Origin of the sequence: Butyrivibrio sp. MC2021, from assembly GCF_000621605.1 — a bacterium.
Lineage (GTDB): Bacteria > Bacillota > Clostridia > Lachnospirales > Lachnospiraceae > Butyrivibrio.
The window spans coordinates 1-115343 of the sequence record NZ_JHXX01000007.1 but is presented as its reverse complement, the minus strand read 5'-3'; the positions used below and the strand labels follow the sequence as shown (position 1 = coordinate 115343).

The window sequence follows — 115343 nt, the reverse complement described above, 5'->3', positions numbered from 1 at the left end:
AACCCATGTGGCAGGCCTTGTGGCCGCATCCATAGGCAATGACCTGGGCGGAGCGGGAGTGGCTCCCGGAGCCAAGATCCTTCCCATTAATGTCTGCAGGCCCAGTAAGCCCAGTTCCCCTGTTATTTCATACATGGTCAAGGCTATCCAGTATGTTGCCGGAGCCGTTGACGGCGAGAGCGGCACTTATTATAAGGCAAGAAGAGCGGATATCATCAATATGAGTATCGGCTCCAATACATATTCAGCAGCCATGAAGACAGCCCTTGACGCAGCCTATGCCCAGGGAGTCACCGTGGTGGCAGCCATGGGTAACGACGGCTCCAATCTGGTGAAATATCCCGCCAGATATGAGCACACCATAGGGGTCTGCGCCACCAAAAAGGACAATACCCTGGCCGAGTTCTCCAATTACGGTGACTGGGCGGATATCTCCGCTCCCGGAGCCGGCATCTATTCTTCACTGATGGGCAGCGGAAGCACCTATGGCAGCAAGGACGGCACCTCTATGGCATCCCCTATTGTTGCGGGGGCCTGTGCCCTTTATATGAGCTATGTGGGCCATGTCAGCCCCGATGCCATGCTGAAGGTCCTTAAGAACTCCGCCACCAAGGCCACCCAGCCCGGAATGGGGGCAGGTGTTGTCAATGTGGCCGCCATGCTAGGTAAGAAGCCCAAGGATACCGGCATTGATTCGGCCAACGGAACCGTTGAAACCATAACTCTTGATCAAAAGAGCATTACTTTATCCTCTCCCGCTGCAGGAATAGCGGATTATGCAGAGCTTGGGGTAGGAACCATCGAATATCGCAAGAACAGCGATGGAGTAGCGGTTGGTGATATCAACTACACCCTGTTTAAATGGAGCAGTTCCAACACAAAGGTTGTTAAAATATCAGGAGATTCGGAAGGCTACGGCCTTTCCAAGGTTGAACTTGAACCTGTGGGCCCCGGAACAGCCACTGTCACCTGTCAGCCCCTTGACAGCTCCGGCAAAAAAGCCACCTGCAAGGTGAAGGTTCTGAGCGACAAGGCGGTGACCGGCATAAGGATCTTAAGTGATACCTCCGGAAGCTATATCACTTCTGATTCGTCTGGCAAAATAAAAGAGATAGTTCTTTTTAATAATTCACCTGAGCCTGCGGAGGATACAACTCCCGGCTGGTATTACAGATATCCCTCCCTGGTTGTATATGCTCAGCAGACCACCAAAGACGGAGACTTCGATGACTATATCAAAGCTCCGGTATTTAAGAACAGTAATTCCAAGGTGGTGAGAATTGATCAGGTTGGAGATTCCGGAAAAGAGATAAGGATAACAGCTCTTTCCAAGGGAACAGCCAAGATAACCGCCACTTCCACCGATGGCTCGGGAAAGAGTACGACCATCAAGATTACTGTAAAGCAGCCTGTGACAGGCCTGGAATTATCAGGTCAGTCCTATATTCAGGCAGGAACAAAGGCCTCCTTTAAGGCCAAGGTCCTTCCCACCAATGCCAACGTCAAGACCCTGAGGTGGGAGGTTGGCGCATATAACAGTGAAACCGGCGCTATCAAGAATGTGCCGGGAGTTACTGTGACTTCAAGCGGAAAGGTCTCCGTGACAAAGGGCCTTAATTACAGCGGCGATATCACCGTAAGGGTTTCTTCCCTTGATAACAGCAATATCAAGGCCATGACCATTTTTAATATAGCTCAGAAAGCTACCAATGTTACCTTGTATAATCCCAATGCGGGAGCCGGATCCGACTGGACAACCCTTATTCCCGTATCAGATGATAACGAGAACAACTATGAATATGATTCAACCCTGACACTGGTGGGCGCCGCCTACTCCCCGGATTCAAGGCTTGGCAAAAAGGTTTCCTTTACCAGCTCCAATCCCGGTGTTGCCCGGGTTGTGGGAACAGCCTTTGACTCTGAAACAGGAAGGACAACAGCTACTATAAGGGCTTTTTCTAAAGGAAAAACCACCATCACCTGCAAGGCTCTTGATGGAAGTAAAAAGAGTAACAAGATCAACCTGAAGGTCATAATTCCTGTTTCGGGACTGTATCTTACAATTAAGGACAATCAGAGTAACTACATGGCCTATGGAGCCACCGCCACGGTAAATGCAGTGATGGGTAAGGCCTATGGCACTCCTGATAATACAGGAGTTATCTGGGATTATGACATAGTGGGATATAAGGAGCCCTACGGATCCGGAAAACTTAGTAAGGATGATCCGGAGCTTCTGGAGACAATCAAAAAGAACAAGGCCTTCTTTACTTTTTCAAACGGAAAAGTAAAGGTGGACACCAAAGAAAAGTTCATGGATGACCTGGCCAGGTACGGCTACGACAACAACGGAGATAAGATATATAAGGACTTTGGCCTGGTTGTTTATGCCACCCCTGCCGACGGATCCCACTTTAAAGCGGAATCTTCGATCTTCAGGGGAAAGGATCCCGGAACAAAGATAGAATTTATCAAATATACCGCCAGCAAGAATTCAAGTGGTGATACAGTCTACACTGCGGCCGGTGCCTTTGATGATACCATTGTGATCGATCTGGATGATGAACTTGCCGTTCCCACTGTTGTGGGAGTGGACGAGAACTCTCAGGTGGAAAATACTGTGAAATATCCTGTAAGCGTCTACAGTCTGGATACTACCATATGCAGTGCTTACTACGGAACCCGATCTAATGCGGCGGGAATTATAATTTATCCCTACAAAGAGGGCACGGCCAAGATTACCGTAAGCCTCCGGGATGGATCAGGATTCAGCAAGACACTTAATGTTCAGGTGATAAAAAAGTCCTCGAACCAGTAACCAGTAAAAAGAATAAGAAAAAGCCTTGGGACGCGAAGCTCCAAGGCTTTTTTATGTGTAAGTTCTATGGCTTTATATGGCTTTACAATACCTGGAATTCGAAGGTTCCCTTAACTCCTGAGCCATCGACTGTTTTAACGGTGATATTGCAGGTCCCTCTTGATTTACAATCAACTCTAAGAACCTTTCTCTTGTCGCCGTTATTCATGGTTACTGTTGTAACATATGCATTGGCAATCTGAGGATTGCTGCTTTCAACAGCCAGCTCATAGAAATTGGCATCCACGAAGATGTAACCTACCTGTCCTTTGTCTGCATAGTAAGAGTTGTAGAAGGAAGCTGAACCGTTATTGTAAACATAGAAGCTTATATAGTAGTTTCTGTTTACCTTGTAGAGTGTCTTTTCGGAGTAGGTTCCTGAACCGTCAGCGGCGGTAGCCTTTACCTTTACTGCATAATCTGAGTAGCTTGCGCCGTACTTTTTGATGGCTGAAACGTGGCTTGAGAAGGTTGAAGTGCTGTTGGCTGTTACTTTACCTTTATCATTTACGGTAAAGAAAGCACCGTTCTGCTTACAGTAGTTCTGCGCAGATGAGCTCAACTTTTCAAGTCCGTTGTTGCCGCGGCCGTAGATCTCATAAGTCCAGTTTACCTTTTTGTTGGTGGGCTTTCCGTAGGCTGAACCAAGGACTGCCTTAAAGGTTGTGCTGCAGCCCGTTGCCAGTGAGAGTCCTGTGCCTCCGCCTGCTACCAGATGAAGACTTGATACAGGATTGCCTACCTTTATGGTGATGGTGGCCTTTTTCTTGGAACCGTCATTGGCTGTGGCTGTTACTTTTACTGTACCTGCCTTAACAGCCTTAAGTTTAACTGAACCGCCGCTGTTTGCTGAAAGTCTTGCAACCTTGTCATTGGAAGATTTCCAGGTGATATCTGTTCCGTTGTTGGCCTTTGCCTTCAGTTCAACGCTTGTTGGCAGACCGTTCTTTGCCACTGTGTAAATGGTTGTGGTTGAAGGCTTTGTAAGGGTTACTGAGCTTGCCTTTGTAGCAGCTGCTGACTTAATTGTTACGTTTGCAGAACCTTGTTTTGCACCGGGATCTTTAGATGTTGCAATTACCTTAAAGCTTCCGGGTTTTGCAGTGCTGTCGATGGTCACCTTTCCGTTCTTTTCATTGAGGTGAACACCGGTGTAGGCCTTTTCAAGCTTATAGGTCACATCCTTAAAGCTGGCATCTGTAGGATAAACTGTTGCCTTGTAGCTTACCTTTGAACCGGGAGTGACAACAGTCTGGCCGCTTACCATGACCTGTGTGACGCCCTGGGCTACGATGATGGTAACGGATGCCTTTTTGCCTGAACCGTCCATGGCCTTGCAGGTGATGGTGGTCTTACCCTTGGATACAGCTGTTACTGTGGCGCTGGCTCCGCTTCCTGTTACAGTTGCTACATCTTTTTTGCTGGAAGTCCAGGAAGGGTTTGGAGCTGTGCCTGAGCTTACGGGCTGTACTGCCTTCAGGGTGATACTGCTTAATGAATTATCAAGGTAAATAGTTGCTGATGTAAGTTTGTCGTTCTTATTTTTAAGTCTGTATCCTGCGTTGTTGGAAGTGCTCTGGATTGATACTGATTTTACATTTTTCTTGCCGGTTACTGTTCCTTCGGTGGAAATAGGCTTGGCTGACTTGATGAGCTTGCCGACATTGAGAATGCCCTTGTTTGAACTAGCCTTAAGTGCTTTCTGCATCTTTTCCGGTGAAACATGGCCTACATAGCCCATGTAAAGGGCACAGGCTCCTGCAACAATAGGAGTTGCCTGGGATGTTCCGTCCATTACCTCATAACCCTTACCGCCTGAGTATCTGCCGGGAGACAGGCTGGTGGGATAGCAGGAAGTGATGTCTGTTCCCGGAGCACTGATGTCCTGCCAGGATCCGTAGCAGGAGAAGTATGCTCTTTTACCGGTCTCATTGACAGCGCCTACGGCGATGACATTCTTGTAGGCTGCCGGATAAGAGGTGTGGTTTGAAAGCTCATTTCCCATGGCTGCGATGATTGTAACACCACGGGCTGTTGCAAGATTGATGGACTGCTGAACGCTCTGATTGTAAGCGGGACCGCCGAGACTTAAGTTGGCGATGTCGGCTCTTCTGATTCCTGTATCAGTATTGTTGGAATTGATGCCCGCAACGTATCTGATGGCCTTCAGGACTGCATCATCTGAGGAAGAAACTCCGTTTGCATCCAGAACCTGAAGTGAGAGGATGCTGGCCTTGGGAGCTATACCGCTTCCGCCGATTCCGTTACCGGCTGTAGCAGCGATGATTCCGGCAACATGAGTTCCGTGACCGTTGCCGTCTCCGCCGCCCATACCTACGGTTACTCGTCCGCCCAGGTCAGGGTGGTCCTTCTGAACACCTGAGTCGATGACAGCTACGGTGACCTTGTGATTGCCGCCTGTTGTGATCTTCCAGGCATCATAGGTATGTATCATATCGTGATGCCACTGATAATAATGGCTTGTGGGACTAAGAAAAGAATCATTGAATTTGACGCCGTTTACTGTTTTTCCGTAAACATCTTCCCAGCTCTGAACTGTGGGAACATCCTCATAATTGAAATAAGAAGATTCATCATCTGTGTCTACGTCATACCCATCAGCAGTTCCAATGAGGTGATAGATATAATTGGGCTCAACGGCGGGGAGATTCAGGTCTGTGTCGAAAGCAAGGCTGTAAGCTGTTTCGATGCTGACTTCGCTGTCTGCAAGATCAATAACAGCCACGCCATACTCAAAGCTCTCAAGCTCTCCGGAGTAGGCTGCCGCGATCTCTTCGGCATGTTCCTGTGAATCTGCAAGGCAGATTACCTGATCGGATACATAATCAACACCTTCGACCATTCCGGCGAAAGCTTCAAGGGCCTGAGTGTTTTCGGCAAGTTCTTCTTTGAATTCTTTTTCCTCAGCGGTGAGTTCGTAATCTTCAGGCATTCCCACTACGCCTTCGGGAAGAAGGGTATCCCCTGCAGGAGCCTCGTCATTCTCATCCTCTTCGGAAAGTGTTAACTCTGTTTCTTCTGAGGCTTCATCTGAAGCTGCGTCGTAGTCGTCGGTGTTTATGTAATCTTCAAATAATTCCTCAAAAGAATCATCAGATGCGCTGTCGGATGCCTCTTCAAAGGCTTCGTCATCGGATGATTCGATGTCTTCGATGCTGTCTTCAATAATGAGCATTTCTTCATCTTCTGCGGCATAGGAAGTGGGAGCCTGTCCCATAACCAGCGCAGCACTGAGCACAGCAGCGGTTATCTGTTTGAACTTATTTTGATACATTGTCTTTCCCCTTTCTTTTTTCATACAGAGTTATTATACATAGGTGTCCGCAGGAAAAAAACAATCAATGAATCAAAATATGAGGTTTTATTTTGGTTTTTTGGCTTAATAGAGCTCAGAATAGCCGTTTATGGAAAGTTCAGGGTAGCCCTTTTCGAGGCCTCTTTTGATTACATCCCCGGGATTTTCTGTGGTGTGGAAGGTGGCAACACCGTAGGAAAACTCCACCAGCTCTATGCCGTAGAGCTCTGCGATTTTCTTTGCCTCCTCCTCGGTCTGGGCTAAACACAAAAGCTCAGCTCCTTCAACATACTCTCCGGCGGCGGGAATGACAGCTGCCGGTGCAGGCTCGATTTTTTTCACGGGGCCGCCGCAGCCAAACAGAAGTGAAAATGGAAAGATCATAATGAATACTCCTAATGCGATTTTTTTAGTTTGTCTCTTCATAGTCAATACAGTACCTCTCTTGTGTTTGTTGCCTTACATTATTATATACAGATGAAAAGTCCTTTTTGTTGAAATAAATAACACAATTTCTCTGAAATGCACAGAAAATTAATTGTCAACATGGAATTAATATTTTTTTTTTATAAAAATTTTAAAAGTTATCCACAATCCACAGAATAAAAAGGGCGAATTTGCGACTTATACACGAAGTTATCCACATTGTCCACAAAAACAATGTTTTACAAGTGGATTTTACACAATAGAAAGCAACAGATATTTTTTGTGCATAATCTACAAAAGGCCATATTTTTATAAAAAGATTATTTCATAGAATCTTTTTTGAATGGTATAATAACGTATATACAATATTCGCTGAAATAGTTTAATTGTTAGACTATTTACAGCATAGTAAAGGGGATGATCGCATGAAATTTACCATCGTAGGAAAAAACATTGAGGTCACACCGGGACTGCATGCAGCAGTTGAGGAGAAGATCGGCAAGCTTGAAAAGTATTTCACGCCCGATACATTGGTCAATGTAACACTTAACGTTGACAAGGACAGACATAAGATTGAGGTTACCATTCCTGTTAAAGGTAAGATCATTCGTGCAGAACAGGTCAGCAACGACATGTACGTATCAATCGACCTTGTAGAAGAGGTCATTGAGAGACAGCTCAAGAAGTACAGGAGCAAACTGGTTGACAAGCAGCAGGCAGAGGCCAGCTATTTTAAGAAGGAGTACATCGAAGCAGATTTCATGGATGATGAGGAAATCCGCATCGAGCGTATGAAGAAGTTCGATCCCAAGCCTATGTATCCTGAGGATGCATGCGTACAGATGGAGCTTTTGGGACATAGCTTCTTTGTATTTGTTAACGCTGAGACAGATCAGATTTGTGTGGTTTATAAGAGAAAGGGCAATACCTACGGTCTTATCGAGCCTGAATTCTAAATTCTGTTAAATAAATATCAATTTATGGAGATTTTCCAAAATAGCTTCCTTCGGGGAGCTATTTTTATTGCATTTCGCTAATGTGAATGATATAATAAATTCGTTCTGATAAAAATTTATCAATGTAGAACAAAGAGGTAAAAATTAAATACAAATTAAGGACGGAAGTCCGAAAAACGGAGGAAATGCTTTATGGCACAGAAGGTAGTTTTGGCAGGCGCAGTGAGAACAGCTATCGGCAAGATGGGCGGAGCTCTCAGCAATACTCCTGCAGCTGAACTTGGTTCAATCGTAATCAAGGAGGCACTTAATCGTGCAGGTGTTAAGCCTGAACAGGTAGACGAGGTACTCATGGGATGCGTTATCCAGGCAGGTCTTGGACAGAACGTAGCAAGACAGGCATCAATTAAGGCAGGACTTCCTATCGAGACTCCTGCAGTTACCCTTAATGTTGTTTGCGGATCAGGTCTTAACTGCGTTAACATGGCAGCTGATCTTATCAAGGCCGGTGAGGCTGATATCGTAGTAGCAGGCGGTATGGAGAACATGTCTATGGCTCCTTACGCACTTCCTAATGCACGTTTTGGTTATCGTATGAACAACGGAACCGTTGTAGATACCATGGTAAACGATGCTCTTACAGATGCATTCAATCACTATCACATGATGATCACAGCAGAGAATATCTGCGATAGATGGAACCTTACAAGAGAAGAGCTCGATGAGTTCTCAGCTAATTCTCAGCAGAAGTGCGAGAAGGCTATGGCTGATGGCAAGTTCGACGCCGAGATCGTTCCTGTTCCTGTTAAGGTTAAGAAAGAAATCGTTGAGTTCAAGGTTGATGAGGGCCCTCGTGCCGGCACAACAGTTGAAACTCTTGCTAAGCTTAAATGCTGCTCAGGCAAGGAAGGCGGCCTTGTAACAGCTGGTAACGCTTCAGGTATCAACGACGGCGCTGCAGCAGTTGTTGTTATGAGCGAAGAGAAGGCTAAGGAACTTGGAATCAAGCCTATGGCTACATGGGTAGGCGGCGCTCTTGCAGGTGTTGAGCCTGAGGTTATGGGTATCGGACCTGTTGCTGCAACCAAGAAGGTTCTTAAGAAGACAGAGCTTTCACTTGATGATATCGATCTTATCGAGGCTAACGAGGCATTCGCTGCACAGTCAGTTGCAGTTGCCAAGGACCTTGGTTTTGATATGAGCAAGGTTAACGTAAACGGTGGCGCTATCGCTCTCGGACATCCCGTAGGAGCTTCAGGATGCCGTATCCTTGTTACTCTTCTTCACGAGATGGCTAAGAGAGACGATGCTAAGAAGGGTCTTGCTACTCTTTGCATCGGTGGCGGAATGGGCTGCGCAACAATCGTTGAGAAATATCGCTAAAAAGTAGTGAGAATAATAATAACTAAAATCTTTCACAGGAGGGATTTATAAATGGGTTTTGTTAATTGCGAAGTAAAAGAGAAGATCGCTGTTGTAACAATCAATCGTCCTGAGGCACTCAATGCTCTTAATTCTCAGGTTCTCGATGATCTTGCTGCAGCTTTCGACGGAATTGATACAAACGTTGTAAGAGCAGTTGTTCTTACAGGTGCCGGCGAGAAGTCATTCGTTGCAGGCGCTGACATCGGCGAGATGAGTACACTTTCCAAGGCTGAGGGTGAGGCTTTCGGTAAGAAGGGTAACGACATCTTCCGTAAGATCGAGCAGTTCCCTGTACCTGTAATCGCTGCAATCAATGGATTCGCTCTTGGCGGCGGATGCGAGATCTCCATGAGCTGTGATATCCGTATCTGCTCAGAAAATGCTATGTTTGGTCAGCCTGAGGTTGGTCTCGGAATCACCCCCGGCTTTGGCGGAACACAGAGACTTGCACGTCTCATCGGCGCCGGAATGGCTAAGCAGCTTATCTACACTGCTAAGAACATCAAGGCTGACGAGGCTTACAGAATTGGTCTTGTTAACGCTGTATATCCTCAGGAAGAGCTCCTTGCAGCTGCTGAGAAGATGGCTAACCAGATCGCAGCCAATGCACCTATCGCTGTTCGTGCATGCAAGAAGGCAATCAACGATGGTCTTCAGGTTAACATCGACGATGCTCTTGTAATCGAAGAGAAGCTTTTCGGCTCATGCTTCGAGTCAGAGGATCAGAGAGAGGGTATGGCTAACTTCCTTAGAAAGAAAGACGACCCTAAGAAGGTAAAAGTAGTAGATTTTAAAAACGCGTGATCAATAGATAAATAATAAGAAAATACTAGGAGGAAAACAAAATGAAGGTTGCTGTTATTGGCGCTGGTACAATGGGATCAGGAATTGCTCAGACATTTGCTCAGGCTGCGTCTGTAGAGAAGGTTTATCTTTGCGATATCAAGACTGAGTTTGCTGAGGGCGGATTTGCCAAGATCAAGAAGGGTCTTGATAAGCAGGTTGCCAAGGGAAAGAAGACTCAGGAAGAGGCTGATGCTATCACAGCTAAGATCCAGACAGGTCTTAATGACATCTGTGCTGATGCTGATCTTGTAGTAGAGGCTGCTCTTGAGGTTATGGACATCAAGAAGAATCTTTTCAAGGAGCTTCAGGAGAACATCGTTAAGAATCCTGATTGCATCTTTGCATCTAACACATCATCACTTTCAATCACAGAGATCGGTTCAGGTCTTGCTAAGCCTATCATCGGTATGCACTTCTTCAATCCTGCTCCTGTTATGAAGCTGGTAGAGGTTATTCAGGGTGCCAACACTCCTGATGAGTACGTAGACAAGATCAAGAAGATTTCTGAGGATCTCGGAAAGACTCCTGTACAGGTTAACGAGGCAGCCGGTTTCGTAGTAAACAGAATCCTTGTTCCTATGATCAACGAAGGTATCTTCGTATATTCAGAAGGCGTTTCAGATATCGCAGGTATCGACACAGCTATGAAGCTTGGATGTAACCATCCTATGGGACCCCTTGAGCTGGGCGATTACATTGGTCTTGATATCGTTCTTGCTATCATGGACGTTCTTTATGCAGAGACCGGAGATTCCAAGTATCGTGCTTGCCCTCTTCTTCGCAAGATGGTTCGTGGCAAGAAGCTCGGTGTTAAGACTGGTATCGGTTTCTACAACTACGCAGACGGAAACAAGGTTCCTACAGATAAGTAATCACCTGGCGAGGTCTTTTCGAGCCTGGTGTACTACTTAGTTCTGGCGCATCTTCAGATGCGAGCAGAACTTCATTATGAATAATATAAAAAACGGAGGAAATTATAATGGATTTTCAGCTTGATCAGCAACATGAAATGGCTAGATCTCTTTTCAGGGAATTCGCAGAAAAAGAAGTTAAGCCTCATGCAATAGACGTTGATGAGACAGAGGAGTTCCCAAGAGAGACCGTTGCTAAGATGCAGAAGTACGGATTTATGGGTATTCCTGTACCAAAGGAGTACGGCGGACAGGGATGTGATCCTCTTACATACGTTATGTGTGTAGAGGAGCTTGCAAAGGTTTGTGGTACAACAGCAGTTATCGTATCTGCTCACACATCACTTTGCTGCGATCCTATTCTTACATATGGTACAGAGGAGCAGAAGCAGAAATACCTTGTACCTCTTGCTAAGGGCGAGAAGCTCGGTGCTTTCGGTCTTACAGAGCCCATGGCTGGAACAGACGCTCAGGGCGTTCAGACCAAGGCTGTTCTTACAGAGGATGGCAAGGAGTGGGTTCTTAACGGATCCAAGTGCTTCATCACAAACGGTAAGGAAGCTGATGTTTACATCATCTTCGCTTACACAGATGTTGTAGAAGATAAGAAGGGCAGAAAGCAGAAGAAGTTCTCAGCATTCATCGTTGAGAAGGATACACCTGGTTTCACCTTCGGAACAAAAGAGAATAAGATGGGTATCCGTGGATCATCCACATACGAGCTCATTTTCCAGGATTGCCACATTCCTGCTGAGAACCTTCTTGGTACTCGCGGCAAGGGCTTCGCAATCGCAATGCACACACTTGACGGCGGACGTATCGGTATCGCTGCTCAGGCTCTTGGTATTGCAGAGGGCGCTCTTGACAGAACAGTTGAGTATGTAAAAGAGAGAAAGCAGTTCGGCAGAGCAATCGGTGCTTTCCAGAACACACAGTTCCAGCTTGCAAACATGGCTACACAGTGCGAAGCCGCTAAGCTTCTTGTATATCAGGCAGCTGATGCTAAGAAGACAAAAGACTACTACGGAATTGAAGCTGCAAAGGCTAAGCTTTTTGCTGCTGAGGTTGCAATGGATGTTACAACCAAGGCTGTACAGCTTCACGGCGGATATGGTTACATCAGAGAGTACGAAGTAGAGAGAATGATGCGTGACGCTAAGATCACAGAAATCTACGAGGGTACATCTGAGGTTCAGAGAATGGTTATCTCTGGCGCACTTCTGAAGTAAATCACTTGATGAGGTTCTTTCGAATCTAGTGAGTTACTTCGTTCGGTCGAGTGTTTTGCACGAGAGCCGAACTTCCTTGTGAATAACTGAAAATAAGAGAAGGAGAAAACATAATGAAAGTAGTAGTTTGCATTAAGCAGGTCCCTGATACAAAGGGCGGCGTTAAATTCAAACCCGACGGAACACTTGATAGAGGCGCAATGCTTGCTATCATGAATCCTGATGATAAAGCTGGCCTTGAGGCAGCACTTAGATTAAAAGATCAGTACGGAGCAGAGGTTACAGTTGTAACCATGGGACTTCCCAAGGCTGAGGCAGTTCTTCGTGAGGCCATGGCTATGGGTGCTGACAAGGCAGTTCTTGTTACTGACAGAGTACTTGGTGGAGCTGATACATGGGCTACATCATCAACAATCGCAGGCGCACTTAGAAACATGGAGTATGACCTTGTAATCACCGGCCGTCAGGCTATCGATGGTGATACAGCTCAGGTTGGTCCTCAGATCTCTGAGCACCTTGGACTTCCTGTAATCTCTTATGCAGAAGAGATCAAGGTTGACGAGAAGGCTAAGAAGGTTGTTGTTAAGCGTCAGTTCGAGGATCGTTATCACATGGTTGAGGCTAAGCTGCCTTGCCTTATCACAGCTCTTGCAGAGCTTGGTGAGCCCAGATACATGACTCCCGGCGGAATCTTTGATGCTTTCGAGAAGGAAGTTACAGTTTGGGGAAGAGCAGATCTTAAGGATGTTGACGATTCTAACCTTGGACTTAAGGGTTCACCTACACAGATCGCAAAGGCTTCTGACAAAGTAAAGAAGGGCCAGGGCGAGAAGGTTACTCCTGATTCAGCAGAAGAAGCAGTTGAGTACCTTGTAGGTAAGCTTACAGAGAAGCACGTTATCTGAGTGATATAGTGACGAAAAGTTTCATTTATGACTGCTTGCAGGCATATAAATGAAACCTTGAGGAACGAACATACATGAGTAAAAAAGACATGTGAATGAAATGAGCAGGTCGATTTACGAATGTATGTAGCATGTCGAGAGCGTAAGCGGAGACATGCGTATATCACGGACTAAATTATTACAAAATTCAAAGGAGAATAGTCATGCCTAGAGAAAATATAGAACAGTATAAAGGTGTATTTATCTTTGCTCAGCAGGTAGACAATGAGCTTTCCGGAATCGCTCTTGAGCTTCTGGGCAAAGCAAAAGATCTTGCAAATGATCTTGATGAGAAGAAAGTTACAGCAGTTCTGCTTGGTGAAAACGTTGGAAGCCTTGTAGACACTCTTGCTGAGTATGGTGCAGACAGAGTAATCGTTGTTGACGATCCTGCACTTAAGGATTACAGAACAGAGCCTTACACACACGCTCTTGCATCTGTTATCAACGAGTTCAAGCCTGAGATCCTTCTTGTTGGTGCTACAGCTATCGGCCGTGACCTTGGCCCTCGTGTATCTTCACGTGTTCACACAGGTCTTACAGCTGACTGTACACAGCTTGATATCGGTGATTTCCCTCTTAACGCTGTAGAGGGACAGGAGCAGAAGCACAAACAGCTCCTTATGACACGTCCTGCATTCGGTGGTAACACAATCGCTACTATCGCTTGCCCTGACTTCCGTCCTCAGATGGCTACTGTACGTCCCGGCGTTATGCAGAAGATCACCCCTGTAAAGGGCGCTAAGGCTGAGGTTGTAGAGTTCAATCCGGGATTCGAAGAGAACGACTGCTACACAAAGATCCTTGAGATTGTTAAGGCAGTTTCAGAGGTTGAGGACATCCAGGAAGCTAAGATCCTTGTATCCGGCGGACGTGGTGTTGGATCAGCTGAGAACTTCAAGATTCTTGATGATCTTGCAAAGGCACTTCACGGAACAGTTTCCTGCTCACGTGCAGTTGTAGATTCAGGCTGGAAGCCTAAGGATCTTCAGGTAGGTCAGACAGGTAAGACTGTTCGTCCTAAGGTATACTTCGCAATCGGTATCAGCGGAGCTATCCAGCACGTTGCCGGTATGGAAGAGTCAGATCTCATCATCGCTATCAACAAGGATGAGAACGCTCCTATCTTCGATGTAGCTGATTACGGCGTAGTAGGCGACCTTAACAAGATCGTTCCTGCACTGACAAAGAAGATCGAAGAGGCACTTGCAGCTAAGGGCTGATTTGAGACATACTAGATAATACGCGGCTCAGACCATTTTGGTCTGGGCCGTTTTTACATTTCATCCACAGCTAAACCGGCCCGGACTCAAAATGGTTCCTGAGCCGCTCACCTCCCTGGCTTCCCCTCAAATTGCCCATGTAACAAGTGCACTGGTTTTTGTGAAATAGGATAAGATGAGTGAAATGTGATAGTTTTATCCTATAAAATATCACGATATGGATTATATAGAATCGGTATGACGAATATTTCGAAAAATTATAGGATAAGACTAGCGCAATTCATGAATCTTATCCTATTTTTTTTAGAAAAATGTAGGATAAAACAATTGATAATGTTAGAACTTATCCTATTTTCCTGTTTTCGTTATCTTCCCCCAAGCTCCAATTCCGTCAAGGAACCGTGGAATAAACCGCAGCGCCACAACTTGACGTGAGGCGGGTATATGAAAAGCTGCGCGAGGATTTATGCCGCGAAAGTCCTTGACGGAATTGGAGCGGCACACACCCTTGTCTATCGGGATGGCACCTCTAGTGCCATCCCTTGACTAACAATGGGGAACTTCGCTTGCCACAGCGTATGCGTGGTGACGAAAAACAAGGATTTGTCTCTCGTTCTAGAAACACAATTAATCTAGCTCATTCCCGCCATATCATGTTATGATAGTTGCGCTGAAACTATGAATTACAAGCCAATAAAGAACGGAGTAAATATATAAATGGACAAGAAACAGAAATTATTAGACTTAATAGATAAAGCCGGCAAAGGCAGCATCGAGGCCGCCGAGGAGATCGCTGTAGGTTACTTCAAGGGTGACTTCGGTGAGAAGAACTTCGCCAAGGCCAGGAAATGGGCTTCCTATGCCGCAAAGCACGGCAGCGAAAGAGCAGCAGAAATACTGAAGGAAATGGAATAATTTGCCGTGAAAAATGGGGGATGCAAGAGGTGAGTACGGAAGGCTATTATTATGTGAACTTAATGACGGAGCTGACGTTGCATCTTTTTCTGTAAAGGAAATGATAGGCGGCTCCATGGATGTTACAATAAACGGTTCCAAGGTGGGCACTCTTACGGGGCCGGGATATGAGCATTTTTATGTAAAACCCGTTATAATGGAAGAGTTGGACAGTGCTTCGGGAAGCATTGAGACAAAATTCGGAACTATCAGCGTTTCTTATGATAAAAACAGCGGAACCATGAAGGTAGCGGCTCCTAAAGGCACCACCTGCACACTGACACTCCCATCAGGGGAAAAGAGGGAGCTTGAGAGCGGAGAGCAGGAATTTAACTTCTGAAAACAAGAGGGGTAATAGGGGAAATACAAAAGAAGGGAACAGTATGAAAAAATGAGTATTGAATGGGGAGTGTTGGGGATTGAACCCACCAAGGATAAGGACGTTATCACAAAGGCTTACAGAAGTGAGCTTAAAAAGACCAATCCCGAGGATGATCCTGAGGGATTTAAGAGGCTCAGGGCAGCCTACGAACAGGCACAGAAATTCGCCCAGGAGTCAGATGACAGCAGCGGCGAAAAAACTCCATTGGATCAGTGGAGAGCACAGCTGGAGGATATCTACAACGATTTTACCAAAAGAAAGGATCCAAAGTGCTGGAGAAAGCTTTTTGATGAGCCAATAGTTACCAACCTGGATACAAGACCTCAGGCCCAGGAGTGCCTTTTTACCTTCCTTATGGACAGCTTCAACCTCTCTAAGGAAGTATGGAACCTCATCGGGGATGAATTTGATGTTATCGCCAGAAAAGAAGAACTTTATAACGAGTGGCACAAGGATTTCATAGACTTTGTAATTATCGGTGGAATGCAGGGTGAAGAGGGACTGCCCCTGGAATTATTCACCCCTGGAACCGACGGATTTAAGTGCGACAGATACAGGGAACTCTTTTACCGGGCTGTTAAGAGGGAGAGAGAAAATAAGCAGCAGGAGGCCCTGGCTCTCCTTGATGAGATAGAGGAGCTTCCTGAGAAGCACCCCTATGGAGAGGCCCTGAAGGCCAGACTCACTGTTTCTTCCAATGGGGATTCCATGGACACTCTCCTTGCTCTTTACAAAAAGATGCCTGAGGATGCCTATATTATTCAGAATTTTTACCGGGGATTGCTCACCCTTGAGAGATTTGAGGAATGTGAGAAGTACTGCAGGGAAGCGATCGAGAAGAGTCCGGACCAGGTGGATCTGTACCTGTTTCTTGTGGATGCACTTATGGGGCAGGGCAAAAAACGCGATACCACTGAGGTTTTCAGAAAGGCTATGCGTGTAAAAATGGCCAATTCAGAGCGCATTGTCATTGCCTATAACAGGGCTAAGGTCTGCGACCAGATCATCGCGGATGACAATATAAAAGTGGTAAATGAGGATCCCAAGTTCAATGAAGAGATGGCCTGGTGCTGCATAACCGGCACAACTCAAGCCCCTGATAAGGCCAGGATCTATTTTGACAGAATTAAAAAAGGCGGCATTCCGGACTTTGACTATGACAATCTGGCGGTGGCCATTGCGACTTTGGAAGATGATACAGACAAGGTATTGGAATACACCGACAGGCTTATAAACAGCAGGGATCAGCTCACTTCCAAAGAGGATATAGAAAATTATGATTATCGTCTTTCCAGCTGGTATGTGTCCAGGATGAATGCCTATTCCAAGAAGGGCGATATAGACGCAGCAATGGATATCATGGACCTTGTCCTTGAAAAATTCGGGGATGAGAGAACCATGCTTATCAGCTGTGCCAGCGCATCTCTTTCAATGGAGAAGTTTGAAATGGCAAAGAAGATTGCCCAGAGACTTATTGACGGGGATCAGCTGGAGATAGACGGATGGTACTTTATGGCCCAGGCCTGCGAGGGACTTAAGGATGATGCCGGGGAGCTTGCGGCTGCGGAAAGACTTATCAATCTTGGAGAAACTGCGGCAGAGGGTGTCCTTCATCAGATCAAGGTCCTTTCAAGAAACGGCGCCGGAGACCAGATGGATGGCCTGTTTTATTCCAGTGTCAATGCTTTCAGAAGAGCCGGAAGAGCTTCTCAGGCTGAAGAACTGGTGCTGAAGGTGTACGATTTCCTGAATCTGGATATCGGTGATAGCGATCTTTTCCAGATATATGCCCAGTTTGGCCAGTGGGATAAGGCCAGGGAGTTCCTCAAGAACAGAAATGAGAAATACTTCCTGGATACAAAGACAAAAGAGATCCTCCTTGAGCTCTATCAGGGCAATATCAAGAAGGCCAAGGGTCTGTATCTGAAGTTTAACCTTATTCATCATGTGTTTAAGGACAGAGAGATAGATGACTATTTCATGAGAATCAAGGGCGACCTTAAGGGTCAGCTTCGCTTACATGAAAAGAAGTTTAAAGAAGCCCAGAAGAAGGACTACTGGCTCTTTTACAGAGCTAACCATCTGGCCTTTATCTGCAGCCTTATGAAGAATTATGAAAAGGCAAAAGAGTACGCAACCATCCTGTTGGAAGAAAACAAGGAGCACGTAAAAGCAGATCCTGAAAGCGCAACTCTCTACAGCAGCATGGACATTATCGGCTATGCTGCCCTGGGTGATTTTGCCAAGGCAAGGCAGCAGATTGAGGAAGTCAGAAAGATGCCTTTGTGCGAAAACTGCTACTACGGCGAGTGCAAGGATTCCTACATCTATGAGATGTATGTGGAGGTCCTGGAAGGCAATTATGAAAAGGCCCATGAGCTTGCGAAGATGGGCATGGAGAGATGGCCCGATGATGTGGACTTCGTGACCATGGAATACGAAATGAGAAGCATGGGGGTATGAAATGCTTATAGGAATTGATCTGGGGACTACCAACAGTCTTGCCGGATTTTACAAGGACGGAGAAGTAAAGATAATTCCCAACCGACTGGGGGAGGAACTGACTCCCTCGGTGGTTGCCATAAATGAAAATGATGAGGTGCTGGTGGGCAGAGTGGCCCTGGAGTACGGAAGGCTTCATCCCGTGGACTGTGCCAAGGTCTTTAAGCGCAGCATGGGCACGGAGAAGACCTATCAGCTTCGGGGAAAAAAGTTTAATTCCACCGATCTTTCCTCCTTTGTCCTGAGATCTTTGAAGGAGGATGCTGAGGCCTATCTTGGCTGCGAAGTTGACAAGGCCATAATCAGTGTCCCCGCATATTTCAATGACCTGCAAAGGCGTGCCACAGCCCAGGCCGGTGCTCTGGCGGGCCTTGAGGTTGTAAGGATAATAAATGAGCCCTCCGCCGCGGCTCTTGCCTACGGCGTGGGACTTTCGGACAAGGATGAGAAGTGCCTTGTTTTTGATCTTGGCGGCGGAACACTGGATGTATCCATATTGGAATACAGCGATGATTACATGGAGGTTCATGCCATCGCCGGTGACAATTTTACCGGAGGAGAGGATTTTACAAGGGTTCTTACAGAACTCTTTTTGAAAAAAGCAGGTAAAAAGCCTGAGATTCTGAGCGCAAAGGAAATGAATCTGGTGATGGCAGTCACCGAGGATGCCAAAAAGAAGGCGGGCCCGGGAGTGTTCAATATCAGCTGCAGGCTTGGAGATGAGCTTGTGGAGCAGACCATAAAGAACTCCGAATTCGAGGAGGAGTGCGAGGCTCTTAAGGCCCGCATAAGAAAGCCCATAGAAAAGGCCCTTAAGGATTCCGGCACTAAGCTTTCCGATATTGACAGAGTGATCCTGGTGGGAGGAGCCACCAAACTGGGCATTGTAAGAAACTATGCCGCCAAGCTCTTTTCCTGCTTCCCGGAGACAATAGTGGATCCCGACAAGGCAGTGGCCATGGGAGCAGCAATTGCCTGCGGTCTCAAGGAGAGAAACAAGGAAATCAAGGAGATGGTATTTGTTGATGTATGCCCTTTTACCCTGGGTACAGAGGTCTGCGTCAACAACGGACGATTCGACGAGCCGGGACATTACCTTCCCATCATCCAGAGAAACACCGTCATTCCCGTCAGCTGCACCCAGACTGTATATACCATGAGGGACGATCAGAGTGCGGTGGAGGTCAAGGTTCTTCAGGGTGAGAGCAGAATGGCATCCAACAACCTGAAGCTGGGAGAGCTGTCCATTGCAGTGCCCCCTGCTCCTGCGGGAAAGGAGTCCATTGACATCACCTACACCTACGACATCAACTCCATTCTTGAGGTGGAGGTCAAGGTGAATTCCACGGGCCAGAGTAAGAAAATCGTCATTCAGAAGGGTGACAAGAGAGTATCCGAAAAGGAGATCGAGGAGCGCTTCAAGGAGCTTGAATATTTAAAGCAGAACCCCAGAGACGAGGAGCCTAATGCACTGGTTCTTCTAAGAGGTGAGAGGCTCTATGAGGAGGGTGACCAGGAGCTCAGGGCTGCCATAGACCGGGAGATCATGAAGTTTGAAAGAGCCCTTGAGAAAAAGGACAGACCGGGAATCGAGAAGGCCAGAAGAGAGCTGACAGAGTTTCTTGATGAAATAGAAAACAACGATCAGGATATAAACGGCTGGAATTAACAGGAGAATCGATATGAAAAGTATTTTAGATTATGAGACAGTTGCACTTATTGATGAAGATGATGCCATTGAGATCATAGACCAGACCCTGCTTCCGGGCACAACGAAGATCATAAGACTTCACACCGGCCAGGAGATCTGGGATGCCATCTATCTTCTTCAGGTGAGAGGAGCGCCGGCCATCGGCGTGTCCGCGGGCTTTGGACTGTATCTTCTTATGAAGCACAGCAAGGCAGCATCCTATGAGGAGTTCTGCTCAGAGCTTAAGGAAAAGAGTGATTTTCTGAATTCTTCACGTCCCACAGCAGTTAACCTGTCCTGGGCTTTGAAGCGCATGGAAAAGCACGCCGCTGACTTTTATGAGACAGAATTAAAGGCAGCAGGTTCTTTTGAAGAAGTGCGAGAAAAGCTCATCGCAGAGATGAGGGCTGAGTGCGAGCGCATCAAGGCTGAGGACATTGACGTCTGCAGACGTATCGGCGAGAACGGCCTTACCCTTATCAAAGACGGAGACGGACTTCTTACCCACTGTAACGCCGGACAGCTCTGTGCCTGCAAGTACGGAACCGCCACAGCTCCCATGTATCTTGCCCATGAAAAGGGCATGAACATCAAGGTGTACTGTGATGAGACAAGACCTCTTTTGCAGGGAGCAAGACTCACAGCTTATGAGCTTCACTCTGCAGGTATCGACACCACCCTGCTTTGTGACAACATGTCCGCATCCCTTATGAGAACCGGCGCCATCAACGCCATCTTCGTGGGCTGTGACCGTGTTGCCGCCAACGGAGATGCCGCCAACAAGATCGGAACCAGCATGGTAGCTCTTGCCGCCAAACGCTACAACGTTCCTTTCTACGTTTGCGCCCCCACTTCCACCATTGACATCAACACCCCCACCGGCGCCGACATCAAAATCGAGCAGCGCAAACCCGAGGAAGTCACCGAAATGTGGTACAAAGAGCGCATGGCTCCAGAGGGCATAGGAGTCTACAACCCCGCCTTCGATGTTACAGATAACGAGCTGATTACCGGCATCGTAACAGAATATGGCATCCTCAGAGCTCCTTATGATGTTGCAATTAAAGAGCTCTTTAACAAAGAATAAGGAAACTATAACCCCCCAGGGGGCTTGTACACAGCATTTTCTCTGTCATATACTCTAGGCGTAGCCAAGGTGTGAACTCGGCGTATCTGCCAAGTCCGAGGCGGGTACGCGATCACACCTATTTGGAAGAATAATTAAGTAAAGGTGGGGTAAACACTATGCATATGGCAGACGCCCTTGTGGCACCGGCAGTGGCTGGAACAATGTACGTTTTATCAGCAGGAGCAGCTTCTGTTTCTGTGAAGAAGGTAAGAGAGGAGAACGATCCCAAGAAGATCCCTGTAATGGGTGTAATGGGAGCTTTCGTGTTCGCAACACAGATGCTCAACTTTACAATTCCCGGAACCGGATCCTCAGGACATCTTTGCGGAGGCATGATGCTTTCAGCAATGCTGGGCCCTTACGCCGGATTCCTTACAATGATAGGAGTTCTATTGGTTCAGTGCCTTCTTTTTGCAGACGGAGGACTGTTGGCCCTGGGATGTAATATATGGAATATGGCCTTTTACGGGTGCTTTGTGGGGGCCCTATTGATCTGGCGTCCAATAATGAAAAAAGGAGCCAGCAGAGTTAAAATATTATTAGCTTCAATATTGGGATGTGTACTGACCCTTCAGATGGGAGCTTTCTCTGTTTCCCTGGAGACCATGATCTCAGGAATCACAGAGCTTCCTTTCTCAGTATTTGTAGCAACCATGCAGCCTATTCACCTGGCTATCGGCTTTGTTGAGGGCCTTATCACAGCAGCGGTTCTTATCTTTGTCCATGAGGCAAGACCTGAACTTCTCTGGGGCGTTGGGCAGTCTGAGACACCGGTTAAGGAAGGCAAGCTTTCCTTCAAAAATACCATCGTTGTAATCGCTATCCTTGCAGCTCTGGCAGGCGGCATCGTATCTCTGTTTGCATCTGCATTCCCTGACGGCCTTGAGTGGTCCATGGAGCAGGTTGCAGGAACAGCTGAGCTGGAAGCAGCAGGCGGAGCTTATGATACAGCCACTGCAATTCAGGATGCAACATCTCTTCTTCCTGATTATGCCTTTAAGAACAGCGAGTCAGCAGTCGGCACCAGCTTCTCCGGTATTGTTGGAGCTCTCGTGGTGGTAGCCATCACCGTTGGAGCCTGCTATGCCTTCAGATTCTTTAAGAGCAAGAAAAAAGAAGAGCAGGTAGCCTGAGCTTTTTATTCGAAAACATAGGTTTTACATGTCATCAATTGAAAAGAATATTCGAGAACTGGATAAACTTCAAAATCTGCAGCAGCGATCCCACTGGATGAACAGCCTTCATCCGCTGGGAAAGCTGCTTCTTAGCATTTTTTACATATTCGTTACAGTATCCTTTGATAAATACAGTCTCGCACCTCTTATCGTCATGGCCATCTACCCGCTATTTGGCTTTATTGTGGGAGAGTTGTCCTTCAAAGAGGGCATCTACCGCATGAGACTTATATTGCCCCTGGTGATATTCGTCGGCATCTTTAATCCCTTTTTTGACAAAAGAATAATACTGGAAGTGGCCGGTATAGGTATCAGCGGCGGTGTGATCTCCATGCTGACCCTGATGCTCAAGGGCTTTTATTCGGTGCTGAGCGCCTATATTCTTATCGCCACCACTTCCATTGATGATATATGTTACGCTCTGAGGATCCTTCGGGTGCCAAAGCAGATAGTCATAGTTATCATGCTGATCTACAGGTATTTTGGCGTCATGGCAGCGGAGGCTGACAGAATAACCACGGCCTACAAACTAAGGGCTCCCAAACAGAACGGAATTCACTACAAGGCCTGGGGAACACTGGTGGGCCAGTGGCTTCTTCGAAGCATGGACAGAGCCGAGGATGTATATGAGAGCATGCTCCTTAGGGGCTTTACCGGGGATTTCAGCATGAGAAAACATAAGACTGCAGCGACAGATATTCTTTACCCGGCGATCTGGGGACTGATCTTTCTGGTCATCAGATTTTTTCTGATAAAAATTTTGTGAGGTGACGCATGCAAACCGGAATCAGCGGAGAAATACTAAAAATAGAGAACCTTTCTTTTTCCTATGAAAAGACACAGCAGGTTCTGAAGGATATAAATCTGACGGCTGTGGACGGAGAGAGTATTGGAATAATCGGTGCCAACGGAATCGGAAAGACCACTCTTATGAAGCTTTTGGTGGGACTGTATACCGACTATCAGGGAACTCTTGAAGTGGCGGGACATCAGGTCAACAAAAAGAACCTGGCCCATATCAGAGAGCATATCGGATATGTTTTTCAGGATTCGGACAGCCAGCTCTTTTTATCCACCATCGAGGATGATGTGGCCTTCGGCCCAAGGAACTACGGGCTTTCTGAGGAAGAGGTGGAAAAAAGGGTGACAGAGGCACTTGAAAAGGTGCACATCTCAGAGCTTCGTAATAAGCAGACCTACAAGCTCTCGGGAGGGGAGAAAAAGCTTGCGTCCATAGCAACAATCCTTTCCATGAAGCCGGACATCATCATAATGGATGAGCCTTCCATAGCGCTGGACCCCAGAAACAGAAGGAACCTCATTAAGATCCTTAATGAGATAGACTCCCTGAAGATCATTACTTCCCATGATCTTGATTTTATTCTTGATACCTGCGAAAGATGCCTGCTTCTTGATGAAGGCAGGATAATCGCTGACGGAGGAAGCAGGGAGATTCTGATGGATAAGGAGCTTCTGGAGGCTCACGGTCTTGAACTTCCCCTTAGCGCCGGCAGGATGAGTTAACAATATTACGATAATGATAGCTAATCAACTCAGATTTCGCGCGGATTTTTTGAAATACTAAAAATTATCTTAAATGCGTTGAGAGTGGTTATCAGTAATGTTAAAATATATATGTGTAGCTGTGCGCATATTACTTTGAATGTAAAGCACGGCGTGTAACAAAATCATTACTATAGTCTTGTTGGAGGAAAAAAATATGGCTAGAAAAGTAGTACTTGCAGGTGCCTGCAGAACAGCAATCGGAACAATGGGGGGAACTCTTTCAACAACACCCGCACCGGCCCTTGGAGCAATTGTTATCAGGGAAGCTCTTAAGAGAGCAGGAGTTAAGCCGGAGCAGGTTGATGAAGTATACATGGGATGCGTTATTCAGGCCGGGCTTGGACAGAATCCCGCCAGACAGTCAGCAATCAATGCAGGTATCCCTGTAGAGGTTCCTGCAACCACAATAAATGTACTTTGCGGCTCAGGACTTCACTGCGTAAATCTTGCAGCCAAGCTGATCGGTATGGGTGATGCAGACATCATCGTTGCCGGTGGAATGGAAAATATGTCCATGGCTCCTTACCTTATGCAGCAGGGCAGATATGGATACAGAATGGGTTCAGGAGAGCTCCAGGATGCCATGATAAAGGATGCGCTTACAGATGCTTTTGGCGGATATCACATGGGTATCACAGCTGAGAATATCGCAGAGCAGTGGCATCTTTCCAGACAGCAGCTGGATGAGTTTGCGGCCTGGTCCCAGAATAAGGCCGAGAAGGCTATTGCAGAGGGCAAATTCAAGGAAGAGATTGTTCCTGTTGAGATAAAGAAAAAGAAAGAAACAATCATTTTTGATACAGATGAAGGTCCGAGAAAGGGCGTAACAGTAGAGGGAATCTCAGGACTTAAGCCTGCCTTCAAGAAGGATGGCGGTGTTGTTACAGCAGCCAATTCATCAGGCATTAATGATGCGGCTTCTGCAATTATCGTTATGAGTGAAGAGAAGGCAAAAGAACTGGGTGTTAAGCCTCTCGGAACCTGGATCGCAGGCGAGCTTGCAGGTGTTGAACCCAGCATTATGGGTATTGGTCCTGTTGCAGCTACTCAGAAGGTTATGAAGAAGGCCGGATATACCATCGGCGATTTTGATCTTATAGAAGCCAATGAAGCATTCGCAGCCCAGTCAGTGGCAGTTCAGCACGATCTTGGATTCTCCAATGATGTGCTCAATGTAAACGGCGGTGCTATCGCACTGGGACATCCTGTAGGATGCTCAGGAAACAGAATTTTGGTATCACTTCTTTACGAGATGCAGAGAAGAGATGTTCACAAGGGACTTGCAACCCTCTGCGTAGGCGGTGGAATGGGCTGCGCAGCAATTGTTGAACGCTAAAGACCGGAGGAATAAATGGCAGATCGTGCTATCCTGATCGTTGATGACAACGAGATCAACAGAGGCATCCTTGGTGAGATTTTCAAGGACAAATATGCAGTTCTGGAAGCCGGCAACGGAGTTGAGGCTATGCAGATCATGGATAAGCAGACCGACAAGCTTGCTGCGGTGCTGCTTGACATTGTCATGCCCGAGATGGACGGATACCAGGTTCTGGAAGCCATGGTCAAAAAGGATAATCTGAATGAGACAATCCCGGTTCTTATGATCACAGCGGACACCTCCACTGAGGCGGAGCGTACCAGTTACCAGAAGGGTGCTGCGGACGTTATCCATAAGCCCTTTGATCCCGTTATCGTTGACAGGCGTGTTGCCAGAACCGTTGAACTCTATGATCACAAGAAACATCTTGAGACTCAGGTTGACGATCAGACCAGAGTCCTAAAAAAACAGTTCCTCTATCTGAAAAAACAGGAGGAGCGCCTTCGCAGCAGCAACGAGAAGGTTATCGATACCATTGCCACAATAGTTGAGTTCAGAAATATGGAGTCCAGCTATCACCTTAAGAGGATCAAAGGCTTCGTGAGGATCCTGGGACTTACTGCCATGAACAACTTCCCGGAGCTGGGGCTTACACCCCATACCCTGGAAGTTATCACCCAGGCATCGGCCATGCACGATATAGGCAAGATTTCAGTGCCGGATTCGATCCTTCTTAAGCCCGGAAGACTTTCCAACGAGGAGTTTGAAGTTATGAAATCCCACACCACAAGAGGTACGGAGATCATCGAACTTCTTAAGGACGTTCAGGACAAGGAATTCTATGAGATGAGTCTCGATATCTGCAGGCACCATCATGAGAGATATGACGGCGGCGGTTATCCCGACAGACTGAAAGGGGATGAGAACTCCATCGGAGCGCAGCTTACAGCCATCGCCGATGTATATGATGCCCTTGTTAGTGACAGAGTTTATAAATCAGCATATCCTCTGGATAAGGCCTATGACATGATCAAGGATGGCGAGTGCGGAGTATTCTCCCAGAAGATCCTGGCATGCTTTGAGTTTGCAAGACCAGACATGGAAAAGCTTGTGAATGACACCAAGGCCATGGAAGAAGCAGAAAAGCTGAAATAAATTCAATAGAATAATATGAAAAAGGTCTGTGGAACCATCCACAGACCTTTTTAAGTGTGCGTGACAGGATTCGAACCCACGACCTTCTGGTCCGTAGCCAGACGCTCTATCCAGCTGAGCTACACGCACATGTGCCTTACAGGCAACATAACTATTATATGCACCCGGTAATTCCTTGTCAATATTTTTTTTATAAACTTTTTCCTGAAATGACCACCTGAACATAAAAGTCATGAAAACGCATACATCAATTTTTTATAAAATTCTCACAATTCTGACAACAATAAATATTGCGCATATTTAGAAAACATGCACAAAAATACCCCTGAAACTTTGTTTGGTTTTAAGCGATTTATATGAAAGAAACTTACATTTTTCACTTGTTTTCGTCAAGGGCCATATGCTAAGATGAAGGCACGTTTAACAAAAGAATGTAAGCGGTTACATTATAAACAAATTATAAACTTACATTCGGGAGTGAAAATCGTATTTAGGGAGGAAAGATATGTTAAAAAAGAGGAATTGGAGGAACACGTTAAGTGCCAAGACGCTGGCAACAGTATTGTCCGCGGCTATGGCTTTTTCCGGTCTTTCTGCTGGAATGCCTTCATCTTTGGCTTTTGCTGAGGATGGTGAAGGGCAGACTACAGAGACTGCCGGAGAGCAGGCAAGCTTAGCTTCATCTGAAGCCGGCTCTGAAGAGGGTTCAGAACAGGCTGAGGCAGGAAGCGAAGCGGCTTCTGAGGCTTCATCGGAGGCATCTTCAGAGGCATCAACAGAAACATCTTCAGAAGCAGCTTCTGAGGAGAAAACTGTAGAAGAGAAGAAAGAGGAAGAACAGAAAGAGGATGAGACCGCGCCGGAGACTACAGGCCGCAGCTTTGATGATTCCAAGATCGATGCTTGGGATTTTGGCGCAGAAAGTCTCGGGGATTCTTACAACAACAGACTTGATGTCACCACCATCAACGGCTTTTATACAGCAGCGCCCGGATCTACCGGCGTTAATTTGCCATCATTTTCAGTAGATGACGGGGACTTTGTTTTCAATGACGGCGGATATCCCGCAACTCACAGATTAAGAACAACCAATACAGCTCTTACAAGATTTGATGAGAAGAGCCTTAAGGATACTGACGGAAACGCTTATACAGGATATATCTATTCCAATAAGGGTAAGACAGATTCAGTATACGTAGCTCTTGAGTGTAAGGCTGATGATATCGTAACTGCCTATGTGGCAAGTAACGGAACAGATTCAGAGGTGCATTTTGTCAATACAGAGGATGCATCTGAGGATACTGCATATGTACACAGCCTGGGAAGCAGCACTGTCAGCAAGATGGTATTTTATCCTGCTTCAAACGCTCAGTACAAGCTCTATTCAGCAACAGAGAAGCTGGTTGTGGCAAGGGTTCTTCGTGAACATGCAAGCTACAGCTATCTTACAGGTTCTGTTGAGGGCTTTGAGGGAACAGGCTCTTTTGACCTGGTATTTACCAATGCCAAGAACGGCAATGAGGTAAGGGCCACAGTTTCTGAGGGCAAGTTCGAGGCACAGCTGGCTCAGGGCTTTGACTATACTGTAAGCCTTGAGGGCGCTGATGAGTATGTTCTCACATCAGAGACCAACGTTAATATCTCAGAAGATACTCAGATGAACATGACTGTTTCCGGTATCTCACTGGTGGATGTTACCGGTAAGGTTACAGGAATCGCAGATGAGGACGCAGCCGCTTTCGTAAGGGCAGCAGCATTCTCTTTTGTACCACAGGATAAAAAGTCCGTTTTCGTTCCTGCGATCACTCTTACACAGACAGCTGAGGGCATCGAGTATGAGCTCAAGCTTCAGCAGGGCGTTACCTATGATGTTTCTGTGGCAGATAAGGCAGATACAGTTACAGAGAGCTTCGAGGCGGTAGAGGACTACACACTTCTCACCACAGAGCTGACAGCTCCTGAGGCAGCTGAAGTAAATATCGAGTTCGAGGCTAAGCCTGTTTATAAGGTAACCATCGCTCCTGTTGGCGCTACTGCAGCAGATCTTGCTGAGGCAGTATTTACCTTTACAAGACTTGATACAGAAAAAGATTTCGCAAAGGACGGATATGTATACACCTTTACCGGTACTGAGGACATCGCTTTAAGAGACGGTCAGTACGTTGTTGAGGTTACAAATTCCGGTGCTTTTGTTCAGAAGCTCACCAGCAACCTTGTTGTTAAGGGCGAAGCTGTGACCAAGGAAATCGCTTTTTCCTCAGAGATCACAGAGTGGGATTTCTCAGATCCTGCCTTCACAACCAAGTTCGCCGGCGTTTTTGAGGGTAACTACAACGGTCTTTCATGGACCAACGGAAGATCCCACAACAACACCTACCTTTACAGCGGAGCAGGCACAATCTCAGTTCCCGTCAAGGGAGCCTGCCAGATCCAGGTAACAGGTAATTATCAGTATTCATACTATTTTGAAAATGAAAACGAGCCTTCAGTAGCAGTTAAGACAGGCTCCACATCACAGAATGATACTTTCACTTATGATTACAAGGGCGGCGAGGGAACCTTTGAGATAACAGTTCTCGGAACCTCCTACCTTACAAAGATCGCCACTGTTTATCAGACAGAGTACAAGCCGGAACTCCTTGTAGGTTCTTCCGACAAGGCAGAGTTCGCCACCATCGGTGAGGCTCTTGCAGCAGTTCGTCTTATGAACAGAAAAGACGGCGAGAGAGTTACTGTTATGATCGAGCCCGGCAACTACGAGGAGATGCTGGTTATCGATACTCCTAATGTAACTCTTGCCAATGCATCAGCTGCTCCCACCAACACACTTAAGAACAGCGGCGTAGACATCGATGACAACGCAGTTCGTGTGACCTGGTACTATGGACATGGCTATACCTACTACAGTATGGGCAGCGATTACAAGTATGACGCCGAGGTTCTTGCAGCCAACAAGGCCAACGGATATGCTTCCGTGATCAACCCCGGTTCAGGAACAGGAACCTACTGGAATGCAACTGTTGTAGTTGATGCAGCAGGTTTCGAAGCAAAGGATATCATCTTCGAGAACTCCTTTAACCAGTATATGTCACAGAAGGCTGCAGAGGATGTTATCGTTCCTCAGAGCGGAGCCAAGGAAGGCAGCGTCAAGAGAAGCACAATGTCAGCCGGTGACACAACAGTTCAGGATAAAAAATATGTAGAGAGAGCAGCAGCTCTTGCTCTTACAGGCTCAGCCACAGAGAGCTATTTTGAGAACTGCCGCATTATCGGACGTCAGGATACTCTTTACGGTCATGAGAAGACCACAGCAGCTTTCTACAATTGCGCGGTATATGGCGGAACAGACTTTATCTTCGGTGCCATGACAGCAGTATTTGCAAAGTGCGACCTTGTTCTTAACACCATGGAGGACAAGAATGATGTGGCTTACATCACAGCAGCTCAGCAGAAGTCAGCTTCCACAAGAGGCTACCTCATGTACAACTGCACCGTTAAGAGCACAGAGCCCGGTGTTGATACAGCATCAAAGTATGTTTCAAAGCCCGGTCAGTTTGGAAGACCCTGGCAGGCCAATACCTCAGAGGTTGTATTCTTCAACACAGTAGTAGAAGCAACAAACTGGGCAAACGGCGTATATGACGAGAAGGCCGTTACATCACTTATTCAGCCTACAGGCTGGAACGCAACTCTCAGCGGAGAGTCAGCAAGAAACGTTGAGTTCGGAACCTATGAGGTTTCCGGAGAAAACAACAGCAAGGCCCGCGCAGCATGGGTTTCACAGCCTGAGACACCTGTACTTACAGATGGCAAGGCAATTGCAGTGGAGACTTTCCTGGGAGACTGGGATCCTTTTGCAGCAAATGGCAAGGACATGACAATAACCTTCCCTGAAGGACCTTCACAGCCTGAGCCTGAAACTCCCGGAACCATTGCTGATGATGAGCCCGCAGAAGTTTCAGAATATATATTCGAGGCATCCGATCTCACAGCCTTTGCAGCAGGTGCCAAGGCTGACGGCGACTTTGAGAAGGCAGGAACAGAGGATTACTTCACACTTCTTTACAGTGCAAAGACTAAGGTTGATTCCAGCAACAAGAGCTGGGAGGACGGATACACATCCGGACAGAGAGTGAACTTTGGCGGCGCAGCTGCTACAGATAAGAACTCAGTTAAGTTCACAACCAGTCAGGACAATGCAACACTTAAGATCTGGTGGGCTTCTAATGCCAGAGAGATGGTTGTCCTTGACAGCGAAGGAACTGCAGCATATAAGACAGAATCCGGAGCAGTTAAAAACACAGCATATCTTTCAACCATTACCCTTGAAAAGGCAGGAACCTACTACCTTGGCGGCGACGGCGGCACCAACTATATCTTCAAGGTTCAGGTGACAGACGGCGTTGCAGGCCCTGTAGAGAGAATGGCCTGGGCTGACGTTGCAGCTCCTGTTATCGAGACAGTGGCTCTTAACGGATCAAGCAAGGGCAAGGTAGATGTAACAGTTAAGGCAGTTATCGGAAAAGAAGGCGGAGATGCCCTTGAAGTAAGAATGTTTGATGCTGAGGGCAAGGAAGCAGCTTCTTCCAAGACTCTTGCAGAAAATGACAGCCACAGCTTCACCTTTGCACCTAAGGTAAGCGGTGACTATACATTTGTAGCAACCCTGTCCAGAGATGATGAGGAAGAGGTTAAGACTTCAGCAGCTTCAGAAGCCTTTGCATTTGTACTTCCTCTTACAGCACCTCAGTTCAAGAACGCAACCAACAAGGGTGCCGGAACAGTGGCAGTTAAGTTCTACTCAGTATCAGAAGCTGACAACTATGTACTTGTTGCCACAGACAAGACCGATGCTGCAGCAGCTCAGGGTAAGGCAACATATAAGCCTGAGGAAATTGTATTTAACACATCAACAGAGTATTCACATACATTTGTGGGACTCACAGTAGGACATACCTACGAGCTTTCACTTTTTGCCATGAGAGGCGAAGAGGAGTCCAAGACTTCTGTAATGGAAATTACAGTAACAAAGGACGGCGAGACAGAATGGACCTTCGCAGCATTCGGTTCAGGCGTTGACTCCAAGTCCGGCAACAATGGCTATTCAGTAAATGATGACGACAGTGTTTCAGTTTGGTCCCTGAACAACAAGGGTAAGATCGTTCCTGCAAGTACAGACGGACTTTCCTTCTACTATGCAACACTTCCCGCTGACCAGAACTTTACACTTACAGCAACAGCAACAATTGACAAGTGGGCATTCACCAACGGCCAGGAAGGTTTCGGTCTTATGGCTGCCGACAGAGTAGGTGTTAACGGAGATGCAAGCGTATTCTGGAACAACTCCTACATGGCATCAGGAACCAAGGTTGAGTACTTCTACGACAAGGAGAAGGGCGAGGCAACCAAGGACGAGACAGACACCAAGGTAACAATGAAACTTGGTCTCGGCGCTCAGGAGAAGGCCGGTGTTACAATCGACAATCTCTCAAGACTTGAGGCCAATGACACAGCAACAGTAACAGGCGAGTTCTCATCCAACATGTATCCTCTTGAGACCTCCTGCGCTGCTAACGGATCAGGAACCTACAACCTCTTTGGAAAAGAGTCCTCAGGAACAGTTGTGGGAACCGTTGAGAATCCTCTTGTAAAAGTAAGACTTCGTATTCAGAAGAACAACACAGGTTACTTTGTAAGCTACCTTAATGAGAGCGGCAACGTTCTTTCAGTTAAGAAGTTCTACGACACCAAGGCTCTTGAGAATCTGGATAAGGACCATGTTTATGTAGGCTTCTTTGCATCAAGAACCTTCAAGGCTACCTTCTCAGATATCGAGCTTATCACTGTTGATCCTGAGGATGATGCCCCTGCAGAGGACAGACCTAAGACACAGGTTGCTCCAAACTATAAGATCATTTCTTCTACTTATTCAAATACTGCAAAGTATGAGCTTCAGTTCTGCGGTAACGCTGACGGCGCTCTTGTTATCAAGGATGAGGCAGGAAAAGTTCTTGCAGATACAAAGGATTATACAGCTGACAGCGTAACAAGAGTCAGCACCAAGCTTAATAAGGGTAACAACACCTTTACAGTAACCTTTACACCTAATGCTGATTTCCATCCCAACGGAAGCGTATACTATGAGCTTTCTTCCTATGAGACAGCAGAGTTTACACACACAGTTAACTACGCAACTATCAATGATGCTGAAAAGATCTATGTAACACCGGACGGAAAGTTCGACGGCGCAGGAACAGCTGAGAGCCCTGTGGACATCCACACAGCTGTTAAGTATGTTCAGCCCGGACAGACCATCGTTCTTGCAGCAGGAACCTACAACCTTTCAAGCACTGTTAAGGTTGACAGAGGTATCGACGGAACACCTTCCAAGCCTATCAAAATGGTGGCTGAGAACGACAGGGCCGTATTTGACTTCGGCAGAAAGTGCGCAGGCTTCATATTTGCAGGTAACTACTGGTACGTAAAGGGAATCGACTGCACAAGATCAGCCAACTCCCTGAAGGGTATCCAGGTATCCGGAAGCCATATAACTCTTGAGGATATCCGCACCTATGAGAACGGAAACACAGGTATCCAGGTAAGCAGATATCTCACAACAGACAGCAGAGAGGAATGGCCTTCCTATGACCTTATCCTCAACTGCACATCCTACAGCAATGCAGATGCAGGCTACGAGGATGCGGACGGATTCGCTGCCAAGCTTACGATCGGCGACGGAATCGTATTTGACGGATGTATTTCCTACAACAATGCAGATGACGGTTGGGACCTTTTTGCCAAGGTTGAGACCGGAAGCATCGGACAGGTAACCATCAGAAACTCTGTTGCCTTTGCCAACGGCTACGGCGTGGACGGAAAGAGCGAAGGAAACGGTAACGGCTTCAAGATGGGCGGATCAAGCATCACAGGCCCTCACAAGCTTATCAACTCAGTGGCATTTAATAACAAGGCCAAGGGTATCGATTCCAACTCAGGTCCTGACATTCAGGTTTACCACTCAACTTCCTTCAACAACGGAAGCAACAACGTAGCTCTTTATACAAATGACACAGCTAACACAGACTTCTATGTAAACGGCGTTCTTTCCTACAGAACAGAAGGAAAGGGCACAAACGAGAATATCAAGGCCAAGGGCAGCCAGGATGGCAACAAGATCTACGGCAAGCACAACTTCTTCTGGAAGGACAAGGAGAGTGCTAACAGCGAAGGTCTTAAGGCGGCAGATGACTGGTTCGTATCCCTTGATGCACCTAAGGCATCTGTTGAGGATCCCTATGCTGTTGCAGCAGCCATGAGAACCTCTGATGGCAGAATCGACCTGGGAGACTTCCTCAAGCTCTCCGACACAGGAATCAAGGCTCTTGAGGCAGCAGGCATTCAGTACACAGATGTAACAGCAGTTCTTGGCGGTAATTACACAGCTCTCGGTGATCAGAAGGATATCGACGGATCCGCAGAGGATGCAGCTAATGATGAGGAGCAGGAAGAAAAGGAAGAGTTCAAGGGCTCCTTCGTTACAAAGTGGGGCGCAACCTATTTTGTAACCGAGGATGGCAAGAACGTAACAGGCCTTGCCAAGATCGAAGACACCTACTACTTCTTCAGAGACAACGGCAAGATGCTTAAGAGCAGCGAGGTTACCGTAGACGGTAAGACCTACTACTTTGACGGCAACGGCAAGATGGTGCTCGGACTTCTTTCCAAGTGGGGAGTTGTCAGCTACTATGATCTTGAAGGCGGCAAGGCAGCAAATAAGCTTGTAAAGTTAGACGGATACAGCTACTACTTCAATGCCAAGTCTCACATGGTAAAGAGTGATTTCGTTGATCTTGAGGACGGAACACACTATTTCGACAGCGAAGGAAAGATGGTTGTCGGCAGAACAATTACCAAGTGGCTCAAGAAGTATACCTTCGATGAGAACGGAGTTTTGGTAAAATAATTAAATAATCGTTTTTCGATGCGGGATTTTTAATTTTTAATAAGAAGTCCCGCATCGATTTTTTATGTTATAATCGTTAATTATGAGAAGAATGGAATTGATAGCTCCCTGCCATTTTGGCCTGGAAGCGGTATTAAAAAAAGAAATTATTGACCTGGGCTACGATATTACAGAGTCCGCCGACGGACGTATAACCTTTGCCGGTGATGCGGACGCGGTTTGTCGTGCCAACATCTGCCTCAGAACCGCAGAGAGAATACTTATCAAGGTTGGAAGCTTCCACGCCGAGACCTTCGAGGACCTGTTTCAGGGAACCAAGGCTCTGCCCTGGGAGGAATTCATTCCGGAGAACGGCAGATTCTGGGTAAAAAAGGCATCCAGCGTTAAGAGCAAACTCTTCAGCCCCTCAGACATTCAGTCCATTATGAAAAAAGCTATGGTAGAAAGGATGAAACAGAGCTACCACACGGACTGGTTTAAGGAGGACGGGCAGGACTTTCCTGTGAGAGTTTTTCTTATGAAGGATGAGGTCACAGTGGCCCTCGATACCACAGGAGATTCTCTTCACAAAAGAGGATATCGCAGACTTGAGTCCAAGGCTCCCATCGCAGAGAACCTTGCGGCTGCTCTTTTGATGCTTACACCCTGGCATGCGGACAGGATTCTGGTGGACCCTTTTTGCGGAAGCGGAACCTTCCCCATTGAGGCAGCCATGATGGCGGCCAATATCGCCCCGGGAATGAACAGACATTTTACAGCCGAGAGCTGGACCCACATCATTACACCTCAGAACTGGCAGGATGTAAGGGATGAGGCCAGAGATGAGATCAATACTGATATTGAGACGGATATCCAGGGCTATGACATCGATCCCGAGATGATAGAGATCGCCAGGATCAATGCCAGAAAGGCTGGCGTGGAGCATATGATCCACTTCCAGGCCAGAGATATAGCGGATCTTAGCCACAGGAAAAAGTATGGCTTTATCATATCCAATCCTCCCTACGGCGAGAGAATCGGCGACTCCAAGGAGCTGCCTGCCCTTTACAAGACCATAGGAGAGCGCTACAAGGCACTGGATTCCTGGTCCATGTATCTTATCACCGGATATGAACAGGCTGAGAAATACATCGGCAGAAAGGCCGACAAGAACAGAAAGATCTACAACGGAATGCTTAGGACCTATTACTATCAGTTCATGGGACCGAAGCCTCCTAAGAGAAACAGAGAAGATGGGAAAGCGGACTGATGGATAACGGGCACATGAAGAAAATGGTCATCAGGGCCTCGGTCTTTACGGTGCTTTCTCTGGCGGTGATGCTCCAGAGATCTGCCACCAAGCACATCATGATAACTGATGCTGCCGGTGGGCAGGTGGACATAGGAAATGATTCCGACACCTTCAGGCTTCCCATAAGCAGTGCTGTCCAGAAGGGAAAAGAGAACGTACTTGTAATTCCTCTTCCTAAGAGTGTCAGCTCTGATGACATTGTTCTTGAGGACAGATATATAGATCACGAGCTTTTGATCAACATAAACAGCAGAGAAGAGGGGTTCTATCTGGATACCCCCGTTGTTACCGGCCTCGATACCATAGAGAGCGCGGTATGCATCTGCGAAAACGGCACAGGCAATGTATGCCTTGATTTTAAAATGGACGGCCTTTATGCCAACGAAAGTCTTTTGACAGATCAGGGGACCATAGAGGTTTCTTTTTTTGAGCCAAGAGAAAAGTATGACAGGATAGTGGTGGTGGACCCTGTGGGAGGTGGCTCCGACAGCGGCGCTGCAGCCTATGATGTCTGTGAGAAGGACATTGCTCTCTCTGTTGCAAAAGAGCTTAAGAACGTGGCGGAGAAGGACGTGGGCGTAAGAACCAAACTGTATTTTACAAGGCTTGAGGATGAAGAGGTCTCTCCCGAGAGAAGGCTGGAATTTTTAGACGAAACCAAGGCGGATCTTTTTATAAGGATCGGTGTGGGTGCCTCCAATGACAGTGATGAATTCGGAGTCATGACAGAGTACAACGACAGATTCTTTTTAAGGGATATGAGCAATGCGAAGTTTGCGGATGTTCTGGAAAAGAGCTGTGTTTCTGCCATGAACTGCAACGCTGCGGGATGCATACCTTCTCAGGATGAGATCCTTCAGGGCTGCGATATTCCCTCTGCCAGGGTAAATGTGGGCTTTCTTACCAATGAAATTGACAAAACAAATATGCCTCAGAGCGCTTATGCCAAAAAAGCGGCTCAGGGTATTTATGTAGGAATTATACAGGCTTTTAAGGAGATAGAATGAAAATAGTTTTTGCGACCGGGAATAAGAACAAGATGAAGGAAATCAGGGAGATCCTGAGGGGCCTTGGAATGGATATCATTTCCATGGCTGACGCCGGTGTTTCCGATGACATAGTGGAGGATGGAACCACTTTTGAAGAAAATTCCATGATAAAGGCAAAGGGCGTTGCAGCTGCCCTTTTGAAGGCTGATCCCCAGCTGGCTTCAGAGGCCATAGTGATGGCTGATGATTCAGGCCTTGAGGTGGATTACCTTAACAAGGAGCCGGGAGTTTATTCCGCCAGATACATGGGCAAGGACACCTCCTATACAGAGAAGAACAACAATATCATCTCAAGACTTGAAGGGGTTCCGGATGAGAAGAGGACAGCACGCTTTGTATGCGCCATTTCAGCGGTTCTTCCCGACGGCAGGGATTTTTGCGTAAGAGAGGCTATGGAAGGCAGAATAGGCTATGAGATCGCAGGAAGCAACGGCTTTGGCTACGATCCCATCTTTTTCCTTCCTGAGTATGGCAAGACCAGCGCGGAGATTTCTCCCGAGGAAAAGAATGCCATCAGTCACAGGGGTAAGGCTCTGAGAGCCATGGAGAAGATTCTTGGGCAGGAGCTTAAGTAATGCATAAGTATCTGGTAGTTAGTGATAATCACGGGAGAGATGAAAATTTTTTAAGGGTTCTTGATCTGGAGGAGAATCTTGAGGGAATAATACATTGCGGAGATTTTGAAGGCACCGAGGGCAAATTTGCCATAGCTGCCGATTGCCCCGTTTACTTTGTGTCCGGCAACAACGATTTTTTTTCCACTCTGAAAAGAGAACTGGAATTTGAGCTCTGCGGTCACAAGTGCTTTCTGACCCACGGCCATCACTTCCTGGTGTCCATGGATCTGGAGAATATTCGTTGTGAGGGAATTGCCAGAGGAGCAGATATTATTTTCTTCGGACATACCCACAGACCTGTGGCCAAGAAGGTTGGAGACATGTATATCTTTAACCCCGGCAGCCTGTCCTATCCCAGACAGGAAGGCCGCAAACCTAGTTATTTAGTGCTTTTTATCGATGACAACGGTGATGTCTCCTACGAAATTAAGTATTTATAAATACGTTGAAAAATTTTTGAAAAACATGTTGACAATCTTATGATTTTCGTTATATACTATTTCTTGCGTTACGGCTTAAGGCTTTAGCACAAAGACTTCGGGGTGTGGCTCAGCTTGGCTAGAGCACCTGCTTTGGGAGCAGGGGGTCGCAGGTTCGAATCCTGTCACCCCGACTTATAGTCGTAATAATTACACGCGGGTGTAGTTCAATGGTAGAACACCAGCCTTCCAAGCTGGATACGTGGGTTCGATTCCCATCACCCGCTTTGTGCAAAGCACTTGCTGAGGTCTTTTCGAAGCTAGTGCGCGCAATGGGTGAACACTTGACGAGGTCCTTTCGAGTCTAGTGTGAATCCCACTGAGTAGAGCGATTAACATCATTCTACTCACACTTGATCATGTGTCCGTAGCTCAGCTGGATAGAGCAACGGCCTTCTAAGCCGTGGGTCGGGGGTTCGAATCCCTTCGGGCACATTTTAAATGGGGATGCACTTAATGAGGCATTTCAAATAGTGCATAACCCATTTTTCATATCTAGGATAATGCTCCGCATTATATGGTGGCTATAGCGTAGTTGGTTAACGCGCCAGATTGTGGTTCTGGAGACCGAGGGTTCGAGTCCCTCTAGCCACCCTGGTTTATTTTTAAACTATTGATTTTTATCCAACCATTTATTACAGTAGTTATATAGTGGGCTATCGCCAAGCGGTAAGGCACAGCACTTTGACTGCTGCATACGACGGTTCGAATCCGGCTAGCCCAGTTTGCTGTGGCGGATATTTCGTCGCAAAATGTGTTATAATATTGTTTATGGGATACTAGCTCAGTCGGTAGAGCACTTGACTTTTAATCAAGTTGTCGGGGGTTCGATTCCCCCGTGTCTCATTAAAAAAGAAATCGCTTATCCATCAGGTTAAGCGATTTTTTTTTGCTGTTTTTTCTGACGAATGACACTTGAAATCGGACAAATGGCACTTTACGTGCTTCTGAGGCAATGCTAGGATAGTCGTGACAATATTTTTGGGGGTAATTTATGAGTGGTTTTAGTATAAATCCTGACTCTATGAAAAGCAGAGTAAATGATTTTATAGAGGCTGCAGGGAGTCTTAATGTATTAGCAAAGGAAGTTAGTGAATGTTCAGATGATATTTCTTCTTTTTCCAGTTCTTTTTCAATGATATCTGAAAGTCTTATGGTTCTGGCTGAGAGAGTTGATAAGCACTCCGAAAAGAGTACACAGTTTGCAGCTGCATTATCTGCAATCATCAGCTGCTATACCACAGCGGAAGAGAATATCCTGAGTAATATTGGACTTCCGCAAAAAATCGCAGAAAGCATCAAAAAAACCCATGAGCAGATTGATGCATTAACGGATGATGGGGCGACATTCGGAGGCGGCGGCAAGGGTAAAAACAGAGCTTATGAGGCAGATCCTGTTGATATGACAAGCGGCAACTTTGTTGATGATATAGCAGATCTTCGTTTCTATGGTGCCACCAAGCTCACATTTGCAAGACATTACAACTCCTTGTATCTGAATGTGGGTACTATGGGTCTTGGCTGGAGCCATAGCTATGATGCCAATCTCCTTATCGGACAGGACGAGATTACAGTTGTATGGGGCAATCAGACCAGAGTTCGATATGAGAAGACAGAGGATGGAAGATATGTCAGCGCTGCTGATTCCAAGGACTTCATCCAGCTCACAGAGGGAGAATATCACCTTCATACAAGAAGCAAAAAGGACTGTTACTTCAACCTGGTGGGACAGCTTGTCAGATATCGTCTTGCGAATAAAAATACCGAGATACAGCTTACATACAATGAAAATGGAAGATTATCACAGGCGGCGGACAAATTTGGGAATACTCTTTCCTATGAGTACAACGAAAATGGTCTCCTTTCTTTAATAAAAGACAGCGTAGGAAGAGAGATCTCTTTTGTTTACGATGCTATTTTCCTTACAGCAGTAGTGACAGCGGATGGCCTTAAGACCGGCTATGAGTACGATGACAGCGGACGCCTTAAAAAGGTGATCGCTCCTGACGGAAGCGTTAAGCTGGACAATACCTACGACGATGAAAACAGGGTTGTCAATCAGGTGCTTCCGGACGGCGCTGTGTTTAAGTTTGAGTATGGCACAGGCTATTCCAAGATAATCAATCCCGATAATTCAGAGACTACCTATGAGTATGATGACAGAGGCAGGATCACGGCAATCAGATATCCTGTGGGATGCGAGTTTTTTGAATATAACAATAATGATCAGAGAACTACTGTTACAGATAGAAACGGTAATGTGACAAGAATGGAGTACGATGATCAGGGGAATGCCATAAGTGCCATCAATGCTCTTGGCGTAGAGAAACACTACTCCTATGATGATGCGGGAAACAGGATAGAAGCTGTTTTGCCCTGCAGAGGAACTGTGAGAACAGAGTATGATGAAGAGGGCAATATTATAGGGATTACCGATGCTCTTGGTTTTACTAAGAATTATGACTATCAGGAGGGCTTTCTTTGCAATGTGACCAACCCTGACAAGACGCAGGTTTCTTTTTCCTATGATGACCAGGGAAGACTTTCCAAGGTAGTTAATGAATCCGGAAACTGCAAGAGCTTTAAGTATGACAGTGTGGGAAGAAAAATCGAAGAGACAGACGGCTGTGGCAATATCACAAAATACACTTATGATGCTGCTGACAGATTTCTTACCATTGAAAACCCAAAAGGCCAGCTCAGAAGGTTTTTCTATGATAATGGCAAGCTGATCAAGGTGACCGACTTTGACGGTTATAGCGAGGAATATACCTATGATGTTGCTGGACATGTGGCAACACATACTGATAAGGCCGGCAATAAGACTTCTTATGAATATGATCACAGATCCAATCTTGTAAAAGTTGTTCTTCCAAATGGTAAGCAGATTGAGAAAAGATACGATGCCATGAACAGAATGGTGGAGGAAATAGGGCCTGAGAACAAACACAGCTTGTTTATCTATGATGCCCTTGGTAATCCCATCTGCAAAAATGACAACGGACGAAAGACGACCTTTGAGTTCGATGCTCTCAACCGCATTGTAAAAGAGGAGGGCCCGGACGGAAAGATCGAGTATACCTATGATGAAGCAGATAGTCTTATTAAGAAGGTTGTTAATGATAAGCTGGTAACTCTTTATGCTTATAACGAGACTGGCCGCATGGTCATGATGGAGGAGCCTGACGGAAGCAGCTGTAAGTTTAACTACGATTCCAGAAGAAGGCTTACAGACACAACTGATGCTTTGGGAGGCGTTATCAGATATGACTATTATCCTGACGGAAAACTTCGCAGGGTGGATCGTCCTGACGGAACCTTTGAGGAAAAGGAGTATGATCCTGAGGGACGTGTGATTTCAAAAACTAACCAGGCCGGTTACAGAATTCATACCGAATATGATGAGCTTGGAAGAGTAGTAAGGCTCTACGATGATGAAAACAGATCCAGAACCTGGCAGTATCTTGAGGGAGGTCAGGTTTTTGAGACAAATACCCTGGGCCGTGTGACCAGCTTTAGATACTCACCTACCGGCAAGGTTTCATTTATGAAGGATCCTTCAGGACAGGAAGCCCGCTATAAGTACAATGAGATGGATGAGCTTACTGCCATATTAAGAAACAATGTGTCAGATGAAGAGGCTGATAAGATATTTGCAAATCTTGATGAGCTGCTTAACTCAGAAAATGAGACCATCAGATGTACCAAATGGGAGAAGGACTCCTTTGGACGTATAACAGCAAGGATCGACGCCAAGGGCAACAGGCATGAATGGAACTATGGCGCTGCAGGAGAACTGCTTTCCGAGACAGATGAAAACAATAATGAGATAAGCCGCAGCTATGATGAGAACTTTAACCTTTTGGGTGTAAGCTATCCCGAAGGCCTTAAGGTTACCTATAAATATGACGAACATAACAGATTGTCAGAGGTAGAGGATTGGACGGGAAAGCTTTCCTTTGGATACGACCCTGCCGGAAAACTTCTGTTTTCAGTAGGTGCAGAGGACCAGAAGGTTTCTTACCGCTATGATGAAGTGGGAAGACAGGTTGGTATTGTATATCCTGACGGTAAGGTCGCACGTTATACCTACAACGACGGAAACCGCATAGCAAGGCTCGAGGCAGATTCTTTAGTGGCAGATTACACTTATGATAAGGATGGTCATGTGGCTTCAAGGAATGTAAAGCTAACAGGGGACCTTACAGGGAAAGAGCTTTTTGAGAGCTATACTTACAATCCTGAGGGACATATCGTAAGCCTCAAGCAGAAAGAGGGCGACAAGGCTCTGGCAGAGTATAAATATGACTACGACAATATCGGAAATGTCATATTTAAGTCTGTTATTTTCTACAAGGGAACAGAAAAGGCAGAGGAAAAATATCGATATGAATACGATGCTCTGGGACATTTGTCCAAGGTATTCTTATCCGAAGGCGGTGATGAGAAGCTTTGGGAAGAGTATCGCTACGACGAATACGGAAACTGTGTATATTCAAATGTTGGCGGAAAGGAGAGGATCAATAAGTATGACATTCTTGACAGACTTGTAAACAGTCATAGCCCGGAGATGGATTACAATGTGGATTACAGCTATGACAAGAAGGGCAGCCTGATTCAGACCAAAGGTTCCGATAATACCACAAGAGAGTACAATTTCGACGGCACCCTTAAAAAGATCTGTAACGAAGAGGGAGTAACAGAATACAATGTCAATTCCTTTGGCGGTGTGATAAATAAGAAGGACGATAAGGGCGTATTCAGGGATTACTGGATAGATTACAGCAAAAAGACTATGCCTTCTATTGGTTATAACGATGGAAATGGCTGGCGCAGCCTATACAGAGATTTTAAGCTCCTTGGAACTTCTTTTGCCGGAACTGCAGGACTTTTTATGAGCGATGAAAAAGGAAGTGTACAGAGATTCCTTGATGGAAATGAGGACTGGTCCGATGCTACAGGGGATATTTTGTACAGCCATTACGGCGAAGTGCTTAGCGGAAAGGATAATTTAGACCGCACCTTTGGCCTTGGATACACAGGACTTGAGACTGCAGCCTTCGGAGATACCTGGAGAACCACTACCAGAGAGTTTGCTCCTTCCATTGGAAGATTTTTATCAAGGGATAAGGATGAATTCATAAGACTCGAGAATCCATCGGGGCTTAATCAGTATCAGTACTGCTTCGGAAATCCTGTGGTCTGGATCGACCCTGAGGGAACGGATTGTTATATTTTCTATATTCCTGATCGTGAAGATCGTGCAAAATACCAGCAGAAGGAGCTTGCAGAGCAATATGGTATTGATATATCAGAGGTACATCTCGTTCCGGTAGATAGTCCTGAAGATTTCGAAAATGGTTGGAATAACATGGGAGTTGAAAATGGACAGAATGTGGATATAGATGCTGTTATTATCAATGCTCATGCTAGCCCATTGCAAATTGGAAATGGAGGTGGATGGCATTTTGATACCAATGACATTTCTAAACTTGATGAGAAGGATGTTGGTAGTCTGTTTTTGACCGGTTGTAATGCGGGACATAATGACTATCAGCAGGAGAATGTCGCTGCGGAATTTGCCAGAAAAGTCAATGGTGCTCCAGTTCTTGCAAGTGATGGTACAGGATGGCACACAAACAGTACTTACGAGTCAAGAGGTGATGAAGCTTTTGACAGTTGGTGCCGATACGGAGAGCGAGATAATGATGGCTGGCTTGTATATTATGAAGAGGATGGAGAGGTCCATGTCATCAAGCTTGGCGAGAAGGAACTGGGGTTTGACGAGGTGCTTAAGACCCTTAAAAAATATGAGAAGAAGTATAGGTGTATGATGTCGGGCGGTGGTCCAAGTGCAGGAGGAGAAGTGGATTGGGATACACAGCCGGCATAATAATATAATATTTGGCTGATTGGAAGGAGATATAGTGAACAAAAGAATAACGATTGCTGTGTGCCTGGGGCTACTTATTATCGTTTTGGGAGGAATTGCAGTTATGAATATGAATAAACAGGGGCAGGAAGCTCAAATAGATGCAAAAGGTGAAGAACTGATCGAATATTTTGAGAGCTTTAATGGGATCCGGATCAGAGATATAAGCATAGCTGCGCAGGGTTATGTAAAGCCCCAGGGCGAGACAGATGAATATGCATATATTTGCATAGAGATCGACAAGAACAGTATTGATACTGCAAAGCAGCGCTTTAGCGATGCGGGAATTGAGGAAGGCAATGGAAAGGTCTATCTTCCTGCGGCCCATATCCATGAGGTTGCCAGGAAGATTCAGGATGAAGAAACTGTTACATGGTACAACGTGTTCCGTAACGGCATATTGGCTGATACCAGAAATAGCAGATTCTTTATTACAAAGGATTCTTCCGGCAGGGCATTTGTTTATATGTTTGGATAAAAGTTAGTGCGTGACATATGTATTTTGTCGTAGTATAATCTATTTCTGTACTGAGTTTACAAAACTCGTGCGGATATGGCGGAATTGGCAGACGCGCTGGATTTAGGTTCCAGTGGGCGACCGTGCAGGTTCAAGTCCTGTTATCCGCATTGGTTTCTATCAAGGTCTATCATGTAATGTGATAGACCTTTTTTCATGTCAAAAACTTGGGTTTGAACAAGACTCAAGGACTAATAGACGATCTCAAGGTTTAAAAATGATGGATGCATTCTCTCAAGCTGTGTTTTATAATGGTAGGTGCTCGTATGTATTACGGGCACCACATTGTAAAAGGAGAGAAGGGAAATGGGTAATTGGGGTGATGATGTAGATTACGAGGCAAAGGGCATTAAGGATTATGAAGGCCGCTTTACCATGAATTTCAAGAAGATCTACATGGATGTTGATGAGATTTCTGAGAGGACTTTGGAGGTGACCGAGGATCACCCGAAGGATTCCCTGGAAAAGCTCTGGTTTGGAGCCATGGCAGGTATTTTTATCTTCATGCTTTTTTCCTATCAGATTCTGGCGCTGGTGACACTGCCTTTTATATGCTTTTATCTGGTGGCTGTTGTCAGAATCGGAAAGTGCTGGAAGAGCTTTAAGTACAGCCCTGCCAAATACTGGATCAGAACGGTTATTTCTCTTGTGGTAATGCTGTTGGCATCACAGCTTTTCCTGCATCAGATCGATCGTTTTCTTCCATGATTTTTTATGAATTTGAGGATTTAAATGTTTATTTCAAAAAATAAGTCAGCAGAAAACAGTATAACAGAGGGCGTGATCTGGAAGAGCATGCTCTCATATTTCGGAACGCTCCTTTTGGGAGCGTTCTTTCAGCAGTTCTACAATACCGTGGATGCGGTTATTGTGGGAAAAGCCGTGGGCAGCGATGCCCTTGCGGCTGTGGGCGGATCCGCCGCTATGGTGGTCAATCTCTTTGTGGGATTTTTCCTGGGATTGTCCTCCGGAGCAACGGTGGTGGTTTCCCAGTTCTATGGAGCGTCAGGCAAGGCGGAGGTTAAAAAGGCAGTGCACACAGCCATAGCCATGGCTATTGTGGGAGGTGCCCTTATTACCGTCATAGGCATAGCTGTTTCCTCCTGGACCATCGAGATGATGAAAACCCCGCCGGAGATATCCGAGGCCTCCGCAATCTATCTGAAAATATTTTTTGCAGGCATGATCCCCAATCTTATCTACAATATGGGGGCGGGCATCCTGAGGGCCGTGGGAGACTCCAAAAGGCCTCTTTATGTGCTGGTTATCAGCTGCTTTGCCAATATTATCCTTGACCTGTTTTTTGTTATTGTCCTTGGCATGGGAAAAATGGGAATAACTCAGGGTGTTATAGGTGTAGCCCTGGCCACGGTTTTGTGTCAGGCCATAAGCGCTGCCATTGTGATCGTGATGCTTATGAGAGCCACGGACTGTTATAAGCTTTATCCCGGGCAGATCCGCTTTGATGTTTCCATGCTCCTTAGGATCATCAGTATCGGCCTTCCTGCCGGAATTCAGACCACCATGTACACCCTTTCCAATATCCTTATCCAGTCATCAATAAATGAGTTTGGAAAGGATGCCATAGCAGCCTGGGCGGCCTACGGAAAGATAGATGTGCTGTTCTGGATGACCATGAGCAGTCTCAGTACTTCGGTGACAACCTTTGTGGGACAGAACTACGGCGCCGGCAAATATGACAGAGTCCATAAGAGCACAAGAACAGCCTTTGCCATTGCTCTTTTCATAACGATACCTCTGAGCATTATTTTGTATTTCTATGGAAAGGCATTCCTTTATATCTTTGTTGATAATCAGGAAGTAATAAGAATAGGAGACCAGATGATCAGGTTCCTGGCTCCCTTCTATATAACCTATATCTGTGTGGAAATATTCTCGGGAACCTTAAGGGGCGTAGGCACAGCACTGGTACCAATGCTTATCACTTTGAGCGGTATCTGTGTGCTTCGAGTATCCTGGATACTGATTGTTTTTCCTTTGCACCGTACCATCGAGACCGTGGAAGCCAGCTATCCTATCACCTGGGCAACGACGTCGGTTTTGTTCCTGATATACTATTTTTTCTATACGCGAAAACATAAGATTTAGCATTTTTACTGACAAAAAAGGGATGTATCAGATTTTGATACATCCCTTAAATTATGTCTTAAAATATTGGGCCTCATCAGCCTCCGGGTGCCGGTGCCGGAGCGGGCTGCTCGGGCTGCGCCGGCTGGGGCTCCGCAGGAGGTGTCTCCGGCGCCGGAGCAGGAGCTGCTTCTCCGGCAGGCGCTGCGGCTGCAGCGGCTGCGGCAGCTTCCGCTGCCTTGGCTGCCTGCTCGGCAGCGATTATGCCTTCAATTCCGGGCTGAGCCATGAATTCAGCTGTGTGGTGACAAGTGTTGAGCACTGTTGTCACATTGCCGTTTTCGTCTGTGACAGTGGTGTAGGCCGAATTGGTAGGTGTGTAGTTTACAAATCCGGACTGGAGAGCTGCCGGAACCTCCGGGGTGAGCTCAAATACACCTGTGGTCTTGCAAGGACAGTTCTCTGTGGCCGGAAGACCGTCAATAGCGCACATATTTCCGGCGTAGTGAACATTACAACTCTCGGAAGGAACTGTTCCCTCTTCAAAGTATTCCGAATACAGAGTTCCGTCGCAAAGGCCTGCAATAGGCTGCTTTCCTGATCTTGAACAAACTGTTGCACTTACAATGCCGCTTGGCATTGTGAAGGATGAATAGGGCAGATCCTCGTGAACCTGAGACATAACCTTTCTCCAAAGGGTCTTGGCAAGGTTCTTCTCAGCATTGTCCTTCATGTTTACGTTGTTATCATAGCCTGCCCAGGTGGTGGCAGTGTAGTAGTTGGTGTAGCCTGCAAACCAAACATCCACGTAGTCTGAGGTGGTACCTGTCTTACCTGCGATGGCTGTGGTTCCGAAGTTAACAGATCCGCCAGTTCCTCCTGTTACAACATCCTGCATGGCGCTGGTAAGAAGGAATGCAGTGGTTTCCTTAAGAACTCGCTTGGTCTCGGACTGGGTGTTATCAATGATAACATTTCCGTCGTGGTCCACGATCTTGGTGTAGAGCTTGGGCTTGATGTAAACACCGCCGTTGGCAATGGATGCATAAGCTGCGTTAAGCTCGTAGTTCTTAACACCCTTGGTAAGTCCGCCCAGAGCGGTTGACTGCTGGACATCTGAGAAAACCTTGCCGTTGATGACTTCGTTTTCTACAAGGGTAGTAAATCCAAAGTTCTTGAGGTAGTCAAAGCCAAGCTGAGGATTGATAAGGGTCAGGGCCTCAACGGCAATGACGTTCATGGAATCCCTGATGGCTGTTCTTACATTGTTAAGTCCTCTGTACTCGGAGCCCCACCAGTTTCTAACCAGGGTTCCGTCAGAGTAAGCGAAAGGTGCATCGTTAAATACTGTTGCCAGTGTAAGGCCTGCGCTGTCGATACCGGGAGCATAGGTTGAAAGAACCTTAAAGGTTGAACCCGGCTGTCTGTAGGAGTCTGTCGCTCTGTTCAGAGTTCTTGAAGCTGTCTTGGCGCCTCTTCCTCCCACCATGGCTACGATATAGCCGGTGGACTGTTCCTCAACGGTGATGGAAACCTGAGGCTGGGGAACAAGATAAATGTTCTCGCCGAGAACTGTATCCCCTTCTTTCATTACAACTGCCTTGTATTCCTCGATGGCTTCATTGGCGGCATCGTGGGAGTCGAAGATCATGTTGAAGCTCTTCTGGCTCTGCTTGAAATATGCTGTAAACATCTCTGAGCTGTGGTTTGTAACGGTTCCGTCCGCAGCCTGTACAGAGAGTTCGTAGTTAAGAAGGTACTTGGTGCCTGCGGGATAATTTTCCTCGTTCTGGAAAACATCATCACAGATCTTCTGGATTCTGGGGTTCTGTGTTGAGTAGATCTTAAGACCGCCGCTGTAAAGCAGTGTGTAGGCCTGGGTCTCGTTGTAGCCTGCAGCCAGAAGATCATCAAGAACATCATTGGTAAGGGCATCCACGAAGTAGGAGTTGATGGTGTTGTCACCGCCGGTCTCCTGGTTTACATTCTGGATCCTTGAGTAAACATCATCATTTATGGCCTTGTCATACTCCAGCTGAGTGATGTATTTGTGCTTGAGCATGTTGTCCAGAACCTTGTTTCTTCTGGTAAGGTTTTTATCCGGATGAGTGATTGGATTAAAACGGCTGGGGTTCTGAGTGATGGCTGCGATTACCGCACATTCCGATAAGGACAGGTCACTGCAGGACTTGTTAAAGTAACGAAGGGATGCCGCCTGAACACCCAGGGTATTGGAACCCAGGTTGATGGTGTTCATATAGTTAAGGAGGATGTCCTCCTTGCTCATGTTCTTCTCAAGCTGGATAGCCAGGTACTGCTCCTGAATCTTACGCTTTACACTCTGGAGCTTACTTTCGTTGGTCCATCCGGAAAAGACGTTGTTCTTAAGAAGCTGCTGGGTAATGGTACTGGCACCCTGTGAAAACTCACCGGAGGAAAGACCTACAAAACCTGCACGGATGATACCCTGAATGTCGATACCGTTGTGCTCATAGAAACGCTCGTCCTCTATGGCAACAAAGGCGTGGGCCAGGTTCTCGGGAATCATATCCTTGGTAACAGGAATACGGTTGGAGTCTGTTGATACCAGCTTGGCAATCTGATTGCCGTCGGTGTCATAGACAAAGGTCGAAAATCCTGTGGGAGTTACATTTATATTACTGATGTCAGGGGCTGTATCAATGATGCCCTTGAATACGCCAATGCCTGCGCTGGAACCGATGATTACAAGACCGATTATCGACGCAAGGATCAGGTAAAATCCAAAGAGGCTGAACTTTTTTCCCCATTTATCGGTACCGCTGTTAAGGGCTCGCGCCTGCCTGACGATACCTCTTTTTCCATAATTCATATATAAAACCTCGCTTTTACTCCATTTTAACTTATCAATTATACCACGTCTTGCCGGAATTATAAAGTTTTCCGCATGGGACGTGGGTTTGAGGCCAAATGCTGCGTTGAAAAATGACTATTAGTACGCTAAAATGTATATTGTAGCACGCATATACGTTTATGTTCTTTTGCTGAAAAAGGAGAAAAAGTATGATGGGAAAAAAGATAATGTGGAGAAAGGCCTTGGCCATAGCGCTGATGCCGATACTTACAGCGTCCTGTCTGGGGACCCTGGGGACTACAGCCAATGCCGCCTCTGAGGAGGAAGCTGAAATTGAGCTTGTGGAGGAGTATGCCCCGGAGGAAGCTCCGGATATTGAAGATGAGATTTTAATTGAGGAAGATACGGAGGAAGAAGCTGCCCCGGATATAGAGGAGGTTTCACCTCAGGATGATATTGACATACAGGAGGATGATTCCGAGTTTTGCGATCATACATTTTTCTGGAAGTCCGCAAAAAATACTTATTTAACAAGGGATAAAATGAGGGACCCTGCCACCAATGAGCTCACGTGGACTAACTACTTCACATGGGACCATGTATATTTCGGAAGCTATAAAGGGAAACCACTTACATGGAGAGTCCTTGATAAGGAAACCACAGAATACAGTGCTGAAGATGGTAAGAAAACCATTCTTCTTGACTGTGACTATATCCTTGAAAAGAGCTGTTATGACGAAGCCGGTGCCAGATGGAAAGACAGTAATATCAAAAAAATCATGAACGGCTATTTTACTGACTCTTTTTCTGAAAAGGAGCTTAGTATTGTGGCAAACAGCACAAGATACAAGAGATCTGAATACAGTTTTCACTCAAGTGAGTTTGAACCACTGACCGGTGAGAAGTTTTTTGCATTGGATTATGAGGAAGCATTCCGATTATCCTATGGCTATGGATCCAGTGGAACTGGAAAATCCAAGATTAAGAAGGACCTGAATGGTAATGAAGGTGATTGGTGGTTAAGGTCATATTCTGCTTCAGACAACAATGGATGGTATATAAAGCGAGCTGAGAGGAATGCAAAAGATACCTATGCAGATGACGCAAAGAAATCTGAAGTGAAGGGAATCAGCCCCGCTTGCAATCTTGATCCTGCTGACATTCTGTTTTACACGGAAGTTTATGATGGTACCTACAAGCTGACTTTAAAACAGCTCAACAGAATAGTAAGGATTCAGGAGGGCGAGAAGGTTAAGATCAAGGACCGTGAGGTGACCATTCCCTATAAGGTAGAAGGCCCCACCGATAACAATGTTATTTCAGTTATGATCCTGTCCGGTGAATTTCCATATTCCCATGAGCTTAATCCTGCTGTTTTGTACTATGAACCAATCAAGAACCCCTATAACTATACAGCCACCGGAACTGCCAAGTTCACACTTCCGGAAAATCTTGATCCTGCAGGCTGGGGCGAGGACTACAGAGTTTACCTGATGTGCGAAAAATGTCAGGGAGAGGACGGAACGGATTATTGTTCAAAGCCAAGAGAAATCGAAGCATCTGATGTAGAGCGTCCTGTCTGCACTGTAAGATTTGATCTGGGCGGAAAGCCGGGAACTGCTCCTGCAGCCCAGACAGTTGTAAAGGGAAAGCGCGCTGTAAAGCCTGAGGATCCTGAGGCTGAAGGCTATGAATTCCAGGGCTGGTACGATGGAAGCACTCTTTTTGATTTCTCATCTCCTGTAACAAAGGACTTTACACTGGTGGCTTCCTGGAAAAAGCAGGAACAGTATAAGCTCTGGGTTGGAGGCGTCCGGGTAACGGAAGATAACAAGTCTGACATTCCAGTAGCTTCGGGAAAAGCAAGCTTTGACCCAACGACGAATACCCTCACCTTTAAAGATGCAACAATAACTAAGACCTATAAAACAAAAGCAGATAAGACCGCTGCAATCCTGGTGCAGGGCATTCCGCTTAAGATCAAGGGAGATGTAAGCATTGCGGCAACTGCTGCTGATTTTGCCATCTGCGCTGAAAAGGCAGATATTTCTGACGCTACGGAAATGGCCGTTACCATCGACGGTAATGTGAATATCACCGGAAGCAGAATTGCTATTTTATCCACTCAGATGGGTATTCATTTCGCCGGCGGTTCTGTGATTATCAATGATGCCAAAGATAAGGCGTTGGAAGCACAGGGAGGCGGACTGATCACCTTTGCTGACGGCATGGAAGTGTATTTCCCAAAAAATGCACACATTTATGAGAAGAATTCTACCCGAATTCTCTATGAGAGTGATGGCAAGACCCCTGCAAAGACCGCCTATATCGGAAAGACCGGAAATGACAGTTACAACCTTTGGGTTGGTGAAAACCAGGTTACTGTAGAAAATCAAGAGAAGATCAAATGCGACAGCGGATATGCGGTTTATGATCCTGATAAAGCTGTTCTTACTTTTTACGATGCAACAGTAAAAAAGAGCTACGAATACGAAAGCGGCAAGACAGCAGCCATTTATTCCAAGAATATTCCCTTAACGATCCGAGGGGATGTGAAGATAGACAACAGCGAAACAGAAAGCGGAATACGCTGTGAGTCTCTGGGGGACAACAAGAATACCCTTACTATCGACGGAAATGTCACCATGCTGGTCAACAAATCCGGCATTTTCACAGCAAGTACATCTCTGTATATAGAAGGCGGAGTCGTAGATATCAAGACCACCTGGACAAGGGGCCTTCCTCTCTGCGTTTACGGTGATGTCACCTTGGGAGCAAATGTTAAGATTCTTTCTCCTGAAGGTGCAGCTATAAAAGAAACTGCTTCTATACCTTACAATGCAGTTTATGAGTCCAAGGACAGCACTGCCATGGTTCATGAGGTCCTTATAGGAAGTACAGCCTATGAGGTAAAATTTGACCTTAACGGAGTGACAGGTACCGCGCCTGCTCCTCAGACAGTTGAAAAGGGCGGACTTGCAGAAAAGCCCGAAGACCCTGAGAGTGAGGGATATACATTCCTTGGATGGTATGACGAAGATACCCTTTTTGATTTCACTAAGCCTGTCACAAAAAATATGACTCTCAAGGCTATGTGGGATGAGTATGATCTCTACGATATCTGGGTAGGAGATAAACGTGTTACGGCCATCAATGCTGCAGATGTCTATGGAGACGGCAAGGTGGTTTATGATGATGCCACAAAGACTCTTACTTTAAATGATGCGGTGATAACAACCACATCAGGCAGTGCTTCCGGCATGGGCATGGATCCTATGCTTGTCACCTTGCAGAGCCTTACTGTTAAAGGAAAAGGAACCCTTACATCAGACAGTATTCCTGTTGGTATAGCAGTTACTGGAGATTCTCTTTTAATCTTGGATGCGGATCTTACAATAAAAGCTGCCAACATGGCAATTGTGTCTATGGGACTAAAAGCTGATATTGAGATTGCCGGCGGAAATATTGATTGTACCGTAACGGAGAAGTCAGATCTCACAATAGGAATCTTTGGCTTTGTTGCCAAGGGCTTAAGGATCACCGGCGGAAGAACAAAGATAAACAGTGCCGGATACGGAATTGTTTCGGGAGGATCATCCTGGAGCGGCTCAAGATTTGATATGAGTGACGGAGCACTGGATATTACCAGCGAATCAGCAGCACTTTCAATAGATAAATACGGAGCCCTTAAGATTCATGATAATCTCCAGATTTATGACCCTATAGAAGGATATCCGGAACTGGTTGCAATAGCAGGCAATGATTCATACACTATTGTGGACGGTGACGGTGTAATTGCAAAGAATCTCAAGGTCGGTCCAAAGACTGATGCGACAAGCTGCTGGAATCTCTTTGAGGATGACTCGGTTCACTCCTACAGAATTGACGGAATAAGCGCAGCCGGAGCTGTGGAAAATACAAATACAAAGTCCAAGGCCTTTTATGATGCAAGGCTAAACGGCGATACCATTACCGTTACAGTTAAGGGTGACCGCAAAAAGGCAGCAGCTGCCGCCAATTCTGTTCTTGAATTTGATCTTGGAGAGGGCGGAATTGTTCAATATGCGCTTCCTGTATGCTATGTGAAGCCTTCCTTCAAGCTTGAGCCTGCAAGTGCAACCATTAAGGCCGGAGTTACAACAACGGTTTATACAACTCTTCTTTACAAGGCTCCAAGCGGAGACTACAAGCCTTATGATATGACAGGCGTTACGGTCTCCGGAATAGAAGGAATAGGAGTTGCTGCGGACGGAAGGATAGTATTTAATGCTTCCAAAGCATTTAAGGCAAATATTGTTGTTGCAAAGGATGGATGGGACAGTACTAATCCTGTTAAGCTTTCCTTCGGTGTAAAGGTGGTAAAGTCAAAGCCCAGGTCACTGGATGTAGACCTTAAGGGCAACAGCACAGTACTTGTAAACAGTAATGCTATGGGCCAGAGCTTTGCCTTTGATGTGACCCTTGACGGCCAGGCTGTCACCCCTGATACGGTGACTGTAACCGATAAAAAGGAAACCGGCCTTGCAAAGATAAATGATGAAGGAAAGCTTGTTATCGCATATCCTTCTTACAATAACTTAAAGGCCGGAACCTATACTGTTACCCTTTCCGCAGGAACTGCCAAGACTGACGTGAAGATAAAGGTAAGCACCAAGGCTCTGGACAAGGCAGTTACTTTGAAAGTCCTGAACAAACTTGATGTTGTAACCGGTGAGAGCATGGTTGTTGTTCCTACATTCAAGGATATAACAGGAAACATCAAGGAAGTATATGTTGCTGAGCCTGCCAATATGGGCTTTGAAGCTTCGGTTAATGAAGCAGGAAATATTGTTATCGACTATACCGGAACTGACTATGATGCCAAGAAGCTCAAGATCGGCAATATGAAGCTGGCTCTGAGACTTGAGGGAGTTTCCAGCACCATAGAGGTTGGCCTTAAGAGTGTAAAGGCAAAGAAGACCACCCCTACACTTAGAGCAGCGGCAGTTGTGGTTCCCATGGGTACCAAGGAACCCGGCAGCAAGGTGATAGGAACCGCCAATATCCTCAGTACCTACAAGGATGCCTCCGGTGCTGTCAGAAAGCTTGAGCCCGCAGAGGGCGGTGTTGAGATCCTCTCAGCCAAGAATGTAACCGCCTCAGTAAACGCCACCGACCAGACCCGGATAGATATAACAGGGCTCTCAGCAAAGAGCGGCTCAGTTAAGGTCAAGGTGACCTATCCCGGCGGCGTGACCAAGAATCTGACCATCAAAGTCTCAGCAAAAAAGGCAGCTAAAAAGTAACCCCAAATAATACAAACCTCACATGGATATGGCTATCCATGTGAGGTTTTGCTATGTATTATTGCGACAATATTATGTGAGGGATATAATCTTTATTGAAAAACAGGGGGAAGCGAGTATGCAATAATACTCGCCAAAACACAAAGATATCGGTAGTTGAAGGATGATAAAATATTTACATGGGAAAACTTGAATCATATAAAGTAATAACAAAAAATGGAACCGGAGAGATAGTTGAGAAGAAGTCCCGGTTTATAGCCAATGTTTTTGCGGTACAGTCCCAGGAAGAGGCAGAGGAAAAGATTGCTGAGATCTCCAAGAAGTACTGGGATGCAAGGCACAACTGCTACGCCTTTGTAATCGGTGAAAACAGTGAGAACACCAGATGCAGCGATAACGGCGAGCCCTCGGGAACCGCTGGAAAGCCTATCCTTGAGGTCATTACAGGAGCAGGCATAACAAATGTTCTTGTGATAGTTACAAGATATTTTGGAGGCGTGCTTCTTGGAACGGGCGGCCTTGTCAGAGCCTATACCCAGGCAGCCCAGGCGGGAATTGCCAATTCCGAAGTTGGCACCAAGATCTACGCCCAGAAGCTCACATTGAAGGTTGGTTACAACATGATCAACAATGTGCAGTATTACCTTGGACAGAACGAGATAGCCATCTCCGATTCCCGTTACGAGGCGGATGTGGAGTTCGACATCTGCGTCCGCGAAGCCGACATCACCCGTATCACCGACGGCCTCACCCAAAAATGCGAAGGCCAGATTACCATTACCCAGGGTGATAAAGGATATTATCTGATCTGAATGTGAGGGAGATCATGTGCTGAGAACAGGACGCCAGAAATCATTCAAACAGAATATGCGTGCTTTTCGGTGCTTTTCCTATACCGATATTTTGATAATCATAGTATTTTTAGGGGAATTATTGTATGGAAAACAGTAAATATTTTCCAGGAACAGCCCTAAGGCAGACAAAATGCCAGGCGGAGGAATGACTTATAGCAATGATTTTTATTGTTGTAAGTTATTCCTCCGTCTGGCATTTGTCTGCCTTATGGCGTCCGGGATAAATATTACTTTGCGTTGTTCTTGAAGTTAGCTCTCTTTCTAAGAGTAGGATCAAGAATTCTCTTACGGATTCTAAGGCTTGTAGGAGTTACCTCTAATAACTCGTCGTTGTCGATGAACTCGATGCACTGCTCAAGAGACATGATACGAGGTGGAACAAGACGAAGAGCTTCATCTGAGGAAGAAGTTCTTGTGTTGGTGAGGTGCTTGGTCTTGCAGACATTAACCTCAACGTCCTCGCTCTTTCCGCTGGTTCCGATAACCATTCCTGAGTAAACCTTATCGCCGGTCTTGATGAAGAGCTGGCCACGGTCCTGAGCATTGAAAAGACCGTATGCAGTAGCCTCACCGCCCTCGAAGGCGATAACGGAACCTGTCTTTCTATAGTTCATATCTCCCTTGTAAGGAGCATATCCGTCAAAAATAGTATTGATGATACCGTTACCCTTGGTATCTGTCATGAACTCACCTCTGTAACCGATAAGTCCGCGGGAAGGAATGTTGAACTCGATACGTGTGTATCCGCCGTTACCTGCACCCATGTTTACAAGCTCACCCTTACGCTCACCAAGCTTCTGGATAACGCTTCCTGAGAACTCATCAGGAACATCGATGTAGCACTTCTCCATGGGCTCCAGCTTGTGTCCCTGCTCGTCTGTGTGGTAGATAACCTCGGCCTTACTTACTGCGAACTCAAAGCCCTCACGACGCATGGTCTCGATAAGAACTGAAAGGTGAAGCTCACCACGGCCTGAAACCTTGAAGGTCTCTGTTGTATCTGTATCCTCAACACGGAGGGAAACGTCGGTGTTAAGTTCTCTGTAAAGTCTGTCACGAAGATGTCTTGATGTTACATACTTACCTTCCTGACCTGCAAGAGGAGAGTCATTAACAATAAAGTTCATTGAAATAGTGGGCTCAGAGATCTTCTGGAAAGGAATAGCAACCTGATTATCAACTGAGCAAAGGGTATCACCAATCTTGAGATCTTCGATACCGGAAATAGCTACGATGGAACCGATCTTGGCTTCCTGAACCTCGACTCTTCCAAGTCCGTCGTACTCATAGAGCTTACCGATCTTGGTCTTGATGTGGCGGTCAGGCTCGTGGTGGTTAACAACCACAACCTCCTGGTTAACCTTAACAACACCGTTGTCAACCTTACCTACACCGATACGTCCAACGTACTCGTTGTAGTCGATGGTGCTGATAAGTACCTGTGTGCTGGCATCGGGATCACCCACAGGAGCAGGAATGTAGTTAACGATTGTATCAAGAAGAGGCTTCATATCTGTGCCTGCCTCGTCAATGCTAAGGGAAGATGTACCTGCCTTTGCTGATGCAAATACGAAAGGACAGTCAAGCTGGTTGTCATCGGCGCCAAGGTCCATAAGAAGCTCGAGAACCTCATCGATAACTTCGTTAGGTCTTGCCTCGGGTCTGTCGATCTTGTTGATACATACGATTACAGGAAGACCAAGATCCATGGCCTTACCAAGAACGAACTTGGTCTGGGGCATAGGTCCCTCAAAGGCGTCAACAACAAGGATAACGCCGTTAACCATCTTAAGTACACGCTCAACCTCTCCGCCGAAATCTGCGTGGCCAGGAGTGTCGATGATGTTGATCTTGATGTCCTTATATGTGATAGCAGTGTTCTTGGACATGATTGTAATACCACGCTCACGCTCGATATCGCCGGAGTCCATTACACGCTCAACAACATCCTGACCCTGACGGAAAACGCCGCTCTGGCGAAGAAGTCCGTCAACCAGAGTTGTCTTACCATGGTCTACATGGGCAATAATAGCTACGTTTCTTACATCATTTCTTGTCTGCTTCATAAAAAATCTCCTATTAATAAGAAAAACAAAAATTCACCAATTTTCAAACTAATGTAGTATAGCACGGGCTTTTTTCAAGTTCAATAAAAAATTAGTAAAAGTATTGTAATAAAAGTTTACATTTTTGTGCATTTCGTTTAAAATTATAACGCTTATAGGGGAGAGAGAATAAGCGGGAGATTGGGAGACTTGGTATGAAAAAATGTGTGAGACGAGCTTATTTGCTGACCCTTGCGGTGCTTCAGCTTTTTTGTGCTGTGGGTTTATGCAAAGTCGACGCGTCAGCCTTCGAGGAGATCATCCTTGAGGAGGCCACAGAAGAATTATCTGATGAGGCTTTTGAAGAGCCTTTATCTGAAGATCCTGTTCAGGATGAGATTACCATTGAAGATGAAGAATATTGCGAAGAGATCATCCCGGAGCCGGAGAGCCCTGAGGAACCGGAGCAATCCGAAGATATCGATGATGCCGAAGATGATGAACTGACAGAGGATGACGGGGACATTTCCGTTTTGGAGGAAATTGAGAACAGTATTCATGAGCTGTCTCTGGATGAGGCCATGGCCATAGTTGAAGCCGGCGCAGGAAATGTTTATACAGGCTCCTGCGGTAAGAACCTGACCTTTGAACTTGATGAGGACGGAAAGACTCTGAAGATATCAGGTACAGGAAAGATGGACAGCTTCTCGAATACTGATCTGGCACCCTGGATCAAGGAATCAAACATAATTTACAAGATAGAAAACATCATTATCGAAGAGGGTGTAACTTCAATCGGAAGCTATGCTTTCCCCGAAATGTCCAAAATAAAAAAGATCTCGCTTCCAAAGACTATTACCAAAATAGAGAAGTACGCTTTTGTGGGCTGCACTTCCCTTATGGTGGTTTCCTTAAACGGAAAGCTTCCCACTGTGGGAACGGGGGCCTTTGAGGATTCCGACGTGGTAGTTTTTTATCCCTCCGGGGTAAAGGGCTACGGAAAAAAGAATACCAATAAGATCAAAAAGCAGTTCAGGTCAGTGACCTTTAAAAAGGTGGATCAGAACGATGATGACACCTGCGGTGATAACATCAAGTGGTTCTTTGATGAAAAGACCGGAACGCTGAAACTCAAGGGAAAGGGACCCATGAGGGACTATTCCTTCGTGGAGAAGACCCCCTGGTACGGTTACAGCCTGGACATCACAAAGGTTGAGATGGATGATGCCATAACAACCATCGGTGATTACGCTTTTTATAACATGACAATAGACAGCTTTAAATTTCCGGCATCTGTTTCATCCATCGGAAGCGCTGCCTTCAGATACACGAAAATCACTTCACTTGCCGGCGCCGAGAAGCTGGGAAATGTCACACATATCGGCTCCTATGCCTTTGACAATGCTGCTGTGGATCTTGTGGCTTCAGATGGGATTTTTCACCTGGAAAAGGTGACAGACCTTGGCGAATCAGCCTTTAGCTGTTTGAAAATGAGTAAATATGGAACACTTAAGCTTGGAAACAAACTGAGCGTTATTCCTGCTTACGCTTTTTATTTGAATTATTACTTGCATGGAGAACTGGTTATTCCCGGCTCAGTAAGGGAAATCGGTGATTTTGCTTTCTATTACTGCAACAACTTAAGCGGTAACCTCAAGCTTAGTGACAATGTTAAAGATGTTGGCCGCTGCGCCTTTTTAATGACATGTATCAATCATGTGGATACCGGAAACGGACTTAAACAAGTGAGATATGGTGCCTTTGGAGCCACCGATAATATGTACTATTCTGTTGACCTCGTTACGATCAAGCTTGGCAAAAGTATCGAGAGCATCGAGTATCATGGAATCTGGTCTGGAGATATGGAGGAAGTCTATTTTTATGGAGACAGGCCTTCAGTAGAATATTATTCACTTAATGTTCATAACAACGATAAAAAAAAGATAAAGTTTTTTTATCCTGCAACCAATCCCACCTGGAAGGGGATAACCGGTGATTATTTTGGCTACGCAAGCAGCTATAGTCTGGAGCCCATGGGCGAGAGTTATACAGTAAGCTTTAACATAACCTATCCTGACGGAACAGAAAAAAGACAAAAAACGGATATAGCAAATCAGACTGTATATTCCGGCCGCTGCGCTCATATTCCTGCATTGAATTATAACAATTTCAATGTGAATACCAAAGCATACAGCTTTGGCGGGTGGTATACGGATAAGAAATACACGAAGCCATATGATTTTAAGAAGCCTGTGACCGAAAACATTACTCTTTACGGTAAATTCGAGATCGTTAAAAATTTCTACGATTATTGGGGAACCATATCGGAGGCTGACAGGCAGTATATGAACTTTAATCTTCCTGAGGATGTTCCCCAGGGATTTTGGGTCAGTGACAGGATTTTGCAGAATCTGGTTTATTCAGGCGGACCTATAACCATAAGGTCATATGAACCGGGAGTCTATTATCATACAAGAAGACTAAGTCTGGACAAAGATTTTACCGTTTCCTACAGCAATAATGTCAACGCAGGAAAGGGAACCATGACCCTGACCTTTATAGGCAATTACTCCGGTAAAAAGACAATCAATCTGGACATAAAGCCCAGGGATTTCAGCGGTGTTGACAAGGGATCATTCCAAGTAAGAACTGATGAAGACATTCTTTCATATAACGGCAAGGTAAAAAAGCCTAAGGTGAAAGTTTATATACCCCGATCATACGATGAAGATTTTGTGCTTAAAGAGGGGACTGACTATGTGGTTGAGTATCCCGGAACCAATCCTGATGATAAGAAGACTTATGACGCAAATGCCTTCAAAGCTCCCGGCACTTACAAAGTTATTATAAAGGGAAAAGGCAACTTTACCGGCACCAGGTACTGCAATATTGAGATTGTGGAAAAGACTGACCTGAGTACAGCCCAGTGCAAAATGCCCTCAAGTGTGAAAACCACTGATATTAAAAACTTTAGCATACCCGATATCAAGGTGAATGGTAGAAAGCTCAGGAAAAGTGTTGACTATGAGGATTCTTACAATTATGACCTCGCAAGCGGTGTTATTACAGTGACCTATATTGCCTGTGATGCTTCAGAGTATTCAGGTCAGCTGGTAAAAAAAATAAAGATAAAAGGAAAGAAGACCAGCAGCGTAGTGCCCTACGTCCTTGATGAAGAGCTGTTCCTCTTTGCAAATAAGAGTGATCTTAAAAAGTTTAAAGCCTATGTTAAGAAATACAAGAAGGGAACTTATACCGGACGTGAAAAACTTCCTGATACCGTAGAAAACTATTTTAGTAGGAGCGTTTATTATGATAACGGAAAGTGCTATGTGCGTCTCAGCCCCAGGAATATTCATGGGCAGATCTATGTGGGGGAGCATACTATATCTGTAGCTTTTACCACAGTCAAAGATATTACTGTTAAGTTCAATAAAAAGGTAAAATTTGACGGAAGTAGTGTAGATGTTACCGGAGCATTTTCCATATTGCTTAAGGGTAAGGATATCACCTCTGAGACGGACTACTACAAAGTTACGACCAGCTTTGATAAAGACACCTACAAGGCTTTTATAACAGTTTCTCCAAGCAGCGATAACAATGGATTTGTGCTTTTTAGGGGTGATCCGGTTACTTTTGAGATTCCAAGAGAGAATATTGAAGGATATGACCTCAGCAAGAGTTATTCAAGCTATGTAATGCACTATGGTACTGGTGATACAAGCAAGAGTGTGCTGGTCAGGCTTTCATACACCGGATATGCGGATAAATACAAAGGCTATCCCTACATGGACAGAGATATAAAGCCTGAGATCGATATTAGTATAAAGGATCCCAAAGACGATAATTATTCATACATTAAGCCGGAGTACTATGATGTGGCTTACAAAAACTGCAAAGCAGTAGGCACCGCAACACTTACGATTACAGGTAAAGCACCTTTTACCGGAACGATAAACATTAATTATTCCATCGTAAAAAACAACGTATACGGAATGTATGTTGATGTGAAGGATGCGCCATATAAGGATGAGGCGGATAACTATAAGACAACTTTTACCATAAGGCCCTATGCAGATGGAAATCCTTTGAAAGCCGGAGTGGACTATGATCCCAACGGAATACTTTATTACTACTATGATGCAGCCACTGTAAAGAGGTACAACAAGAAGAGCAAAAAATATGTAAGCACCAAAGTCAAGGCGGGTTCTGAGGTTACCCCCGGAGATATTGCTCCTATAGGAACAAGACTTACAATATATATTCCCCTTATTGGCAACTATGGTACTTACATAGACGATGAATACTATGTGGTAAATAAAGATCTGGATCTTTCAAAGGCCACAGTCAAGCTAAAAAAGCAGTTCATATACGACGGAACTGATGTTGATGTAGCAAAAGAGGATCTGGAAGTGACTCTGAACGGAAAAGTTCTGAGCAGTGATGATTACTCTCTCATCTTTCCATCACCCAGATACTTCTCCGCCGGAGATAAGACTGTTTACATTTGGGGCAACGGCTCCAAGGGCTACACCGGCATGAAGACCTTTAACTATAAGGTTCTTCCTCAGAAGATTTCCTAAAAGACGTAAGGACATTCAGCAATATGAAATATGATGCATTTATAAGTTACAGACATCTTGAGAAGGATATGTTTGTTGCCAAGGGAATTCACAAGGCCCTTGAGACTACCAAAATACCCGGTAAGATTCAAAAGCTTACCGGGAAAAAGAAAATACAGAGAGTATTCAGAGATCAGGAGGAGCTGCCCATAGGAAGTGACCTGGGAGAGAACATCCAGTCGGCCCTTTCTGAGTCTGAGTATCTGGTAGTTATCTGCAGTCCCCAGACCAAGGAATCCGTGTGGGTCATGAAGGAGATAGACACCTTTATTGAAATGCACGGCAGAAGTAAAATCCTTGCTGTTCTGGTGGAGGGAGAGCCCTATGAGTCTTTTCCTTCGCAGATATTGGTTGATGACTTCGGCTGTCCTGTGGAGCCTCTTGCAGCGGATGTAAGAGGTGCAGACAAAAAGGAGATCTCAAGAAAAATCAAATCTGAGTGCATGAGGCTTGCGGCCGCCATCATCGGCTGTGAGTACGACGACCTGAGGCAGCGCCACAGAGAAAGAATAATGAGAAGATATGTGGCGGTGGCCGCCGCGATTGCCGCAGTCAGTGTGGTGTTCGGTATTTACAATGCCTATAACCTTCAGAGAATCAACGAGAACTATCAGCAAAAGCTGATAAATGAATCCAGAGTCCTGGCCAAGACTTCTTCTGCAGCGCTTAAGGAGGGGGACCGAAAGGCCGCGGCACTGGTGGCTGTGGAGGGACTTCCCCATGATGGAAATGACAGGCCCTTTGTAGCGGAAACCATGCATTCCCTGTCCCAGGCCCTTGGCAGCTATAAGATTATCGGCAATACCACCTATGACAAGCTTATTCACCATGATTGGGAGGTGGAGGGAGCAGCCTGCAATCCCGAAGGCACCAGGATGGTTTCCTATGATGAAAAGGACGGCGTTTATTACTGGGACCTTAACACCGGAGAGCTTCTTTTTAAGCTTTCTCCCGAGTTTACCGATGAGGGCAAGGCCAGCGTTGTGGGAGTAGGATTGTATGAGTCCGGGATTATTGTGGTGACTTCCTATTATGTACGGGCCTACGATGAAAAGGGTGAAGTGATATATTCAAAGGAAGTTGTGAACAAGGCTGAGGCGGCAGAGTTTAACAGTGATTACAGCCGTGTGGCCGTGGGAGCATACCGGGGCATGACCATCTATGACTGTGAAACCGGCGATATTGTGGGAAAGTATGAGATTGAGGACGGTCTCGGCTTTTCCTATGATGTGACCATGAGCCGGTATTCGGATGCGGCCGCCATGGAAAATGCCTTTGGACATTTTATTGGCGTTTACGATGCAGGAACGGATAAATACCTGGAGCTTCCCTATACCGGAGAATCTTTTCTGGCTTACAGATTTACCCTGGACGGAGGTTTTGTTGTAGCCTCATATACCCAAGGGAGCAGTTCTGCAAGCGGCGGACTCAGGCCTGCATATATTCAGAAATATGACCTTAAAACCGGACAGCAGGTTTTTGAGGTGGAATATAACGTTTTATATGATTCTTTTATTACTCCAAGCCTTTTCAGTCTCGCTTCCAGAGCCTATGAAATGGGTGGGGTAAGGCATAGGGAAATCATTTTCAGAGCCTATGATCAGTGCGTTGTCATGGATCTTGATTCCGGTGAAGAGATAGCTCATCTTAGTACAGAAAACAGCTTTTATTCAAAAATTGTGTTCAGCGCCAATTCAGACACGATTTTTGCCTGTACCTTAGCCGGGGAGATCCTTCCCATCGGTATTCTTTCGGATACTGTTTACAGCGATGATCGTATGGTGGTTTCCGGAGGAATCAGCGATATTTTTCCCGGACAGGGCAGGATCGTAACCATAAACACCGGCTCACCGGATGCTACGGTTTTGTCGGATCTTGCAGATGAACACAGGGATGTCATGGACCGGCGCAACTGGAGTTACCTGCGACAGACAGCTTTCAGCCCCTCCAAGGAGACCTATACCCTTTCAGGCTGGGCTTCATCGGAATTGCTGGAGTGCGTGGTGTACAGAAGCAGCGATGATTCAATTCTGGCTGAATTCGGTATTAACTGCCATATCCTTTCTTCCAGTCTTTTGTATTATCTGGACGAGGACACTATTGTTGTGGATACCAATGAAGACGGTGCGAAGCTTTTCTATTATTCAATAAAGGATGACAAACTGGAGGAAAAACTCTTTTCTTCCGATTCGGAATTCTATGGTGATTATGCCCTTTCAAAGGACGGCACCAAGATAGTCTTTTATAATGACAACGGCGTTTTGATCTCTGATGTGGAAAAAAGAGAGACCATAAGTGGCGGACAGGTTTCTGACGGCTATTCCGACAGTGATATCATTGAAATGGCTGCAGTGACCAATGATGCCGGAACCGTATACTTCAACATGGGAGACGGAGTTTTTCGAAGCATTGATGTTTCATCCGGGGTCATAACCACCATGCTTGAAGAGTACAGGCTGGATGCCTTTTTCTTAAGTGATGATGAGAAGACTTTGTTCGCATCCTGTGCCGATGGCAAATTAAGGATCATTTCACTGGATGATAAAAAGGTCAGGGAAGAGATAGATTTTTACGGTGGAAGCGACAGCCTCGTAAGGGTGTCCGAGGACGGAAGCAGGATGTATCTTATAGGTTCCGACGGCATTTTCCGTATCTATGACCTTGGAAAACATGACTTTATCTATGAAGCCGATGATACCATCACTTATCTCATGTCCATGGAAGAGGATGTGGAAAATGGGCTGCTGGTTTTCAGAGACCAGTATTACATGTACTTCTACGACCTTGAATCCCTGGGCTTTCTGGGGGAAGCTGAGTACGGCGTTTTGTATAAGAACGATTCGGACAGACCGGAAAATGTGATCAGCTACTACGGCGGTAACATCTACAGGTTCAAGATGAAGACCCTGGAGGATCTTCTGGAGGAAGTGAAGGAGCAGTTCGGAGATGAGCAGATTACTCCATCCCAGAAGAGAAAGTACAATATCGGCTGATACTTTTATTGCCAACCTTCTGGGAAAAAATGCGCATGGGTTGACAGAATCTTGACGGCTGTTGTACTATTTAAAAAACTGAAAACAACAAGAGATAGAGGTTGCATATTTCAAAGAGTAATATTGCAGATGTTTTTGAGGACATATGAAGCAATATGAAAGGTGAATATGCCGAAAGGTTCAGGCACTCAGGGCCTGGATGCTTGGGCATACAGTTAAGAGCTGTATGACTGTCATCGCAAGATGGGGCGCTATCGAAACAGTATTTTTTATGCTGTTATTAGGATTATGATAGGCTCATCAGATATTTCTGCTGAGCCTTTTCTTATGAGTATCGAGGTGCCACGGCCAAAAAAGGAGGAAAACATGGCTATTTTTAAAGGAGCAGGCGTTGCGATCGCAACACCATTTTACGACAACGGAGCAGTTAATTACGACGAATTTGCAAGACTTATCGAGTTCCAGATCGAGAACGGAACCGATGCCATAATCGTCTGCGGAACCACCGGAGAGGCAGCAACCATGTCCGAGGAAGAGCACATGGAGGTTGTTAAGTTCTGTATCGAGAAGGTAAACAAGAGAATCCCTGTTATCGCAGGTACAGGCTCCAACTGCACAGAGACAGCTGTGAAGCTTTCCAAGCTTGCAGAGGAATACGGAGCAGACGGACTCCTTTTGGTAACTCCTTACTACAACAAGGCTACCCAGGGCGGCCTTATAGCTCATTTTGAAGCTGTTGCGAAGGAAGTTGATCTTCCTATCCTTCTTTACAATGTTCCCAGCAGAACAGGCTGTAACATTCTTCCCGAGACTGCTGTGAAGCTTTGCAGAGACAACAAGAATATCGTTGGTATCAAGGATGCAACAGGTAACATCGCTCAGACCTCCAAGATGATGCAGCTGGCAGGCGGATGCATTGATCTTTATTCAGGCAATGATGATGAGATCGTTCCTATCATGTCAGTTGGCGGTCTCGGTGTTATTTCTGTTCTTTCCAACGTAGCACCAAAGCAGACTCACGATATCTGCCAGAAGTGCCTTGAGGGCGACTTCGCTGCTGCAAGAGAGCTCCAGTTCAAGGCTATTCCTCTTGTAAATGCTCTTTTCTGCGAGGTTAATCCTATCCCTGTTAAGAGCGCACTTAAGATGATCGGTTTTGAGGCAGGTCCTCTTCGTCTTCCTCTCACAGAGATGGAGCCCGCTCACCAGGAGGTTCTTAAGGCTGAGATGAAGAAGTTTGGTCTTGATGTACAGTAATTGCAGACAGGAGGATGTGACAACATGACAAGAATGATTATGCACGGCTGTAACGGCCGTATGGGACACGTTATCTGCGACCTTGTCAAAGAGGATAACGATATAGAAGTAGTTGCAGGTGTAGATGCTTTCGGAGAGAGCAGCTACAGCTTCCCTGTATTTAAGAGCCTTTCTGAGTGCGATGTGGATGCGGATGTTATCGTTGATTTCTCCAATGCATCTGCGGTAGAGGGACTTCTTGATTTCTGCGTTGCCAAGAATATTCCTGTGGTTCTTTGTTCTACAGGCCTTTCTCCTGAGCAGCTTGATAAGGTAAAAGAGGCTTCCGGCAAGGTTGCTATTCTTAAGTCAGCCAATATGTCTGTGGGTGTCAATGCACTTCTTAAGGTACTTAAGGAGGTATCTCCCATGTTTGCGGCAGCAGGCTTTGACATCGAGATCGTTGAGAAGCATCACAATCAGAAACTGGATGCTCCCAGCGGTACAGCCATTGCTCTGGCTGACAGCATAAATGAGTCCCTTGATAACAAGTACGAATATGTCTATGACAGAAGTACCCGCAGACAGAAGAGACCTGTTAAGGAGATCGGAATTTCCGCAGTAAGAGGCGGCACCATCGTAGGTGACCATGACGTTATCTTCGCAGGACTGGACGAAGTGGTAACCCTTTCTCACAGAGCATATTCAAGAGCAATCTTCGGAAAAGGCGCCATCACCGCTGCCAAGTTCCTGGCAGGTAAGGGCCCCGGCATGTATGACATGAGCGATGCTCTTGCATAATAATATTTGATTATAGGCGGTTTTCATTTATACTTATGAAAACCGCTTTTTCATTATATGGGAGGAATCATGCGTTTCAGACCTTGCATTGATATTCACAACGGAATAGTTAAACAGATAGTGGGCAGCAGCCTTCGTGATGAGGGAGACGCGGCAAAGGACAATTTTGTCTCCGCCAAGGATGCGGTTTTTTACGCCAGAATGTACCGTGAACTGGGACTTACCGGCGGCCACATTATTCTCCTTAATCCTGCGGACAGCCCCTACTATGAGGTCACCAGGCGACAGGCCATAGAGGCCCTGCAGGGCGCTCCCGGAATCCTTCAGATAGGGGGCGGAATCACTGCGGACAATGCATGTGAGTTCCTGGAAGCTGGGGCAACCCATGTTATAGTCACCTCCTATGTTTTTAAGAACGGAAAGATAAATTATTCCAACCTGGATAAGCTTGTGAAGGCTGTGGGAAAAGACAGGATAGTTCTTGATCTCTCCTGTAAGGCCGCAGAGGATGGCTATTACATAGTCACCGACAGATGGCAGAAGATGACTGCTGTCAGGCTCTGCGAGGAGACTCTGGATGAGCTCTCACAGTACTGCGACGAATTTCTTATCCACGCCGCAGACGTGGAGGGAAAGCAGAACGGCATTGAGGAGAACGTGGCTAAGATCCTTGGCTCCTGGGCAGGAATTCCCATCACCTATGCAGGAGGCGTAAGAGATATCTCAGATATCAAAAAACTAAAAAAGATAGGCAAAGGTAAGGTTGACGTCACCGTAGGCAGCGCCCTTGACATATTTGGGGGCCCGCTTAAAATGGAAGATGCAATCACTGCATGTCAATAGGACACAAGGCACTTCAGCATAATGAGTTGAAGTGCTTTTTTAATTACATCATTGGGAAGGTAAAAGGTATGAAGAAAAAGTATTATGGCTTCTGTAACAAATATCAAAAAATTGAATGACTGGAGAAAAGGTATGTTAAAGAAAAGTATTCCGGGGATAATTAAGAATGCAGTATGTATTGGGCTTGCAGTGACCATGGTAACAGGCTGTGGAACTGCAAAGGCAGAGGAAGCTACAGAAACAGCTTCTTATGAGGATTCTGTCGAAGAGATTTCGAGTGCAGAATCTACTATCCAGGTGGCACCAGAGGAAAATGAACTAACAGAAACTGAACAGGATGTCTTTGATACGATAGAACTGTCAGCGATAAAAAAAGAATCAGATGTCCATTATTTTGAAGGAACAGTTGATTATAACGGCGAAACATATACCACTGATGAATTTGGATATAATGCCCTTTTCTCTGTCTTTCCTATAGACAGAGAATTTCATGGTCAGTATTTGGAATGGGAAGGAGCAGAGTATGTGGTTCTGCACAGTGTGCTTATAAATGATGGGTATATTTATTACACAATTGATGATAGAAGCGAGGGACAAGGCCATGCACCAAGGCTTCAGTTGTGGAAAACACCTTTAACAGGAGGTGAACCCAAGTTATTGTTTAATACCTGTTATGGAGGTAGCAAACTGGCATTGGTTCAGGATCAGATTGTGTTAATTGACTTTGAAACTTCAAAAACCCTGGTTATTGATCTCGATGGTAATATTAAGGCTGAGATAGCTAAGGATAGCTATTTTCTTGCTGCAACTAATGAAAAAATCTATGTTCGCTATTGGAATAATGGAGATATTGTAGCACTGGATTATTCTGGTAATGAACTCCAAAGGTTTAATGCCCCATATCATGGATATTATGGTACAGTACATACTTATAACGGAGCGGTTATATATGTTGCTGACGAAGACTCATATGGAGCATATCTGTTTCCTGATGAGGGAACTGATTTTATAGAAATTCTGGATATGCAAGACAAAGGATTCATTTATGACTTGACTGATGAGGGCTTCTATTACCGGGATGGTGATAGTCTATGTTTTTACAATAGCATGGATAAAAAGACAACACAGCTTGTTAACATAGATGGAAATTTGGATTGTGTATATCAGGTTGGCGACAAATTGATCTATGAAACAGGCCGTCTATATGAGCATGATAATGCAACTGATTATATGCGTACGTTTTGTGTATATAACCTGACCACAAAGGAAAACAAAGTATATGGTGATTATATTCTTTTGCCTTAAATGCTAGTTTTTTTCCTCAGGCAGTAGCTCTCTGGATACAGCAGCAAAGGAGAAGCCACTACCTCAGGGAAGCCACAAGCCCAAACTGCCGCAATTTGCGTAAATATGGGAGGGTATGGTAAAATAGGTTCTTAGGCGGAGGTGAACATGAGCGCAAATTCTAGGCCTAGGAAACATAGACATAAAAGACATTATACATTTATGATAATATCCGGTGACTCCGACGGCTCAACCAGGAGCCTGCACCTTAATCACTTCAGAACGCAGCTTCTGGCCTATACACTTTTTGTCATAGGCCTTGCCATAGTCTGCTACATCATTTATTCGGTTATCACAATTAACTCACTCAGAACTCTTCAGGCTGAGCAGACGACTCAGATCGCTGACCTTATGCAGGAGAACAGCAATCTTGAAGCAGCCAATGCGCAGCTTCAGACCGAGACTCTGCAGCTGAGCGCTGCTATCAATAAAAGGCTTGAAGACGAACAGCTCTCCGCTGAGGAAGCAGAAAGCCTCGCCATTCCTTCAGGCTTTCCTTTGACAGGAACAGCCTCCATGACACCTGCGGTTGACGACCTTACAGCCACAGAAGTCACCGAAATAACTGACGAAAATAAAGATGAAGCCACGGGCAATCCCCTGGTTCTTTTTACAGCTGCTGAGGGAAGCAGCATTATAGCTTCAGGTACAGGTACTATCACTTCCGTTACTACAGATACGAAGTTCGGAAACGCTGTTACCATCGACCACGGCAACGGATATATTTCCATCTACAGAAATGCCAGTGATCCTCTTGTAACTGAAGGCTCCACCATCGACAAGGGCAACATCATCTTTGTTGTGGGTGAAGATTCTCTCAAACTCGGCTATCAGATCATGAAGGATGATCAGTTTATCAATCCTGAGGATCTTATAGAGATAGATGGCTAAAATACGGAGGTTACAAAAATGTTTGGCAAGAAAGAGACTACATTTGATGCATCACTTGAGCAGGTAGGAACAATTATCGGCCTGGGCGCTGTATTGGACGGTCCTCTTACAACCAAAGACTCTACCAGGATTGACGGAACGGTTAAGGGAAATGTCACAATAAGCGGAGCTCTCATCGTTGGCCAGGAGGGCAAGATCGTAGGAACGGTATCAGCTCAGAATGTGTACATCGCAGGAGAAGTTAACGGCAATATCTCAGCTCCTCAGGGCAAGATCGAGATTTCAGACACAGGTAAGGTTTACGGAGACGTTACCTGCAAGGGCATCATCATTGATGAAAATGCTGTTTTCGCAGGCAAGTGCGACATGACCGGACTTGAGAAGACATCCGCAGATATCGCCAAGGAACGCGCAGCCGCAGATAAGGCCGCTTCCACAGAGAGCGAGAATAAAGAGAATAAAGAGAATAAAGAGAATAAAATCGACAGCAAGGACAAAAAGAAGTAATAATGAACGATAATATTGCAAAGAAAGCCTACTCCAGATTCGGACTTACTTATACCATCGGCCAGCTGGGATATGGCTTTTTAATTATTCTGATATCATTTATCATCGGTAGGTTAAGCCCGGGAATTCTTAGTTCCCTCAATTCCAACCTGATAGTTACCTACATCGTCATGGTAGGTCTTGCATATCCGGCCATGTATCTGGCCATAAGAGGACTTAAGAAAACAGAAATACCCAAAAAGGACATGGGAATCGGCCTTTATCTATGCTGTTTTCCCATGGTATATGCTCTGGCTGCTCTTTCTAACATCGTTGGTTCCATCATCAACGCAAGACTTGGAAAACTCACCGGAGAAGGAGCCGTTAATCCTGTCATCGATCTTGTGATGAACGTCTCCCCTGTAATTCTTTTCATTGTAGCGGTTGTAGCAGCTCCCATTTGCGAAGAGCTGACCTTCAGAAAATTCCTGATAGACAGAACCGTGGGCTTTGGTGAGAAAACTGCCATGATAATGTCCGGACTTATCTTCGGTCTCTATCACGGCAATCTTTCCCAGTTTGCATATGCCTTTGTTATCGGTATGTTCTTTGCCTTTATCTATATCAGAACAGGTAAGGTAATATACACCATACTACTGCATATGTTTATCAACGGAACCACCACAGTATTGTCCCAGGTCATGAAGATTTCCATAGATTTCGATGAGCTCACCCAATATGTCTACGGCGGCGATATGGAAGCATATATGAACTATGTGAGCGAGAACCTTGCGGCATTTGCCCTGTTGGGATTGATGGGAATGATAATCATTACTTTCCTTTTACTGGGAATTGTCCTTCTCATCCTGAACCACAAGAAGTTCGTTTTCAGACCTGTTGAGGGCCAGTTGGAAAAAGGTCATGTATTCAGCAGTGTCATCATCAATCTGGGAATGATCGTATTCCTTATCTACAGTCTTTCAAATATGTTCATTGCTCAGCTTGGTCTTGATAAGAATATAGCCAGATTAGTGATCAGTTTATTCAGAAAATAAAAAAGGCTTGCGAAGTATCTGCTTCGCAAGCCTTTATCATATTAATCAACGATCACTCCTGCATTCTCTCGAATACAAGCTCATATCCGTCATCACCGTAATTGAGGGAACGGTTAACTCTGCTGATGGTAGCAGTTGAAGCACCGGTCTTCTCTGCAATCTCCAGATAAGTCTTGTGATCTCTGAGCATGGATGCCACCTCAAATCTCTGTGACAGTGACAGAAGCTCATTAACAGTGCAAAGATCCTCGAAAAAGCTGTAGCACTCTTCCTTGTTCTGAAGACAAAGAATAGCGTCAAACAGGTGATCAACTGCATCTGTTCTGATTTTTTTGTTCATTCGTAATTCCTCCGTAAATTTATTAAAACGCACAAGTGGTACATATATGGTTAGTATTCCGCTTATAACACTTTCATGCTTAAACATTTTATCACTCTAAAACTCTAAAGTAAAGGGGGTCATTTTTTCCAACATAATAAAGACACAAAATTTTCACATTTTTAACTGATATTGGCATTAAACGCTTTACTTTGGTACATATGTGTGATAATCTAAATATGTTGTCGTAGACAACAGAACGATTATTTTTTATTTTTAGTGGAGGTATTACGATGAACAAAGGTACTGTTAAGTGGTTCAACAACCAGAAGGGTTACGGCTTCATTTCTGACGAGGCTGGCAATGATGTATTCGTACATTATTCAGGACTCAACATGGAAGGTTTCAAGTCTCTCGAAGAGGGCGCTTCTGTAGAGTATGATGTAATCCAGGGCGAAAAGGGACCTCAGGCCGTAAACGTAAACAAGCTTTAATTCTAGGGTGATTAGAGCGAATTAATCAGACTACAAAGTGCCTTATTCTAATATATAGATATATTTTGAATTCGCAAGATTGTAACAATGATTAATCAAACAATGCCATCTGACTTAGTCAGATGGCATTTTTGACGTCTATGGGATGCTCCCAGGAGTTCGTTGGTTGAGAGGATGGAAAAGATGATTCATAAAATGAAAAAAACAGAAACAGCCGAAATGAGGCTGTTTCTGTTTTTTTGAATTTTAATGAATCAAATCATCAACCCATGATAGCTTCTACGGTGTATTCCTTGACGGATGCATCGTAAGGGATTACGTTGCCACTTACTTCCTTGCCGTTAACTACAAGCTTGGAAATGCCCTTCTGAGCGCCATTGGTCTTAACGGAGATCTTGTAGGTAGCACCGCGGAACTTACGTGTGAGCTCGAAATCACCAAAGCCTTCAGGTACGCAAGGATTGATGGAAAGACCCTGATGTGTAGGATATACACCCAGGATGTACTGGGAGATATTTACAAAGGTCCATGCAGCTGTACCTGTAAGCCAGCTGTTCTTGCCCTGACCGTGGAACTTGGCGTCGCGGCCTGCAACCATCTGTGAGTATACGTATGGCTCTGTGCAGTGGATGTCGCTGATCTCCTCAACATAAGCAGGGCAGGTCTTCTTGTAGATATCGAAGGCTCTGTCGCCGTGTCCGAGAACAGTCTCAGCGATGGATACCCAAGGATTGTTGTGGCAGAAGATACCGGCGTTCTCCTTGTATCCGGGTGGATATGAGCTAACTTCACCAAGTTCAAGGTGATACTTGGTATAAGCGGGCTGAAGGATCATTACACCGTACTTGGTATCAAGTCTCTCTTCAACGCTCTTAAGAGCCTTCTCTGCGAGACCTTCCTTAACACCGATGCCTGCCAGTACGCAGAAGCCCTGGGGCTCGATGTAGATCTGACCCTCTTCACACTCTTTTGATCCAACCTTGTTGGAATTAGCATCGTAAGCACGAACGAACCATTCGCCGTCCCAACCTGCTGTGATAGCTGCCTCGTAAACCTTTGCAACTTCTTCTCTTGCGCGCTTAGCCTCGGCTTCATCTCCAAGGAGTTCTGCCAGCTGAGCATATTCCTCACCGTACTTAACAAACATTCCGGCGATGAATACTGACTCTGCAACAGGTCCCTCTGAAGGTCCGAAGGTCTGGAAGGATTCACCGGGATGCTCTGAGAAGCAGTTAAGGTTAAGGCAGTCATTCCAGTCTGCACGGCCGATAAGAGGAAGACCGTGAGGTCCCTTGTGAGTTGCTGTGAAGTTGAAGGAGCACTTAAGGTGTTCCATAAGTGTCTTAGCAACACTCATATCATTATCGAAAGGAACGATCTCTTTTAATATAGAAAGATCTCCTGTCTCTCTGATGTATGCGCTGGTACCTGCAATGAGCCATAAAGGATCATCGTTAAAGCCTGAACCGATATCTGAGTTACCCTTCTTGGTAAGAGGCTGATACTGGTGATAAGCGCTTCCATCCTGGAACTGTGTGGAAGCGATATCGATGATACGCTCTCTTGCTCTGTCGGGAATGAGATGTACGAATCCGAGAAGATCCTGGCAGGAATCTCTGAATCCCATTCCACGGCCGATTCCTGACTCATAGTAGGAAGCGGAACGTGACATGTTGAAGGTAACCATACACTGATACTGGTTCCAGATATTTACCATGCGGTCAACCTTCTCGTTGGAAGAAGATACATGGTAGATGCTAAGAAGCTCTTTCCAATAGTTCTTGAGCTCTTCGAAAGCCTTGTCAACATCAGCGTCTGTCTTATATCTGTCAAGCATTGCAAAAGCAGGCTTCTTATTAATAACACTGGGAGCTTCCCACTTGTCGTCCTCAGGATTTTCGATGTAACCCAGAACGAAGATGAAGCTCTTGGACTCGCCGGGAGCAAGCTCTACGTTGATCTGATGAGAAGCGATAGGAGACCATCCGCTTGCTACGGAGTTGGTAGCCTTGCCCTCTGCAACTACATCAGGGCTGTCGGGACCGTTGTATGCACCGAGGAATGCATCTCTGCTGGTGTCGAAACCGTCAACCTTGGAGTTGACAGCGTATACAGCATAGTGATTACGACGCTCTCTGTACTCGGTCTTATGGAAAAGAACTGAACCGTTCTCAGAGATCTCAACCTCACCGGTGCTAAGGTTTCTCTGGAAGTTCTTCATATCGTCGTCTGCGTTCCAGAGACACCACTCAACATATGAGAAAAGTGAAAGCTTCGCTGTTGTTTCTTTATTATTAGTAAGAGTGATCTTGGAAACTTCGCAGTTGTCATTCATGGGAACGAAGGTAAGAACGCTTGCCTCAACCTTGTTCTTGGAGGAAGTAAATCTGCTGTAACCAAGTCCGTGACGGCACTCATAAGAATCAAGAGCTGTCTTTACAGGCTGCCATCCCGGATTCCATACAACATCATCAGTTGTATCTTTAATATAGAAGTACTTACCGTTGTTATCATAAGGAACATTGTTGTAACGATAACGTGTAAGTCTTAAAAGTTTGGCATCCTTATAAAAGGTATAACCGCCGCAGGTATTGGAAATAAGAGTGAAGAACTCCTTGTTGCCAAGGTAGTTGATCCAAGGAAGCGGAGTCTTCGGAGTAGTTATTACGTACTCAAGGGCATTGTCATCAAAAAAGCCGTATTTCATTACATAACCTCCCGTTTACACTTAAACGTTTAAGATAAATTACTAGGCACATTATATATGAGAATTGCGCTTATTGCAACAACAATTTTCATGGGGCAAAAACACTGAAAACCCAAGGAAAACATAGCGTTTCGTGAAAGCGGTTTCATACGTGGAACGATAAAACGATACTAACTTAACGAAACTCAAAACAACGAAAACAAACGAAAACGTTTACTAAAACTATGAACAAAATATGACCTGATATTTAAAAATGTATGAAAAAGAGATAACAGAATTGTTGAAATGCCACAAAAATATAAAATGTGCACAAAAGAATTTAAAATGCTATTGCTTTTGGTGTCAATGTGTTGTATATTTAAAATACGAAAACGATTAAGTACAAAAACAAAGAAACAAAGGTTGCTATGACAAGGAGAATGGTTTCACTAAAAGATATCTCCAAGGCCTGCGGTGTATCGGTAGCGACAGTGTCCAAGGCACTGAATGATCACAGCGATATCGGCAAGGACACCAAGGAGAGAATAAGGGAGGTTGCTGAGCAGCTGGGGTACAGACCCAATGCAGCGGCCCAGGCACTCAAGACCAACAGAAGTAACAATATCGGAGTTCTGTTTGTGGATGAGGCCAACAGCGGACTTACACATGACTATTTCAATCATGTGCTGGACAGCTTCAAGAGAACCGCTGAGGAGAATGGCTTTGATATTACCTTCATCAATGGTGGCAAGGCCAGGATCAACAATATGTCATATCTCTCACATGCTATATACAGAGGATTTGACGGAGTCATGATAGCTTGTGTTGATTTCTCCGATCCTGAAGTTGATGAACTTGTTAAGAGTAATATCCCGGTAGTGACCATTGACCACCTGTTTTACAACAGGATAGCAGTTGTATCTGACAATGTTTCCGGAATGAAGGAACTTGTCAAATATGTATATGATATGGGACATAGGAAGATAGCTTATATACATGGTATGGAATCTTCCGTTACCCAGAGCAGACTTTCTTCTTTTTATAAGACATTACAGGATCTTGATGTGGAGGTTCCGGATGAGTATGTGATTGCTTCTCCTTACAGAGATTCGGAGTCAGCATTCGTAGCTACCAACAAGCTGCTGAATCTTCCCGATCCGCCCACAGTGATCTTTTATCCCGATGATGTGGCATCCTTCGGAGGAATCAATGCCATCAGGCAGAGAGGACTTTGCATACCGGAAGATGTTTCCATAGTAGGATACGACGGTATCGAATTGGTTGGCAGAATCAGTCCCAAGCTTACAACCGTAGTACAGGACACTGAGAAGATCGGCAGAATGGCTGCCATGAAGCTCATTGATCTTATCAACAATCCCAAGGGAACACTTATTGAACAGATTGTTGTAGGCGGCAAACTTGAAGAGGGCCAGACAGTTAAAAAGATTCTTTCCAGGGAACAGGCAAAGGAAAGAAAGATTGTATAATCATTCAGATTTAAAACGGCATAAGCTGTTTTAGATAAAATTAACTCACAAATTTTTTAAAAAAGGGAGATGGAGGTAATTTGGTTATGAAGAAAAAGTTACTTGGTGTTATCCTTTCAGCTACAATGGTAGCCGGAATGATTACCGCTTGCGGCGAGACAGCTGCAACACCTGCTGCAGAGACACCTGCAACAACAACAGTTGAAGAGACTGCTGCACCTGCTGAGGCTGAGCCTGCTGCAGAGACAGCTGAGACAGCAGAAGTTGCTGAGCCCGCAGCTGAAGAGGGAAAGGTTCTTAACATCTACTGTTGGAACGAGGAGTTTAAGTCAAGACTTAAAGATCACTATCCTGGATATACAGAGGTTGATGCTACTCATGGTACAATCGGTGATGTAAGCGTTGTATGGAATATTACACCTAGTGATGACAATGCTTATCAGAACAACCTGGATGAGACACTTCTTAAGCAGGCTGATGCAGCTGCTGATGACAAGATTGATATTTTCCTTGTTGAGGCTGACTACGCTCTTAAGTATGTTGACACAGAGTACACAGCACCTGTTGCTGATTTCGGTCTTACAGATGCTGACCTTGCAAATCAGTACAAGTACACACAGGACGTTATGACAGATTCTACAGGCACTCTTAAGGGTGTTTCATGGCAGGGCTGCCCTGGTGTACTTATCTACAACCGTGAGGCTGCTAAGGAAGTTCTTGGATCAGATGATCCTGCAGAGGTTCAGAAGGCAGTTGCTGACTGGGATACATTCTCAGCTACAGCTGACACAATGAAGGCAGCTGGTTACAACATGACAGCTACAACAAACGATGCTTATCGTGTATTCTCTAACAACGTTTCTGGCCAGTGGGTACAGAACGGCAAGGTTGTTATCGATGATAACCTTATGAAGTGGGTTGAGCTTTCAAAGAAGATGGCAGACGAGAAGATGACAACAACATCTGATCTTTGGTCAGATGACTGGTCAAAGGGCTTCTATCCTGATGGAAAGGTATTCTGCTACTTTGGACCTGCATGGCTTATCAACTTCTGTATGGCAGCTAATGAAGATGGTTCAATCGCTAACCTTGGTGGTTGGGGCGCAACTGAGGGACCTCAGGGCTTCTTCTGGGGCGGCACATGGATCTGCGGTGCAACTGGAACAGATAACCCGACTCTCGTTGGTGATATCATGAAGCAGCTTACATGCAATGAAGAGATCATGCTTGACATCGTTGCTAAGGATTCAGATTTCGTAAACAACAAGCCTGCTATGGAAAAGGCTGCAGCTGATGATGCTTATGCATTCTCAGTATTCGGTGGACAGAATCCTCTTGGAATGTTCTGCACAGGTGCTGAGAAGTGTGACCTTTCAAACCAGGGTGCATACGATCAGGGATGTAACGAAGAGTTCCAGAGAGCAATGAAGAACTACTTCGATGGAAACGCTACTCTTGACGAGGCTCTTGAGATCTTCAAGAAGGCTATCGTAGAGAAGTATCCTGAACTTACAACAGACTAATCTGTTGAGACTACAATTCGGCAATACGTAGGTGAGTGTATCTGCGGCTATTGTGAGGAAAAGGAAAGGGGCGCATTGGTTTGACCGTGCGCCCCATATTAAAAAAAGAAATAGGAAAAGTTTAAAGGGGACGCTTATGAAGAAGAGAAGTAAAGTTGTAAGCTACAACAAATGGGGATATATCTTCTTAATACCTTTTGTTGTTGTTTATCTTGTATTCCAGATGATACCGCTTGTAACAACTGTCTACAATTCATTTTTCGAGAACTATCGTTCAGGACTTAAACAGATCGGTCCAACATTTATCGGTGTTCAGAACTATATCACAATCATTTCCAACGGAGACCTTCCCACATATTTCAAGAACACAATGATTATGTGGATAATGGGCTTTATTCCACAGATTGTCCTTTCACTTCTTCTTGGTGCATGGTTCACTGATCCATCACTCAGACTTAAGTGCCAGGGATTCTTTAAAACAGTAATCTACATGCCCAACCTTATCATGGCATCTGCTTTCTCAATGTTGTTCTTCACATTGTTCGCAGATGGCGGCCCTATCAATTCAATGCTTTTAAATATGGGTCTTATTGCTGAGCCATACAAATTCATGTCACATATCTGGTCAGTTCGCTCACTGGTTGCATTTATGAACTGCGTTATGTGGTTTGGAAATACGACAATTCTTCTGATGGCTGGTATGATGGGTATCGACCCTTCACTCTTTGAGGCAGCACAGGTTGACGGTGCTACAGCTACTCAGATTTTCTATAAGATTACATTGCCACTGCTCAGACCAATTCTTATTTTCGTAATGATCACATCACTTATCGGTGGTCTCCAGATGTTCGATGTTCCTCAGATCCTTACTAACGGATCCGGAGATCCTATGCGTTCATCAATGACATTGATCATGTATTTGAATAAGCATCTGTTCAGTAAGAACTACGGTCTTGCCGGTGCACTTTCAGTATTCATGTTCATCATTACCGGTATTCTTAGCCTTATAGTGTTTAAGTTTACTGCTCAAAAAGAAACTAAGTGATGAGGAGAGACAAAAATGGCAGATAATGTAAGTAAAATGGCAGGTCAGGATGAGAACAGAGCATCCGTCCACGCTAGGCGTCTAATCGCATATATCGTACTTGTTTTGGTATCATTTCTGTGCCTTTTCTGGTTCTATGTATTGTTTATCAATGCGTCCAGATCCAATTCAGAGCTTACCAGAGGATTTACCGCTATTCCCAGTACACACCTTTTGGAGAACTGGATCAATCTGAAGAACGGAACACTTCCTATCTTCAGCGGTATTATTAACTCTCTGTTTGTTGCTCTTGCATCAGCAGTTCTTTCAACATATTTCTCAACAATGACTGCTTATGCTATTCATGCTTATGACTTCAAGCTTAAGAAGTTTATGTTTACATTCATCCTTGCAGTTATGATGATCCCTACACAGGTTACCGCTCTTGGTTTCCTGCAGTTGATCGACAAGATGAAGCTTGATGACAGCTTTGTTCCTCTTATTGTACCTGCTGTTGCAGCACCTGCAGTATTCTTCTATATGAAGCAGTACATGGATGCTACACTTCCTCTTTCTCTTGTAGAGGCAGCACGTATCGACGGATCAGGCGAGTTCAGAACCTTTAATCAGATCGTTGTACCTCTTATGAAGCCGGCCATCGCCGTTCAGGCAATCTTCTGCTTCGTAACCAGCTGGAATAACTACTTCACTCCTGCACTGGTACTTCATACTGATACAAAGAAGACACTTCCTATTCTTATTGCTCAGTTGCGTTCAGCTGACTGGCTTAAGTTTGATATGGGACAGGTTTACGTAATGATAGCATTCTCAATCTTCCCTGTTATCGTTGTTTATCTGTTGCTTTCAAGATACATCGTTGGTGGTGTAACACTTGGAGGCGTTAAGGGTTAATGGAGTAGCTATCCTCCTAATCTTACATCCAAGTTTTTCCTTGGGTTAAGGTTTTTACTCTTTCCTTTTATAAGCGTTTTTTGAAGAACCATGGCATTCCCCGATGCCATGGTTTTTCGCCGTTTTGGTATAGAAAAACAGGGCATTTTATGTTATTGTGTTGGGAGTTAGGAAAGGATCGAAAGATCTTAGTTTTAGGAGGAAGTATGAAACGAATTAAATGTATTCTGGTGATGGCGTTTCTTGCCGTATGTCTTATGGGGTGCGGAAAATACGAGAATATGTTCCAGATAAACAGTGACGGAACGGGCTCGATAGCAATTCTTTATGCGACTAATATCAGTGAGCTGGAGGCAGCCGGATTGGAACCGGATAAGTATGATATGTCTCCCATCTTTGATGAACTTCAGGACCGCGGTTTTACTGTTCAGGATTATGATAAGGACGGCTACGAGGGGTATGTGGTTTCAGCCCAGAACGTGGATATCAATGAGACAATGAATAATTTATATGTTGAGGGTTCCGGAATGGAATTTGCAGGCTTTGGCCCCGGAAGATTCAACATGACAATAGATGGCAATGACTGCTCTATAGACTGGAATCTCTTTAGCGATGAAGGATCAGAGTCTATCGAACAATTAAAACAGACTGTTGAGGCCTATGGCGCTTCTGCCAGAATTACTCTTTATCTTCCTTCACCTGCATATGATCATGATGCACCATATGTTTCGGATGAAGGCGCTTCCCTTCAGTGGGATCTCTTTGATCTTGGCAGTGACCAGTCCATTCATGCATACTTTAGCCTTGATGGTTCTGCTGCTGCAGCAGGCGGGCAGGGCGGAGGACTTATTGAGAGTCTGGATTATCTGATCCTTGTTTTGGGAATGTTTGCAGTACTGGGAACAGGACTTTTCCTTTATTTCTCAGCCAGAAAGAAAGAGAAGATGGCAGAGATGTATGAGAATTATAACGGCGGCATGACTCCCGTAAGTAATCCCAATCCTATGGCAATGGGAAAAACTCAGGGAATGCAGAACAATATGTGGAATCCTGCAGGACAGCAGCCTCAGATGAATCCGGTGAATCAAAATATGCCTTCCGGGGCCCAGTGGACACCCAACCAGCCACAGGGTAATAACGTAGGACCGGTTCCCAATTCAATACCTGATTGGGGCCCGAATAACTGATATAAATTTATGAAAAAAGGCCGTTGCAGATCACTTAGTGAAAGCAACGGCCTTGATTTATACATATTAAATTATTTTCTTTTAAGGGCTTCAAGCTTTTCCTTATCAAGCTTGCCTTCAGCGATGGTATTGGCCACCCAGAGCTTCAGGGATTCTACTGTGGTATCGATCTGCTCAAGGTTCTTCTGAATCTCAGCGAAATCTGCCAGCTCATCATCAGATACAATGCCGTCGGCAGTGATATCAATAAGACGATTCTTCTGATTTTCCAAAGAGTTAAGTGATGAAAGCATACCTAAAACTATCTCTGAAAGAGATGAAAGCTTCACTTCCGGTACTGAGGTTCTACCGATGGCACACTCGTGAGTGCAGTAGTAGTTGCAAAGTTCAGGCTTCTTGTAGGCTCTTGCCATTGCCACAACATCCTCTGGATAGATGCTTGTTTTACCTGTTTCCATCTTCTCAAGACTGCTGTCACTTATTCCACCGAGAAGCTCACTTGCCTGAGCTCTGGTAAGCCCGGCCTGTTCCCTGCTTTCGAAAAAGATGTTTTTATCTTCTCTTATTGATCTTTTCCCCATGATATACCTCCGTAATACATATAATTCTAATTCCCCCTAATGGGAAAATATGTCCCATTTGTTTGCCAACGTACTTATTTAAACATATTAGGATAAAACTTACAATAATATTATCAAAAGAAACAACACCAAATAACAAATAACTCCTTATTCTCTCTCATGTTTCTTTTGATGTTAGTATTAGTTAGTACGCACTATAAACCTTCACGGAAAGCCATATGACAACCCCATGTCATATGGCTTTTTCCGTGTCATAAAGCCTGCTCTTGGCAATGTTAACAAAGGCTTTCGGAAATGAAATAGAATATTTATAGAAAATAACGCTTGTCTTCATGGCTTTAGTGTGTTAAACTCTTTGCTGTACACACAAATGTCCGTGGAGGAGAAACATAAAATGCAACAGGATTCAGGCTACTATGTTATTAGAAAACAGGCAGTGCCTGAGGTGCTTCTGAAGGTCGTTGAGGCCAAGAAGCTGCTGGAATCAGGCAAGGTCAAGACCGTTAATGAAGCGGCCTCTTTTCTTGGAATCAGTCGTAGCTCTTTTTATAAGTACAGAGATGATATTTATGAGTTCCATGACAGTCTTCAGGGGACAACACTTACCCTTACATTCCAGATGAATGATGAGGTGGGACTGTTATCCTTTGTGCTTAATCTGATAGCGGATTTCGGTGCTAATATTCTTACGATTCATCAGTCAATTCCCCTGAACGGAGTGGCATCTATTTCTATTACGATTCAGGTGTTGCCCACCACCAGGGATATCATGGATATGATAACTCTTATGGAAGCCAAAGAGGGTGTCCATAAAGTACATATTACGGGAAGAAGTGCTTCGATCTCGTAATTTTTGTTTTTTAGAATAATGATAATGAAATTAGAAAAAGTTGGAGGTCATGATGGCAAAGGTAGCGGTTTTAGGATACGGAACAGTAGGTAGCGGCGTAGTTGAAGTGCTTGATACCAACGCCCGGGAGGTTGCATGCAGCGCAGGAGAAGCGGTTGAGCTTAAGTATATTCTGGACCTCAGGGATTTCCCCGGAGATAAGCATGAGGCTCAGGTTGTACACGATATAGACATCATTTTGAACGATCCTGAGGTTGATGTGATCTGCGAGACCATGGGAGGTCTTGAGCCGGCCTTTACATTCGAGAAAAAAGCCCTTGAGAAGGGTAAGAGCGTATGCACCTCCAACAAGGAGCTGGTTGCTGCACACGGACCCGAGCTGGTGGAGCTTGCCAGGAAGAACGGTGTCAGCTATCTCTTTGAGGCCAGTGTTGGCGGTGGAATTCCTGTTCTTCGCAGCATCAACGATTCTCTTAAACATGAAAAGATCGATGCCATTACAGGTATTTTGAACGGTACAACCAACTATATCCTTACCAAGATGGACAAGGAAGGTGCAAGCTTTGAGGATGTCCTCAAGGTAGCCCAGGAGAAGGGCTATGCCGAGAGAAATCCGGAAGCCGATGTGGAGGGCTATGATGCCTGCAGAAAGATCGCTATTCTGGCAAGCCTTATGAGCGGCGGTCACGTGGCATATGAGGATATTTATACCGAGGGCATCACCAAGATAAATTCAGCGGATTTTGCCTATGCCAGAAGCCTTAACATGGCTATCAAGCTTCTTGGAATGTGCAAGAAGACATCAACAGGCTTCTTTACCATGGTTGCTCCTTTCCTTATTCCAATGGAGAATCCTCTTGCCAATGTCAACGGCGTATTCAATGCCATTGATGTTCACGGCAACATGCTGGGAGACGTAATGTTCTACGGCAAGGGCGCAGGTAAGAATGCTACAGCCAGTGCGGTAGTTGCTGACGTGGTTGATATTTTGAAACATAAGGGCAAACATATCCCTGTTAATATGAAGGCTGAAAAGGCTGTGCTTACAGCCAAGGACAATGCTGTTCGTCAGTTCTTTGTAAGGGTTTCAGAGAGTGAGAAGGACAAGCTCACAGATGTATTCGGCCCTGAGATCGATATAGTGAAGTCTCCTGAGGTTCAGGGTGAGGTTGCTGTTGTGACAGACCTGATCTCCGAGAAGGACTTTGAGGAGAAACTCAACAAGCTTGACTCTGTAAAGGGTTACCTCAGATTGTTTTGATAAATTAGAATTTATAAATATAAGAAGAAAAGGGAATAATAGGCGATGAAAAAGGTTGTAAAATTTGGTGGCAGTTCACTTGCAAGCGCAGAGCAGTTCATGAAGGTCGGCGATATCATCAAGGCCGATCCTGACCGCAACTATGTAGTGCCTTCTGCCCCGGGAAAAAGAAACTCCAAGGATACCAAGGTAACTGACATGCTTTACAAGACATATGCTCTTGCGGAAGCAGGCAAGGATTTTTCCAAGCAGCTGGCAGATATCAGGGCAAGATATGATGAGATCATCAAGGGCCTTAATCTCAAGCTTAACCTTGCAAATGAGTTTAAGACCATCGAGAAGAACTTTAAGGAACAGGCCGGAAGGGATTATGCAGCCAGCCGTGGAGAGTACCTGAACGGAATTATCATGGCAAACTACCTGGGATACGAATTCATCGATTCCGCAACAGTAGTTGCCTTTGACAAGGACGGAGAGTTCGACGCAGAGAAGACCAACAAGCTCATGGCTAAGAAGCTGGAGAAGACTCCCAAGGCCGTTATTCCCGGTTTCTACGGCGCATATCCTAACGGAAGTATCAAGACCTTCTCAAGAGGAGGATCTGATATTACAGGTTCAATAGTTTCAAGAGCTGTTAAGGCTGATGTATATGAGAACTGGACCGATGTTTCAGGCTTCCTTGTTGCAGATCCCAGGATCATCGACAAGCCGCCGCACATCGAGACCATTACATACACAGAGCTTCGAGAGCTGGCTTACATGGGCGCAGGCGTTCTCCATGAGGATGCTATTTTCCCTGTAAGAAAAGAGGGTATTCCCATCAACATCAGAAATACCAACAAGCCTGAGGATCCCGGAACCTGGATCGTTGAGTCCACAGCCAAGAAATCCAAGTATGTCATCACCGGAATTGCCGGCAAGAAGGGCTTCTGCTGCGTAAACGTTCTTAAGGATCAGATGAACTCCGAGGTTGGATTTGTAAGAAGAGTTCTTCAGGCCTTTGAGGACCAGAATATTTCCATTGAGCATGTACCTTCAGGAATCGATACCATGACAGTATTCGTTCAGGAGGATGAGTTCATAGAGAAGGAGCAGGCTGTTGTGTCCGAGATCCACAGACTGGCTCATCCGGATATGCTTGAGATCCAGACAGACCTGGCTCTTATCGCAGTTGTTGGCCGCGGTATGAGAGCAACTCGTGGAACAGCGGGCAGGATTTTCTCAGCATTGGCCCATGCAAGCGTTAACGTAAGGATGATCGATCAGGGTTCATCTGAGCTTAACATCATCATCGGTGTTGAGAACCGTGACTTTGAGAAGGCTATCCGTGCCATCTACGACATCTTTGTTACAACCCAGATCTGATAAGCCCCGATAATAAAAGCCCTTTGAAGGCCTTGGTCTTCAAAGGGCTTTTTCTATTATATAGATAATTACTTCAAAAGAAATTCGATGAACTGCTTGGCTGTATCGGTGTGCTGTGAGTTGATGATTATGGATGCCGCAGCCTCCTGACCATAATAGATTCCGTTCTCCGAAAGGAACTGTGAACCGTCAAGTCTGATGGCTACAGGAATCGGATTGTCCATGGCGTCGGGGGATTCAAGCTCATAGATAAAGCTCTGATTGTAGTTATGGGCCTTTACTGCCAATTTATTATTCTCATCGTATTCACCTGTGCTCAGGTAGGTCTGATAATCGTCGGAGTTAAGGTAATCAAGGTAGGCCTGATCCACATAGATGAGTCTGTCCTCCAGGGACTTAAGTTCATCTTCGCTGTATACTTCCCTCAGATCAAGGAAGGTCTCCTGATTGCCGTAGTGAAGCATGATCCTAAGATCTCCGGTCATCACATCCAGCTCCTTGGCTGAAAGAACGGCCATGATCTTCTGACTTGTGGCAACGGCCATCTGGTCAAGGATCAGGGGATCGAAGCTGGAGGAAGTGTCCACAAGGCAGCTGTACTCCTTGGTATCTATGGAGGCATACTCCGCAAAACTGTCCTGAATGGTATCCTGTGCCATGGAAGCTCCGCTGTTGAGCATCATTGCATAGAAGGCATAGGGTTTATTGTTTCTTACATCCTTGATAACCACTGCTATAACAATGATAAGTGCCACCACAGCAATGGCGTGGAGCTTGTAATAATCCCAGAAGTATTCAAGGTAGGCCTGAAATCCCTGGCCTTTGAGCTTTTTTCTTTCTTCTCTTATCTCATCGCGAACTGCCATTTATATTCCTTCTTTCTATATTCTTTTAAGGTGATGTTAACATAAAAGTAATTTTATTTTATTGGTAAAACATATATAATTGAAATAGGGTGTTTTTACACTTAGACTTGATTATAAATCCTTGTTAAAGAGTGTCAATTGAAATTTAAAAAGAAATTCGGATTTTGAGCAAAAAACATCTTGAAAGATTACCCAGGATAATATAGGATATTCGTTAAATGTTGATGTTTTTCACAAGTTCTTCAGACATTTAATCGGGGATTAATTTCTGACCCCAATCTACTATTTATCAGGAGGTATTTTCAGGTATGGTAAGCGACAACAGTTATGTTGAGTGCCTGGTTGAGAGCAAGGCTTCGCCCGCTATTGTGGTGCTTAAGTATATTACTCTTTTACTGGCAATCTTTTTTTTGGTGGCATTTGTTGTTACTCCCCTCGGTATTTTTGCTCTGATTTTCGGTATTGCCGCATCTGTGGGTTATTACTTTGTATCCCTCAATGCCAGTATTGAGTTCGAGTATCAGTACTGTGACAAGGAGATCACCGTAGACAAGGTTCTTAACAAGTCACGAAGAAAAAATGTTGGAAAATATGAGGTTGGACGTATTGAGATAATGGCTCCTTCACGTTCCTATCATCTTGATGAGTACAAGAACAGAACCTATAAGGTGCTGGATTACTCAGCCAGGGAGAAGAATCCTCAGCCGGATCCTACATATACTATCATCTATGATGGCAAGGAAAAGCTTATCCTTGAACCTACCGGCGATTTCGTAGCAGCTATCAGGAACGTAGCGCCGAGGAAAGTATTTATGGATTAACACAGAAAAATTGTATTTGGGATAAGGGTTACAGTAACTGCGTACAAGATTTTAGTTTTGGGAAGAACGGAGAGAGAAAATGGGACAGATTATTGGTGAAGGAATTACCTTTGACGACGTGCTTTTAGTACCTGCTTATTCGCAGGTTATACCTAATCAGGTAGATGTTAGTACTTATCTTACAAAGAAGATCAAGCTCAACATTCCTATGATGAGCGCAGGAATGGACACCGTTACCGAGCATAGAATGGCGATCGCCATGGCCAGACAGGGCGGTATCGGAATCATCCACAAGAACATGTCTATCGAGGCCCAGGCCGAGGAAGTAGACAAGGTTAAGAGATCAGAGAACGGTGTTATTACAGATCCATTTTCACTTTCTCCTGAGCATACACTGGCTGATGCGGATTCGCTTATGGCCAAGTTCCGTATTTCAGGTGTACCTATCACAGAGGGCAGAAAGCTGGTAGGTATCATCACTAACCGTGATCTTAAGTTTGAAAAGGACTTTTCAAAGAAGATTAAAGAGGTTATGACTTCAGAGAACCTCATTACTGCCAAGGAAGGAATCACCCTTGAGGAGGCCAAGAGCATTCTGGCCAAGTCCAAGAAGGAGAAGCTTCCTATCGTTGATGACAACTACAATCTTGTTGGTCTTATCACTATCAAGGATATTGAGAAGACTATCAAGTATCCTTTATCAGCCAAGGATGATCAGGGAAGACTCCTTTGCGGCGCAGGCGTTGGTATTTCAGCTAACTGCCTTGAGCGTGTGGCAGCTCTTGTAGATGCCAAGGTTGATGTTATCGTTCTTGACTCCGCTCACGGACATTCAGAGAACGTACTTAAGTGCCTTAGAATGATCAAGGAGAAGTTCCCTGATCTTCAGGTTATCGCCGGCAACGTAGCTACCGGTGCAGCAACCAAGGCTCTTATTGAGGCCGGTGCTGATGCTGTTAAGGTTGGTATCGGACCCGGATCTATCTGTACAACCCGTGTTGTTGCAGGTATCGGTGTTCCACAGGTTACAGCTATTATGGATTGCTATGCGGTTGCCAAGGAGTACGGCGTGCCGATCATCGCAGATGGCGGTATCAAGTATTCAGGAGATATCACCAAGGCTATCGCAGCAGGCGGCAGCATCGTTATGATGGGCTCAATGTTTGCAGGCTGTGACGAGGCTCCCGGTGAGTTCGAGCTTTACCAGGGCAGAAAATATAAGGTATATCGTGGCATGGGCTCTATTTCAGCCATGGAGAACGGATCCAAGGATCGCTATTTCCAGGAAGATGCCAAGAAGCTTGTTCCCGAGGGCGTTGAGGGACGTGTAGCATACAAGGGAACAGTAGAGGATACAGTATTCCAGCTGATGGGCGGACTTCGTTCAGGTATGGGTTACTGCGGATGCGCAAGCATCGATGAACTCAAGGAGAACGGCAGATTTATCAAGATGTCAGCAGCAGCTCTTCGTGAATCACATCCTCATGATATTCAGATTACCAAGGAGGCGCCTAACTACAGCGCCATGTAATAAATACACACGGCATATTTTTCGAGGGGGAAAATTTGCAGGAAACGGAATCTTTAGAGGAACTTGAGAAGACCGCTAACACGGGCTCCGCAGAATCTGAAAAGGGAGTCCTTGGTCGTTTTGCGCTCAAAAATGCTGAAGAGATCCAATCCTGGCAGGATCATTTCTGCGAAATGGCAGGGGTCTATGCCATGTGTCTCGACGAAAAGGGCCTTCCTATCAGCTCTTTTTCCGGGATTCCCTCAGAAGTAGAAGTAATAAGAAAGTATGTGACGGATGTTCGCATACATAATATATTCAAACGCGTGTCAGAGAGTGAGCTGGAGGATCAGGCGGTGGAGATCACCGAGGTGCCTAACCTTCGGCTTGCGGCTGTGGCCGTCAGAAACAGCGGGGTAGCAGCTGCTGTCTGGATTGTCTGCGGAGTATTCATGGAAGCAGACTATGAAAAAGAATTCTTCAAATTGCCACCCATCGATTCTTTTGGGTATCAGATTTCCGAAAACAAATTTTATAAGGTGCTGGATCTCCTCAGGGAGACCATGAATGTCCTGATAGCCGTTGAGGCTTCCAGGTCTATTGCTGTTGCCAAGAGCAAGGAGTCAAGGCAACAGGAGCTTGAGATGACCACCTCTTTCCACAGAGCTGAGACCATGACTGAGATCGTATCGCTCCTTGACAGCGACGAGTCCATTGAGAATATCATGGCCATGGTTCTGTCCAAGCTCTGCTCCTACCTTCAGATCAGCAACGCCTTCACCTGCAAGATACATCATCAGAATCTGATGGATATCATAGTTCAGTGGACAGCTCCCGGAGTGAAGAAGATGTTCACGGAGACCACCGATCAGGAGCTGTGCTGGTTCCTGGGCAATGAGAAGGCAGTGGTGATCTCCAGCGATACCCAGATGAATGCGGGAGAGAGGGAACAGCTTGATCTGTTCGGCATCAAGGCCCTTGTGGCCATGCCTATCATGATAAACGGCGCCCCCAGGTTTTATGCCTGTCTTACCGAGACCAAGGAAAACCGCATCTGGTCCATAGACGACATAAAGTTCATCAATGATGCCATAAGGATCCTTCAGAGTATCATCACCAAGAGAATACAGACCAATTCCCTGGCCAGTTCCTTTGCTTCCCTGGAAGCGGTGCTGGACAACGTGGGAAGTTCAATATATGTAAGAGACATCGGAACAGGAGTCCTTCTTTTTGCCAACAGAAGCTTTAAAAAGAGCTTTGGAAAGGAACTGGCAGAGAACAGGCTCATCGAGCTTTTTGAGTCCAATATTCCCTCCAGAAGCCATTCCGGCAACTATGAGGTCCATCATAAGGCGAGGGAGAAGTGGTACGATGTCTACTACACCAGGATCAAGTGGGTGGACGGCCGCCCGGTTTCTCTGTGCGCCATCTATGACATAACAGAGAAAAAGCTCTATCAGAAGCGAATCGAGCAGCAGGCCTACACCGACTTCCTCACAGGCCTTTACAACAGAATGTGCTGTGAGAAGGATCTGGCTAAATATGTGGATGAAGCAAGGCAGAACGGTACCAAGGGCGCCCTTATGTATCTTGATCTTGATGACTTCAAGCATATCAACGACAGCCTGGGACATCAGTACGGTGACATCCTTCTTCAGGATATTTCCAAGGCCGTCAGCCGCATAGAGGGAATCAGCAATTCCTGCTACCGTATGGGCGGCGACGAATTTGTTATCATAGTTCCTCCCGAGAGCTACCACAGAATGGACAAGATCATGGAGGAGATCAAAAATGCTTTTGCCACACCCTGGTATCTCAAGGACAGCGATTACTACTGCACCATGAGTATGGGTGTTGTCAAATTCCCGGAGCATGGAGACAATGTTTCCGAGCTTATCAGGAAATCCGACGTTGCCATGTATGAGGCCAAAAAGTCAGGAAAGAACAGGATCGCCGAGTATTCGGACAACATTGATTCCTCCTCGATCCACAGACTTGACCTTGAGAAAAATATGTATGACGCCATCGGAAGGAGCTGTCAGGAGTTTGAGGTATACTTCCAGCCCATCATCAGCGGCAGTGCCATCGGAAACGGAGAAGAGGACAGCGAGAAGCACATTGCGGCAGAGGCCCTTGTGCGCTGGAACAGTTCTAGGCTTGGATTCCTCAATCCCGATGAGTTCGTGCCCCTGGCGGAATATCTGGGACTTATCACTCCCATTGGCAACCACGTTCTCCAAAAGGCCTGTGAGTGCTGCAGACAGTGGAATGAGGCGGGCAACGGCAATTATGCTGTCAGCGTGAATCTCTCTGTGGTACAGATCATGCAGAACGACATAGTGGATGTGATCAAAAAGTGCCTTGAAGACAACCATATGGATCCCAACAACCTTATTCTGGAGCTCACGGAGCGCCTTGCCATCAATGACCTGGCAAGGACCAAGCAGACCCTGCTTGATATCAAGGACCTTGGAGTAAGGCTTGCACTGGATGATTTCGGAACCGGCTATACCGCCATCAGCAGTATCAGAGCGCTGCCTTTTGATATTATCAAGATCGACAAGGACTTTGTAAAAGATGTGGCCACCAGCGAATATTCACAGGCCTTCGTCAAAATGATGGCAGAGCTGGGCCAGACCATAGGGGCCGAGATCTGCGTGGAAGGTATAGAGACCAAGGAGCAGCTTGACGCCTTAAAGGGCATGGGAGTTAAGTATATCCAGGGCTACTACTTCGACAAGCCCATCCGCAGAGCCGCTTTTGAAGAAAAGTATGTGTATAACTAACAATTCAATTGTTGACGGATTAATGATAAGATAGTGTTATAACTTTTTAGCTGATAATAAATAGAAAGTTGGTTTTCAGTAATGGCAGATGAAGCAATCAAAAATTTAAACGAAAATGCTGAGGGCGACAACACACCTTCCAGACATTTCATAGAGCAGGCAATTGACAAGGACCTGGCAGAGGGCGTTTACGATCACGTTCATACACGTTTCCCGCCGGAGCCCAACGGTTTTTTACATATCGGACATGCCAAGAGCATACTTCTCAACTACGGTATGGCCAAGGAATATAACGGCAAGTTCAACATGAGATTCGATGATACCAATCCTACCAAGGAGAAGCAGGAATTCATGGATTCCATCATCGAGGACGTGAAGTGGCTTGGAGCTGATTACGAGGACAGACTTTTCCATGCATCTGACTATTTCGATGAGATGTATGAGGACGCTGTAAAGCTCATCAAGAAGGGCAAGGCCTATGTTTCAGAACTCACCGCCGACGAGATGAGAGAGTACAGAGGAACCCTTACAGAGCCCGGAAAAGAGGACCCCAACAGAAACAGAAGCGTTGAAGAGAATCTGAAGCTCTTTGAGGATATGAAGAACGGCAAGTTTGAGGACGGCTCAGTTACTCTTCGTGCCAAGATAGATATGGCATCTCCCAACATCAACATGAGAGATCCTATCATTTACAGAGTGGCCCACATGACCCACGCCAGAACCGGGGACAAGTGGTGCATTTATCCCATGTACGATTTTGCTCATCCCATTGAGGATGCCATCGAGGGAATCACCCACTCCCTGTGTACACTGGAGTTCGAGGACCACAGACCTTTATACGACTGGGTAAAAAATGAGTGTGAGTACAAGAACCCTCCGCGTCAGATCGAGTTTGCCAAGCTCTATCTCAACAACGTGGTAACAGGTAAGAGATACATCAAGCGCCTTGTGGAGGACGGAATCGTAGACGGATGGGACGATCCCAGACTTGTGACCATCGCATCCCTCAGAAGACGCGGATTCACTCCCGAATCCATCAAGATGTTTGTTGATATGTGCGGTATCAGTAAGGCCAACTCCACAGCGGAGTATGCAATGCTGGAATACTGCATCAGAGAGGATCTCAAGCTCAAGGCAAAGAGAATGCTGGCTATCCTTGATCCGGTGAAGCTTATCATCGACAACTATCCGGAGGGAGAGACAGAGTACCTTGAGATTGAGAACAATAAGGAAGTTCCTGAGATGGGAACAAGAAAGATCCCCTTCGGAAAAGAGCTTTGGATCGAGAGAGAAGACTTTATGGAGGAACCTCCAAAGAAGTATTTCCGCCTTTTCCCCGGCAACGAAGTAAGACTTATGAATGCTTACTTTGTGACCTGTAACAGCTTTGTTAAGGATGAGAATGGACTGGTTACCGAGATCCATTGCACCTATGATCCCCAGACCAAGGGCGGCGACAGCCCTGACGGAAGAAAGGTCAAGGGAACAATTCACTGGGTAGCTGCCAAAGAGGCGGTGACTGCAGAGGTTCGCCTGTACGAGAACATCATCGACGAAGAGAAGGGTGTTTACAACGAGGACGGATCCCTGAACCTTAATCCGAATTCGATCACTGTAATAAAAGAGGCTAAGCTTGAGCCTGAACTTGGTAAGGCGCTGGCTTATGATAAATTCCAGTTTGTAAGAAACGGATTCTTCTGTGTGGACAGCAAGGATTCCAAACCTGGAGCACCTGTATTTAACAGGATAGTGTCACTTAAGAGTTCTTTTGTATTACCTAAAAACTGATTAGCTTAAGAAAAGAGGTAGGTTATGGGTATTTTTTCAGGACTTGAAAAACTTGGACTTGGGGGCATCGGCAAGGGGGAGCTTTTTGAGGATCCTAAGAAAAAACAGGCTGCAGTTAAAAAGGAAGAGGCTCCTGTTAAGAAATTGTCTCTGGTAAATGAAGAGGATTATCTTTTTGATAAAAAATACAAATGTCCTATCTGCGAAGTCGATTTTGAGGTGAAGACCGTCAGAACAGGTAAGGTCAGGATGAAGAATGTGGATATTGACTTAAGGCCTGACTATGACGAGCTGGATCAGAACAAGTATGATGTTATCGCTTGCCCCGAGTGCGGCTATGCTGCTCTCGGAAGGTATTTCACCACGGTGAACAAATACCAGATCGATGACATCAGAAATAAGATCAGCATGAACTACAAGAAGTTAGAGCATGACGGCCCCACCTACGACTATGAATATGCCAGAAGCCTGTATCAGCTGGCCCTTGCCAATGCGGTGGTAAAAAAGGCCAAGAACAGTGAGAAGGCATATATCTGTCTTAAGACAGCCTGGGTAATCAGAGGAGAGACTCAGCGCCTTGACCCTTCCGAGGATGGCTATGAGCAGAAGAAGGCAGCCAATGATGCTGAGGAGAAAGAGCTTCTGAATAACGCTCTGGAAGGCTTTATCATGGCAAGGCAGTCCGAGGAATTTCCTATTGCAGGCATGGATTCCACCACTCTTGACTACCTGATGGCAGCCCTGGCCGTTGAAACGGATCAGGATGATATCGCCAGCAAGATGATCGGAGAGATCCTGGTTTCCCGTGTGGCCAATTCCAGAATCAAAGACAAGGCCCGTCTTCTGAAGGAGAAGCTGGCTGAAAAGAATCAGTAATCAGACAAATAAGCATAAAAAAAGCGGCAGGTCCTAGGATCTGCCGCTTATCTTATGCTCATTATTGCTCGTCATCGAAGAATTCTTCGGACTCGTCAGGCTCTTCGCTGTCTTTCTTCTCTTCAGCGGGAGCTTCCTTGGTCTCTGCCTCGGAATCTTTTTCCTCTTCACCGGATGTGATGTCTACATACTTTCTTGTTCCGAATTTAAAATCTGAAGTGGTATCGATGTCATCATCCTCGAAATCGTCGAAGTCATCGAAATCGTCATCATCAAACCCCTCAGCAATACGCTCATCTCTCTTGGTCAGGTAGTAATAGATACCTGCAAAAGCTGCTCCAACCGCAGCACAGAATAAAAGGAATTTCGCAAAGCCGCTTTTCTTAGACATAATGAACCCTCCTCAATTAAAAACACTAAAATAATTTTAATACAATTCAGATATAAATGAAAGAGATTTTTTCAGTGTTCATGAGGGTTAATCTTCGGTCCACTGGTCTTTTTTGATGCCCCAGATCAGGTTACGCCACTGTTCAAGCTGCTCTGTGGTCATGAATCCGTTGGAAGTTCCCATGTAGCCTATCTTGTAGGATGCAAACAAAAGGGCATTCTTAATGGCATTTACGCTGTCCCCGGTCTCCATGTAGTAATGGAGGAAGCAGGCAAAGAGAGCATTTCCGGCACCGATGGTATTTACAACCTCGTTGGTCTTGACGGTCTTGTAATGAACCCTGACGTCCTTGGTCTTATCAAAGAGGATAAGGCCTTCGCTTCCCTGTCCCAGAATAATGATCTCTGTTCCGTAGGTATTGGCCATACGGTCTATGAAAGCGTAGGGGTCTTCATGAAGAGTATCGTCACTGAAGTAGAGAACCTTGGCGGGTTCCAGGAAATCAGTGTTGTACTTTTCCTTCTCAGGTTTGTAGCTTCTGATGTTAACAGCTATGGGCTTTTTGTGCTCCACTGCGGCCTTGGCGAAGGGACGGCAGAAGTTGGCATTGGCCAGGACCATCATATCGCAGCTTTCTGCAATGGGAGCCACCATGGACATGTCATATACATTTTCTCGAAGGTCTTTGATGTCCTCGAAAATCTGCTGTTTTCTGTCCTTGTCATAGAGAACAACTTCAGTCGGAGTTTCCTTCATCTGGGGAATAATGTATTCAGTTGAAAGAGTAATCTTTCTGTCATGAGGATTGATGATACCAAGATCCTGATTTCTGCCCACTATGGACATAAATGTAACCTCGTCCCCAAGCCATTTAAGAGCCAGGGACTCATTGTAAGCATCACCGCCCACAGCGGTAAAAATAGAGTCGTTTACACTGGTCAGCGGAGCATAGCTTACCGGGATCTTGTCAACACGGACAATGGTCTCGATCTGTGTAACGCCTGCAACTAAGAACTTACTCATGTCAGCCTCCTTATTTCATAAATGCCTATGAAAGATTACTGAAGTTCCTTTTCAAAGGACATGCGTTTTATCATTTCTATATATTCCTCTGCTTCCTCAAGAAACAGGTCGGATCTGAAGTTTTCACCCTTTACATGCTTAAGGAGAATACCGTCTATGGTGTGATCCAGGATCACGCCAACCTTGGAGTAATCGATCCCGGGAGCAAAGCCTGTGATATCGGCTCTGTCCTTCAGGGCCACCATAAGCCTGTTGTATTTTTCCCTTCTCTCAGAGATTTCCTGCAGGGCCTCGGGATGGGTCTCCTCATTGGCTTTACTCAGGAAAATAAACACGTAAGGGTACTGTGACATGGCAGCTGCCCTGGCGGCGGTGATCTGAGAATAGAGTTCAAAGTATCTGTCCTCATTTTTCTCCACGTTCTGTGTCAGCTCCAGAGTCACAAATCTTGTGGCATAGTCGTACAGGAAGGAATAAAGACCTATCTTGCTGGAAAAATAATGAAAAAGCAGCCCCTTGCTGATGCCGGCATGCTTGACGATCTCGTCGGTGCTGGCATGGTAATAGCCGTACTGACCAAATACGTATAGAGCGGCATTTATCATACGGTCCTGCTTTTCTTTTTTTAGTTCAAAAAATTTCTCATTCATAATTCGGTTCCTGTTCTTTTATGCTGTTGACCATGTTAGTCTAGTTTAAATATATCACGGAAACTGCGATACTTCAAACGATTTACCGTTTTTTAACAATTTTTAATACCTTTTTAACCGTTAAATGGAGCTTGAAAAGCAAACGAAAAACTGATACCATGGATTTATGGAAACGTTACCGGGAACGTGCAAAATTTCCGGAGATTTTTAAGGAAAGGGGTAATTATGGCAAAGAAGGGTAATAGGGCTTGTGGAGTGCTGATGCCAATCTTTTCACTTCCATCAGCATATGGAATCGGCACTTTTTCAAAGGAGGCTTATGAATTTGTTGACTTTCTTAAGGAGGCCGGCCAGAGCTACTGGCAGATACTGCCGCTGGGCCAGACAAGTTACGGGGATTCTCCGTATCAGTCATTTTCTACTTTTGCAGGAAACCCATATTTTATAGATATAGAGACTCTTATAGAGGAGGGATTTCTGTCCCGTGAGGATGCCGACAAATGTGATTTTGGTGGCTCCGAGGAATATATTGATTATGAAAAAATGTACAGAGCGCGCTTTAAGCTTCTTATGAAGGCCTACGACAATAGGGATAAGGCCAAGAATGCAGCGGCTCTTAAGAAGGACTTCGAAGCCTTCAAGAAGAATAAGGATAACGACTGGCTTTCAGACTATGCGCTTTTCATGGCACTGAAGAATGCCTACGACGGAAGGGCATGGAACACTTGGGAAGAGGGCGTGAGACTTCGTAAGAGCGCTGCGATTAAGGAGGCTGCCCAAAAGTATGCCAAGGAAGTGGATTTCTATTGCTTCCTGCAGTTCCTGTTCTCACAGCAGTGGTCCAAACTTAAAAGCTATGCCAATGATAAGGGTATCGATATAATCGGTGACATTCCTATCTACGTTGCCTTTGACAGCGCAGATACCTGGGCCAATCCGGAGCTCTTTTTACTGGATAAAAAGAACACTCCCATTGATGTGGCAGGATGTCCTCCGGATGCCTTCAGTGCCACAGGTCAGCTCTGGGGTAACCCGCTGTACCGTTGGGATTATCACAAGAAGACAGGCTACAAGTGGTGGATGAAGAGAATCGCTCAGTGCTACAGGCTTTATGACGTAGTCAGGATCGATCACTTCAGAGGCTTTGATGAGTATTATGCAATTCCTTACGGCAATGCCACGGCTGAGATCGGCGAGTGGCGCAAGGGCCCCGGAATCGATCTTTTCAACACCATGAAAAAGGAACTGGGAGAAAAGAGAGTCATCGCTGAGGATCTGGGCTTCCTTACTCCTTCTGTTATCAAGCTTGTGCAGAAGACCGGCTTCCCCGGCATGAAGATCCTGCAGTTTGCCTTTGATTCCAGGGAGGAGAGCGACTACCTTCCTCACAACTACACCAAGAACTGCATTGTTTACACCGGAACCCACGACAACGATACCACAAGAGGCTGGTTTGACAAGCTTCCCAGAAATGACAAGAAATTTGCCAAGGAATATCTCGGGATCCACTATGCCAAGGATGCGGTATGGGAGTGCATCAGATCCGCTTTTGCCAGTGTTTCCGATACGGCCATCATTCCTATGCAGGACTATCTGGAGCTTCCCGGCTATGCCCGCATCAATACCCCTTCCACTCTGGGAGGCAACTGGGTATGGAGAATGAAGAAGGATGCTCTGACAAAAGAGCTTTGCCAGAAGATGCATGATTATGCTAGAATATACGGCAGATTGCAGTAAAGTGAGAGTACAGCTATGGCAGAGATAACGATAGTTGAAATCGCCAAGAGATGCGGTGTTGGTGTCAGCACCGTATCCAGGGCTATCAATAATCATTCGGATATAAATCCGGAGACCAAGAAAAAGATCATGGAGGTCATCAGGGAGACCGGCTATATTCCCAACAACAGCGCCAGGAACCTTAAGAGAACCGATGCCAAGTGCATTGCGGTGCTGGTGAAGGGAATAACCAACCCCTTTTTCGCGCCCATGATCGAGGTGGTGGAGTCTGAGACAGAGAAGAGAGGCTATGCTCTGGTGCTTCGTCACGTAGAGGCCTATGAGGATGAGGTGGATGTTGCTCTTGAGCTTGAAAAAGAGAAGAGACTTCGCGGAATCATCTTTATGGGAGGCAGTACCAAGCACTCCTCTGCCAAGGTTAAACAGCTGAACGTCCCTGTGGTTTTTGCCACCATAGGCTCGGATATCTCCGATAACCTTAACAGGAACGCCTATTCCACGGTGTCTGTGGATGATGCCTTTGAGAGCAAAAAGATCGTTGAGTATCTTATAGGTCTCGGCCACAGGAAGATCGCCATTATGGCTGAGGGCAGCGATACTCCCTCCATCGTAAGACTTCGTCTCGAGGGCTATCTTCAGGCTCTCAAGGAGAATAATATCGAGATCAATAACAAGCTTATCAGAAACGTTGATAAGAGAATCTATACCCTGCAGAACGGCTATGACACCACCAAGGCTCTTATAGAGTCCGGCGAAGAATTCACCGCCCTGTACTGCGTATCCGACGTTCTTGCCATCGGTGCCCTCAGGGCCTTTGCAGATGCGGGACTTAGGGTTCCCGAGGATGTGAGCCTGGCAGGCTTTGACGGACAGGAGCTGGCAGCCTATTCAGTGCCTAGGCTTACCACCATCCGACAGCCCATGGGAGATATCTCCAAGGAGACCATGAAGCTTCTTTTCGAGATCATAGATGGGGAGAGCCGTCATAAGCATATTGTATTTCCCGGTGAGCTTATCGAAGGAGAATCCACCAGGAAGCTTTGATGATTATTTATACTAATTTAAGTAAATATTTATTCGCATTTATGACTATATACAAATGATGAAGCTATAATAGAATCGAGGATAGTGTAGGAAGATTCTATGAATAATAAGCTTCTTTCAATGAAAAAGATCATAAATAAGATTCGCTTTAGAAACGTACTACCGTTTATCGTGTGGCCACTATTATTTTTGGTGGCCTTTTTTATAATGTATAACAGATTTGTGAAGCTCTATGTGGATAACATTGAGTACATATCTGATAATACTTCTTTTGAAGTGGCGGATACCTTTGACGTCTATCTGTCACAGATCGACAATACTCTTAAGAGTTCTGTGGCTGCTATCGAGTATATGATCTCCGAAAACGAGTCGGACGAGCATATTCTGCAGTATATCACTTACCAGTCGGAAAAGCTGGGAATCGTTTCCTCCACCGGATCCAGAGGAATATTCGGTGTGTTCAGAGGAAGGTTTCTCCACGGCCTTGGCTGGAATCCCGAAAACTATGACCCAACCGAACGAATATGGTACAAGGAAGCTGTGGGAAATAAAGGACAGTATGTTTTTGTGGGACCATATTTTAACAAAAGAACAGATGAATATGTTGTTACTGTAGTCAAGCTTTTGGAGGATGGAGAGAGCGTTATCGCCTTTGCCATTGACTATGAGACCTTTAAGGGCATGACCACCAGCATTGTGCAGTCCGATGAAAATCATATGGTCCTGGCCATGAACGCAGATGGCGTGGTCCTTGCCAATTCCAACAATGATGAAATTGGAGAGGACTATGCTTCTTCACAGGATCCTTTTAAAAGAGGAATATATGAAGCTATACAGCATAATCAGGGAAAGAGCACCTTTGAGCTGAAGGGCGGAGAAGGCCTTAAGGGAAGCTATATTATCTCAAGAAGGCATGTATTATATGACCTTTATGTGGTCACAGTCACGGATGAGGATGCGCTTCTTTCGGAGCTTAGAAGGTCTGCATTCCTCTTTGGAAGCATTCTTTTCCTGGGAATGACTATAATTCTTATTCTGAATCTTATCGCTCTGAAAAAGAGCCTGAAAGCCAGACAGAGAACCGAGAATCTTAAGTCGATCGCCAACATTTATGTGACCATGCTCAGAATTGATATGGAAAATGACAGCTGTCAGATCATCTCCTGTGCCGATTACAAGGCGGCAAAGATAATCGGAAACGGCGACAGAAGTGCTTTTGCCTTGATGAAAGAACTGGTAAGCCAGATGGTGGAGGGAAGATCCAGGGATGAAATTATGGAATTTGTGGATCTTGGAACCCTGAACGAGAGAATGCACGGAAGAGATACCATCACCGTGGAGTTTTTGAGCTATGAGCATATCTGGCACAGAGCCCGTTTTATAGTGGTGGACAAGGATTCCAGGGGAAATATCAGGGATGTGATCTTTGCCACCGAGATCATCGATGATGAAAAGCGCGCCAGAGACAGATTCCAGTACCTGGCTGAGACGGATCAGCTGACAGGAATCAATAACAGAGGCAGCGGCGAGAGCAAGATAAGGGATCTGCTTCTTAAGAATGTGGGCGGAATGTTCATTTTGTTTGACGTGGATAAGTTTAAGTATATAAACGACCACTTCGGACATGATGTGGGAGATCAGGTGCTTATGGCCATCGGCGAGAAGATGAGACATTCCTTCAGAGAAAAGGATATCGTACTGCGCCTTGGCGGGGACGAGTTTGCCGCCTACATGCCCAGCGTATTTACCGAGGCCGGAGGAAATCAGATCCTGGACAGATTTATACACAGCATCCATAAGATGGACATTGAGGCTCTGGGAGACTATGAGGTCAATGTCAGTGTCGGTGCGGCCTTTTACTATCCTACAGATACCTTCAAATTCGAGGAGCTCTACAGGAGGGCAGATGCCTGCACCTATGAGAGTAAGAAGACAACCGGTTCAATAGTTACCTTCTATAAGAGAAAAGACAGCGAGTACATAGAGGGAGAATAAGGACGGTCTTAGTTTATTTTCCTTACCACAGCAATGATATTGAATATCCTTTCGCTGGTGAGGCTAAGGCATATCAGGGTGATGCCCAGAAGGCAGATCTGAGGCGGAGTGACTCCCATCAGAAACATCAGCACTACCTGAACAAGGGATGCCATTATAAGAAAAAAGAACTTACAAAGCTTTAAAAACAAAATCATTTGATCATCTCCTTACATTTTCTGTTTCATCCTCTTGATACGAATGATAATTTCCCCGTGGCAAAATGTTTTATTATAAAAATTTCAATTGACTTCATTCCTTCAAAAGTTCTTGCATTTATCCTGCTTTCATAGGATAATACGAGTGCATTGTATCCGGGATGACCCGGAATGATAGCAAAGGAGGAAAAGAATATGAGTAACACCAATGCCGCAGCAGCTAGCGGAGAACTTGGCGCGCAGCTCAACGAGAGAAGCGTGACCAAAGTGCAGGACATGACAGTCCTTGCATTCTTTACTGCAATCATTTTACTTATGAGCTACACACCACTTGGGCTCATCGACCTGCCACTTATCAAGGCAACAATCCTGCATGTACCGGTTATCATCGGTGCCGTGATCCTCGGACCTAAGAGAGGCGCATTCCTTGGCTTCGTATTCGGTTTCGTATCACTTATCAAAAACAGCATGGCACCCAGCCTTCTGTCATTTGCTTTCACACCCCTTGTTCCTGTTCCGGGCACAGGCCACGGCAGCCCATGGGCAGTTGTGATCGCTATTGTTCCCAGAATGCTTATCGGAGTTACATCTTATTATGTTTACGCAGGCATCAGAAAGCTTGCAGCAGGCAAGTTTAACTTCGCAGTTAAGACTCTTGCCCTTACAATTTCAGGTGTCGTTGGAGCTCTTACCAACACAGCTCTTGTTATGGGACTTATCTTTGTACTTTTCAAAGAGGCCTTTGCAACAGCCAAGGACATCCCTGTTGATGCTGTAAGAGACGTTATCCTTGGAATCGTAGCAGCTAACGGAATTCCTGAAGCGATCTGCGCTGCAGTTATCGTTCCCCTTGTAGTTACAGCTCTTCTTAAGGTGGATATGGTTCGCAAAATGGCGAAATAATCGGAAAAAATATGATACTGACATTTGATACAGGTAATACCAACGTGGCAGTTTGCGGTGTTCTTGATGGTAAGATACTGTTTAAGAAGGCTTTCGAAACGAAGCTTTTTACTGCCGGGGAAGGCTATCTGCCTGCACTAAAAGATATTTTTGAAAAGAATAATATAACAGCTGAAAATATATCGGGCACAATCATCTCATCGGTTGTGCCCGATGCTGATAATAGATTAAAAGAGGATGTTTATGCCCTGACCGGCAAATATCCCCTTATGGCGAAAGCTTCCATGAAAACGGGAGTTCCCGTTAAGGGCTATGACGAGAAGGGCCTCGGGATAGACAGGCTTGTGGACTGTGTTGCCGCTTCAAGGTACTATGGCAACCCCGTCATTGTCTATGATCTGGGCTCAGCCACCACCATGTCCGTTGTGGACAGGGAGGGCTTTTTCGTCGGAGGCAGCATTTCCGCAGGAGTTCAGCTTTCACTGGATGTGCTTGGGGAAAAGTGCGCAAGGCTTCCCGCTCTGATTGCCAGAGACCATCAGGGAGAAGTAAAAGAAGTTATCGGAAAAGATACAGTCAGCTGTATGACAGGGGGAGCCATCATCGCTGCCGCAGCCATGATAGACGGCATGAGTCTTAGGGCTTCCGGAGAGCTTGGATACCCCGATTCAGAGGTAAGGCTGGTTCTTACCGGCGGAAATGCAGCCCTTGTCTATCCGCACCTTTTATATAAAAATGTAATATATGACCCGGATCTGCTACACAAGGGTCTTGCACTGATATACGATCTAAACAGAGAATAATCCGGAGGGAAAAACATGCTTAAGGGAAAACATATACTTCTTGGAATTTCAGGGGGAATTGCAGCCTACAAGGCAGCAGGACTGGCATCCGCCCTGGTGAAACAGCACGCTGATGTGCATGTTGTAATGACTGAGAACGCCACCAAGCTCATTTCACCGGTGGTATTTGACTCTCTTACGGGAAATAAGACAAGTATTGATACCTTTGACAGAAACTATGAGCACAAGGTGGAGCATATTGCTCTTGCGACTCTGGCGGATCTGGTAATAGTGGCTCCTGCCACAGCCAATGTCATCGCCAAGTTTGCAGGCGGCCTTGCGGACGACATGCTGACAACCACGGTCCTTGCCTGCAGATGCCCCAAGATCTGTGCTCCTGCCATGAATACCGGCATGTATGACAATCCGGTGACTCAGGACAATATTGAGAAACTGAGACACTACGGCTGGGAAATAGTTGAACCCGCCGATGGCTATCTTGCCTGCGGAACTTCAGGAAAGGGCAGGATGCCTGAGCCGGAACAGCTCCTGGAGGTATGCCTTCATGCTCTCAGACACGAGAGGGACATGGAGGGCTTAAATGTCCTTGTTACCGCAGGACCCACCAGAGAAGCCCTGGATCCTGTGCGCTTCCTGACCAATCATTCCACCGGAAAAATGGGCTATGAGGTTGCCAAGGCAGCTGCCGCCAGAGGAGCGAAGGTTACTCTGGTTTCAGGCCCTGTTGAGCTTATGCCCCCTTCCTATGTGGAACTGGTAAATGTGGTAAGCGCAAAGGATATGTTTGATGAGGTTACGGGAAGGGCCGATGAGCAGGACATTATCATCAAGGCTGCAGCCGTGGCCGATTATCGCCCCGCCAAGGTGGCCGGAGACAAGATAAAGAAGTCATCCTCCGATGATGACCTTACTCTGGAACTTGAGCGCACCGACGATATTCTGGCATATCTTGGACAGCACAAAAAGAAAGGCCAGATCCTGTGCGGTTTTTCCATGGAGACCAGGGACCTTCTGGAGAACTCCAGAAAGAAGCTTGAGAAGAAAAATCTGGATATGATAGCTGCCAACTCCCTTACCATGGAGGGTGCAGGCTTTGGTGTATCCACCAACGTGCTGACCCTTATAACAAAAGACGGGGAGGATGCTTTGCCTCTTATGTCTAAAGCAGAGGCGGCAGACAGACTACTTGATAAGATAATGGAAATAAGATAAAAATTCAGGCCGGGTGTAACACCCGGCCTGTTGTCATTCAGTGGTTATATACAATCTTTGCTGCCATATCCTTGGCTGCTTCAGCACCCTGGAAGTGCTCGATGATGGCCAGTCCGAAGGGGATCGCTGTTCCCATGCCCCGGCTGGTTATAAAGTTGCCGTCCTTGGTTGTTTCTGTGGTCTGCACTTCTGCCCCTGTGAGCTTTCCTTCGCAGCCCGGGTAGCAGCAGGCTTTTTTACCTGAAAGAAGTCCCATGCCGCCGTAAACTGTGGGAGCTGCGCAGATGGCTGCCAGCATCTTGCCTGCAGCATTGAATTCTTCTATGTGCTTTTTCAAGGGAGCACAGTTATCAAGATTGGTGGTTCCCGGCATTCCTCCGGGAAGGATGATCATATCCGTAGCCCCAAAATCTATTTCATCTATCAGTGCATCAGCCTCCACTGTGATCTTGTGGGAGCCTGTCACATTTTTCCTTCCCATTATGGAAGCTGTGGTGATCTCGATGCCTGCTCTTCGAAGAAGGTCCACTACTGTAAGGGCCTCGATCTCTTCAAAGCCGTCCGCCAAAAATATTGCTGTTTTTGCCATATCCGATTCCTCCTTGTGCTTAAACTAAAAACATTATATGATGACAAAGACCTATAGGTCAAAAACCTATTTTTTCTAAAAAGGAAGGTGCATTATGGGAGTAGAAATAGAGAAGAAATTCACGGTAAAAAGATTGCCTGCGGATCTGGAGAAGTACCCTTTTCATGAGATCGAGCAGGGCTATCTTAATGTTCATCCCGCCATCAGGGTTCGCAGGCAGGATGATATTTACTATATGACATACAAGTCATCCAAGGCCAGTGAGAACACAGACAACATCGGACAGACAGAGTACAACATGCCCCTGGATCAGGCTTCCTATGAGCACCTTGCTGCCAAAGCTGACGGCAATGTCATCAGGAAAACAAGATATCTTATTCCGATAAATAAGGACGCTTATTCCGCTGATTTCATCATTGCCAATCCCGAGCTTAATGATATGTTATTAGAAGGAAAAATCATAATTGAGCTGGATGTATTCAAGGCTCCCTTCGAAGGAAGAATTGTGGCAGAGGTGGAATTCCCTTCAGAGGAGGCAGCCAAAGCATATCATCCCGCCGATTGGTTTGACTGCGATGTCACTTCCGATCCCAAATACAGGAACTCCTATATGAGCACCGAAGTATTTGAATGAAGTGGCAGCTATTTATATTTCGGAGGAACAGGAAAATGTCAGGAAACAAAAAAAGTATTTTTTACAGCATTCGCACCAAGCTCAGTCTTGTGATGCTGGCAGGAGCCATCATTCCACTTCTGGTGGCGGTGACTGTCAGCTATAATTTTGCCACGGAAAAGGCCACTAAGGATGCGATAGATTCCCTGCAGTGGCAGGCAAAGTACATGCAGTCGGAGTTTGAAGGCGTTGTAAATGACAACTTAAGAACAATTCAGGCTGTGGCATCCGCACCTTCAACCATCCATTATATGCAGGAGCCCGAAAACCAGACCTATATTGATGAAGAGCTGGCTTTTCTGGCTTCCATTGATGAGAACCTTTACGATGGCAGCACCACTGTGATCACCGGGGCAGATGGCATGCAGCTTCTTGCTAATAAGGACAGACTCAATGATGTAAGCGACAGAGAGTATTTCGTGCAGGCCATGAGTGGAAAGACCTATGTGTCTGACGTAATGATATCCAGGTCCACAGGCAACAGACTCATAACCTTTTCCACACCTATTTATATTGGGGGCAATGTGGTGGGCATTGTTCAGAGAAACTACGATTTGAACAATTTCCATCTGATTCTTGCACAGGAGGCTGAAGGTGCATTCCTGGTGGACAGAAAGGGCTATGTAGTAGCCAGTTCAATGTTTGCCATCACTCCTGATGATGAGATTGACATGAGCGGCTGTGAGTTCATGGTTTCCGGAAAAAACGAGGGCGTTTATGCTGAGGGTCTTAAAAATAACAAGACTGTAGTGTGCTATGTGAAATCCGACATGACCGGTTTTACCATTTGCTCCTTTAACAACAGCAAGGCAATTACCGCAGCTGCCAGACAGTCATCTGCCATTATTTTGATATATGGCGCAGTTATGGCACTCTTCACAGCATTTTTGGCATTCCTTATGGCTAAGAGCTTCACTAATCCCATTACCGCCATAAGCAGAGCCTTCTCTGAAATGGCCGGCGGTTATATGGCTAAGATAGACAAGTACAGTGACAGAAAAGATGAATTCGGACAGATGATCAACGATTCCAATGCGGTTCTGGACAGACTGGGCAGCATTTTTGAAAGCATTAAGAATTCTGCTGAAGAGGTTGAAAGAAACGCGGATGAGATTTCTGATATGGCACAGCGTATATCCGATAACGCAAATGAGTTACCTGCCGAAACAGTTAAAGAGGTAGAAGCCCTTGCGGACAACGCTGAGAGCCTTAGGGTAATTTCTCAGGAACTGGGAAATCAGACCCGGTTTTTCAAAAAATAGTGGAAATTCCATTTTTATTATGATATAATTGCAAACGATTGTGCCTAAAAATAGGCAAAAAAGTGTATATTATTATTCATTTAGGAGGAATTATACAGTAATGAGCGTAACAGTAGAGAAGCTTGAGAACAGCATGGCTAAGCTTAAAATCGAAGTATCTGCCGAGCAGCTTGAGAAGGCACTTCAGAAGGCCTATGAGAAGAATAAGAACAAGATTCAGCTCAAGGGATTCCGTAAGGGTAAGGCTCCCCGTAAGATGATCGAGAAGATTTACGGCAAGGAGATCTTCTACGAGGATGCAGCTAATGAGCTTATCGAGGAAGAGTATCCCAAGGCAGCAACAGAGTGTGGAGAGGATATTGTTTCTTCACCTAAGATCGATGTTGAGCAGCTTGAGGCAGGTAAGGACTTCATCTTCACAGCTGAAGTAGCACTTAAGCCTCCGGTTAAGCTTGGAAAATATAAGGGAATCGAAGTAGAGAAGATGGACCTCGATGTAACAGACGAAGAGGTTGATGCTGAGATCGACAAGCAGAGAAATACCAACGCAAGAACTGTTGATGTAACAGACAGAGCAGTTGAGATGAACGATATCGTAACCCTTGATTTCGAGGGATTTGTTGACGGTGTTGCATTCCAGGGCGGTAAGGGAACAGATTATCCTCTTACAATTGGTTCAGGTGCATTCATTCCCGGATTCGAGGAGCAGCTCGTTGGCTTTGAGATCGGCAAGGAAGGCGACGTTAACGTTACTTTCCCTGAGGAGTATCAGGCAGAGGAGCTTGCAGGTAAGGACGCTACTTTCAAGTGCACAGTTAAGGCTATCAAGGCTAAGGAGCTTCCTGAGCTCAATGATGAGTTCGCAAGCGATGTTTCAGAGTTCGATACCCTCGCTGAGTACAAAGAGGATGTAAAGAAGAAACTTGCTGAGAAGAAGGAAAACGAAGAGAAGGCTAAGAGAGAGGATTTCGTAGTTAAGGCTGTTATCGACGATTCCGAGATGGAGCTTCCTGAGGCTATGATCGAGACTCAGCAGAGACAGATCGTTAACGATTTTGCTCAGAGACTTCAGATGCAGGGCATGAACATGGATCAGTATCTCCAGTACACCGGCAGCAGCATCGACAAGATGCTTGAGCAGGTTAAGCCTCAGGCTATCGAGAGAATCCAGGCAAGACTTGTACTTGAAGAGGTTGCTAAGCAGGAGAACATCACTGTTAGCGATGAGGAGTTCGAGGATGAGCTTAAGAAGATGGCTGAGCAGTACAAGATGGAGCTTGATAAGCTCAAAGAGCTTATGCCTGAGTCAGAGCTCAAGACTATGAGAGACGACATGGCAGTTCAGAAGGCTGCTGAGTTCCTTGTAGAGAACGTTAAGGAAGGCGCTAAGAAGGCAGCTAAGAAGACCACAACCAAGAAGGCAGCTGCTAAGGACGATGCAGAGGAGAAGCCTGCAAAGAAGACTGCTGCAAAGAAGACAACTGCTAAGAAGGCAGCTGACAGCGATGCAGAAGAGAAGCCTAAGAGAACAACAAGAAAGAAAAAGACAGAAGAGTAATTTCTGACATAAAAGAAAAGGCTGAGCACTTAGGTGCTCAGCCTTATTTTATTTGTTGTTATTCGAAAGAACTCTCGTAAGAATCATTTTCCTGGACGGAAACAGATTCTGCTGCGCTATCTGCGGTATCATCGAAGGCACTGGGCTGATCGGGAACCGGTGTAGGAAGAACCTGGCCCGGAACCGGTGCAGGATCGGGAGCGGGAACATCCGGGATCTCAGGAAGAGTAGGCTCATCTGTAGGATCCGGAACTACCGGCGGCTCGGGTTCAACAGGCGGTGCGGGAGGAGCAGGTGGAGCCGGAGGCTCAGGTGTTTCTTCACTTCCTCCTGTTCCGGGATCTTCGGAAGGAGTGGGATCCTCAGTAGGTGTAGGCTGCTCAGTGGGAGCAGGATCCGGACTGGTGGATCCGCCTGTAGGAGCTTCTGTATTCTCTCCGGGAGTGGTTGATGCTTCACCGGAATTTTCTTTTCCTGCCTCAGAGCTGGAGCCTGAGGATGCTGATTCGTTACTTCCTTCTGTAGCTGCTGCAACTTCTGTATCGCCGGAGTTGCCTTCAGAGGCAGCTTTCTTCTTTTTCTTCTTGTGAGGCTTGGAAGCAGGGGCAGAAGGTGTGCTTGCCTGGCTAGGTGGTGTATAAGCCGATGAGGATGCCGAATCACTGGTCTGGCTGTCATCGGAGGTTGAAGGAACGGGCGGCGGTGTCACAGGCTGCTTCTTAATTGTACTTGCTGCTGAAGAAGCGACTGTGCCGGAATTTGAAGCGGATCCGCCGGCGGGAGTAGATTCCTTGATCTTGCCTTCCTTCATGGCCTTGAACTGGCCTGTGCTTATGCCTGAGCCCTTGGCTGAGGCTCTGTCTTCTTTGTCAGATTTGAGAAGTGAAATATTAAGTGTGGTATCGCTTCCTGCCAGGCTCTTTTCAACCTGCTTGGAGAGCTTTTCCTGACGTCCGTCACTCTCTGAAACCACGTCAATAATGATCTCGTTACTGTCTTCGCTCAGATAATCATTGGCTCTGAGCACTTCCACCGTCATATCAATGGCATCTCCGATGGAATTATACTTTACACCCTGATGCGTCAGGGTTTCGATAATGGGCTGGGCCTCTTCGTTCAGGGCCTCAACCTTTATTACCTTGTCCAAACGGTTCAAAGTATATTCAATGGAGGGAGTAGCATCCAGTGTAACATAGGAACAGGCAACGGCTGTCTCGTAATAACCAACGCTGGTTACCAGGACGGCTGCGGCTGCCAGACCCGAAAGAATCGGAAGGGACTTCTTTAGCATCGCCATGTTGGACTCTTCGGTAATAAAGTCTGATGCTTTTACCTCAATGGTCTCTCCAACACTGTAATTCCCTCTGATCTTTCGGAAGGTTCCGTCTTCACACAGGACTACGCATATTCTCTTTTTTCCTTCCATGACAACAGCTTTCATGTTGTAGTCCTCATACTTCCTTAACAAACTTCATATATTCCGTGAGAAGTGGATAATCTCCGGAAATGATCTCGACTGCAGCAATGATATATCGCCTGTGACGATCCAAAATCTTCCTTGAGATATTGGTCTTGCAGGACAGGTCCTTCATCGGCAGTGTCTTGGTTCTTCTAAAGCTGCTCATAAGTTCAGGGTCGCCGATAAGTGTGTTGATAGCCTGGGCGCAGGCCGTTCTGGTCTTCTGGGCTGTGGGAGAACACTCCACCAGATCTGAAAATCCAAAACCGTAGGTCTCGAGAATCTGGGAAAGGGCGTCTATCTCGTCCTTGACAGTTACGCTGCTCTGGACTGAGTAATTGCTCTCTGCTGAAAGAGACGCTGTTTTCTCCTTGAGCTCAAAGGCGAGGGGATTGTCTTCATCCTCATTGAGTTCGCCTTCCATCATGTAGGGCTCAACACTTATCTCTGCTCTGTGCCGGTATTCCTTCTCCATGTGATCTAAGAGCCTTCTCTTTATGACTATCTGGGCAAAGCTTGAGAAAGCCCCCTTCGTCTCATCAAAGGAGCGGACCGCTTCGTGAAATGCACTTAGAGCGACAGCATATTCATCATCGCTGTCAGACACATACTTATGAACAGATTTATAAGCACACTGCTTAATAAATTTACTGTTGTTTTTAATGAAAGCATTCAGCCTTTCGGAATCCTCGCGGACAGCCAGGGCTTCCGAACCAAATACGTCTTCTTTCATTAAAATTCTCCTGTGTCATGTTATATTAATTCGATTATAACTTATCTAAAAGTGGGGTACGGAGAAATAAAAATAAATAAAAATAAACATTTTATAAAACCAAAAATGAACCCCCATTTTTTATTTTTGACCTCCGAATTCTTTTAATATCCGAACAAGAGATTCGGTTTTAACATGACCGCAGCATCAGTTATTACTTGATTGATGATGTTAGAGGCGGATAGCATTCACTGGAATGAAAGCCGCCCGGAGGCACCAACAGGCGACGGTTCCATAGCCGCCCTGATGCAAAATATAAGTCGTATCCCGGGATGGCCAGCATCCCGGCAAGCGACAAAAATTGTCGTCCGAAAGCCCCAACCTTTTTAGGGAAGTCACGGAAGAATAGCCCTTGGGTTTGCTACAGGAGCTGCCTTTTTAACTGACAAAATGATCCACGTCCCAGGTCGTTTGAGATCAGAAAAAAGACAGAGGCCAAAAGTATTTTTTACATGCTGGGTAAAAGATATGGCGAGCTAAAAGGATTGGAGCATGACGGATCAAAGTTGAGGCTTTTTAGGGCGAACAACCACTATAGGCAGTTGGCAAAAGCAGAGGAAATACAATTGAATATTGAGAAAACCAGTTGATGGTGTTAAAGTGAAATTTCTATAAATTCCTCAAAAGGCTTTAAAAAAAGCCCAACTAGCCGTATAATATAGTGTGGTTGTATATAGTTTTTCGAAAGTAAAGACTATATACCACCGCACTATTTTTTGTTTAAGGAGTGAAAGAGATGAGTTTAATTCCATATGTCATTGAACAGACCAGCCGTGGAGAAAGATCTTATGACATCTACTCCAGACTTTTAAAAGAGAGAATTGTATTTTTGGGAGAGGAAGTTAATGCTACTTCCGCAAGTATTGTAGTTGCTCAGTTGCTTTTCCTTGAGGCAGAGGATCCTAACAAGGATATTCATATGTACATCAACAGCCCCGGAGGCGAGATCACTTCCGGAATGGCTATTTACGATACAATGCACTACATCAAATGTGATGTAAGCACAATCTGTATCGGTATGGCTGCCAGCATGGGTGCATTCCTTCTTGCAGGCGGTGCCAAGGGCAAGCGTATGGCTCTTCCAAATGCAGAGGTTATGATCCACCAGCCTCTTGGCGGAACCCAGGGACAGGCTACAGAGATCGAGATCGCAGCTAAGCACATCCTTCGTACCAAGGAGAAACTCAACAGAATGCTGGCTGAGAACACCGGTAAGCCTTATGAGCAGATCGCAGCCGACACAGAGCGTGACAACTGGATGAGCGCTCAGGAAGCTCTTGATTATGGTCTTATTGATTCCATCATCGAGAATCGTCCCAGTGAAAAAGATAATAAGTAATTTAGATTAGGAGATGTGATGGCAGGTAAGAATTCAGGAGAGATCAGGTGCTCTTTTTGCAATAAGACACAGGATCAGGTAAAAAAGTTGATAGCAGGACCCGCAGGTGTGTATATCTGCGACGAGTGCGTTGATATCTGTGCCGATATCATTGAAGAAGAGTTTGAGGATGAACCCGTATCCGGCAAGGACCAGCAGATCAATCTGCTCAAGCCCGTGGAGATCAGGAATTTCCTTGATGAGTATGTTATCGGACAGGAGGAAGCCAAGAAGGTTTTGGCTGTTTCTGTTTATAATCATTACAAGCGTGTTCTTGCACCCAAGACAGATGACAAGAACGACGTAGAACTGCAGAAGAGTAACATTATCATGATCGGACCCACAGGTTCAGGTAAGACTTACCTGGCACAGACCCTGGCCAAGATCATCAATGTACCTTTTGCCATAGCCGATGCCACAACACTTACAGAGGCCGGCTATGTAGGTGAGGACGTTGAGAATATCCTTTTGAAGCTGATTCAGAATGCGGATTACGATATTGACAGAGCTCAGTACGGAATCGTGTATATCGACGAGATCGACAAGATCACCAAGAAGAGTGAGAATGTTTCAATAACAAGAGATGTATCAGGTGAGGGTGTTCAGCAGGCACTTCTTAAGATCGTGGAAGGCACTGTTGCATCAGTTCCTCCTCAGGGCGGAAGAAAGCATCCCCATCAGGAGCTTATCCAGATCGATACCAGCAATATTCTCTTTATCTGCGGCGGTGCCTTCGACGGACTTGATAAGATCGTAGAGGCAAGACTTGACCGCAATTCCATCGGTTTCAACGCTGAGATCGCTGATAAGTCAGAGCGTGAGATCGGTGAGGTTCTCAAGGAGGTTACACCTCAGGACCTTGTTAAGTTTGGACTTATCCCTGAGTTTGTAGGACGTGTGCCTATCACAGTAACTCTTGAGGGACTTTCCAAGGAGGCTCTTGTAAGGATCCTCACAGAGCCCAGAAATGCTCTGGTTAAGCAGTATCAGAAGCTCTTTGACTTCGATGATGTCAAGCTTACCTTTGAGGATGAGGCTGTTCAGAGAATCGCTGAGATGGCTTACGAGAGAGAGACAGGAGCAAGAGGTCTTCGTTCTATCATGGAGAAGTCCATGATGGATGTTATGTATGAGATCCCTTCAGACGACACCATCACAGAGTGCGTCATCACTGATGCATCTGTAGACGGAACAAGCCAGCCCCTTATCGTTCACAAGGATTCCAAGAGGCTTAAACCGGCTAAATAAATTTAACATAAGGACGCTGCCACAAAGGCCCTTTGTGGCGGCGTTTTTTAAGGTAACAAGGAGAAGTTATGGTAATTAAGAATGTAAATTTGGAGACGGTCTGCGGAATAACCAGTACACTGCCTGAGAATGAGCATCCTGAGTTTGCTTTTGCGGGAAAGAGTAATGTGGGCAAGAGTTCTCTTATCAACGGCCTTATGAACCGCAAGAACTACGCAAGGACATCCCAGGAGCCGGGTAAGACCCAGACCATCAACTATTACAACATCAATGATGAGTTTTATCTGGTGGACCTTCCGGGATACGGCTTTGCCCGGGTTTCCCAGAAGACCAAGGAACAGTGGGGCAGGATGATCGAGAATTATCTTCACACCTCCAGGCAGCTCATGAGAGTATTTCTTTTGATAGATATAAGACATGAGCCCTCCGCCAATGATGTTCAGATGTATCAGTGGGTTGTTCATCAGGGCTTCCAGCCTGTGATCATCGCCACCAAGGCTGACAAGATCAAGAAATCCCAGCATGAGAAGCACCTGAATATGCTCAGGAGCGGGCTTGGACTTCCGGATGATGTCAGGATTTTCCCCTACTCAGCTCTTAGCAAAGAGGGCAGACAGGAAATCTATGATTTCATGGATGAGCTTTTGGCAGAGGCAGCAGGAGAGACTGCAGAATAAACAGTTTGTGGAGGGATGTTTGTATGGAAACAGCTAAAAAATTCAGACTGCACAATATGGCACAGGCACTTATCATGATAGGCATCGGCCTTCTTCTTGTGCTGTGGCCGGGAGCCAGTCTTGATATCATGGCCAAGGCATTGGCAGCACTGCTTATTCTTGTGGGAGCGATTTTCATCATCGCCTATTTCTTCCGCAAGGATAAAGGTTTTGTGGTTTATGGGGAATTTGGTTTAGGTATTGTTTTGGCGGCGGTAGGCGTTTGGATCTTCTTTAATTCCAGAGGCTTTACTAACTTTATTCCCAAGCTTTTCGGTGTATTTATCGTAGTAAGTGGCCTTGGCAATCTGGGCCAGACCTTTACACTTATCAAGAAAAAGGCCAAGACCTGGTGGCTTTCTTTTATCATTGCCATTGTAACTGTATTCCTGGGAGGCTTCCTTCTCTATAAGCCCGCAGATGCCAGTGTTATCACAGTTACTCTTATCGGTGCTTTTCTTATTGTGGACGGTGTTACCAATCTTCTTACCTGGATCATGGTTATCATTGCAACACTTCAGAAGCAGAAGGATGAAGAGGCCCTGGTTTCTGAGGCAGTGGTTGTGGAAGATTCAGATGATGACGCCGAGAGTGTTGATGGGGAAGTAGTTACAGATATCGTTGAAACGGAAGATAAGGAATGAATTTTATACCTTTAAACGTATCGCTTGATGAGGCCTGTCTGCAGGAATTCGTCAGGCGATATCATTTTAATGACACAGACAAAAAAGAAATAATAAGGCTTTACAGACAGCTCTCCCCCAGAGTCCATGCGGAGTTCCACTATGTTTTGGAGGGGGACGGGGCTGTGGTTGTCATGACCCTTGGAACTGCCTTTGATGAGCTTCAGGACAGCTTTATCCAAAAGGGTGATATCAACAGAGCCTATATGGTGGACTGCCTTGGCCTGGAGATAATGTCCCTGGCCTATGACAAGATTGATGAAAAGCTCCATGAGCTCACGGGGAAATATGCAGGAGGCTATGTCTTTACGGGAGTGGAGGAGCTTCCTCTTTCAGAGACTCCAAGGCTTATGGCTCTTCTTGGACAGAAGGTTGTAACCTACAATGAGGCATACGTTCTTTTACCCAAAAAGAGCGTGCTCTTTACGGTGCCATTGTATGATGAGAAGATCGAAAAGCATGATAAGTGCGCCTATTGCAGTGCGGTGAGTTGTCAGCTGAGGAAGGCTGAGTATATCGGCGGCACCGGCAGGAAGAAAGAGGTAGAGGCTTCCGATGAAAGGGCAGACAGTAAGTCAGAAGCTGTTCCCGGCCTGATCCATTTATACACCGGAGAAGGCAAGGGCAAGACCACTGCAGCCATTGGGCTATCTGTAAGAGCTGCTGGAGCAGGCAAAAGAGTTGTTTTTGCCCAGTTTATGAAGGGCAGGGATACCTCAGAGCTGAACATCCTCAGGCAGATTCCCGGAATCAAGGTGGTAAGAAGCGATAAGGAACTGGGATGGTTCAAAAAGGGAGATCCGGATTCCATAGCCGCTTTTACTGAGGTTCACAATGCTCTTCTGGACGAGATAGAAAGCTATGTTTACGGTGGAGACTGTGACCTGCTCGTTCTTGATGAGGTGACCTATCCTGTTAACTACGGCATCATCGATACAGACCGCATCGAGAGGCTGTTGAATTCCAAGCCAGCCTATATGGAACTGGTTCTCACCGGCCGAAATGCCCCGGAGCTTTTTACCGAGAAAGCAGACTACATTACGGAGATGCGCAAGGAAAAGCACCCCTATGACCAGGGAATTCAGGCCAGAAGAGGAATAGAATACTAGAGTGTATAATAAAAGGCTGGTTCTTTACTGAACCAGCCTCAGACTGTAGACAAAGTCCACGGCATCTGCCGTGGATTTTTCTTTATAAAAGTGCCGGAAACTCAGTATTTATCTGGGCTTGAGGCGCTTTTTCTGGTATAATAGAAGTATCAAAGTTGGGGATGGGGATTGCCTTTATGATGACTTCTAATACCGAAAGAAAACGCGAACAGATGCAGTTTGTGAGCATGGACGATCTGGTTCCACAGGACCACATGCTCAGGCTTATTGATAAAGCCATCGACTGGTCATTCATATATGATCTTGTTGAAAATAAGTATTCTTCAGACATGGGAAGACCCAGCATGGATCCTGTCACTCTCATTAAAATCCCTTTC

General features: G+C 45.7%; 81 protein-coding genes, 8 tRNA genes, 1 pseudogene and 1 riboswitch (1 of these 91 running past the window's edge). Of the genes and pseudogenes, 74 read left to right on the top strand and 16 right to left on the bottom strand.

What is annotated here, in order from left to right:
* Positions 1-2818 carry the 3' portion of a S8 family peptidase gene (locus T359_RS0113120; protein WP_026517876.1) on the top strand. 848 nt of this gene lie to the left of the window's left edge, so the window shows 2818 of its 3666 coding nt (coding positions 849-3666); its start codon lies beyond the left edge, outside the window; its stop codon occupies positions 2816-2818.
* Between the two features lie 82 nt (positions 2819-2900).
* Here T359_RS0113120 and T359_RS21705 read toward each other — a convergent pair whose 3' ends face one another.
* Both T359_RS21705 and T359_RS0113110 read right to left on the bottom strand, forming a co-directional pair.
* Complete coding sequence (locus T359_RS21705; protein ID WP_051545386.1) at positions 2901-6152, bottom strand: S8 family serine peptidase; 3252 nt, start codon at positions 6150-6152, stop codon at positions 2901-2903.
* Positions 6153-6257: 105 nt separating this feature from the next.
* Positions 6258-6557, bottom strand: a complete 300-nt coding sequence (locus T359_RS0113110; RefSeq protein WP_026517875.1) for a hypothetical protein — start codon at positions 6555-6557, stop codon at positions 6258-6260.
* A gap of 467 nt (positions 6558-7024) precedes the next feature.
* Between T359_RS0113110 and hpf the strand changes: the two genes are divergently transcribed.
* The 17 genes from hpf to T359_RS0113025 all read left to right on the top strand — a co-directional run bounded on the left by hpf (position 7025) and on the right by T359_RS0113025 (position 26004).
* On the top strand, positions 7025-7555 hold the full coding sequence (gene hpf, locus T359_RS0113105; RefSeq protein WP_026517874.1) for a ribosome hibernation-promoting factor, HPF/YfiA family: 531 nt from the start codon (positions 7025-7027) through the stop codon (positions 7553-7555).
* Between the two features lie 192 nt (positions 7556-7747).
* Complete coding sequence (locus T359_RS0113100; protein ID WP_026517873.1) at positions 7748-8938, top strand: acetyl-CoA C-acetyltransferase; 1191 nt, start codon at positions 7748-7750, stop codon at positions 8936-8938.
* Between the two features lie 51 nt (positions 8939-8989).
* Positions 8990-9784 carry an enoyl-CoA hydratase-related protein gene (locus tag T359_RS0113095; protein ID WP_026517872.1) on the top strand — a complete coding sequence of 265 codons (795 nt, stop codon included), beginning with the start codon at positions 8990-8992 and terminating at the stop codon, positions 9782-9784.
* 41 nt (positions 9785-9825) lie between these two features.
* The gene (locus tag T359_RS0113090; RefSeq protein WP_026517871.1) at positions 9826-10698 is read left to right on the top strand and encodes a 3-hydroxyacyl-CoA dehydrogenase family protein; all 873 of its coding nucleotides are present in this window, start codon (positions 9826-9828) and stop codon (positions 10696-10698) included.
* Between the two features lie 107 nt (positions 10699-10805).
* The gene (locus T359_RS0113085) at positions 10806-11966 is read left to right on the top strand and encodes an acyl-CoA dehydrogenase (protein WP_026517870.1); all 1161 of its coding nucleotides are present in this window, start codon (positions 10806-10808) and stop codon (positions 11964-11966) included.
* Between the two features lie 113 nt (positions 11967-12079).
* Complete coding sequence (locus T359_RS0113080; RefSeq protein WP_026517869.1) at positions 12080-12871, top strand: electron transfer flavoprotein subunit beta/FixA family protein; 792 nt, start codon at positions 12080-12082, stop codon at positions 12869-12871.
* Positions 12872-13074: 203 nt separating this feature from the next.
* A complete protein-coding gene (locus tag T359_RS0113075) occupies positions 13075-14133 on the top strand; it encodes an electron transfer flavoprotein subunit alpha/FixB family protein (RefSeq protein WP_035784483.1) in 1059 nt (352 codons plus the stop codon).
* A gap of 717 nt (positions 14134-14850) precedes the next feature.
* A complete protein-coding gene (locus tag T359_RS0113070; protein ID WP_022777649.1) occupies positions 14851-15048 on the top strand; it encodes a hypothetical protein in 198 nt (65 codons plus the stop codon).
* 13 nt (positions 15049-15061) lie between these two features.
* Positions 15062-15427 (top strand): alpha-L-rhamnosidase C-terminal domain-containing protein, encoded by a 366-nt coding sequence (locus tag T359_RS0113065; protein WP_026517867.1) that lies wholly within the window; start codon positions 15062-15064, stop codon positions 15425-15427.
* Positions 15428-15478: 51 nt separating this feature from the next.
* On the top strand, positions 15479-17932 hold the full coding sequence (locus T359_RS0113060; RefSeq protein WP_026517866.1) for a hypothetical protein: 2454 nt from the start codon (positions 15479-15481) through the stop codon (positions 17930-17932).
* Position 17933: 1 nt separating this feature from the next.
* The gene (locus T359_RS0113055) at positions 17934-19640 is read left to right on the top strand and encodes an Hsp70 family protein (protein WP_026517865.1); all 1707 of its coding nucleotides are present in this window, start codon (positions 17934-17936) and stop codon (positions 19638-19640) included.
* A 13-nt stretch (positions 19641-19653) separates the two neighbouring features.
* Positions 19654-20748, top strand: a complete 1095-nt coding sequence (gene mtnA, locus T359_RS0113050) for an S-methyl-5-thioribose-1-phosphate isomerase (RefSeq protein ID WP_197027097.1) — start codon at positions 19654-19656, stop codon at positions 20746-20748.
* Positions 20749-20906: 158 nt separating this feature from the next.
* Positions 20907-21923: an energy-coupling factor ABC transporter permease gene (locus tag T359_RS0113045; RefSeq protein ID WP_026517863.1), complete on the top strand. Its 1017-nt coding sequence runs from the start codon at positions 20907-20909 to the stop codon at positions 21921-21923.
* A gap of 28 nt (positions 21924-21951) precedes the next feature.
* Positions 21952-22731 (top strand): cobalt ECF transporter T component CbiQ, encoded by a 780-nt coding sequence (gene cbiQ, locus T359_RS0113040; RefSeq protein ID WP_026517862.1) that lies wholly within the window; start codon positions 21952-21954, stop codon positions 22729-22731.
* Positions 22732-22739: 8 nt separating this feature from the next.
* Entirely contained in the window at positions 22740-23489 is a 750-nt protein-coding gene (locus T359_RS0113035) for an energy-coupling factor ABC transporter ATP-binding protein (protein ID WP_035784481.1), read from the top strand.
* 196 nt (positions 23490-23685) lie between these two features.
* Positions 23686-24867, top strand: a complete 1182-nt coding sequence (locus T359_RS0113030; RefSeq protein ID WP_026517860.1) for an acetyl-CoA C-acetyltransferase — start codon at positions 23686-23688, stop codon at positions 24865-24867.
* 15 nt (positions 24868-24882) lie between these two features.
* Positions 24883-26004 carry an HD domain-containing phosphohydrolase gene (locus T359_RS0113025; protein WP_026517859.1) on the top strand — a complete coding sequence of 374 codons (1122 nt, stop codon included), beginning with the start codon at positions 24883-24885 and terminating at the stop codon, positions 26002-26004.
* 55 nt (positions 26005-26059) lie between these two features.
* Here T359_RS0113025 and T359_RS0113020 read toward each other — a convergent pair.
* Positions 26060-26133: transfer RNA gene (locus T359_RS0113020), tRNA-Arg, on the bottom strand.
* Positions 26134-26509: 376 nt separating this feature from the next.
* On the opposite strand from T359_RS0113020, the gene T359_RS21700 reads away from it, so the two are divergent.
* The 16 genes from T359_RS21700 (at position 26510) to T359_RS0112935 (ending at position 45961) form a co-directional block, all read left to right on the top strand.
* Positions 26510-33967, top strand: coding sequence for a pectinesterase family protein (locus T359_RS21700; protein ID WP_051545384.1), 7458 nt, complete (start codon positions 26510-26512; stop codon positions 33965-33967).
* An 82-nt stretch (positions 33968-34049) separates the two neighbouring features.
* Positions 34050-35216: a THUMP domain-containing class I SAM-dependent RNA methyltransferase gene (locus T359_RS0113005; RefSeq protein WP_026517858.1), complete on the top strand. Its 1167-nt coding sequence runs from the start codon at positions 34050-34052 to the stop codon at positions 35214-35216.
* Positions 35216-36265: an N-acetylmuramoyl-L-alanine amidase family protein gene (locus T359_RS0113000; RefSeq protein WP_026517857.1), complete on the top strand. Its 1050-nt coding sequence runs from the start codon at positions 35216-35218 to the stop codon at positions 36263-36265. The genes T359_RS0113005 and T359_RS0113000 overlap by 1 nt, the downstream gene beginning before the upstream one ends.
* A complete protein-coding gene (rdgB, locus tag T359_RS0112995; RefSeq protein WP_026517856.1) occupies positions 36262-36882 on the top strand; it encodes an RdgB/HAM1 family non-canonical purine NTP pyrophosphatase in 621 nt (206 codons plus the stop codon). The genes T359_RS0113000 and rdgB overlap by 4 nt, the downstream gene beginning before the upstream one ends.
* Positions 36882-37364 carry a YfcE family phosphodiesterase gene (locus T359_RS0112990; RefSeq protein WP_026517855.1) on the top strand — a complete coding sequence of 161 codons (483 nt, stop codon included), beginning with the start codon at positions 36882-36884 and terminating at the stop codon, positions 37362-37364. The genes rdgB and T359_RS0112990 overlap by 1 nt, the downstream gene beginning before the upstream one ends.
* Before the next feature lie 98 nt (positions 37365-37462).
* Positions 37463-37537 (top strand) — tRNA-Pro (locus tag T359_RS0112985).
* Positions 37538-37559: 22 nt separating this feature from the next.
* A tRNA-Gly gene (locus tag T359_RS0112980) sits at positions 37560-37630 on the top strand.
* Between the two features lie 134 nt (positions 37631-37764).
* A tRNA-Arg gene (locus T359_RS0112975) sits at positions 37765-37838 on the top strand.
* 85 nt (positions 37839-37923) lie between these two features.
* Positions 37924-37997 (top strand) — tRNA-His (locus T359_RS0112970).
* A gap of 58 nt (positions 37998-38055) precedes the next feature.
* Positions 38056-38127 (top strand) — tRNA-Gln (locus T359_RS0112965).
* A 49-nt stretch (positions 38128-38176) separates the two neighbouring features.
* Positions 38177-38249: transfer RNA gene (locus T359_RS0112960), tRNA-Lys, on the top strand.
* A 148-nt stretch (positions 38250-38397) separates the two neighbouring features.
* Positions 38398-43296, top strand: coding sequence for a DUF6531 domain-containing protein (locus tag T359_RS0112955; RefSeq protein WP_026517854.1), 4899 nt, complete (start codon positions 38398-38400; stop codon positions 43294-43296).
* Positions 43297-43330: 34 nt separating this feature from the next.
* Entirely contained in the window at positions 43331-43813 is a 483-nt protein-coding gene (locus tag T359_RS0112950; RefSeq protein WP_155840122.1) for a hypothetical protein, read from the top strand.
* A 69-nt stretch (positions 43814-43882) separates the two neighbouring features.
* Positions 43883-43962: transfer RNA gene (locus tag T359_RS0112945), tRNA-Leu, on the top strand.
* A 196-nt stretch (positions 43963-44158) separates the two neighbouring features.
* Positions 44159-44560 (top strand): hypothetical protein, encoded by a 402-nt coding sequence (locus T359_RS0112940; RefSeq protein WP_026517852.1) that lies wholly within the window; start codon positions 44159-44161, stop codon positions 44558-44560.
* Between the two features lie 24 nt (positions 44561-44584).
* Positions 44585-45961 carry an MATE family efflux transporter gene (locus T359_RS0112935; RefSeq protein WP_026517851.1) on the top strand — a complete coding sequence of 459 codons (1377 nt, stop codon included), beginning with the start codon at positions 44585-44587 and terminating at the stop codon, positions 45959-45961.
* Positions 45962-46037: 76 nt separating this feature from the next.
* Here T359_RS0112935 and T359_RS20335 read toward each other — a convergent pair whose 3' ends face one another.
* Positions 46038-48791, bottom strand: coding sequence for a transglycosylase domain-containing protein (locus T359_RS20335; protein WP_051545381.1), 2754 nt, complete (start codon positions 48789-48791; stop codon positions 46038-46040).
* A gap of 191 nt (positions 48792-48982) precedes the next feature.
* Here T359_RS20335 and T359_RS0112925 point away from each other — a divergent pair, with 191 nt between their 5' ends.
* Both T359_RS0112925 and T359_RS0112920 read left to right on the top strand, forming a co-directional pair.
* Entirely contained in the window at positions 48983-54058 is a 5076-nt protein-coding gene (locus T359_RS0112925; RefSeq protein WP_026517850.1) for an InlB B-repeat-containing protein, read from the top strand.
* Positions 54059-54237: 179 nt separating this feature from the next.
* The gene (locus tag T359_RS0112920) at positions 54238-54870 is read left to right on the top strand and encodes a YigZ family protein (protein ID WP_026517849.1); all 633 of its coding nucleotides are present in this window, start codon (positions 54238-54240) and stop codon (positions 54868-54870) included.
* Between the two features lie 269 nt (positions 54871-55139).
* Here T359_RS0112920 and typA read toward each other — a convergent pair whose 3' ends face one another.
* Positions 55140-56978, bottom strand: coding sequence for a translational GTPase TypA (gene typA / locus T359_RS0112915; RefSeq protein ID WP_026517848.1), 1839 nt, complete (start codon positions 56976-56978; stop codon positions 55140-55142).
* A 194-nt stretch (positions 56979-57172) separates the two neighbouring features.
* Between typA and T359_RS0112910 the strand changes: the two genes are divergently transcribed.
* The 9 genes from T359_RS0112910 to T359_RS0112865 all read left to right on the top strand — a co-directional run bounded on the left by T359_RS0112910 (position 57173) and on the right by T359_RS0112865 (position 71228).
* Positions 57173-61540 carry a leucine-rich repeat protein gene (locus tag T359_RS0112910; RefSeq protein ID WP_026517847.1) on the top strand — a complete coding sequence of 1456 codons (4368 nt, stop codon included), beginning with the start codon at positions 57173-57175 and terminating at the stop codon, positions 61538-61540.
* A gap of 23 nt (positions 61541-61563) precedes the next feature.
* Entirely contained in the window at positions 61564-64572 is a 3009-nt protein-coding gene (locus tag T359_RS0112905) for a toll/interleukin-1 receptor domain-containing protein (protein ID WP_026517846.1), read from the top strand.
* Between the two features lie 87 nt (positions 64573-64659).
* A riboswitch (Lysine riboswitch) is annotated at positions 64660-64834 on the top strand.
* 104 nt (positions 64835-64938) lie between these two features.
* A complete protein-coding gene (gene dapA / locus T359_RS0112900; protein ID WP_026517845.1) occupies positions 64939-65829 on the top strand; it encodes a 4-hydroxy-tetrahydrodipicolinate synthase in 891 nt (296 codons plus the stop codon).
* 24 nt (positions 65830-65853) lie between these two features.
* On the top strand, positions 65854-66609 hold the full coding sequence (dapB, locus tag T359_RS0112895) for a 4-hydroxy-tetrahydrodipicolinate reductase (RefSeq protein ID WP_026517844.1): 756 nt from the start codon (positions 65854-65856) through the stop codon (positions 66607-66609).
* A gap of 69 nt (positions 66610-66678) precedes the next feature.
* Positions 66679-67452, top strand: coding sequence for a phosphoribosylformimino-5-aminoimidazole carboxamide ribotide isomerase (hisA, locus tag T359_RS0112890; RefSeq protein ID WP_026517843.1), 774 nt, complete (start codon positions 66679-66681; stop codon positions 67450-67452).
* 84 nt (positions 67453-67536) lie between these two features.
* On the top strand, positions 67537-68757 hold the full coding sequence (locus T359_RS0112880; RefSeq protein WP_155840121.1) for a hypothetical protein: 1221 nt from the start codon (positions 67537-67539) through the stop codon (positions 68755-68757).
* A 147-nt stretch (positions 68758-68904) separates the two neighbouring features.
* Complete coding sequence (locus tag T359_RS0112875; RefSeq protein ID WP_081795576.1) at positions 68905-69687, top strand: murein hydrolase activator EnvC family protein; 783 nt, start codon at positions 68905-68907, stop codon at positions 69685-69687.
* An 18-nt stretch (positions 69688-69705) separates the two neighbouring features.
* Positions 69706-70194: a bactofilin family protein gene (locus T359_RS20330; protein ID WP_051545379.1), complete on the top strand. Its 489-nt coding sequence runs from the start codon at positions 69706-69708 to the stop codon at positions 70192-70194.
* Positions 70195-70196: 2 nt separating this feature from the next.
* Positions 70197-71228 carry a CPBP family intramembrane glutamic endopeptidase gene (locus T359_RS0112865; protein WP_026517840.1) on the top strand — a complete coding sequence of 344 codons (1032 nt, stop codon included), beginning with the start codon at positions 70197-70199 and terminating at the stop codon, positions 71226-71228.
* A gap of 52 nt (positions 71229-71280) precedes the next feature.
* Here T359_RS0112865 and T359_RS0112860 read toward each other — a convergent pair whose 3' ends face one another.
* Positions 71281-71568 (bottom strand): YerC/YecD family TrpR-related protein, encoded by a 288-nt coding sequence (locus T359_RS0112860; RefSeq protein ID WP_026517839.1) that lies wholly within the window; start codon positions 71566-71568, stop codon positions 71281-71283.
* Between the two features lie 272 nt (positions 71569-71840).
* Here T359_RS0112860 and T359_RS0112855 point away from each other — a divergent pair, with 272 nt between their 5' ends.
* On the top strand, positions 71841-72041 hold the full coding sequence (locus tag T359_RS0112855; RefSeq protein WP_013281837.1) for a cold-shock protein: 201 nt from the start codon (positions 71841-71843) through the stop codon (positions 72039-72041).
* 262 nt (positions 72042-72303) lie between these two features.
* Here the strand turns inward: T359_RS0112855 and T359_RS0112850 are convergent, their stop codons facing one another.
* A complete protein-coding gene (locus T359_RS0112850) occupies positions 72304-74748 on the bottom strand; it encodes a GH36-type glycosyl hydrolase domain-containing protein (RefSeq protein WP_026517838.1) in 2445 nt (814 codons plus the stop codon).
* Positions 74749-75167: 419 nt separating this feature from the next.
* Between T359_RS0112850 and T359_RS0112845 the strand changes: the two genes are divergently transcribed.
* The 5 genes from T359_RS0112845 (at position 75168) to T359_RS0112825 (ending at position 80860) form a co-directional block, all read left to right on the top strand.
* A complete protein-coding gene (locus T359_RS0112845; RefSeq protein ID WP_026517837.1) occupies positions 75168-76214 on the top strand; it encodes a LacI family DNA-binding transcriptional regulator in 1047 nt (348 codons plus the stop codon).
* Positions 76215-76300: 86 nt separating this feature from the next.
* A complete protein-coding gene (locus T359_RS0112840; protein WP_026517836.1) occupies positions 76301-77737 on the top strand; it encodes an ABC transporter substrate-binding protein in 1437 nt (478 codons plus the stop codon).
* 136 nt (positions 77738-77873) lie between these two features.
* Complete coding sequence (locus T359_RS0112835) at positions 77874-78782, top strand: carbohydrate ABC transporter permease (protein WP_026517835.1); 909 nt, start codon at positions 77874-77876, stop codon at positions 78780-78782.
* A gap of 15 nt (positions 78783-78797) precedes the next feature.
* Positions 78798-79673 (top strand): carbohydrate ABC transporter permease, encoded by an 876-nt coding sequence (locus T359_RS0112830; RefSeq protein WP_051545377.1) that lies wholly within the window; start codon positions 78798-78800, stop codon positions 79671-79673.
* Between the two features lie 206 nt (positions 79674-79879).
* On the top strand, positions 79880-80860 hold the full coding sequence (locus tag T359_RS0112825; RefSeq protein ID WP_155840120.1) for a hypothetical protein: 981 nt from the start codon (positions 79880-79882) through the stop codon (positions 80858-80860).
* Positions 80861-80931: 71 nt separating this feature from the next.
* On the opposite strand, the gene T359_RS0112820 is transcribed toward T359_RS0112825, so the two are convergent.
* Positions 80932-81441, bottom strand: coding sequence for a helix-turn-helix domain-containing protein (locus T359_RS0112820; protein WP_026517832.1), 510 nt, complete (start codon positions 81439-81441; stop codon positions 80932-80934).
* Between the two features lie 394 nt (positions 81442-81835).
* Here T359_RS0112820 and T359_RS0112810 point away from each other — a divergent pair, with 394 nt between their 5' ends.
* Genes T359_RS0112810 through T359_RS0112800 form a run of 3 tightly spaced genes read left to right on the top strand, consistent with a single transcriptional unit; the run spans position 81836 to position 84917 of the window.
* Positions 81836-82291, top strand: a complete 456-nt coding sequence (locus T359_RS0112810) for an ACT domain-containing protein (RefSeq protein WP_026517831.1) — start codon at positions 81836-81838, stop codon at positions 82289-82291.
* A 52-nt stretch (positions 82292-82343) separates the two neighbouring features.
* Positions 82344-83552, top strand: coding sequence for a homoserine dehydrogenase (locus T359_RS0112805; protein WP_035784472.1), 1209 nt, complete (start codon positions 82344-82346; stop codon positions 83550-83552).
* A 45-nt stretch (positions 83553-83597) separates the two neighbouring features.
* Positions 83598-84917: an aspartate kinase gene (locus T359_RS0112800; protein WP_026517829.1), complete on the top strand. Its 1320-nt coding sequence runs from the start codon at positions 83598-83600 to the stop codon at positions 84915-84917.
* 68 nt (positions 84918-84985) lie between these two features.
* Here the strand turns inward: T359_RS0112800 and T359_RS0112795 are convergent, their stop codons facing one another.
* Positions 84986-85783: a hypothetical protein gene (locus T359_RS0112795; protein ID WP_026517828.1), complete on the bottom strand. Its 798-nt coding sequence runs from the start codon at positions 85781-85783 to the stop codon at positions 84986-84988.
* A gap of 308 nt (positions 85784-86091) precedes the next feature.
* Here T359_RS0112795 and T359_RS0112790 point away from each other — a divergent pair, with 308 nt between their 5' ends.
* From T359_RS0112790 to T359_RS0112770, 5 genes are all read left to right on the top strand, one after another.
* Positions 86092-86604 carry a DUF6106 family protein gene (locus T359_RS0112790; protein ID WP_026517827.1) on the top strand — a complete coding sequence of 171 codons (513 nt, stop codon included), beginning with the start codon at positions 86092-86094 and terminating at the stop codon, positions 86602-86604.
* Positions 86605-86683: 79 nt separating this feature from the next.
* Entirely contained in the window at positions 86684-88135 is a 1452-nt protein-coding gene (guaB, locus tag T359_RS0112785; protein WP_026517826.1) for an IMP dehydrogenase, read from the top strand.
* A gap of 35 nt (positions 88136-88170) precedes the next feature.
* Complete coding sequence (locus tag T359_RS0112780; RefSeq protein WP_242839095.1) at positions 88171-90900, top strand: sensor domain-containing phosphodiesterase; 2730 nt, start codon at positions 88171-88173, stop codon at positions 90898-90900.
* Between the two features lie 81 nt (positions 90901-90981).
* On the top strand, positions 90982-92688 hold the full coding sequence (locus tag T359_RS0112775; protein ID WP_051545374.1) for a glutamine--tRNA ligase/YqeY domain fusion protein: 1707 nt from the start codon (positions 90982-90984) through the stop codon (positions 92686-92688).
* A 24-nt stretch (positions 92689-92712) separates the two neighbouring features.
* The gene (locus T359_RS0112770) at positions 92713-93564 is read left to right on the top strand and encodes a DUF2225 domain-containing protein (protein ID WP_026517823.1); all 852 of its coding nucleotides are present in this window, start codon (positions 92713-92715) and stop codon (positions 93562-93564) included.
* Positions 93565-93625: 61 nt separating this feature from the next.
* On the opposite strand, the gene T359_RS20325 is transcribed toward T359_RS0112770, so the two are convergent.
* From T359_RS20325 to T359_RS20320, 3 genes are all read right to left on the bottom strand, one after another.
* Positions 93626-93955: a hypothetical protein gene (locus T359_RS20325; RefSeq protein ID WP_035784470.1), complete on the bottom strand. Its 330-nt coding sequence runs from the start codon at positions 93953-93955 to the stop codon at positions 93626-93628.
* 87 nt (positions 93956-94042) lie between these two features.
* Positions 94043-94978, bottom strand: coding sequence for a carbohydrate kinase family protein (locus tag T359_RS0112760; RefSeq protein ID WP_026517822.1), 936 nt, complete (start codon positions 94976-94978; stop codon positions 94043-94045).
* 35 nt (positions 94979-95013) lie between these two features.
* Positions 95014-95628, bottom strand: a complete 615-nt coding sequence (locus T359_RS20320) for a TetR/AcrR family transcriptional regulator (RefSeq protein WP_051545372.1) — start codon at positions 95626-95628, stop codon at positions 95014-95016.
* Between the two features lie 225 nt (positions 95629-95853).
* On the opposite strand from T359_RS20320, the gene malQ reads away from it, so the two are divergent.
* From malQ to T359_RS21695, 3 genes are all read left to right on the top strand, one after another.
* A complete protein-coding gene (gene malQ, locus T359_RS0112750; RefSeq protein ID WP_035784468.1) occupies positions 95854-97365 on the top strand; it encodes a 4-alpha-glucanotransferase in 1512 nt (503 codons plus the stop codon).
* A 15-nt stretch (positions 97366-97380) separates the two neighbouring features.
* Positions 97381-98409, top strand: a complete 1029-nt coding sequence (locus T359_RS0112745) for a LacI family DNA-binding transcriptional regulator (protein WP_026517820.1) — start codon at positions 97381-97383, stop codon at positions 98407-98409.
* 207 nt (positions 98410-98616) lie between these two features.
* Complete coding sequence (locus tag T359_RS21695) at positions 98617-100404, top strand: sensor domain-containing diguanylate cyclase (protein WP_051545370.1); 1788 nt, start codon at positions 98617-98619, stop codon at positions 100402-100404.
* An 8-nt stretch (positions 100405-100412) separates the two neighbouring features.
* On the opposite strand, the gene T359_RS0112735 is transcribed toward T359_RS21695, so the two are convergent.
* Complete coding sequence (locus tag T359_RS0112735) at positions 100413-100601, bottom strand: hypothetical protein (RefSeq protein ID WP_026517819.1); 189 nt, start codon at positions 100599-100601, stop codon at positions 100413-100415.
* Positions 100602-100796: 195 nt separating this feature from the next.
* On the opposite strand from T359_RS0112735, the gene T359_RS0112730 reads away from it, so the two are divergent.
* The 3 genes from T359_RS0112730 to coaBC are packed head-to-tail and all read left to right on the top strand — an operon-like array spanning position 100797 to position 103519.
* A complete protein-coding gene (locus tag T359_RS0112730; RefSeq protein ID WP_081795574.1) occupies positions 100797-101504 on the top strand; it encodes an ECF transporter S component in 708 nt (235 codons plus the stop codon).
* An 11-nt stretch (positions 101505-101515) separates the two neighbouring features.
* The gene (locus tag T359_RS20310; protein ID WP_051545368.1) at positions 101516-102307 is read left to right on the top strand and encodes a type III pantothenate kinase; all 792 of its coding nucleotides are present in this window, start codon (positions 101516-101518) and stop codon (positions 102305-102307) included.
* Between the two features lie 15 nt (positions 102308-102322).
* Positions 102323-103519: a bifunctional phosphopantothenoylcysteine decarboxylase/phosphopantothenate--cysteine ligase CoaBC gene (coaBC, locus tag T359_RS0112720; protein ID WP_026517817.1), complete on the top strand. Its 1197-nt coding sequence runs from the start codon at positions 102323-102325 to the stop codon at positions 103517-103519.
* 37 nt (positions 103520-103556) lie between these two features.
* On the opposite strand, the gene T359_RS0112715 is transcribed toward coaBC, so the two are convergent.
* Positions 103557-104108: a DJ-1 family glyoxalase III gene (locus tag T359_RS0112715; RefSeq protein ID WP_026517816.1), complete on the bottom strand. Its 552-nt coding sequence runs from the start codon at positions 104106-104108 to the stop codon at positions 103557-103559.
* A 94-nt stretch (positions 104109-104202) separates the two neighbouring features.
* Between T359_RS0112715 and T359_RS0112710 the strand changes: the two genes are divergently transcribed.
* The 3 genes from T359_RS0112710 (at position 104203) to tig (ending at position 107601) form a co-directional block, all read left to right on the top strand.
* A complete protein-coding gene (locus tag T359_RS0112710) occupies positions 104203-104742 on the top strand; it encodes a CYTH domain-containing protein (RefSeq protein ID WP_035784466.1) in 540 nt (179 codons plus the stop codon).
* 35 nt (positions 104743-104777) lie between these two features.
* Positions 104778-106043 (top strand): PDC sensor domain-containing protein, encoded by a 1266-nt coding sequence (locus T359_RS0112705; protein WP_026517814.1) that lies wholly within the window; start codon positions 104778-104780, stop codon positions 106041-106043.
* A 100-nt stretch (positions 106044-106143) separates the two neighbouring features.
* A complete protein-coding gene (gene tig, locus T359_RS0112700) occupies positions 106144-107601 on the top strand; it encodes a trigger factor (protein WP_026517813.1) in 1458 nt (485 codons plus the stop codon).
* A 58-nt stretch (positions 107602-107659) separates the two neighbouring features.
* On the opposite strand, the gene T359_RS0112695 is transcribed toward tig, so the two are convergent.
* Positions 107660-109042 carry an anti-sigma factor domain-containing protein gene (locus tag T359_RS0112695; RefSeq protein ID WP_026517812.1) on the bottom strand — a complete coding sequence of 461 codons (1383 nt, stop codon included), beginning with the start codon at positions 109040-109042 and terminating at the stop codon, positions 107660-107662.
* A 10-nt stretch (positions 109043-109052) separates the two neighbouring features.
* Entirely contained in the window at positions 109053-109793 is a 741-nt protein-coding gene (locus tag T359_RS0112690; RefSeq protein ID WP_026517811.1) for a sigma factor, read from the bottom strand.
* A gap of 775 nt (positions 109794-110568) precedes the next feature.
* Here T359_RS0112690 and clpP point away from each other — a divergent pair.
* The 6 genes and pseudogenes from clpP to T359_RS20305 form a co-directional block, all read left to right on the top strand.
* The gene (gene clpP, locus T359_RS0112680; RefSeq protein WP_022779183.1) at positions 110569-111171 is read left to right on the top strand and encodes an ATP-dependent Clp endopeptidase proteolytic subunit ClpP; all 603 of its coding nucleotides are present in this window, start codon (positions 110569-110571) and stop codon (positions 111169-111171) included.
* 18 nt (positions 111172-111189) lie between these two features.
* Positions 111190-112458: an ATP-dependent Clp protease ATP-binding subunit ClpX gene (gene clpX, locus T359_RS0112675; RefSeq protein WP_026517810.1), complete on the top strand. Its 1269-nt coding sequence runs from the start codon at positions 111190-111192 to the stop codon at positions 112456-112458.
* Between the two features lie 68 nt (positions 112459-112526).
* Positions 112527-113135 carry a ribosome biogenesis GTP-binding protein YihA/YsxC gene (gene yihA, locus T359_RS0112670; protein ID WP_026517809.1) on the top strand — a complete coding sequence of 203 codons (609 nt, stop codon included), beginning with the start codon at positions 112527-112529 and terminating at the stop codon, positions 113133-113135.
* A 23-nt stretch (positions 113136-113158) separates the two neighbouring features.
* Positions 113159-113818: an HdeD family acid-resistance protein gene (locus tag T359_RS0112665; RefSeq protein WP_026517808.1), complete on the top strand. Its 660-nt coding sequence runs from the start codon at positions 113159-113161 to the stop codon at positions 113816-113818.
* Positions 113815-114966 carry a cob(I)yrinic acid a,c-diamide adenosyltransferase gene (locus T359_RS0112660; RefSeq protein WP_242839094.1) on the top strand — a complete coding sequence of 384 codons (1152 nt, stop codon included), beginning with the start codon at positions 113815-113817 and terminating at the stop codon, positions 114964-114966. Before T359_RS0112665 ends, T359_RS0112660 begins: the two co-directional genes overlap by 4 nt.
* Positions 114967-115142: 176 nt before the next feature.
* Positions 115143-115343 (top strand): annotated as a pseudogene (locus T359_RS20305) (IS5/IS1182 family transposase); the annotation flags it as partial.

Bases quoted from the DNA above. Each gene is read 5' to 3' on its own strand.
- T359_RS0112810 (WP_026517831.1), top strand. From the start codon at position 81,836: ATGCAACAGGATTCAGGCTACTATGTTATTAGAAAACAGGCAGTGCCT.
- hisA (WP_026517843.1), top strand. From the start codon at position 66,679: ATGCGTTTCAGACCTTGCATTGATATTCACAACGGAATAGTTAAACAG.
- clpP (WP_022779183.1), top strand. From the start codon at position 110,569: ATGAGTTTAATTCCATATGTCATTGAACAGACCAGCCGTGGAGAAAGA.
- T359_RS0113065 (WP_026517867.1), top strand. From the start codon at position 15,062: ATGGGGGATGCAAGAGGTGAGTACGGAAGGCTATTATTATGTGAACTT.
- clpX (WP_026517810.1), top strand. From the start codon at position 111,190: ATGGCAGGTAAGAATTCAGGAGAGATCAGGTGCTCTTTTTGCAATAAG.
- T359_RS0113045 (WP_026517863.1), top strand. From the start codon at position 20,907: ATGCATATGGCAGACGCCCTTGTGGCACCGGCAGTGGCTGGAACAATG.
- guaB (WP_026517826.1), top strand. From the start codon at position 86,684: ATGGGACAGATTATTGGTGAAGGAATTACCTTTGACGACGTGCTTTTA.
- T359_RS0112840 (WP_026517836.1), top strand. From the start codon at position 76,301: ATGAAGAAAAAGTTACTTGGTGTTATCCTTTCAGCTACAATGGTAGCC.
- T359_RS0112835 (WP_026517835.1), top strand. From the start codon at position 77,874: ATGAAGAAGAGAAGTAAAGTTGTAAGCTACAACAAATGGGGATATATC.
- T359_RS0112770 (WP_026517823.1), top strand. From the start codon at position 92,713: ATGGGTATTTTTTCAGGACTTGAAAAACTTGGACTTGGGGGCATCGGC.
- T359_RS0112775 (WP_051545374.1), top strand. From the start codon at position 90,982: ATGGCAGATGAAGCAATCAAAAATTTAAACGAAAATGCTGAGGGCGAC.
- T359_RS0113090 (WP_026517871.1), top strand. From the start codon at position 9,826: ATGAAGGTTGCTGTTATTGGCGCTGGTACAATGGGATCAGGAATTGCT.
- T359_RS0112825 (WP_155840120.1), top strand. From the start codon at position 79,880: ATGAAACGAATTAAATGTATTCTGGTGATGGCGTTTCTTGCCGTATGT.
- T359_RS0113005 (WP_026517858.1), top strand. From the start codon at position 34,050: ATGAGAAGAATGGAATTGATAGCTCCCTGCCATTTTGGCCTGGAAGCG.
- T359_RS0112795 (WP_026517828.1), bottom strand. From the start codon at position 85,783: ATGGCAGTTCGCGATGAGATAAGAGAAGAAAGAAAAAAGCTCAAAGGC.
- T359_RS0112695 (WP_026517812.1), bottom strand. From the start codon at position 109,042: ATGAAAGCTGTTGTCATGGAAGGAAAAAAGAGAATATGCGTAGTCCTG.
- T359_RS0112820 (WP_026517832.1), bottom strand. From the start codon at position 81,441: ATGGGGAAAAGATCAATAAGAGAAGATAAAAACATCTTTTTCGAAAGC.
- T359_RS0112850 (WP_026517838.1), bottom strand. From the start codon at position 74,748: ATGAAATACGGCTTTTTTGATGACAATGCCCTTGAGTACGTAATAACT.
- T359_RS0112830 (WP_051545377.1), top strand. From the start codon at position 78,798: ATGGCAGATAATGTAAGTAAAATGGCAGGTCAGGATGAGAACAGAGCA.
- hpf (WP_026517874.1), top strand. From the start codon at position 7,025: ATGAAATTTACCATCGTAGGAAAAAACATTGAGGTCACACCGGGACTG.
- tig (WP_026517813.1), top strand. From the start codon at position 106,144: ATGAGCGTAACAGTAGAGAAGCTTGAGAACAGCATGGCTAAGCTTAAA.
- T359_RS0112710 (WP_035784466.1), top strand. From the start codon at position 104,203: ATGGGAGTAGAAATAGAGAAGAAATTCACGGTAAAAAGATTGCCTGCG.
- T359_RS0113060 (WP_026517866.1), top strand. From the start codon at position 15,479: ATGAGTATTGAATGGGGAGTGTTGGGGATTGAACCCACCAAGGATAAG.
- T359_RS0113025 (WP_026517859.1), top strand. From the start codon at position 24,883: ATGGCAGATCGTGCTATCCTGATCGTTGATGACAACGAGATCAACAGA.
- T359_RS0112805 (WP_035784472.1), top strand. From the start codon at position 82,344: ATGGCAAAGGTAGCGGTTTTAGGATACGGAACAGTAGGTAGCGGCGTA.
- rdgB (WP_026517856.1), top strand. From the start codon at position 36,262: ATGAAAATAGTTTTTGCGACCGGGAATAAGAACAAGATGAAGGAAATC.
- T359_RS21705 (WP_051545386.1), bottom strand. From the start codon at position 6,152: ATGTATCAAAATAAGTTCAAACAGATAACCGCTGCTGTGCTCAGTGCT.
- yihA (WP_026517809.1), top strand. From the start codon at position 112,527: ATGGTAATTAAGAATGTAAATTTGGAGACGGTCTGCGGAATAACCAGT.
- dapB (WP_026517844.1), top strand. From the start codon at position 65,854: ATGACAAGAATGATTATGCACGGCTGTAACGGCCGTATGGGACACGTT.
- T359_RS0113030 (WP_026517860.1), top strand. From the start codon at position 23,686: ATGGCTAGAAAAGTAGTACTTGCAGGTGCCTGCAGAACAGCAATCGGA.
- T359_RS0112705 (WP_026517814.1), top strand. From the start codon at position 104,778: ATGTCAGGAAACAAAAAAAGTATTTTTTACAGCATTCGCACCAAGCTC.
- cbiQ (WP_026517862.1), top strand. From the start codon at position 21,952: ATGTCATCAATTGAAAAGAATATTCGAGAACTGGATAAACTTCAAAAT.
- T359_RS0112845 (WP_026517837.1), top strand. From the start codon at position 75,168: ATGGTTTCACTAAAAGATATCTCCAAGGCCTGCGGTGTATCGGTAGCG.
- T359_RS0112865 (WP_026517840.1), top strand. From the start codon at position 70,197: ATGAACGATAATATTGCAAAGAAAGCCTACTCCAGATTCGGACTTACT.
- T359_RS0112730 (WP_081795574.1), top strand. From the start codon at position 100,797: ATGAGTAACACCAATGCCGCAGCAGCTAGCGGAGAACTTGGCGCGCAG.
- T359_RS0112955 (WP_026517854.1), top strand. From the start codon at position 38,398: ATGAGTGGTTTTAGTATAAATCCTGACTCTATGAAAAGCAGAGTAAAT.
- T359_RS0113035 (WP_035784481.1), top strand. From the start codon at position 22,740: ATGCAAACCGGAATCAGCGGAGAAATACTAAAAATAGAGAACCTTTCT.
- T359_RS0113085 (WP_026517870.1), top strand. From the start codon at position 10,806: ATGGATTTTCAGCTTGATCAGCAACATGAAATGGCTAGATCTCTTTTC.
- T359_RS20325 (WP_035784470.1), bottom strand. From the start codon at position 93,955: ATGTCTAAGAAAAGCGGCTTTGCGAAATTCCTTTTATTCTGTGCTGCG.
- T359_RS20320 (WP_051545372.1), bottom strand. From the start codon at position 95,628: ATGAATGAGAAATTTTTTGAACTAAAAAAAGAAAAGCAGGACCGTATG.
- T359_RS0112790 (WP_026517827.1), top strand. From the start codon at position 86,092: ATGGTAAGCGACAACAGTTATGTTGAGTGCCTGGTTGAGAGCAAGGCT.
- T359_RS0113110 (WP_026517875.1), bottom strand. From the start codon at position 6,557: ATGATCTTTCCATTTTCACTTCTGTTTGGCTGCGGCGGCCCCGTGAAA.
- T359_RS0112735 (WP_026517819.1), bottom strand. From the start codon at position 100,601: ATGATTTTGTTTTTAAAGCTTTGTAAGTTCTTTTTTCTTATAATGGCA.
- mtnA (WP_197027097.1), top strand. From the start codon at position 19,654: ATGAAAAGTATTTTAGATTATGAGACAGTTGCACTTATTGATGAAGAT.
- T359_RS0112665 (WP_026517808.1), top strand. From the start codon at position 113,159: ATGGAAACAGCTAAAAAATTCAGACTGCACAATATGGCACAGGCACTT.
- T359_RS0112875 (WP_081795576.1), top strand. From the start codon at position 68,905: ATGAGCGCAAATTCTAGGCCTAGGAAACATAGACATAAAAGACATTAT.
- malQ (WP_035784468.1), top strand. From the start codon at position 95,854: ATGGCAAAGAAGGGTAATAGGGCTTGTGGAGTGCTGATGCCAATCTTT.
- T359_RS0113075 (WP_035784483.1), top strand. From the start codon at position 13,075: ATGCCTAGAGAAAATATAGAACAGTATAAAGGTGTATTTATCTTTGCT.
- T359_RS0112935 (WP_026517851.1), top strand. From the start codon at position 44,585: ATGTTTATTTCAAAAAATAAGTCAGCAGAAAACAGTATAACAGAGGGC.
- T359_RS0113095 (WP_026517872.1), top strand. From the start codon at position 8,990: ATGGGTTTTGTTAATTGCGAAGTAAAAGAGAAGATCGCTGTTGTAACA.
- T359_RS0112905 (WP_026517846.1), top strand. From the start codon at position 61,564: ATGAAATATGATGCATTTATAAGTTACAGACATCTTGAGAAGGATATG.
- T359_RS20330 (WP_051545379.1), top strand. From the start codon at position 69,706: ATGTTTGGCAAGAAAGAGACTACATTTGATGCATCACTTGAGCAGGTA.
- T359_RS20310 (WP_051545368.1), top strand. From the start codon at position 101,516: ATGATACTGACATTTGATACAGGTAATACCAACGTGGCAGTTTGCGGT.
- T359_RS20335 (WP_051545381.1), bottom strand. From the start codon at position 48,791: ATGAATTATGGAAAAAGAGGTATCGTCAGGCAGGCGCGAGCCCTTAAC.
- T359_RS0112860 (WP_026517839.1), bottom strand. From the start codon at position 71,568: ATGAACAAAAAAATCAGAACAGATGCAGTTGATCACCTGTTTGACGCT.
- T359_RS0112940 (WP_026517852.1), top strand. From the start codon at position 44,159: ATGGGTAATTGGGGTGATGATGTAGATTACGAGGCAAAGGGCATTAAG.
- T359_RS0112880 (WP_155840121.1), top strand. From the start codon at position 67,537: ATGGCTTCTGTAACAAATATCAAAAAATTGAATGACTGGAGAAAAGGT.
- T359_RS0112800 (WP_026517829.1), top strand. From the start codon at position 83,598: ATGAAAAAGGTTGTAAAATTTGGTGGCAGTTCACTTGCAAGCGCAGAG.
- T359_RS0112715 (WP_026517816.1), bottom strand. From the start codon at position 104,108: ATGGCAAAAACAGCAATATTTTTGGCGGACGGCTTTGAAGAGATCGAG.
- T359_RS0112760 (WP_026517822.1), bottom strand. From the start codon at position 94,978: ATGAGTAAGTTCTTAGTTGCAGGCGTTACACAGATCGAGACCATTGTC.
- T359_RS0113100 (WP_026517873.1), top strand. From the start codon at position 7,748: ATGGCACAGAAGGTAGTTTTGGCAGGCGCAGTGAGAACAGCTATCGGC.
- typA (WP_026517848.1), bottom strand. From the start codon at position 56,978: ATGAAGCAGACAAGAAATGATGTAAGAAACGTAGCTATTATTGCCCAT.
- T359_RS0112990 (WP_026517855.1), top strand. From the start codon at position 36,882: ATGCATAAGTATCTGGTAGTTAGTGATAATCACGGGAGAGATGAAAAT.
- T359_RS0112855 (WP_013281837.1), top strand. From the start codon at position 71,841: ATGAACAAAGGTACTGTTAAGTGGTTCAACAACCAGAAGGGTTACGGC.
- T359_RS0112910 (WP_026517847.1), top strand. From the start codon at position 57,173: ATGAAAAAATGTGTGAGACGAGCTTATTTGCTGACCCTTGCGGTGCTT.
- T359_RS0112690 (WP_026517811.1), bottom strand. From the start codon at position 109,793: ATGAAAGAAGACGTATTTGGTTCGGAAGCCCTGGCTGTCCGCGAGGAT.
- T359_RS0112925 (WP_026517850.1), top strand. From the start codon at position 48,983: ATGATGGGAAAAAAGATAATGTGGAGAAAGGCCTTGGCCATAGCGCTG.
- T359_RS0113070 (WP_022777649.1), top strand. From the start codon at position 14,851: ATGGACAAGAAACAGAAATTATTAGACTTAATAGATAAAGCCGGCAAA.
- T359_RS0113055 (WP_026517865.1), top strand. From the start codon at position 17,934: ATGCTTATAGGAATTGATCTGGGGACTACCAACAGTCTTGCCGGATTT.
- T359_RS0113000 (WP_026517857.1), top strand. From the start codon at position 35,216: ATGGATAACGGGCACATGAAGAAAATGGTCATCAGGGCCTCGGTCTTT.
- dapA (WP_026517845.1), top strand. From the start codon at position 64,939: ATGGCTATTTTTAAAGGAGCAGGCGTTGCGATCGCAACACCATTTTAC.
- T359_RS0113080 (WP_026517869.1), top strand. From the start codon at position 12,080: ATGAAAGTAGTAGTTTGCATTAAGCAGGTCCCTGATACAAAGGGCGGC.
- T359_RS0112660 (WP_242839094.1), top strand. From the start codon at position 113,815: ATGAATTTTATACCTTTAAACGTATCGCTTGATGAGGCCTGTCTGCAG.
- T359_RS21695 (WP_051545370.1), top strand. From the start codon at position 98,617: ATGTATAACAGATTTGTGAAGCTCTATGTGGATAACATTGAGTACATA.
- T359_RS21700 (WP_051545384.1), top strand. From the start codon at position 26,510: ATGTTAAAAAAGAGGAATTGGAGGAACACGTTAAGTGCCAAGACGCTG.
- coaBC (WP_026517817.1), top strand. From the start codon at position 102,323: ATGCTTAAGGGAAAACATATACTTCTTGGAATTTCAGGGGGAATTGCA.
- T359_RS0112745 (WP_026517820.1), top strand. From the start codon at position 97,381: ATGGCAGAGATAACGATAGTTGAAATCGCCAAGAGATGCGGTGTTGGT.
- T359_RS0112920 (WP_026517849.1), top strand. From the start codon at position 54,238: ATGGGAAAACTTGAATCATATAAAGTAATAACAAAAAATGGAACCGGA.